The organism is Massilicoli timonensis (genome assembly GCF_900199515.1).
GTDB classification, from domain to species: Bacteria; Bacillota_I; Bacilli_A; order Erysipelotrichales; family Erysipelotrichaceae; genus Massilicoli; species Massilicoli timonensis.
In genome coordinates this window covers 1004468-1119810 of sequence record NZ_LT963434.1, presented here as the reverse complement: position 1 = coordinate 1119810, position 115343 = coordinate 1004468, and the positions used below count along the sequence as shown (strand labels likewise).

The following is a 115343-nucleotide window of genomic DNA, read 5'->3' as shown; positions in this document are numbered from 1 at the left end:
GTGATATTATCTGTTCAGGCAGTTTATTAGACGTCGCGATTTCGAGGACTTCCTCTTATCCGATGCGCTATGTAGAAACATGGGAAATGAAGCCGATGTCTTTCATGGAATTTCTAATGGCAATGGGAATCAGCGAAGCGCTGCTGGATCAATTAAAAGAAGCAGTGTTTTTGAAAACACCACTGCCGGAAGTATTACATGAGAAAATGAATGAGTTATTCAAGACTTATTTAATAGTCGGAGGAATGCCGGAAGTTGTAAAAAAATATAAAGAAACAAAATCTTATATTGAATGCCTGCGTATTCAAAGAGGGATCGTCAATGATTATCTACAGGATATGGTGAAATATGCAGATGGAGCGAACGCACTGAAAATACGAGAGTGCTTTGCTTCTATTCCATTGCAGCTGGCAAAAGAAAATCAGAAATTCCAATATAGTGTAGTAAAAAAAGGATATAATGCCAGATACTATGATGCCAGTTTGAAATGGCTTGCGGATAGTGGGTTGATCATTAAAGTCAATCGACTGTCTCATATCGCAAAACCGATCACGGCCCAGGTGGAATTGGCCGTTTTTAAGATTTTTATGGCAGACTGCGGACTCTTTTTATCACAGCTGCATGATGGGGATATTAAAGCGATCTTAGATGATGAAATGGGAATTTATCAAGGGGCGCTATATGAAAATGTAGTGGCACAGATGTTAGCACAGTATCATAAAACCTGTTATTATTATGAACCTAGTCAATCAACGGAAATTGACTTTATTGTAGAATATGAGGGAGAGATCACACCGATCGAAGTAAAAGCCGGCGTTCATACTGCTTCTATTTCTTTTAGAAACTATGTGAAAAAATATCAGCCGAAACAGTCCTATCGTTTCTCTAAGAAAAATATTGGATATGACGAAGTGCATCAGATTCACTACTTTCCTCTTTATACAGTAGAATTTCTGTTGGAGCAGGAGAAACAAATCTTGCAATCAGAATAGAAAAGGGACCATCATTAGATGAACACCGATAAGGAAGTATCACAAGTAAACTAACTTAACGGCTGACAAACAGGTTTGCAAACAGAAACAGAGAGCTTACCATTTTGAAAGTGGTCGGCTCTCTGTTTTTCTATCTCCGCATTGTTACGCAGTAGAATCTCATTTTTGAGGGAAAAGGCATAAATCCCTTACCTTTGATATTTTCGTATCTGTAAGCCGCTTAAATCTAGGCTTTTTCGTCCTCTATCGCGTAACATTACTATGGCAATTCATATTACTATTCGCGCGAAACGAACTCTGTGTGTCATTCCGGCTTCCGGTGTTGAATTACCCGATGTCGGAAAATCCAACACAATTAAATAAAGGTAGATAAAGTAAAGATTAAATAATTACGGATTTAATCAATTACCTATTCCTTTTCTTTCCGTCTCTTAATGTTTCAACAAAACAATCAAAACACCTGCTGTAACCGCCGTCATAACTTCGCTGATAGAATGGCAGAGCCATACGGCTTCGCTGCCAAAAATCAGCGGAAGAACGGCAATTAAAATTGGCGGCCATATTACGCTACGGGATAGAGATACCGCAAGGGCTTTACTTGTACGCTCGTTTGCCTGCCAATAGGAAATCATTAAAATATTAAATCCTGCAAGGAAGAAACCGGAAAAGTAAGGCAGACTTTTACTCTCCATAAAGTTGATCAGTTCAATATCTCCCGGATTGAAAATAGAGAAAAAGCCGCGAGAGAAGAACACGATCAAGACATAGCACAAAACGCCTATTGCTAAAAACGCTTTAATGGAAAAGCCAAGCAGAGATTTGCTCCGTTTTTCTTCTCCTGTTCCCATAAAATAACTAAACACGGGTTGCAAGCCCTGCGCCATGCCAAGAAACAGCGTCAAAATAATCAACATCAAATAACCAATTACAAGGTAAGCCGCAAGACCAATTTCCCTAAATCCATAATGCACAATGGCAAAGTTATACACAAAGGTAATAATGCCAATCGTAAACTCCATAATAAAAGACGGAAAGCCAAGTACATAAACAGAACAGAGATTTTTCCATTTCAATTTGAACTTTGTTAAATACAAATTTCCGCGTTTGAATATAAAATGGGGCAGCATGATTAAAACGCTGAAAATAGGACCAAGTGCAGTAGCCAACGCTGCACCGGCAATACCCATGTTTAAGGGATACATAAACACATAGTCCAAAACAATATTTGATACAGAGCCAAACATAAGAGCAAACATGGCAAGTTTTGGACGGTTATCATTACGCACTAGACCGCTTAATAAGAAACTGAAAAGCAGGAATGGGGAAAAGGTAACAATGTACCGCATATAACTGATTGCTTCGTCGTGGATAACCGGAGCTGAGCCTAAGAGTTCAGCAAGCGGGTGTATAAAAATATTTCCCAATACACTAATCAGCAGACCCATAACAGCCGTGCATAGTGCAGCAAGGCTAAAAATGTGGCGTGCTTTTTCTTTCTCACCCTGACCGAGATGTGCAGAAATCAAAACTCCCGCACCTGTGGCAACCGCCATAGACAATGCAATCAGTATTTCGACGAGCGGAACAGAAACGGCTGCGGCTGCCATAGCGTCGCGGCCAAGTCGATTGCCAATGAATATACCGTCAACGATCATATAGACTGAGTTGAACAGTAACCCAATCATTTGCGGTACGGCATATTTGGCAAATAAAGTGTATGATTTGCCTTCATACATGATAATCAATCCTCCTAACAAATAAAAAAGGCTAGCGTTTGTGTAACGCTGGCCTACTACACAACAAAATGAAACCCCGGCGGGCTGATTTTATTTAATTATTTTCCCTTTCTTTTACAAGTTCTATCGCCTCCTTTCCTGTAACATAGTCGATTGTCATTTCCAACATACAAAGAGGTTTCCACTCACGGCTTATGGCATCATCACGGTTTGCGGCAATATCTTCCGGCGCATATTTGATTGCCAATTTTTCTATCGCTGCTCTCTTTTCGCTATTATCTTAGATTATCCATATTCGTCCAAAAGCAATTACACTTCTAAAATAAGTCGTGGACTCCTCCGGCATAACTAAATCTTTATCAATCACACAAAACGACACTTTTTGCACTGTGAAAATAGATTTTTCCGTCGTCATACACATAACTGATTGGAACGGCGTAAGGATAATCATTGTCGCCTAAAAGGGCAAGCGCACTAGATGTCCCCTTAAGCAAAATATCCTAAACTTCTTTTTGAGATAGCACCTACTTTTTTCTTCTCATTTCTCGAAATACCATATAGACCTCCATAATCCATAAAAAATAAACGCTTACTCTTACTCCTTCAATGGCCTAATGGAGCAAAAATAAGCGTTTCTCGGCAGAAACTTATTCTTGCTTAGAATACCATATAGCCCTAAAAAGGTCAAGAGATTTTCAAAAATCACTCATGCTCACATTTCCTGTGCCTGTCTATTTTGCCATGGCGATCCTTCTATAAGGAGAAAGGCTCTGACGAAAGCGTAATTTTCATCATATGCGATATGCACAAAACAGATAGGAATAGCCGTTTTTATAAAACTTGGAATACAGGTACACTTGATAAAAGCAGGTAGATGAAAAAAAGGGAAATAATGGTGTGAACAGTTAGAACTTTTTTTTACTTTTGTGTATAATGTATGCGTATATTCGTTACGGATATTGCAAGACTAATGTAAGAAAAGCGGGTGATACTATGAAACATGATGTAATAACCATAAAAGGAGCAAGAGAAAACAACCTGAAGAATATCGATTTAGAGATTCCCAGAGATCAATTTGTCATTATGACAGGTGTATCGGGATCAGGAAAAACATCGCTGGCATTTGATACGATCTATGCGGAAGGACAGCGGCGTTATGTGGAATCGTTAAGCGCCTATGCCCGGCAGTTTTTAGGCAATAGTGAGAAACCGGATGTAGACAGTATTGAGGGCCTTTCTCCGGCAATCTCGATCGATCAGAAGACAACCAGTAATAATCCGCGTTCTACGGTAGGAACGGTTACAGAAATTTATGACTACCTGCGTTTGCTTTATGCACGCATCGGGGTGCCATACTGTCCGATCCATCACGAGCCGATCACTTCCCAGACGATCAAGCAGATGGTAGATCGGGTAATGGAACTGCCGGATAAAGCGCGGCTGATGATTTTGGCGCCGGTGGTGCATGGAAAAAAAGGAACGCATAAAGATCTGTTAGAAAAACTGGCAAAGGAAGGGTATGTGCGCGCCAGAGTGGACGGCGATGTGATGCTGTTAGAAGATGTGCCGGCGCTTGAGAAAAATAAAAAGCATGATATTGATGTCGTAGTGGATCGTATCGTAAAAAGTGAGGATCGTTCGCGTGTGCATGACTCGCTGGAAACAGCCCTGCGGTTGTCAGATGGTCTGGCGGTAGTCGTGCATGGTGATGAAGAAATCTTGTTTTCTTCCAACTATTCCTGTAAATACTGCGGTTTTTCTATTCCGAAGCTGGAACCGCGGCTGTTCTCATTCAATGCGCCGTTTGGGGCATGTCCGACCTGCAAGGGGCTTGGGATTACGATGAAGGTGGATGTCGATTATCTGATTCCGAACCGTTCGCTCAGCATTCGCGAGGGCGGCATCACGTATTATAAAAACATCATTGCCAAGGACAATATCGAATGGCAGCGGTTTCGTGCGCTTTGCGAGCATTATCAGATCGATCTGGATAAGCCGATCAAGGAGCTCAGCAAAAAAGAAATGCGCTATATTTTATATGGTGCGGATGAGCCGATCCGCTATCAGATCAGGACACGTTCCGGCTATATGGATAAATATGAAGTGATCGAAGGTGTTTGTACGCTGATCGAACGCCGCCATCTGGAAACGACCTCGTCGATGGCAAGAGAGTGGTATGCGAGCTTTTTAGCGGAAGCGCCATGTCCTGACTGCGGCGGGAAACGCTTGAATGAACAGGCATTGGCAGTGTATGTCGGCGGCAAGAATATTTATGAATGGACGCAGATGTCGGTCAAGCAGGCTTTGCAGTTTATGGAGGAACTGCAATTAACGAAGCAGCAGACGGATATTGCGCGATTGATCTTAAAGGAAATCAAGGAGCGTCTGAGCTTCTTAAATGATGTAGGGCTGGCATATTTGACGCTGGATCGTTTAGCCGGCACGTTATCAGGCGGTGAAGCGCAGCGTATTCGTTTGGCTACGCAGATCGGTTCGCATTTAAGCGGAGTGCTGTATGTGCTAGATGAACCAAGCATCGGCTTGCATCAGCGCGATAATGACCGCTTGATCAACTCTTTGAAAAATATGCGTGATTTAGGCAACTCCTTGATCGTAGTAGAACATGATGAGGACACGATGCGTGCCAGCGATTATATCATTGACATCGGACCGGGTGCCGGCGTGCATGGCGGAGAAGTGGTAGCGGCAGGTACACCGGAAGAAGTGATGGCGAATGAACATTCGATCACCGGCGCTTATCTGTCTGGGCGCAAACGCATTGAAGTGCCGAAAGACCGCCGCAAAGGCAACGGCAAGAAGTTACAGATCGTTGACGCTTATGAGAACAACTTAAAACATGTCAATGCGACGATTCCCCTTGGCACCTTTACGGTCGTAACCGGGGTAAGCGGCAGCGGAAAATCCTCTTTGGTCACAGAAGTGCTTTCCAAAGGCGTTGCGCATGCGCTGGGCAGAGTGCGAATCAAGCCGGGCAAGCATAAAAAGATCAAAGGCTTAGAGCATATTGATAAGATCATTGATATTTCCCAAGATCCGATCGGCCGTACGCCGCGTTCCAATCCGGCAACTTATACCGGTGTATTTGACGATATCCGCGATCTGTTTGCGCAAACGCCGGAAGCAAAAATGCGCGGTTATGAAAAAGGGCGTTTTTCCTTCAATGTGAAAGGCGGCCGCTGTGAAGCGTGTCAGGGTGATGGGATCCTGCGTATTTCCATGCACTTTTTGCCGGATGTATTCGTACCTTGCGAGGAATGCGGCGGAAAACGCTATAATGAAGAGACATTGCAGGTTACTTATAAAGGGAAAAATATTTACGATGTACTGGAAATGAGCGTGGAAGAAGGAATTTCCTTCTTTTCCAGTGTACATAAGATCAAACATAAACTGCAGATCTTAAAAGATGTCGGATTAGGCTATATCAAATTAGGACAGAGCGCTACCACCTTATCCGGCGGCGAAGCACAGCGAGTGAAGCTTGCCAGTGAGCTGCAGAAGAAGGCGACCGGGAAAACGCTGTTTCTGCTAGATGAACCGACGACGGGCTTGCATACCGCCGATGTGGCAAAGCTGTTAGAGGTATTGCAGCGCATTGTGGATAACGGCGATACGGTCATCGTGATCGAGCATAATCTTGACATTATCAAATGTGCAGATTATATTATTGATATTGGTCCGGAGGGCGGAGATGAAGGCGGCAATATCGTCGCCTGCGGAACACCGGAGGAAATTGCGCAGGTGAAAGCCTCTTATACGGGTCAGTATTTACAGAAGGTATTAAAGAAATGATCGTAGTTTCAGACTAATTTCAGTGTAGTCTGTAATCATAGTAACGAGATGGAAAGGAACTGCTATGGAAGAAAAAACAGCGAGTGTCAGATGCTTACAGGAGAAGTTTCAGTTTGAACAGCTGTGCGGAGATGAGCGCAGTTTGGATCGTGAGATCGTCATTGCGGACACCAATCGTCCCGGGTTGGAGCTGGCCGGCTTTTTCGATTATTCACAGGCGAAGCGAATCGTTGTACTAGGCGATAAGGAAATCGCTTATATTGCAACGATGAGTGAAGAAAAACAGCGTATTTCATTTGATTTTATCACGCATGACAACACGCCGGGACTGGTGATCTCAAAAGGGCATCAGTGTCCGCCCATCTTAATGGAGATCGCAAAGGCAAAAAACTTCCCGATCTTTCGTTCGACGCTGCCGACCTTTCGTTTGATCATCATGATGATCACGTATTTGGATGAGGTACTTGCGCCGGCGATCTGCGTACATGGCGTTTTGATGAGCATCTATGGCAAAGGGGTCTTGATCCGCGGAACCAGCGGAATGGGAAAAAGCGAGATTGCCTTGGAGCTGATCCGCCGCGGCCATATGCTGGTGGCGGATGATCGGGTCGACTGCTATCGGGTGCATAACCATATCAATGGTCGTTCGCCGCAGTTACTGCAGGGGATGCTGGAGATCCGCGGTATCGGGATCATCAATGTATCGCGAATGTTTGGCGCCAGTTATGTATTGCCTAATGTCGATATTGATTTTGAGGTGTACCTGGAAAAGTGGAATGATCGTGCGGATTATGACCGAGTGGGAATCGAAGAAAAGAAATATGAGGACATCTTGGATATCCAGATACCGAAACTGGTCATTCCGGTGCGTGAAGGACGTTCGATGGCGGTGATCATCGAATCTGCCGTTACCAATTTTACCTTGAGTGAAATGGGAATGAACAGTGCGAAGGAATTTGAGGCGCGGGTTCTGGAATATATCGCAGAGAATGCGAAAACAGCACGTTAAGCAAAGCGGTTCATGAGCAACGTGAACTGCTTTTTATGATAGAGAGGATGAGGCATATGAATTTTGATTTGGCGTTTTTTCCCGATATGAAAACATTTGTGTCATTTGGTAGTCTCAGTATTACCTGGTATGCGGTCTTGATCTTGACCGGCGCTTTTTTGGCATATCTGTTAAGTCTGCGCATCTTTCGCAAATGGGGCTATGACGATGAGATCTTTGAAAACTATTTCTTGATGATGTTTCCGATTGCGATCATCGGTGCCAGGATCTGGTACGTCCTGTTTGAGTGGGAACAGTATGCGGATAATTGGGTCAAGGTATTCTATGTTTGGGAAGGCGGTCTGGCGATTCACGGCGGCTTATTGGCGGCGATCGGATTCGGCTGGTTTTATTTCCGCAGGCATGGCGTAGATGGCTTGCGTGTCGCAGATGTGGCGCTGCCTCATGTGATGTTGGCACAGGTGATCGGCCGCTGGGGCAACTTTATGAATCAGGAAGCGTTTGGGGAAATCGTACCGGAATCGTATTTCGATCATTTTCCGGCTTTTATCAAAGACCAGATGTATATCAGCGGTCATTATCATATGCCGACGTTTTTGTATGAAGGGATCGGCAACCTCATCGGCTTTATCTTGATCATGTTTGTGTATCGCAAATATGGACGCAAGAAACGCGGGGATCTGGCGTATGCTTATATCGCGTGGTATGGCATGGTGCGCTTTTTCGTAGAAGGACTGCGTACCGATTCCTTGATGTTTGGCGGTATTCGAGTGGCGCAGGCAGTGTCTGTCATTGGCGTTTTGTTCGGGGTTTGTGGTATATTAGGTGTATGGAACAAAATGTTTGCGAAGTTCTATCCATGGCGCAAGGAAAAACCGGTCGTGCTCTTCGATCTGGATGGTACTTTGGTGGATACGAAAGAATTGATCTTTCAGTCGTTCCGCCATGTGTTTGCACAGTATAAACCGGATCATACGCTGAGTGAAGAAGAACTGCAGTCTTTTTTAGGACCGACGCTGAAGCAGTCGTTTGCGCGTTATTTCGATGTGAGCATGAGCGATGAACTGATTGCCTGCTATCGAGAATACAACCATCGTGAGCATGATCGCTACGTGAAGGAATTTGCGGGCGTAAAAGAAACGCTGGATTATCTGCGGAGCAACGGCTATGCGATGGCGGTGGTATCGAATAAGACGAAGCATACGGTGGCGATGGGGCTGGAGAAATTTGGCTTAGAGGAGTATTTCCCGGTCATCATCGGCTGTGAGGAGATCAAAGAGCCAAAGCCTGATCCAAGCGGTATTTTAGAAGCATGTAAGGCATTATATCGCGGGCATGACAATGTGATCTATGTCGGCGACAGTGCGTCTGATGTGCAGGCGGCGAAAAACATGGGCGGCTTCTCGGTAGCTTGTGTATTTGATGAGGCGAAGGAAGCGGAATTGACACAAAGCAAACCGTGTGCATTGATTCATCACATGGAAGAACTGATCGAACTGGTAAAGGAGGATCGAGAATGGGAAGATCGTACGATTTATTAGTGATCGGTGCCGGGCCGGCAGGTATGACGGCGGCGATTTACGGCAGCCGGGCAGGTTTGACGACCGCAATGATCGAAGCCGGTGCACCGGGCGGCAAGCTGTTGAAAACAGCGGAGATCGCCAACTGGCCGGGGATCAAGGAAACACCGGGCGCACAGCTGGCTTATGAGATGTTTGAACATTCCACAGCCTTTGGGGCCGCTTATCTGTATGGAAATGTCGTACAAGTAGAAGATCATGGCGAATGGAAAAAAGTGATTTGCGAAGACGGCACGAGCTATGAGGCCAAAGCGGTCATCGTGGCAACCGGAACAAGAGAGCGCATGATGCACATTCCCAATGAAGAAGCGAATATCGGCAAAGGCATTTCCTTTTGTGCGGTATGTGACGGCGCTTTTTTCAAAGGGAAAGAGGTCGCGGTCATCGGCGGCGGCAATTCGGCGCTGGAGGAAGCGATGTATTTGGCCCAGATGGCAAAAAAAGTGTATTTGCTGATACGCCGTGATGTGTTCCGTGCCGATACGATCATTCAGGAAGAATTGGCGAAATATGACAATATTCAGGTATTGCGTAAAGTCGTACCAAGTGAAGTGATCGATGATGGAAACAGAGTCAGCGCGCTGGTATATGAAGATGTGGATACGCATGAAAAGCATACTTTGGAAGTAGCGGGCATTTTCCCTTATATCGGATTAGACCCGGTTACGGAGTTTGTGAAAGAACTCGGCGTGTGTGATGAAAACGGCTATCTGCTTACCGATGCCAACAAAGAAACGAAAGTGAAGGGCTTGTATGGTGCAGGCGATGTATGTGCCAAAAACTTGCGGCAGGTCGTAACGGCGGTAAGCGATGGAGCGATCGCGGCACAGCACGCATTTCATCAGATCAAAGGAATTTAAGCCGGGAAACCGGCTTTTTTAGATGCGATACGTGTTTTCATAAAAGGTTAGGAAAAATACGTTTCTTTGCGGATATGATGGACAGGCGGCAGGAACGCATCTGACATTTATCAAAGAAACGCTGGCAGGACATCTTTGGGTGTGGTACTATAAGACTAGAAATGAGGTGTATGTGATGAAAGAAGAAAAGCAGCCGGATGTATTGCTGATCACGGGCATGTCAGGTGCGGGGAAAACGACGGCAATCGGCATTTTGGAAGATATGGGGTATCACTGTATCGACCAGTTTCCGGTAGAATTGATCAAAAATCTGGGCGAGATCATTCACAATACGCAGGATGAACGCTATCGCCATTTGGCATTGGCGACGACCGCCATGGATTACCCGAAATTTCTGAATTATTTTGAAAATATAGATGTAAAAGTAAGAGTGGTCTTTTTAGATGCGTCTAATGAGGTACTGTTAAGACGTTATAAATTTACGCGCCGTCATCATCCGATGCTTCTGCATGCGAAGGCCAATACGCTGGAAGAAGCGATCGAAATGGAACGGGATATGTTTGACAGTCTGATCGAACGGGCGATCCTGCGCATTGATACGACCAAGCTGGATCAAAAAGGCTTAAAAGGCATTTTGACCAATCAACTGTCTTTTCAGGAAAAACCGGTGTTTGCGATCAGCTTTGTATCGTTTGGCTATAAGCATGGGGTGCCGATGGACGCGGACCTGCTTTTTGATGTCCGTTTTCTGCCGAATCCCTACTATATCGAAGCGTTAAAAGGATTGACCGGAGATGATCAGCCGGTATATGACTATGTGATGCAGTTTGAACAGACGCAGCAGTTTTTGATTCGCCTGCGCAATTTTTTGGATTATCTGTTTGAACAATATGAACAGGAAGGCAAGACGCATTTGACGGTCGGCATCGGCTGTACGGGCGGACAGCATCGTTCGGTATCCGTTACGAATTGGCTGTATGCGCATTATCGCGATCAGTATCACTGCTATAAAGGGCATCGCGATAAGAAGGGAACAAGATGAAAAAGGTCGTCGTGATCGGGGGAGGAACGGGACAGTCGGCGATCCTGCGCGGGCTTAAGAAAATTGAAGGAATCGCTTTGACGACGATCGTTACCGTTGCGGATGACGGAGGCAGCACCGGCCGTTTGCGGCGGCAGTTTCATATTCCGGCAATGGGTGATATTCGCCATGTCATGTGCGCCCTTGCTGAAAGCGAAAGCATGTTGAAATCACTTATGAATTTTCGCTTCAGCGGTGAGAGCGATATCGGCGGACATAACTTGGGGAATCTGATCTTAACGGCATTGGCACAGGAATCAGGCAGCTTTATGAATGCGATCGAGCAGTGCTGCAAGGTCTTGAACATCAAAGGGCAGATCTTGCCATCGACGGAACAGGTCATTACGCTGTTTGCGATGATGCAGGATGGCACGATCGTACGCGGTGAAAGCAACATTCCCAAATTTAAGAACCGGGTCGAACGCGTATTTTATGAAGAAGATGTCGTTGCCAATGAGAAAGCGGTGCAGGCCATTTTGGAAGCGGACTACATTATTTATGGAATCGGATCGCTTTATACCAGTATCCTGCCGAACTTGATCATTGAAGGCATCGCAAAGGCATTAAAGCAAAGCGAGGCAAAGAAGATCTATATCTGCAATGCGATGAGTCAGTCCGGGGAAACGGATTATTATTCGCTGGAAGATCATGTGCAGGCGATCATCGACCATACTTTCCCGGAAGCGATCGACATTGTGGTCGCACATAATAACATCATTTCTCCGCAGATATTGGCACGCTATGAATTAATGGGCAGCTTTCCGATCTTAGTAAAAGAACAAAACCATGATTATCGCTTGCTTTACTGCGATATGTTGAGTTTTGAAAATCAGTTGATCCGTCATGACAGCGAAAAGATCAAAGAAATGCTGGAGCAGTTGTTAAAGGAGGATGAAAATGTCCTTCACAAGTGAAGTCAAAGCGGAAGTCGCGCAGAATCTATTGCATGCATGCTGTGAAAAAGCACAGCTGTCAGCGCTCATTCAAATCTGTTCCACCCTCAGTTTTACAAACCGCGGCATTCATATCGTCGTAAAAAGCGAGAATGTGAATACGGCTAAGCGTATCTGGAAACTGGTAAAGGAACGCTATCATGTGGAGAGCGAACTGTCCGTGCTGCGCAAGATGAAATTAAAGAAAAACAATGTATATGTGATTCGAATCGTAAAACAGGCCAAGGAAATCTTAGAGGATCTGGAGCTTTTTTCGGAAAAAGGCTTGCGGACCCATCCAAGCGCCGCCATGGTGAAAAAAGAGTGCTGTGCCAGAGCTTATCTGGCAGGTGCGTTTTTGGCAGGCGGTTCGATCAATTCGCCGCAGACGAGCAATTATCATCTGGAATTGACTGCAGGCAGTGAAGAACTGGCAAAATTTATCCAGAAGCTGATGAATCGCTTTCATCTGCCGGCCAAATATATCATTCGCCGTCATCAGCATGTCGTCTATTTGAAGGCGAGCGATAAAATATCGGATTTTCTGCGCTGTATCGGGGCAAGCGACGCTTTGTTCAGCTTCGAGGACAGCCGCATTCAGCGTGATTTCATGAATTCGCTGACGCGTTTAGACAACTGCGAGGTAGCCAATGAAATGCGTTCTTTGAAGGCCGGGGCAAAGCAGCTGGAGGACATCGCCTGGATCGAGAACTTTCAGTCATTGGAAAGTCTGCCGGAAAAGATCAAGGAAGTGGCGCTGCTGCGCAAAGCATATCCGGAAAGCTCGTTGAATGAGTTATGTGAACTGTACCATGAAGCATATCAGGCAACGATCACCAAATCCGGCATGAAACATCGGCTCAGCAAGATCAGAGAAATCGCAAATCAATACCGCAGTGAATAAAAGGCAATGAAAAGTGCAGACTAGAAGTGGTGATGTATATGAGGTATATACTGGCATGGATAGCTGCCTTTTTTCCTTTTTTACACGGGACGAGATACGAAGTGAATTTGCATGCGTGCAGCGAGGAACAGATCCTTGTAGAATATGAGGAAAGCGTCTTTCCGATCACGTTGTTTAATGTATGGATCAGCGAGGAAGGACAAAAACAAGTATGTCCGCTCTTAGAACAGGCAAAGCGCTTGGAGATTGAGGCAGACGCGGTTTCCGCTATTGAGGAGCCGCTTGATGTGTATGTATTCGCAGATGGGAAATTGGTGCAGTCGATCCTATTGGAACGAGAAATCGCCTCTGTCGCAATACGCAATCCACAGTATCGTTATGCCAAAGAAATGCAGGATGCCACGCAGAGCGAAGAAACGATCAGTACGGCAGTGAAACAGCGAGATGTCCCCGATCATACCAGAGGAAATCTCATTTTAGGGTTCAGCAGCATGGTTTGGGCCTCTGTTTTTGTATTTTTTCTTTACAAAAAATTCCACTAACACTTATCATAGGTAGACGTTCAATCAGGTAATTGGTATCATTTTCATATAAATAAAAGTGTGAAAGGGTAGGGTGAAATCATGAATGGATTACTACCGAGCGACATGATAGACCAAACGGATGAAAGCACGATTTGTATTGCATTTGGGAAGAGGGTTAGAAAACTGCGTAAAGCAAAAGGCTGGTCGCAAGAAAAACTTGCGGAATTTTCCGGTATCCACCGCAATTATGTATCGGATATGGAAAGAGGAGAACGCAATGTTTCTTTGAAGATCATTGAACGGCTGGCCAAAGCGCTGGACGTTGAACTCAGTGAATTGTTTTTGTTTTGATCATTAGAGCGAAAAAGGAGCGCGATTAGGGCGTTTCTTTTTTATCGTGTACATTGAAAAACAGCCGTTTTCGGCTGTTTTGATCTACTTCATCAGATCGCTTTTTCCACGATCTCATCTTCTAAATAGTGAGGCAGCTCTTTGCCGGCGCTCAGCTCGGCGATCTGTTCGCTTAGATGTGGATTATCGGTGCGGTAAAGATACGTTACTTTTTCATCATACTGCTTGTCGATGATGTCAGCCTGTCCTTTTAATAAATGATCGATCTTACCGATCAAAGCGTAAGAAAAAGTCAGACGGTAACGCTTCATCAAGGTCGGTGTCGTGAGCGTCGCATGCGATAACGCCTGTGATACACTTTGTGAGTAAGCGCGCACCAGGCCGCCTGCTCCTAATAAAACACCGCCGAAATAACGTACGGTTACCGCGACGATCTGCTCGACCTCATGTTTCTTCAAACACTCCAGCATCGGTACGCCGGCAGTGCCATGCGGTTCGCCGTCATCGCTGCTTCGCATCAGCTCATGATGCTCACCGATAATAAACGCATAGCAGTGATGTCTGGCATCCGGGTGCTGCCTGCGGATCTGCTGAATAAATGCTTTGGCATCCGCTTCTGTATCACATTTATGCAGATAACAGATAAAACGGGATTTTTTGATTTCGATTTCGTAATGGCTGTCTGCATGCAAGCGATACATGGCTTCACCTCTCTTTGTTTTTCATTATAAAAGAAAGAAATCACACATACAAGCATAATCTGATCATAAGTGAAATGAAAATCTGTTTTACTATGAGAATAGGATATAGTATAATGCAGTTGCATAGAACAGCAATGAAATGAAAATAGTTTGACAATCAAATAAAGCATGTGTATAATGTGCGGGAAAAGAAGAAAAGAGGATGTTTATGGAACAGTCAAAAATATTAGTGGTAACCGATACGACATCGGGCTGGAATGAAGCGGATGCGCAAAAAGCAGGCGTTGCTTTGGTTGCCTTATCTGTTTTACTGGATGATAAGGAATATAAAGATCAGATCGAAATGCGTGCAAATGAGTTATATGCGGCACAGGCAGAAGGCAAACTGCCGACGACTTCACAGCCGAATCCCGGTTATTTGGAAAACTGCATGAAGCAGTGGAAGGAAGCGCATTATGATGCGATCATCGTCCTGCCGATCGCAGCCGGTCTATCAGGCACCTATCAGGGCTTTCGGTTTGCGGCAGAATCACTTGAGATGGATGAAGTGCATGTGATCGAAACCAGAACGCTGGCAGCGCCGCTTCAGGACTGTGCGTGCTGCGCAAAGAAGATGGCTGAAGCAAATGCGCCGCTGGAAACGATCTTAAACGTATTAGCGGAAAAACTGGATGATACGATGACTTATGCCATTCCCAAGGATTTGGTACAGTTAAAAAGAGGCGGGCGAATCTCACCGGCAGCCGCGGCGGTAGCCGGTTTATTGAAGATCAAACCGCTGCTGAAGCTGGCAGAGGATGGCTCATGCGTGGATAAGTTCGGTATGGCAAGAACAGAAACCAAGCTGTTTCAAATGATCTGCGACGATCTGAAAGAACATGGCGTAACGCCGGAAACACATCGTCTATGTATTCCACACGCCAACAGTCAAGAGGCGGCGAAGCGTCTGGCTGAAGCGGTGCGTAAGCAGGTCGGAGATTTTGAAATCAGTGAAATGGAACTGCCGACGGTGCTTGGCTGCCATACAGGCGATGGCTGTCTCGCTTTACAGACGATTCGAAAAAGTGAATGGGATTAAGAGCAGGAAATCATGCAGGATTGCATAAACTGTGATAAAATAGAGACAAATAGAAATGAAGAGGGGTACCAGCAATGAAAGTAGCATTCGTAACCGACAGCGGAACCGGAAAAACAATTGAAGAAATGAAAGCGCAGGGCGTTTATTCCCTGCCGCTTCAGATCAGTTATGAAGAGGAGAATAAATTAGATTTGGTTGAGATCACATTAGAAGATGTGAATGCGCTCATGCGTCGTCAGATCAATTTGAAAACAAGTTTACCGGCAGCCGGAATGATCGAAGATCTGTTTACACAGCTCAAACAGGAAGGCTATGATATGATCTTTGCGGTACCGATCTGCAGCGGACTTTCCGGTACGATACAGGCAATGAAGATGACGGCAGAGCAAGTCGGCATTGCGTTTGATTATGTGGACTGCCATGTAACAGCTGTTGTCGAAGAATATTTGATCGTACTGGCAAAGCGACTGTATGAAGAAGAACAAAAGAGCATTGCGGAAATCAAAGCGATCTTAGAGGAAGTCGTGGCTTCTACCAATACGCTGCTGATGCCGGATGATCTTCAGCATTTGAAGCGCGGCGGGCGTTTGACACCGCTTGCGGCAACCTTAGGCGGTTTATTAAAGATCAAGCCGATCTTGCAGATCAATCAGAAAACAGCGGGAAAGATCGATGTGGTGGGGAAGGTGCGTACGCTGCATCGAGCGATGGATCAGTCCGTCGATTTGATGAAGCAAGACGGCATTGACGAAAACTGGGAAATCATCGTTGCGCATGTAGACAGTGAAGCGGAAGGACATGTTCTGCAAGACAAATTAAAGGCGGCATTCCCTGATGCACATCATACGCTGATTCCGTTAGTGAGCGTGGTATCGGCGCATACGGGGCTGGGCTGTCAGGCCATTCAGTATTTTAAGCGATATGGGAAATAGCGGGCAAATGCCTGCTTTTTAATTTAGGGAAAGGTAGAGGTAAATTAAAAAGAGAAAGTATCTCAAAACCATTCACATAGTAGGAACTTGTACTGGGAAGTGTTTGATGTAAAACGGTTGTGCTTTCTTATCCTGATTTCAGTTTATTTTCAGTTTTCCTCATTATACTGTTTACAGGGCATGGTCCTTGTGTTTTAATGTAGAAAGTGAGGTGAGAGGAATGCGGATACTGGTAGTAGAAGATGAGATCAACCTCGGCAGTGCGATCTGTGAATTGTTAAAAGAACAGAAATATCAGGTCGATCTGATCGATAATGGCGATGATGCGGTTACTTACGCCATGCTTCAGGAATATGATGTCATGCTTTTAGATGTCATGCTTCCGGGGAAAAACGGATTTGATGTCGTCAGAGAACTGCGTCAGCTTCACAATCAGGTGCCGGTGCTGATGTTAACGGCAAAGGATGATGTGCAGGATAAGATCCAGGGATTAGACAGCGGTGCGGATGACTATATGACAAAGCCGTTTTCCAGTGAAGAGCTGCTGGCGCGTATTCGTGCGCTTTCCCGTCGTCAGGGAGAAGTGGTGCTGGAAGAACTGGTGTTTGATGATCTGACCTTTCATCTTTCCAATCATAATCTGACCTGTAATGGTAAATCGATCCATTTGGGTTATAAAGAAGCTGAAGTGATGAAAGTTTTGATGCATCATCTGAATATGATCGTTTCCAAAGAAATGCTAATGCTCATGTACGGTAAAGAAGCAAGCAACCGAAAACAATAGATAGACCGCCAGCACTACACTATTCCGAACCAAAGACCAAAAGATAAGCATTTTGAGAAAATCTAAACTTTTGGATTTTCCTACAATGCCGACTACGGCGGAATCCCTCCCACTCCTTATATATTTCTTTCTGTATACATTGAATTTGTATTTAGTAAAATGCAGACAACACCACGGATCGGCTTTTGGCTGGACAATTCCAACCAAACACCGCAGCAGACAGTAGAAACCATTCTGAACGTTAGGAAGCCGGTATGATTGTTACATATAAGGGGAAGAAAAATTTCTTTTAGATACTTGTTTTCCTAAAACTGATGTGATATAATATAGTCAATTCCAGAAAAGGAGTAAAAAATATGCGGCAAGGTATTCTTAAATAAAACTATAATCAAATAGTGGGAACAAAGGATTATGATAGTCCCTTTTGTAGGGGCTTAGTTTTTTGTACCCAATTTAAGAATACTTTTGCCTTATCAATTTTGACATATCCCCAAAAACAGCACTCACAAACAGGTGTATGCTGTATATGTGTATGTCCGCAAATTATCATCCCCAGTGGTAAAAGTATTTTACTGCTGGGGATTTTTATGCCCTTCGGGGCAGTAAAGGGAGGACAATCACATGAAAATAATCAATATTGGAATTCTTGCCCATGTAGACGCTGGAAAGACGACCTTGACGGAGAGCCTGCTATATGCCAGCGGAGCCATTTCAGAACCGGGGAGCGTCGAAAAAGGGACAACGAGGACGGACACCATGTTTTTGGAGCGGCAGCGTGGGATTACCATTCAAGCGGCAGTCACTTCCTTCCAGTGGCACAGATGTAAAGTCAACATTGTGGATACGCCCGGCCACATGGATTTTTTGGCGGAGGTGTACCGCTCTTTGGCTGTTTTAGATGGGGCCATCTTGGTGATCTCCGCTAAAGATGGCGTGCAGGCCCAGACCCGTATTCTGTTCCATGCCCTGCGGAAAATGAACATTCCCACCGTTATCTTTATCAACAAGATCGACCAGGCTGGCGTTGATTTGCAGAGCGTGGTTCAGTCTGTTCGGGATAAGCTCTCCGCCGATATTATCATCAAGCAGACGGTGTCGCTGTCCCCGGAAATAGTCCTGGAGGAAAATACCGACATAGAAGCATGGGATGCGGTCATCGAAAATAACGATAAATTATTGGAAAAGTATATCGCAGGAGAACCAATCAGCCGGGAAAAACTTGTGCGGGAGGAACAGCGGCGGGTTCAAGACGCCTCCCTGTTCCCGGTCTATTATGGCAGCGCCAAAAAGGGCCTTGGCATTCAACCGTTGATGGATGCGGTGACAGGGCTGTTCCAACCGATTGGGGAACAGGGGAGCGCCGCCCTATGCGGCAGCGTTTTCAAGGTGGAGTATACAGATTGCGGCCAGCGGCGTGTCTATCTACGGCTATACAGCGGAACGCTGCGCCTGCGGGATACGGTGGCCCTGGCCGGGAGAGAAAAGCTGAAAATCACAGAGATGCGTATTCCATCCAAAGGGGAAATTGTTCGGACAGACACCGCTTATCCGGGTGAAATTGTTATCCTTCCCAGCGACAGCGTGAGGTTAAACGATGTATTAGGGGACCCAACCCGGCTCCCTCGTAAAAGGTGGCGTGAGGACCCCCTCCCCATGCTGCGGACGTCGATTGCGCCGAAAACGGCAGCGCAAAGAGAACGGCTGCTGGACGCTCTTACGCAACTTGCGGATACTGACCCGCTTTTGCGCTGCGAGGTGGATTCCATCACCCATGAGATCATTCTTTCTTTTTTGGGCCGGGTGCAGTTGGAGGTTGTTTCCGCTTTGCTGTCGGAAAAATACAAGCTTGAAACAGTGGTAAAGGAACCCACCGTCATTTATATGGAGCGGCCGCTCAAAGCAGCCAGCCACACCATCCATATCGAGGTGCCGCCCAACCCGTTTTGGGCATCCATCGGACTGTCTGTTACACCACTCCCGCTTGGCTCCGGTGTACAATACGAGAGCCGGGTTTCGCTGGGATACTTGAACCAGAGTTTTCAAAACGCTGTCAGGGATGGTATCCGTTACGGGCTGGAGCAGGGCTTGTTCGGCTGGAACGTAACGGACTGTAAGATTTGCTTTGAATACGGGCTTTATTACAGTCCGGTCAGCACGCCGGCGGACTTCCGCTCATTGGCCCCGATTGTATTGGAACAGGCATTGAAGGAATCAGGGACGCAACTGCTGGAACCTTATCTCTCCTTCACCCTCTATGCGCCCCGGGAATATCTTTCCAGGGCTTATCATGATGCACCGAAATACTGTGCCACCATCGAAACGGTCCAGGTAAAAAAGGATGAAGTTGTCTTTACTGGCGAGATTCCCGCCCGCTGTATACAGGCATACCGTACTGATCTGGCCTTTTACACCAACGGGCAGAGCGTATGCCTTACAGAACTGAAAGGGTATCAGGCCGCTGTCGGCAAGCCAGTCATCCAGCCCCGCCGTCCAAACAGCCGCCTGGACAAGGTGCGCTATATGTTTCAGAAGATAATGTAACGTCTTGCGCAATGCAAGCGTTCATTGCTGGCTATTGCGAAATATCATTGATAAAATCAGTATCAGAGAGGAGAAACTATTTTGAACCAGGAACAGACGAATATTACAACAGGAAAGCAAATACGTCATCTGCGAACACAATTGGGAATGACACAGGAAGAACTAGCCGGGGAATTGAATGTTACCCGGCAGGCACTATCGAATTGGGAGAGAGATGTTAATGAACCCGATTTAAATATGTTGAAAAAAATTTGCTTTCTTTTTGGAGTCAACATGGACGATTTTGCGAAGGAGGTAATAACAAAGATGGAAACATATGAAAAAAAGGAGAAACGACAATTTAATAAGTACGATATGGCAATTGGACTTTTTTATGGTGTTGGTATATTTCTTGGCATTGGTATTTTCTTTGTTGGCGGTTTTATGACAATGTCAGGTGCAGGGTGGGGAGCATCACTATTTGGCGGTGGCTGTTTTTCTCTTGTATTTGGCTTGATATGCCATGCAGTTATTACATTGAGAAGAAATGACAAATGATGACATATCCTGCTTTCTATACTTTTCGGTAATACCGAGTAAAAAAAGCCGCTGCTTTTGGCTTTCCAATAGCGGCGGCTTAATGCAAGCGGCGGCAAAGGGAAATATCCTTTGAATACCTTACAGAAGAAAAGTTTTGCAGCATTACAAAAATAAAAGCCTATACCATTTTGGAAAGAAAAGATACATAATAGTCAAGACGACAACAATCAGAAGTTATGGAGGGTAACAATGGAATATAGTAAGGAAGATTTAATGGAAGCAAAAAAGCAAATTTTGGGAGTGGGAGAGAACATGGGAACAGAGGAAAGTAAAAAAATCTGGGAGGAGAACGCACAATTTTGGGATAATGCAATGGGTGACGAATCTAATGAATTTCACAGAGAGGTAGTGCGCCCCAAAGTAACGGAACTTCTATCTCCTAATCCTGCGGATTACATTTTGGATATTGCGTGTGGCAATGGAAATTATTCTTCGTATCTTGCACAAAGAGGTGCTTCGGTTGTCGCTTTTGATTACAGCAAAAAAATGATAGAATTGGCTAAAAGACGGCAATCACAATATGCAAAACAAATTGAATTTTGTGTGGCGGATGCGACCGATAGAAAAAGTATATTAGAATTAAAAAGAAATCGAGCCTTTACGAAAGCAGTTTCTAATATGGCAATTATGGATATTACGGACATTGAACCACTTCTTATGGCTGTTTATGAACTGTTGCAGGAAAGCGGAATTTTTGTCTTTGCAACGCAACACCCTTGTTTTGTCACGTTGACTGAAAAATATATGACACCGCACAGTTACTATGATATAGCGATTGAAGGGCAACCGAAAGAGCAGATTTATTATCATCGTTCCATACAAGATATTTTTAACCTTTGTTTTAGAGCTGGATTTGTCATTGATGGATTTTATGAAGAATGTTTCAAAACCAACAAAGAAATTCCTATGGTAATGATAGTAAGGCTTAAGAAGGTAAAACGTGATAGCTTAAAATAAATTCAAGTTTGTCGGGTAAATAGCAAACCCAGCCGAGCCAGTCAACGATAAAATGAACGCCGCTTCGCGCCGTCGTTGACAGCCCCGCCCGTCTTTGCTGGTAGGCAATCAAGGGGCGACAGCAAGGAGTACTGCCGCCCCGCACTATTATTCAGAGAGGGGGAATTTCCATGACCGAAGATGAAGCCTACAAGGTGCATATCCAGTACACATTCAATGCCTTTTGCAAGGTAGTCATTCGTCACGCAGCCATAGATAAAATCTTGAAGCTGCGCCGGAGGTGGGAACGGGAAGTTTCCCTTGATTATCTGATGAGTGAAAAGTTTGTCCAGCTTGCCGAGCCGGAGTAGCTTGAAGAATATCTTTTTACCGCCTGCGGCCAGACCGCCGTTCTGTATCATGCGGAGCTTGCCGCCGCCCTTGCCCTTTTGCCGGAGCAGACGCAGGAAGAAATTTTTCGTTACTATTTCCTGCGCCAGCCGCAGCGAGTGATCGGCGTACATATTGGCCGGACACGCAGCACAGCGGGGCGGCATATCCGGCTTGCCTTGCAGCGGTTAAGGCGGCTCATGGAGGGAAATGACTATGAGTAAACTTCTCCCCTATGAAACAATCGTCAAAGCCCATGAGGGCGACCCGGACGCAATCGACACCATTCTTTCCCACTATGCCGGATATATCCGCTACTGTTCCAAAGTACACGGGAAAGTCAACGCCGAAGTTGAGGAACATATAAAGCAACAGCTCATTGCCGCCCTGTTCAAATTTCGCTTTGACCGATAAACAAAGAACAAACACTGGCTGTCATTAGCGGTTTCACTCCAGCCAGTTTACAATTCATCTATTCCTAAAGGAAGCAGGTCATAGTATAATAGAACCAACGACAAATATACTTTTAGGGGAGATATAGCAATATGAAAAGTAATAAATACTTAACTATTGGCTTATTAACAGGATTTATTGTCGGTGGTTGCATAGGTGTGTTGGCATGGGCGTTTTTGCAAAATCTTTTTGCTATTTCTATTTGTGCAGGTATCGGAATGTTGATTGGAATTGTTATAGGTACATTGATTGATTATGAAAAAAATAATCATCAAGAGAAATAGAAAAAATGCACAATGCCTTAAAGGGAAAACAGGAATTTATTGTGCTATCCATCATCGGGCCAACCTGACCTGAACTTTCAAAACTGAATATCCACCGCCCATCGGCGGCCAGCGAAAGCAGTAAGTCTGAAAAAGATTTGCTGCTTTTTTCTTTATCCGTTTGGCAAAATCGCAAAGTCATCCGTAGTAGGTAGGTGAAGCCGGAAACAAAAAATTTTCTGCGGCGGTAGCCAAATCTGCATTTTCTGTATTTCTAAGGCAAAGGAAAATTTGAGAAAATTCCCGGCAAGCGGGTAGCTGGCGGCCTTTGAAATGTATCTTTAGCGGAAAGAAAGAACTGCGGGTAAAAATCGCCCCACGCCGTAAGATTTTTGCAGAAATCCGGCCAAAACAGGCGGCAGCTATACGAGTAGTAAGTGCAAGGGGAAATCTACGGCTTACTTAGAGCAAGTTTCTACCACGGTGCCAAAATCCGCAATTCTGCGGTTTTGCCCCTCGCGGGAAACTTGTTGGGGAGTGCCTTCCCCAAACCCTGCTATGCGGCTTACGCCGCAAAAATATTTCTGTCCGGCAGACAGGAAATGCCCCGAAAATAGCTAACAGACCAGCCCATTTTTTGTGATAAGTGAAAGGAGGTTTACAGCCCATGCCGAAGCGATACAACACCCCCCACCGCAGCCATGTTGTGAAAACCCGGCTGACCGATGAAGAATACGCCGACTTCACAGAACGGCTTGCGCCCTATGGTATCAGTCAGTCCGAATTTCTCCGGCAGGCCATCCGGCGCACTACCATACGCCCCGTACTCCATGTGTCGTCAGTCAATGACGAGCTGCTCTCCGCTGTCGGGAAGCTCACAGCCGAGTACGGCAGGATTGGCGGCAATCTCAACCAGATTGCCCGCACCCTCAACGAGTGGCATAGCCCCTACCCGGCTATGGCAAAGGAATTGCGGGAAGCGGCCGCCGACCTTGCCGCCCTCAAGTATGAAGTCCTAAAGAAAGTAGGTGACGCCGTTGGCAACACTCAAGCATTTAGGCTCTAAGAACGCCGACTACGGAGCCGCCGAACAATACCTGCTCTTTGAGCATGACGAATTTACTATGAAGCCCGTCCTTGATGAAAACGGCAGGCTTATCCCCCGTGAGGATTATCGCTTGTCCACGCTGAACTGCGGCGGCGAGGATTTTGCCGTTGCGTGTATGCGCTCCAATCTCCGCTATGAGAAAAATCAGCGGCGGGAGGATGTGAAAAGCCACCACTATATCATCAGCTTTGACCCACGGGACGGGCCGGACAACGGCCTGACCGTAGACCGGGCGCAGGCGTTGGGGGAGCAATTCTGTAAAGAGCATTTCCCCGGCCATCAGGCCCTTGTCTGCACCCACCCGGACGGGCATAACCACAGCGGCAACATCCATGTGCATATCGTCATTAACAGCCTGCGGATAGAGGAAGTGCCGTTCCTGCCCTACATGGACAGGCCAGCGGACACGAAAGCCGGGTGCAAGCACCGCTGCACCGACGCAGCCCTACGCTACTTCAAGTCCGAGGTCATGGAGATGTGCCACCGGGAAGGACTTTACCAAATCGACCTCTTGAACGGCAGCAAGAACCGTGTCACAGACCGGGAATATTGGGCGCAGAAAAAGGGACAGGCCGCACTGGACAAGCAGAACGCCCCCATGATTGCAGGCGGTATCACGCCCCGGCAGACCAAGTTTGAAACGAACAAGGAGAAGCTGCGGCAGACCCTACGGAAAGCCCTTGCCACCGCTGCCAGCTTTGACGAGTTTTCCTCTCTGCTGTTGCGGGAGGGTGTGACCGTCAAGGAGAGCCGGGGGCGGCTGTCCTACCTCACGCCAGACAGGACGAAGCCTATCACCGCCCGGAAGCTGGGCGGCGACTTTGACCGCACCGCCGTCCTTGCCGTTTTGGAGCAGAACGCCCAGAGGGGCGTAACGGTTCGCTACACCCCGCAGCACCAAGCCGCCAGAGCCGCCGAACAGACCGCAGCCATACCCGAATACCTACACGCCGGGAAAGGCCGCTTACAGGGCGAAAAGACAGGGAAAATCGACCCCAGACAGGACAGTGTGCAGCGGCTTGTGGACATTGAGCAGAAGATGGCCGAGGGCAAGGGCAAAGGCTATGAACGATGGGCGAAGATACACAATCTGAAACAGGCCGCCAAGACCCTGACCATCTACCAACAGTACGGCTTTTCTTCCCCGGAACAGCTTGAAGCCGCCGTTGCTACCGCCTATCAGGAAATGCGCCAGACCAGCGGCGAACTGAAAGCACTGGAAACGAAGCTGCAAGGGAAAAGGGAGTTGCGGCAACAGGTACTTGCCTATGCCAAGACCAAGCCCATCCGCGAGGGGCTGAAAGCGCAGAAATCCGAGAAAGCCCGCGCCGCATACCGCCAGGCAAACGAGAGCGATTTTATCATAGCCGAAGCCGCCGCCCGGTATTTCAAGGCACAGGGGCTTACCAAGCTGCCCGGCCGAAAAGCGTTGCAGGCCGAGATCGAGCAGCTTATCTCCGAGAAAGACGGCCTGTACAACACCTATCACGAACAGAAGCAGCGGTTCAGGGAGTTGCAGACCGTCAAGCGGAACATCGACCAGATTTTGCGCCGGGAAGAGCCGCACCGCAGAAAGGAGCAGAGCCATGAACGATAAGCCGTCCCGCATGGACTACCGCCAGCACCAGGCAGCCCGCCGCCTTGTGCATGAGTGCTGTAACTACGACGAGGGGAACTGCCTGCTGTTAGACGACGGGGAGCCTTGCGTGTGCGTCCAGAGCATTTCCTATTCCCTCATGTGCCGCTGGTTCCGTGTGGCTGTCCTGCCCCTTGACGGGGAGCTGGCCGCAGCCCTCTTGTACCGGGGGAGCCGGAAACGCTGCGCGGTCTGCGGGGCGGCCTTTGTCCCCAAATCCAACCGGGGGAAATACTGCCCCGGCTGCGCCGGGTGCATGAAGAAACGCAAAGCCGCCGAGAGAAAGCGGAAACAAAGGCAGAAATGTCACGCTTTAGAGCCTTTCAAACCCGCATAAATCAAGGCTTTTTTCGTGGGTGTCAAAGGGTATGCGATACATTTATCCTTTCCCCCCGGAAATGCCGTCCTAATGCGTGACAAAGCCCAAAAACGACACAACACAGAGGGAGGTGATACTATCGCTGATTATATCAGGGCAGACACCACGCTGCCCGCCTATCTTCCATACCCCCGTTTCCTGCTGAAAATGGAGATTTCACAGACCGCCAAGCTGCTGTATGCGCTTTTATTAGACCGCTCCACCCTGTCACAGAAGAACGGCTGGCAGGACGGCGAGGGCAGGATATTCATTGTCTACCCCGTTGCGGAGATAGCGGAAATGCTGGACAAGGGTTGTACCGCCATCAAGGGAGCCTTGAAAGAACTGGACGCAGCCGGGCTTTTAGAACGGGAACGGCGGGGCTTCTCCGCACCCAATCGGCTTTATGTGAAAGTGCCGCCTGTCCCAGTGGTACGGTTTTCCGACCAACTGATGGCCGGAAAAGCGACCCTCATACAGTCGGAAAAGCGACCTTATGACGGTCGGAAAACCGACCCTATGATGGTCGGAAAACCGACCCCTAACAAAACTAATATAAACAACTTAATAGAGAACCAAACAATGAGAGCGAGTGGGGAGCCGCCCACAGCTTATGGCCGATATGAGAATATTTTTCTGTCAAAGGACGAATATGACGAGTTACAGGCAGAATACCCGGACAGGCTGGAACGGCTGATTGAGGAAATGAGCCATTACCTTGCCGCCAGCGGGAAAGCCTACCAGAATTATGCCGCCGCCTTGCACAGATGGGCGGCCAATGACAAAAAGGGAGCCGTAAAACAGGGCATCCCCGACTATACCTGTATGGAGGGAGAAAGCTTATGACAAGTGAAATCAAAGATATTTTGGAGAACATGACAACCGCCGCCCCGGAGATGGAGGACTATATCGGCGAGGACGGACTGCTTTACTGCGGAAAGTGCCATACGCCGAAAGAAGCCTACTTCCCGGAGGGTAAGGAGCTGTTTGGCCGTGACCGCCACCCGGCAGAGTGCGACTGCCAGAGAGCCGCCCGTGAGCAGCGGCAGGCCGCCGAGGAACACCGCCGCCATGTGGAAGCCGTGGAAAATCTGAAACAGAGGGCTTTTGCCGACTCAGCCATGCAGCAATGGACATTCGAGAACGACAACGGCAGAAACCCGCAGACCGGGATTGCCCGGCGGTATGCGGAGCATTGGGAAGAAATGCAGGCCGAAAACATCGGCTGCCTGTTCTGGGGGAACGTCGGCAACGGGAAAAGCTACCTTGCGGGCTGTATCGCAAACGCCCTCATGGAGAAAGAAGTCCCCGTATATATGACGAACTTCGCCGTTATCCTGGGCGACCTCTCTCCCGGCTTTACAGGCCGGAATGAGTATATTTCCCGCCTTTGCCGCTATCCGCTGCTTATCATTGACGACTTCGGCATGGAGCGTGGCACCGACTATGGACTGGAACAGGTATTCCATGTGATTGATACCCGATACCGCAGCAACAAGCCGCTGATCGCCACCACCAACCGCCCGCTGGACGAGTTGAAAAAGCCGACAGACACGGCCCATTCCCGGATTTATGACCGACTGCTGTCCATGTGCGTCCCGATACGCTTTACTGGCGTCAACTTCCGGCAGGAAACCGCAAAGCGGAAAATGGAAACCATGAAGAAACTGCTGGCTGAATGAAAGGAGTATTGCCTATGGAGAATATCAAGCAGCACGACCACCGTACCACCCGCCGCCCCGACTGCGTGACGGAAATCCGCATGGGGAATACCGTTCTTGTCGTGTCCGGCTTTTTCAAGAAAGACACCACCAGCACCGCCGCCGACAAGATGGCGAGGGTACTGGAAGCGGAAGCCGCTGCTACACAAAAAAAGGCGATTTGACAAGCTGTAAAGAAGCAGATTTATCACTTTTACCGCTGTACAGCCGCCCCTGTTCCGTGGTACAATGAAACCACGGAATAGTGGGGCTGGCTGTCGGAAACGGAGGATTTTATGTTAAGACAAGCCACCCAAAACCTCATTACCGCCCTTTATCCGAGATTGTCCCATGAGGACGAATTGCAAGGCGAGAGCAATTCCATTTCCAACCAGAAACGGATTTTGGAAGCCTACGCCAAGCAGAACGGCTTTACCAATCTGCGCTGGTACACCGACGACGGCTACTCAGGTGCGAACTTTGCTGAGGTTAGATAGCGATACTTTTTACATCTACCATGTTGCGGCGGTCATGGTTGACAACTTGCGTCGGCTCCTGCTCGGTATCAACCTGTCCGACAAAGCTGTAATGGATTTCGATTTTCCGGGTGTTGGTTTCCCGGTCTAATTCATGTATCAAAATACGGTCGATAAACTCATGGACGTTTTCATAGGTCAATTCCTGTATGTCGCTGTATTTCCCGACAATCTGAATAAACCTTGATATATCCCTTTTTCGCTCGGTAACGGTTGCGATCTGCTGTTGTAACTCGTCTATCCTTGCGGCAAGGGATTTCTTTTCGTCCTCATAGCCGGAAGTTAGAAACACAAACCGTTCATCTGTCAGTCTGCCTAATGCGTTGTCCTCATACAGCTTGCGGAAAAGCGTGTCAAGTTCGGTCATACGCGCCTGTGCTTTGAAAAGTTCCTTTTGCTGCTGCGCTAATGCCTTTCTCGCTTCCATGTCGCCGTACTCGGTAGCTTTACAGATAAAGTCCTGTTCGTGTTCCTTAACATACCGCAAAACCCGCCGCATATCTTCCAGCACTAAATCAAGAAGTACGTTTTTGCGGATATAATGAGAGGTACACTCGCTGCCTGTCCTTGCCCTGTTGCGCCATGCGCCGCAAGAATAGGAAAACTTGCGCGGCTCGATATTTACGCCCTGTTGGTAATACATCTTATGTCTGCAACCAGCGCAAAACAGCAAGCCGGAAAAAATATCAATCTCCGCTGCTTTTGTCGGGCGGTGGCGGGTAGCAATCCGCTTTTGCGCAAGTTCAAAGGTTTCCTCGTCAACAAGCGGCTCATGGGTGTTTGGGAAGAAATAGCGTTGTTCTTCTTCGTTCTTCCGGGTCTTTTTCGACTTGTAGGATACCTTGTGAGTTTTCGCGGTTATGGTATGCCCTAAATATTCCTGCCTTGCTAATATGTCATAGAGCGTTTTGTCCGGCCAAGTATAGGGGGCGATCATTGCCCGCTGATACCGCGCCTGTCCTGTACGCTGATAGCGCAACGCTCCAATCGTCAAGACTTTGTTTTCCGCAAGCCATTTTTGGATTTCGCACATACGCACACCGCTAACAAACATAGCGAAAACCTGTTTGACAATCGGCGCGGTTTCCGGGTCGGGTATAAGGTGGTGGCGGTTGTTCGGGTCTGGGATATAGCCGTATGGATATTCCCCGTTGACGCGCTCGCCTTTTTGCGCCTGTGCCTGTTTAACTGCGCGGATTTTCTTGCTTGTGTCGCGGGCGTAAAACTCGTTAAACCAGTTCCGCAAGGGGGTAAACTCGTTATCCTCCCGCGCTGTGTCAACTCCGTCGTTGATCGCGATATAGCGTACTCCGTTTTCGGGAAATACAATCTCTATGAGTTCGCCCGTTTTCAGATAGTTTCTGCCAAGACGGGAAAGGTCTTTGGTAATGACCGTCGCCACTCGTCCGGCTTCCACTTCCTGCAACATCGCTTGCAGCCCCTCGCGCTCAAAACTCACGCCGGAAAATCCGTCGTCCACAAAAAACTTTGTGTTCAAAAAATGGTGTTCGTCCGCATAGCGTTGAAGTATCATTTTTTGGTGCTGTATGCTTCCGCTTTCTCCGGCTTGCATATCCTCTTGACTTAAACGGCAGTAAAGGGCGGTGATTTTATTCGACTGTAACATTAGTCCTCCTTTCCGACAGCCGAATAAACAGGTATAATGTGTTGCTATCATTATACCATATCCCGCCGCCTAATGCACTACTCGGACGCTAAAAAGCCCGGATTTCCGGGCTTTTTCTGCAAATCCTTTACAATGAGTTTTTCAATCTTTTTATGGATTGTATCGGTTGCCTTTTCACTCGGCAACGCTTGAACAAGATAGGTGATTTTCCCTATTTTGCGTTCGGTTGTAATTGTCTGTTTTTTATCCATTAGAAAAACCTCCTTTTCCTGTATGGATAAACTATATTCGTCAAAAGGCAAAACGGGCGGTTGTTAGCTGCAACCTCACGGGAGTTTCACCCCGGCCCATGCTTATGGGTGCGCCGCGCAATACTTTGAGGGTGTTCAACGCGGGAGTATCATTGTGCCGCCTTGTATGTCGTCGCCCACAAGCTGCTAAACTTGTTTTACGGCGCGGTAGTTCTCGCTCGACTTTTCCCCAACGGGGAAAAGCGGTCATGGCGTACCCGCCGCCCGGCTCGGTACAGACGGAATGTACCCGTTGCCTGTTATGCTGCGCACCAAAGGCCGCTTTCTTTGTCAAGGAACAATAGGCTTTGTCGGCCTGTAACAGTACACCGTTTCCGATGTGCTGTTACGGAACGACAAATAGCCCATAACGGGAAGCGTGGAAAGGGGACACGCTCCCCGCATGGGCTAAAAGATTATCCTACATGAAAAGCAAGGGTGCGGGTAATAAGGCGCACTTGCAGCCTGTTACGCATTTCCTCGTCCACATAGGAATAGGTATTGCCCGCGTCGTCTTTCAGCGTGCGGGTACAAAGTTTCGCTATGTAACCCTCGTAATGCTTCAAGATCGCGCACATGGCGGTTGTGTCGCCGTTTGCCGCTGCGGAAATGACAGGGAACGGCAACAGATTTTCAGATTTCCTAACGGTATTCATCATCTGCTTTTCCCTCCAAATACTGTTTGATTTTCGCAAGCGCGGATTTCCTGTGCCGGAAAACCGTCGTGCGTACAACATTCAGCAGTTCAGCAATTTCCGCGTCGCTCATGTCCAAGAAGTAGGACAAAAGGATAATGTCGCGTTTCCTTTCGGGCAAAGCGTTAAGGGCTTCGGCAAGCAGTTCATTTTTGACGAGTACATCAAAGCCGGACACTTGAAAACGGAAATAATCGCTTTTGTATTCGTCCGTTGTGAAAAGCTGCGCGAGTTCGCTTTCGCTCAAATCCGAAAAAGGTACTTCGCGTGCTGCGCGTTTCGCAAGAGTGCGGCGGTGGCTTTTCGCTTCGCCAACCAAAGTTTTCTTTGCTAATGCGTCGTACTGATGTTGTATTCTTTCCTTGTCGGAAGAAGATAGCTCCATAGAGTTCACCTCCTTCCCGCGTGGAGTAGAGGACGGGAGTTAAGGGCTTGTCCTCTCTGCCCCTTTCGCTCCGTACCCGTTCGGGAGATGGCTCTTGAGTGCGTTTTTCAGAAAAAAGTTGAAAAAAGCAAAATGCGCCCGTCCGCAAGACGCGGACGAGCGCAAAGGAAATGTAAGAAGTATTTAGATGTATTGACAGTTCATACTCATAGCCGGAATATCCCGCTTGCGGAGCATAGCTTTTTTTGACCGCAAAGCATTAGGCGGGTTACAGTAAATAAAAATGGACACGGCGATACCTCCCCGATACCGCCGTATCCTTAAAAAAGGGCGACTTTAATACACTACCCGCAATCCATTCTATAATAGGGAACAGCGGCTTTTGCGCAATATTAAATAAAAAAGCCGATAACACATAGGTTTTTTGACCTAATGCGTTATCGGCTCTGCGTCTATGCGTCTGGCACTTTTAATCATTTTTTTTTGAATTTATTATATGTGTTAGCTAACTGTCCACAAGCCGCGTTAATCTCTCTGCCATGAGAAACTCTCATAGTAACTTCAAGTCCTGCTTGCTCTAATTGATGTTTGAATGCAACTATTTCCCGTTTCTGTGGTGCTTTAATTCTTGAATTGCTTGTTGGGTTGTATTGTAACACGTTAATCATAACTTTTTTGCCCCGAAACCATTTTGCAAGTTGTCTTACATCTGAGGGCCGGTCATTTATACCCGGTAAAAGCAAATACGCAAAGACAATTTTGCGATTATGCCTTTCAGAATAGGATAAGGCTTGCTTAACAACATCTTCAATAGCATATATGCGCATGTGAGGAATAATACGATTTCTTGCAGATTGTGTTGCTGCGTGTAAAGATATTGTCAACTGAATTTTAAGATGTTCCTCGCGCAATTTTTTTAATTGATCGACCGGACCAACTGTTGATATGGTAATGCCGTCGGTTGGAAAGTTGAGCCCATATCTATCTCGGAGAATATGGATTGCTTTTATCAAGTTGTCATAATTGAATAAAGGCTCTCCCATACCCATAAAAACGATACGGTTTACTTTTCGACGCAACAATATAATCTGTTGTACGATTTCTGACGATGTTAGATTACGAACAAAGCCATTTCGCCCGGACTCACAAAAAATACAACCAACAGGACAACCGACTTGTGTGCTCACGCAAACAGTTCCACCATCTCGCCGCTTGATAAAAACCGTTTCAATGTATTTGTTGTCTTTCAGTTCGTAAACATACTTTTCAGTATCACTGCTTTTGCAAATATTTTTTACCAACATTGATAGATTTTTTTTGCGTGGTAATTGCTTATATAATTCTTCATATAAGGCTTTTGCTTCATTCTCGCCAATAACTTCCGACATTTCTTTGTAAGTAAATCCGTATGGATCATTCCGTACTTCCGCAGGCGTATATTTAGGTAAACGTTTCATTTTTATATCCTTTCTTCTAAATAATAAAAGTTTGTTTTTCTGTATTTTTGATTACAATCTCTAATTTTTCTACATCAATGATATGCGTCAATTTGCATTTAGGGCAGAAAAGAGGAAAATCTTTTAATACAGTATTATGAAATACTTGAACTCTCGTCTTTCCGTTACAAATCGGACATTTTATCCAATATTTTTTAAGCATTATATTTCACTCGTCCTTTTTACACAAAAAAATGCAGGTCAATCCTCAACATGAGCATTGACCTGCATTTATAATGCACAGAGCAGTACAACAAAACTAAGGCATAGCTTGCACTATGTCTATACTATATCTATACGTCGTTAGTTTTTTGTATAGCATCCGCAAAATAAGCATGACAAAAAAGCCCATGTTGAAAATGGGAAAATCCTTTTTTTCAATGCTTATCTAATACGCATGCTATGCAACATAAACGCCGCCTCCTTTTACATAAATTTTATTTTATAAGAAAATCAGTCTACTGTCAATACACAACAGGAAGTATTTAACCTAATGATATGAATTGTGTGGACATATCCAAAAAGAAAGGTGAACTGTAAAATGTAACAGGGTGAATGAAAATGGCAAAAAGACCCGTACCATTGTACGACTTTAAGGCTTTCGGGGCAGCTATAAAAGCCGCGAGAAATGAATACGGCGAGAGCCGCAAAAAGGTAAGCGACGAGTTATATATTTCCCCGCGCTACCTTGCGAATATCGAGAACAAGGGACAACAGCCGAGTTTACAGGTATTCTATGACCTTGTAACCCGGTATCATATTTCGGTAGATCAATTTTTCTTCCCGAACAGCAATGCGGAGAAATCCACCGGGCGGCGGCAGCTTGACGCGCTGCTGGACGGTATGAGCGATAAAGGCATACGGATTGTAACCGCAACGGCAAGGGAGATAACAGAAGTCGAACAAGCAGAGGACTAACCTCACAATATGGGAAGCAGGAGATTGCAGCGCATAGGGGCTGCAATCTTTTTTTGCGCCAAATTAGAAAGAGAGTGCAACAAACGCTGCCTTTGAAACGGGATAAGGAGTAGATAGCAAGCACAGCAAACGAGTACCCGTTTGCGAAAAGTGCTTGTTGGGATAATCCCAAACCCTTATACCGAAAGGCGGTGCGGAAATGGAAAACCGAAAGAGAAATATACAGATGAAGTTTTACGTTACGGAAGAAGAAAAGCGGCTGATCGACGAGAAGATGAAGCAGCTTCCCATAAAGCAGTATGGGGCATACTTCCGTAAAATGGCGATAGACGGGTATATTCTTGTCGTTGACCGAAGCGACACAAAAGCATATATCCGGGAACTGCAAGCGGTGAGCCGGAACATCAACCAGATTGCAAAACGCGCCAATGCGACGGGGACGGTTTACAGGCAGGATATAGAGGACATTAAAAAGGCGGTGGACGAGATATGGCGGTTACAAAGACGCACCCTATTAAATCAACCTTAAAGGCTGCGATAGACTATATCTTAAATCCCGAAAAGACAGACGGGAAGCTGCTTGCGTCCTCTTTCGGCTGCGGGCTGGAAACCGCCGATATTGAGTTTGCATGGACGCGGGAAGCTGCCGGAGATCGCGGCACACATTTAGGGCGGCACTTGATACAATCCTTTGCGGTGGGAGAAACCACACCGGAAGAAGCGCACAAAATCGGCATGGAACTTGCCGGGGCGGTATTAGGCGGCAAGTATGAGTTTGTTTTGACAACTCACGTCGATAAAGACCATCTGCATAATCACTTGATTTTCAACGCGGTTAGCTTCGTTGACTACAAAAAGTACCATTCCAACAAGCAAAGCTATCACTTTATCCGGCGCACCAGCGACAGGATATGTAAAGAGCATGGGCTATCCGTCGTCGTACCGGGACAGGACAAGGGAAAAAGCTATGCAGAATACACCGCCGAAAAGCAAGGGACAAGCTACAAAGCAAAGCTGAAAACGGCGATAGATACTCTCATTCCCCAAGTGAAAGATTTTGACGAACTGCTGCGCCGCTTGCAGGAAATGGGGTATGAAATCAAACAGGGCAAATACATTTCCTTTCGCGCTGCCGGACAGGAACGGTTTACCCGCACAAAGACGCTCGGCGCGGCCTATACGGAAGAAGCGATAAAGGAGCGTATCAAGGGCGTGTATGTTGCCAAAACAAAAACGCTGCGGGAAGATAAGAAAATCCGGATTGTCGTCGATCTTGAAAACAGTATCAAAGCCCAACAGTCGGCGGGCTATGAACGGTGGGCAAAAATCCATAATCTGAAACAGGCTGCTAAAAGCATGAACTTCCTAACCGAAAACAAGATTGAGTATTATAGCGAACTTGAAAGCAAGATAGCCGATATTATGACCGCCCATGACGCGGCGGCAAGGGCGGTTAAGGACGTAGAGCAGCGTATGTCTGATTTGTCGCTGCTTATCAAGCACACGACCACATACCGACAATTAAAACCGATTTACGAGGAATACAAGAAGTCGCGGGACAAGGAAAAGTATCTGCGGGGGCATGAAAGCGAAATTATCCTGTTTGAAGCTGCGGCAAGGGCATTAAAGGAAATGCAGATAAAGAAGCTGCCCGATCTCGCCGCGCTGCGCAAGGAGTATAGCAGCTTAAACGACAGAAAAAGCAAATTGTATGAGGATTACCGCCAAGCGAAAAAGCAAATGCAAGAATACGGCATTGTCAAAAAGAACGTCGATAGTATTCTTTACCCGTCCCAAAGCAGGGCGCGGGAGCAGGAGCGATAAGGCGCAAAACATGGGGTGGCAAGTGGAACGTTAAGGGCTGAAAACGCCTGTGTTTCTGCGGCTTCCAGCGCGGGGAAACAGCATAGACGATAAAGTATATTCAAACCCGCAAAAACGGCTTTCTAATTGTCCACGCAAGGACAAAAAAAGAACAGGGGCGCGGTGCCGGAAATCGGCAACCGCGCCCCTGTTTTCTATGGGCTATTCCTCGTCGGTCAAGATAAACTCCCTTTCGGAAAACTCGCTGTCCGTCATGGCTTGCAGCTTGTTCACCGCTGCGGCGGCAAGCTGGCGCATATCCTCGTCCATGTAGGGCATGGCGGCAAGGATATTTTCAAGCGTTGTTTCCCGGCTGTCCTCGGCGTAGATCGCAACAATGTTTTCTTCCTCAATGGTAAAGCGGGTATTCATGCTATCAAACCTCCAAATCCTTTTTATGCTCTTTCTGTTTATCTTTCGGCTGCTGCGCTGCCTGTTTCTTGTATTCGTCCAGCTTCTTCAAAATGGACGGTTTTTTCTGCGGCTGTTCCCGTTTCTCGGCTTTTACCGCTTTTGCAAGGTCGGTAACGGAAATCGCTTCCCCCGCCTTTGCCCGCTGCTCAAAATCTGCAACGGTGGGCGTTTGCGGCGTATTGTTGATAAGCCCGTCAAAATTGTTGTCGTTCTGCTCTATGGTGTCCTCGACGTGCTTTAAGGGATTATCCCGCTGCGGCTGCTCGGCGGCTATGGCATAAGCCTGTGTGCCATTCCCCATAATGAGATACTTCCCGTCCTCCGACGCATGGTGAAAACCAAATCCCGCCGCTTCGATCTGTTCACGGCTCATATCGGTAATATGAAAATTGCCCCTCGGCGTTCTGACGGTTTCACCCGTCAAAAGGCTGTCGGGGGTCGCTTCCGGCTGCTGCTTTTCAAGCTGCCCGTCCTTGTAGGAATATCCTTGCGCCGCGATTGCTTCAAGGGTCTTGCCCGTAACGTCGCCATAAATCCGCTTGTCTGCGTCAACCAGCATTTGCAAAGTGTCTTGTACGGTGTCGGACAAGGCTTGCTGCTGTTCGGGCGGCAGCTTGTCAAATACGGGGGTCTGCTGCTCCTGCAAAAACTCCGGCACTTGCTGAAAACCGATACTGTCTACATAGTGGGCGGTGTCCTCGTCGTTCTGATGAAGCACAACAATGTCGGAAACGGAAAGGCTATGCCCCTTGAAATCGGCGGGGTGGTCGATATTAAACCTTTCCCAAATGTCGCCCAGCGTCATATCCTTTGTAAGCGGTGCAGTATAGACGAGTTCATAATTTACCCGGTCAATGGTAAGTCCAGCCGCTTGCAGACGGTCATAAGGCTCAAAGCGCAAGTCCCTTGTTTCGTCCCCGCGCTTTAACTGATAAATGGAAAAGGTATCGCCCTGCTCCTGCTCGGCTTGCCGCTGCTGCTGCAACTCGGTAAAATGCCCCTCAATCTCGGTAATGAGTTCCTTTGCGGTGGTCTGTATTGTTTCAAGGGACGCTTTTAACTCGGTCATTTCCTTGCCGCTGCTCCAACCAGCCACATAGCCGAAAGAGTAATCGGAAGTATCAAGGCCGAAATGCTGGCAAACCGTATAAGCGACGCTTTCCGCTTCTACCTCGCAGGTATGGCGGTCAACGCGGTTTTGCTGCTCCGGCGGGGCGTTTAAGTCTACGTCGTGCAGCTTCGCATGGGCGATTTCGTGAATGGCGGTCTTTACCGCCTGTAATTCACTCACGCCCTCTTTGATTGCAATACGCTTGTCGGTCAAACTGAAATACCCATTTGCGCCGTTTGTGATCTGCTCAAATGCAATCGGGACGGGGGACGCTTTTTCAAGGGCGGCGAAAAAATCCTCGTACTGCTCCACATCGGCAAGCAGCGGTTTAACGGAAAGGTCGGGAAACTCCTTGCCCTCGGTCTGCGAAATATCAAAGACGGTTATAACCTTAAAGGCGGGGATGGTGATTTCCTTTTCTTCCTTTACCACTTTTCCCTCGCGGTCAAGCATGGGCTTTCTCGTTTCGGGGTCGATTTTATCAACCAGCTTTTTCACCTTGTAGGGCGCGGGGGCAAAGATTTTAATGCCTTTCTCGCCTTTCTTTACATGGCGGTCAAACTCTTTCTGCCATTGTGAATAGCCCTTTACCAAATTGCCGCCCTGCATGGCAATTAGGATAGTGTTATTCAAGCTGTAATCGTGAAACTTCGACATGGCAGTAAGAAACTCTTTGTAGCGGTCGCTGTCAAAAATCGCCTGTACGCCCTGTTCCAAACGCGCGGTGATCTCCTTTACCTTTTCGGCGGGCTTTTCGGAAGTAAGGATAATGGGGACGACGGGGCGGGGCTGCTGCGGCTCTGCGGCCTGTGCGTCTGCTTGCTGCGTTTCGGCTGCGTCCATATAGGCTTTGTCCTGTTCGCCGCGCTCCGGCTGCGGGTAACTCATAATGCGGTATTCTTCCGGCACTTCGCGCCCCTCAAACTGCCGTTCCCACTCGTCGCCGCTTTCCACGATATAGCCGTACTCGGTAAACGCGCCTTTTTCCTGCGCGGCAGCGTTCCTGCCAAAAGTAGAAAGGTCAATGCCGCCTTTCCATTCTTCGGGCATTTGTACCATGCCGGATTGATTTAAGTAATAGTCGCCCAAATCGTGGTAGTTATGTACTTCGGGGATATGGACGTAGAAATCCACGTTGTAGGTGAAGTCAATTACCTGTCCAATATTTGCAAGCCCGTTTTTCTGCTGCAAGGCTGCGTTCAGCTTGCCAACCTCGGCGGGGTCAAGCTGTTCGAGCCGCGCCGCAAGAAAATTGAGTTCGTCCACGTCGGCGGCGCATACCATTTCATAAGGCAAGGCAATATGTTTCTCCGGGTCGTCGGAATAGCCGCGAATGGAAAAATCCTGCGGGTTGTCGGCGGTAATGCCGACGTTCCGCATAGCTTCGTGCAACTGCTCCTTTGTGGCGGGCATATCCAGCCAATAGCCGCCGGGGTCGCCCGCGTCAAAGCGGCTGCGGTTGCCTATCATAATAGAAAACTGTTCGCTCATGTGTTCACGCTCCTTTTCCTGCCCGGTATTTTCGGGGATAGCTGCCGCCTGTTGCTGCTGCGGGGGTTCTTCGCCCTCTATGGTGTAGTCCGGCATGAGCATACCGTTTACTTTGAAATAGTCGGCGTACTCCTGCGGGATAGGCGGGGAGATTTCCGTAAACAGACGGTCATACGCTTTGATACGCCCATTCAGATACTTTTCCATAGCTGCCTTGTCGGTGAAAACCTTTCTATCTTGTCCGGCAATCTTCGCTTGGGTTCTGCTTGGGCTGTTGGTGCGCACGCTCCATGTAAGCGTCCATGAATACGGGATAGATTTCTGCGCTTCTTTGTCGTAGCGGGTATTCTCGTAAATGTAGTAATTCATCTGATATACCCGGTTGCTGCGAATATGGCGGTTATGCTCGGTGGTCTGCCACTCGTTAGCGGTGTGCTGGACGTGCGGCGTTCTCACATATTCAAGTGTTTTATCCAGCAAAAGCGTTCTTCCCGCCTGTTCTTCCCATGCGGCGGCGCGTTCTTTAAGGTCGTCAAAAATCGCCTGTTCTGCCGCCGCGCTTTCGCTGCGCATGGAAAGTAGCTGCGCAATCGGCAAGGAAGCATAAGGGGCAATCTCCCTGTCCTTTGCTTCAAAATATATCCGGCGTTCTATCCGCATGGTTTCGGCGGTTTCCAATTTGTCATGGTCGTATGAGGAATACGGCATATTCTTTCATCACGTCCTTTCTCGGTCATATAAGGGTTTGGGACTATCCCAACAAGCAAAATGCCCGCGCTCTCTATGGGAAGCGCGGGCATTTCTCGCAAACGGGTACTCGTTTGCTGTGCTTGCTATGTAGTTGTTTTTATCCGTAAACGCCTGTTTCTCTCGCTTTGGGCTTTCTGTCTGCGGCGTATCTTTGCCGCGCAATCGGGGCAGTATTTCGCCCGGTTGCTGCCCGCCGCAAACGTGCTGCCGCATACCGCGCAACGCTTCAAATCGGTTTCCCCGCTGCGGGTGATCTGTTCGCAAAGCTGCCTGTCGGCGGGTAATACCGCTTCGCGGAAATAGCGGCATAGCAGCGAATAGCTGATACTCTGCACACAAACGCAAGTTTCCCCGTCGTCCAGCAGCAGACAATTCCCGCAATCGTTGTTTGCACAAGCGGCGCGGGTCATTTTCTTTACGGCGCGGTATTGCTTTTCATCAAGCCTTATCATTTTCGGTTCTGCTCGACGCGGAAGTTTACATACTTGCCGCCTGTGTCGGCAAGCAGCACAACTCCGTCAAAGGTCTTTCCCGTCTTGGTCGAGTACATACCTTTGATTTTTACCTTTCCGTCTTTCAAAAGGGCGGCGGCAATCGCCTTTGTGAAAGCCTTTTTGCGCTGCTCAAAAAAGCGGTCATTCTTCCACATCACAAAGCTGCAAGCCCTGTCGGAGCAGTAAAAGTTTTTCTTGCCCTCGTAAACCGTCGCGCCGCAACGGGGGCAAGTGCCGATTGCTTCCCGCTGCGGGGTAAACAGCTTCGCTTTATCCTCGGAAATCGCGGAATAGGTCTTGACAAGCCCCGCTGTCATTTCCTCAATGCTGCGCATGAAATCGTCCGGGCTGTCGCTGCCTTTGGCAATCCCGGTAAGGCGGGTTTCCCATTCTGCCGTAAGCTGCGGGGACGTAAGGACTTCGGGCAGGATAGCGGCAAGGTTATACCCGTCCTTTGTGGGGATTAGCTTTTTGCCCTTGCGCTCGGCAAAGCCCGCGCTAATGAGTTTTTCAATGATACCCGCCCGCGTTGCGGTAGTGCCTAACCCTTTGCGCTCTGCGTCCTCCGGCGTTTCTTCCTTGCCCGCGTTCTCCATAGCGGACAGAAGCGTATCTTCGGTAAATGCCTTTGGGGGCTGCGTGTAACGCTCGGAGATCTCCGCTGCCGGATTGTCAAAGGTCTGCCCCTCGGCAAGCGGCGGCAAAACGGTTTCCGGCTCTGCGTCCTCGTCCTGTTCCTCGGACGCGGCGCGGGACAGCTTTTCAATCTCACGCCACCCCTCGCAAAGCGTCGTCTTTCCCTTTGCGGTAAAGGTATAACCGCCGCAAGAGATAACCGCCGTAACCGCTTCATATTCATAGGGCGCGGCTGCGGCGCAAAGCAGCTTCGCGCATACAAGGGTCATAAGTTTTGTTTCGCTGTCGGTAAGGGAAGAAAAGCCCGTTTTCAAAAACTCGGCTGTCGGCAAAATAGCGTGGTGGTCGGTTACTTTGCTGTTGTCGCAAACCCTTGTAAGGTCTGCTTGCAGCTTCACGTCCCGCATAAAGGGAAGCAGCGAACAAAGCCCGGTAATGAGTTCCTTTGTGCTGCCCTCCATATCGGAAGTGATATATTTACTGTCGGTGCGGGGATAGGTCAAAAGCCGTTTTTCATAGAGGGCTTGCGCATAGTCAAGGGTCTGTTTCGCCGTAAATCCAAATAGGCGGTTTGCTTCCCGCTGCAAAGAAGTAAGGTCAAACAGTTTCGGCGGGGCTGCGGTCTTTTTCTCTTTTTTAAGAGAAGTGCAAACGGCCTGCGATTTCTCGCAAGCCGCTTTCATCTGCCGCGCCGCCGCTTCGTCGTCCTGCCTTTCGGAAAGGGCGGCAACGCCGCCAACGTCCAGCCGGACGACATGATATTTCTCTTTCTTAAAGCTGCTGATTGCATAGTCGCGGTTTACCAGCATTGCAAGGGTGGGCGTTTGCACTCTGCCGACATTCAATGTTTTATGGTAGAGGATAGAGAAAAGGCGGGTCGCGTTAATGCCAATGAGCCAATCGGCCTTTGCTCTGCAAAGCGCGGATTGATACAGGTTGTCATAACCGCGCCCGTCTTTGAGGTTTGAAAAGCCCTCGCGGATTGCGCTTTCTTCCATGCTGCTAATCCAAAGGCGGGAAAAGGGCTTTTTGCAATTCGCCTGGTCATAGACAAAACGGAAAATGAGTTCTCCCTCGCGCCCGCTGTCGCACGCATTGACAATCTCGGTAACGTCGCTGCGGTGCATAAGGTCTTTGAGAATAGAAAACTGCTGCTCCTTGCCGCTGGCAACGATAAACCGCCACTCCTGCGGGACAATGGGGAGATCGTCGTACTTCCATTTACGGTACTGCTCGTTGTAGGTCGCCGCGTCTGCAAGGCTAATCAAATGCCCGACACACCACGACACAAGGTAGCCGCCGCCCTCATAATATCCGCTGCACTTTTCATTTGCGCCAATAACGGCGGCAATCGCCGCCCCGACGCTCGGTTTTTCTGCAATTACCAATTTCATAGATTTTCGTCCTCCTGCTCGGTCTGTTCGGTTTCGACTTCTTCCGTTTCCTCGTCGTCCTCGTCAAAATCAAGGTCGTCAAGGTTGTTGCTGCCTTTCGCCGCGTCCTTTTTGGACTTCAAAATCTTAAAGTAGTAGAACGCGCCGCCGCCCGCTGCGGCAACAAGCAGCACGACAAGCAGAATAGCACCGCCCATGCCGCCGCCTTTATCTTCCTCCGGCTCCGGCTGCTCGGTTTCTTCCGGCTCCGGCTCGGCTTCCTTGCCCGCGCACTCGCTCATGTTGACGCTGCAAACGGGGCAATCGGTGTTGACGCTTCCGGCAACGCATTTTTCAGTACAGCTACAAGCGGGGGTTTCGGTCTGTTCGTCCTCCATAAGCTGCAAAAGGTCTTTTTCATCAACTTGATTGAGGAAATGGACGGTGTTTTCTCCGTCCTCGGCGCGGTCAATGATGATGTAAAAATAGTTTCCGTTTTTCGTAACGACGGTAATAAATTGTTTATCGCCGGACGCTTCGCCCGTTATGTCGTCCACAAGGCTCATGTTGCCCTCCGGCGTTAAGGGCTGCGGCTCATAGCCGCCCGTCGTTTCTTCCGGCTCGGTTTCGGTTACGGGGGTAGGCGGCTCGTCGCTCACATCACCGCCGCCCGCAAAAGCGGTAACAGAAAAGCCGCCCATGAGTACAAGGGCGGCAAGCAAAGCTGTAACGCTGCGAAACAGTTTTTTATGCTTCATCTTCGGTTTCCTCCTGTTCGTCGGTATAGTCTGCGTCCGGCTGCGGCAAAGCAATTTCGCCGCTGGCGTAAGCGGAGAGGAACGCGGCAAGCTGCGCCCCGTCAAGGTGTACCGCTTTCACCATTTGAACGATCTGCGCATTTTCTTCCTCGATTTTCTGCGCTTCAAGGTCTTTCAGTCTTTTTTGGTATTCAAGGATTTTCGCCCTCGTTTTCTCAATATCCCGTTCGATACGGTCAAGTTTCGTGTTTGCCATAGAAATAAACTCCTTTCAAAGTCAGTTGTAATGTAGCCGCCCATAGGCGTAAAAATGGGATTGCCAATAGCTTGTATCAAGTTTTGCGTATTGTATCGGGTCGCCACAATGCAGCATGACGGGGCTTCCGTCCCCGTCCTCGCCAACGTAGATACCCACATGAGATACGCCCGGTGTGTCGTATGTACCCGTAAAGAAAACCAAATCCCCCGGCTGCGGGTTGGAAACGCGGGTTGAAATGTTGTAAAGCCCCTGTGCCCCAAGTCTGCCCGTATTGTATAAGCCGCTGTTCGTCAGCACATAGCTAACAAAACCGCTGCAATCAAAAGAGGTTTCCGGGCTGCTGCCGCCCCACACATAAGGAAAACCGACATACTTTTCCGCTTCCTCAATGAGCCGCGCAAACTGTTCATCTTCCAGATAGGCGGGCGGGATTTCATAATCCGCTGGCGGGTTTTCATAGTATTTTGAAATATAGCCGGATTGCGGGAAAAGGTCGGGTCTGTTCCCAAGCGACGACATATACATAGCGTACATGGATAGCTGTTCCTCGCCCATAATGTAAACGGGAACATGGGAGAGGTTGAAGTTTTCCAAATCCACATTGAGAATGTAATAGTTATAGGCTACTTCAACGTCGTATTCGTTGCCCTCGCTGTCCGTCCGCGTTTCGGTGCGGTAGCGTACCTCGACTTCCTCCGTAACCGTCAAGATATACTGTTTATCAAAGAGCATTTCAAGGGTGCTTTGCGCTTCATCGAGAGTAAACACGCCCTCATGCCAAGCGGAGAGGATAGAGATTAGCACATACGGGTCATGCTCGATCTCGTCAGCCGTTACCCGGTATTCGTCATAGCCGGGGTATTCGCTTTCGATGTTATCCAGCATATCCTGTAACTCGGCTTCCATAGCGACATACGCGCTTTCTGCGCCTGTAATATCCGCGTCCTCGGAGAGATAGGACGACGCAATCAAGCCGCTGCCGCTGTTGCCGCCGAACAGGGAACAAGAGGACAAGCCGCCGAAAAACAGAAGCACGATAAAGGCAATCCCGCCCACGATCAAGCAGCCTTTCCAATGCCGGACGACAAAGAACGTCGCCCGTTTGGTTTCCTGCGCCGTTTTCTTCGCCGCCTTTGCGGTGGCTTCGGCGGTCTTTTTCACCTTGCCGCCCGTTTTCAACGCCTTTGCATACTGCTTTTTAATGCGCTGTTTTTGCCAAAAACGGGAAATCGGGTTGGAGTGCGCAAGGGCGGGGTTATCATGCAGCGCCTTTTGGTAGAGGAAATCGGCGTTTGCCTTTGCTGCCTTTTTCTCGGCTGCTGCCGCCGCCCGGTAAGGTTTCAGCTTATGGCTGCGTATGCCGCGTTTTACTGCCCGCGTCGTCATGCCGCCCGCTTTCTCGCCCACAAGTTCTATCCTGTGTCCGCTTTCCACACCGACGTTTTCTTTCTCCACCTCATAGATTTTTCCATGTACGGCGGCGTCCAATTCCTGCGCCGGACGGGATAACGGGTTATGACGCAACTTGCCGTTTGGGGGCTTATCCGTTTTTTCAAAAGCAAGGCGCGTCTTTGCTTTGCCTTTGGCTTCGTCAAAAACGCGCTCTTTTGTGATTTTGGTCTGTTTGGGGATAGCTGCCCGCGCTTTGTCTAAACGGTCAGCCGCCGTATCGGATTTTTTGATTGCCTTTTGCAGGTCCGGCGTTGCCCGTTCCGCTTCGGAAAACTGCAAGCGGGACGTATGGGTTTTAAGCTGTGCTGCGTCAAGGGTCTTTTTCTCCGCGCCCTTTTCAAAGTGGCGGCTAACCTCTGTGCCAATACGTTGGGTGGCTTTTTCCGCTGCTCCCGCTACGGGGGCTGAATAGTTTTCCTCCGGCGGTCTTTCGCTGATACTCGTTGTTTCGCCCGTCGTAAGGTTTTCCGCAACCGCCCCGTCGCGGGTCATTTTCTGCGTTACCTTGTCGGGGGCTTTTAATTCCTTGCTCAATGTTCATCACCTCCAATACGCTGTTTTGCAAGGGTGCAGTATTCGGGGTTGATCTCTATACCCACATAGCGGCGGGAAAGGCTTTTTGCCGCCGCTGCGGTCGTGCCGCTGCCTAAAAACGGGTCAAGCACAATCCCGCCGACAGGACAGCCCGCCAAAATGCACGTTTCCGCAAGTTTGGGCGGGAACGCTGCAAAATGCCCGCCGCGATAGGAAGCTGTGTTGATCTGCCAAACGTTGCGGCGGCTGCGGACGGGGGAAATCATTTCGTCGGTGTATGCGCCTTTCCTGCGGGGACGGTTGATTTTCTGCGGCTGGTTTTGCCCCGGAACGGTAGCGGCATATTTGTTGCCTTTCCCAACTCCGCTTTTCAGCCGTACCGCCGTTGTGGGGGCTATCGGCTCGGCTACTGCTTGCCAATCGTAGTAATATTTCTTCGACTTGGTAAGCAGAAACACATATTCATAGCAGCGCGTCGGTCTGTCCCGCGTGCTTTCCGGCATGGCGTTTCCCTTGTGCCAAATGATAGAACTGCGCAAATACCAACCGTCGCCCCGCAAGGCAAGGGCTACAAGCCACGGAATACCGATTAGGTCTTTCGGCTTGCAGCCGGGGGCGCGGTGGTTTACCGCCACTTGCTGCCCGTTCCTGCCTTTGGGATATTTCGGGTCTTGGTGGTCGGCTTTGCTGCCTGTGCCGCAATAAGTGTCCGCGATATTCAGCCAACAAGTACCCTCCGGCGTAAGCACCCGCTTTACCTCATGGAAAACCGCTGTAATGCGGGAAACATATTCCTCCGGCGTTGCTTCCCGCCCGATCTGCCCGTCTGTGCCGTAATCGCGCAAAGCATAGTAGGGCGGGGACGTTACGCAACAATCCATACAGTTATCCGGCAAGGTTTGAAGTACCTGCAAGCTGTCGCCGCAATAGATTTTGTCCGTTTCTATCCTCATGCCGACACCTCGCCGGGTTTGGTCGTCATGACGCGATAGAGTTCTGTATTTTGCGGGAAACGGTCAATAAAGGGCAAAATCACGTTGCCGTAGAAAATAAGCCCCTCGCCCGCTTCGGAATGGGTTACATAGGTCATTTGCTGCTGCGAAATGTTAAGCTGCTTTGCAAGGATTTCCCTGTCGCCCTGGGCTTGGTTGAGCATATACACAAAGTCCGAGTTTTCAAAGATGTTCTCCACCTCGCGGGACGACAACAAATCTTTCACGTTTTGGGTGATACCTGTCGGAATACCGCCCCACTTTCTAAAACGCTTCCAAATCTCAACGCTGTACGCTGCGGTCTGTTCCTCTTTGAGCAGCAAATGAAACTCGTCGATGTAATACCGCGTCGCCTTGCCCTCGCTGCGGTTTACCGTTACTCTGTTCCATACTTGGTCTTGGACGATAAGCATACCGACTTTTTTAAGCTGCGTACCGAGTTCCTTAATATCAAAGCAGACAAGGCGGTTATGAATGTCAACGTTTGTCCTGTGGTTAAAAATGTTCAAGCTGCCGTTTACATAGAGTTCCAATGCCGCCGCGATACGCTGCGCTTCCTTTTCCGGCTGCTTCTTGATTTCGTCGTAGAGGTCGCCCAAAATCGGCATATTTTTAGGCTTCGGGTCGGCAAGGTAGTTGCGGTACACGCTGATAACAGCGCGGTCAATCAAGGTCTTTTCAACAGCTTCCAGCCCGTTTTTACCTCCCATAATCAACTCACAAAAGGAAAGGATAAAATCGCTCTTTAAGGCTATGGGCGTGTCGCCCTCGCTGTAATTGAGGTTAATATCCATAGGGTTAATGTACTGCGTGCTGTTCTGCGAAACCTTGATAACCTGTCCTTTCAAACGTCCGACAAGGGGATAATATTCGGCTTCGGGGTCGCAAATGATAATGTCGTCGGACGTGATAAGAAAAGCGTTTGTGATTTCGCGTTTTGCAGAAAAACTTTTGCCGCTGCCCGGTGTGCCGAGTATCAAGCCGTTGGGGTTTTTCAGCTTCTTTCGGTCGCACAAAATCATGTTGTTGGAAAGGGCGTTTAAGCCGTAATACAATGCTTCGCCGCTTTGGAACAGCTCTTGCACCGTAAAGGGAACGAAAACGGCGGTGCTGCTGGTCGTCAAGCCGCGCTGGATATGGATAAGGTTTTCCCCCAACGGGATAGAGGACATAAGCCCCTGTTCCTGCCGGTAGTCAAGGCGGGTCAAAATGCAGTTGTATTTCTGTGCGATTGCCGCCGCCCCAAATACTTCGTTATCCAATTTCTGCTTGGTATCTGCAAGGTTTAAGACAAGCAGCGTGAGCAGAAACATTCTTTCGTTGCGGCTCTGCAAATCGCGGAGTAGGTTTTTTGCTTCCCCGCCGTAGGTGGCAAGGTCAGACGGAATAATATCCATGTCGTAGCCGCTGCGGATTGCTTTCTTTTGTTCCTCAATCTTCATGCGGTCAAGGTCGGTGATCTTGCGCTTAATCGTCTTGATTGCTTCGTTGTGGTCGATACTCTGAATGTGCAGATTAACGATAATCCCGTTTTCCGCGTCCATGAAGTCGGCAAGCATACGGTCGGAGAGTTCCGGCGCGACGATCTGCAAAAAGGAAACCGCACCAAACTTGCCGCCCATTTGAAACATTCGCCCGTCGCCAAATCGGAAAGAGGACGGGGCGATAAAGTCCTTGACGGAAAGCCCACTTGCGGGTAGCCATTCCCACGCAAAGTTAAAGCGTTCCCCGTCCGGGTGAAAAATCCCATGCAGCACTTCAAGACGCTGTTTCCCGTCCAATACCCGCGCCGCCGCGCCGATCACCTTAAAATGGTTGAGGGTGTCCGTTTCAATGCGGGCAAGACGCGCCCGCGCCGATCTAATGTCCTTTGCTTCAACGGTAAAGGTGAGAAACTTGGTCTTGATAAGCCCGTTGTTTCCGCGTTCAAGCTGCGTCCTAAGCATTTCGGTGTATTCTGCTCTGATACTGTCGAAGTCATCATTCTGCGGCGCAATCGTGATACTGTTCTTGAAATCGTCCTTGTTCGCATGGCGGCTGATTAGGGAAAGCTGCACGCTGATAGAAGCGTCGAACGAGTTATACATATCGCAAAGGGCTTCAAAAATGGCGGTTTTGTCGTCCGGCTGCGCAAGCTGATAGTTGATGTCCTCAAACTCAATGCACTTGGAATACCGCCCGTTTGCAAGGCGGCAAATCCCGTCCTTATACATTCGCTCAAACGGTATGCTGTCCTGCGCCGTATGGGGCTTCCCGTCGCCCTTTGCCTGTCGGATAAGGGTATCTATCTGTTTTCTTTCCTGTCGGGAAAGTTTACGCTTTTCGTTTTGGGTGTTTTTCTTTTCCTTTGACAATCGCCCGTACCTCCTTATCTAATTGCTCTTGCCGCGCAAGGGCGGCATAAAAATTGTTGGTCTGATAAGGTCGCTCTTTGGGGCGAAGAAACTTCACTTCCACAAATTGCCGAATAATCACTTCCAGCGGTTGCCCGTTTTTCTCGTACATGGCAAGCAAAAACATAGGCAGCATGGCAAGCACCATGCACAATGCCGCTGTGGTTGTTCCAACGCTGTCTTTTACCAAAAAGAACAGCGGCAGTCCGATTGCTACCGCCGCGCTGAAACAAATTAGCTGTCGTTTCGTAAGGTTGAACATTACCTTGCTTTTGATTTTTGTTAAGTCCTTTGGGACGGTTACATACGCCATTTCAAACCTCCTTTCTGCCCGGAATGTAATCTTCAAAACGGGGGACAGCATAGAAAAGCCGTTTGTTATTTACCCACCGTTGCAAATGGCGGGTAACAGGCGGGGCGGTTGGACGCTCGTAAATCATCACATACGGGTCAAAGCCCATAGCCCGCAAGGTGTTCACGCGGTATAAATCCTGTTCGTGAGTGCTGCCGTAGTTGGTAAGAACATACACGCGCCGCTGGCGGCTGCTCTTAATGGCGGTCAAATCCAAAAAACGTTGGAAATACCCGGTTAAGTCCTCGTCGGGATTATCCCATGCAAAATGTACCGCTTTTATCCGTACCCGATTTAACAGGCTGACATTATCCCTGTTCACAAGGCGAATATCCAGCCCTTGCGAAAAATCCACCCATGCGCGGCTTCGTATAAGCTGCTCAATGAGATTTTCATGGTCGGGACAGGCAAGCAGATTAGCGTCCATGATTTTTATTTCCGGCTGCCATTTCCAAAACTCGGACAAATCCGCAACCTTAACACTTTTGCGTCCCTCTTTACTGCTGACAATGCAAAACCCGCAATTTCTCGGACAACCCCGGCTTAAAAAGCCGTAGGCAATCCCGAAAAACTGCGGGTAGATAGAATAATCCGGGTAACTGTGTTCCACTTCCGGCGGCAAGCGGTTTTTCGTGTCGTAGCCCGTACCGCCGAAAATAACTTGTTCCGCGTTGGTAACGGTTATCGTGTCTTTGGAATAGGTGTCCGTAAAGACGCGGCTTTTATATACAAGGTCGTACCGCCCCTTTGCGTTCCACCATTCCACCGTATGCCCCTTTGCTTTATGATACGCGGATAGCTTCATCAAGCAGAGGTTGGGGAAATTATGGCTGTCAACGTCGATTAAACCGATTTTCAAATCATAACTCACCCCCTTAATGTGCCGAAAAGACGCTCTTTGCAAGGCTTCCCGTTTTGAAAAGCGTAAAGCACAAGAGGACGGTATAGCCCATGCAAGCCCAGATCGCGCCGGAAATGTCGTCGGTCGCTGCGATTGTTTGTATCAACACCGCATAAATGCCGACACACACCAAGATCAGAAACGCCTGAAAACCAAGCGCAAGCAAAGATTTTAAGTAATTCTGTCCCATGCTGCCCCATTCGTGATTTACCATTGTTGCCATAGGGATAGGGGCAACGCTCGTTACAAGATATATTTCAATCATGCGCCCATACACCACAAGCATAATGCAGATTGACAGGGCTTTCATGGTAAGCCCTACAAAGAGGGATTGAAACCATAACCCCAAAAGACCGCCCACGCTCATAGCGTCGAGTTTTGCTTCAATGTCGGTAATGACGGTGGTAACGTCTATGCTTGTATCGGATATGATAACCCCCGCGCTCTGATTGACGACGCTCTGCGTAACGTCGAAAACTCCCATGACGATGTTCCAAGTGTTTGTTACCAGCAGCACCGCAACAAAGGTCTTAAAAATCCATTTGAAGAAAATCCAAGTGTCGAGATCGTGCAGATTGTTTTTTTCAATTACAATCTGGATTAGTTCGTAGCACATGACAAAGGTAATGATAACGCCCGCAATCGGTACAATGACATTTTCCGAAAGGCTGCGTATCATGTTGAATATGCCCGCGTTCCACCCGGCGGGGGTCGTGCCGACTTGCGTTGCGATTTCTCCAACCTCTGTATTTACGCTGTCAAACAAGCCGGAGAGGTTCGATAAAATCCCGTCTGTCAAAATGCCACGAAACCAATCTTCAATCATCTGCCATATCAAAAGTTAATCCCTCCTTTCCCGCGCCCTCCCGTTTCCGAGAGGGCGCGGCGGGTGGTATTTGTTTTAGGCATTATCCAAAAAGTTTGGAAAGAAGCGGAACAAGGGTGCCGCCGATCAAAGCGACGCCGCCGCCCGCCATGAGCTGCTTCATGCCCTGGCTTTTTATTGATGTGCGATAAAGAAGTAATAGAAGTGTAAAAAATTTTGCCGTTCCTATCCGGCACTTGGCCATTGTGTCGGATAGGTCGGGCGGTTATTCTGGCAAGTCAATCTTGCCGACAAAGCTGTAATAAATCTCAATATCCTGCCTGCGGGTGCCGTTCTCGTCATAGCTGCACTCATGCACGACGATTTTCTCAATCATTTCCCGCAAGAGGGTGGGGGTAAGTTCCTCAAAGGCAAGGTGCTTTCGGACAATCCCCATAAACTTTTCCGCGTTGACGGTGGCGGCCTGCGACTTGTCCAGTTCCTCCTGCAAAGCGGCGGCGCGGTCTTTCAGTTCCCGCTGCTCCTGCTCATAGTCTGCCGACAGTTCCATGAAACGCTCGTCGCTGATTTTGCCGTTCACATTGTCCTCATACAGCCGCTTGATTATGCGGCTCACTTCGGAAATGCGCTCCTGCGCCTGTTCAAGCTGCTTCGTGGCTGCGGCGGTCTTTCTCTTGCCGCCGATCTCGTTCTGCTGGATAAGCAGCTTCACAAAGCGGCTCTCATGCTTGGCGGCGTATTCGGTCACCTGCCGGAGATTGGAGAGGACACCGGCGGTCAACAGGTCGGTGCGGATAAAGTGCGCCGTACAGTCGCGGGTGCGCTTCTTGTAACTGCCGCAGATGTAACAGTCCTGCTTGCGGTTCTTGTTCTGATACCGCTGCTGGTACATCACATGGCCGCAGTCGGCGCAGAACAGCATACCGGAGAACAGCCCCACTTCATCATAGCGGTTCGGGCGTTTGCGCTGCTTGCGTAACTCCTGCACGCGCTCCCATGTTTCCGTGTCGATAATCGGCTCATGGTGGTTTGGGAAAATGGCCTGCTTCTCGATGGGGTTCTCTACGCTGTGCTTGACCTTGTAAGAGGGCTTCTCCGTCTTGAAGTTTACCAGACAGCCGGTGTACTCCCGGTTTTCGAGGATATGAACAACGGTGTTTGTCGCCCACTTGCACTCATAGCCGGGGTGGTAGCGGCGGGTGCTGCCCGTCCTGCGGTATTCCAGCGTCCCCGGCGTGGGGATTTGCTGCTCCGTAAGCATACGGGCAATCTTGGTCGGTCCGTTCCCGGCAAGGCAAAGCTGGTATATCTGCTGGACAACCGGCGCGGTTTCCTCGTCAACGATATAGTTCTCGTCCTCGTCCATGAGGTAGCCATAGACCGGCTTGCTGGTAACAGGCTTGCCGCTCATGCCTTTTGCTCGTTTTACTGCCTTGATTTTCTTGCTCGTATCTCTCACCAGCCATTCATTGAACAGATTTCGCAGAGGGGTAAAATCGTTGTCCATGCCGCCGTTTGCGCTGTCCACATTGTCGTTGACAGCGATAAAACGCACTCCCTTTTGGGGGAACAGCATTTCCGTGTAAAACCCTACCTGCAAGTAGTTTCGCCCTAACCGGCTCATGTCCTTGACTATGACCGTACCCACTTTCCCGGCTTCAATGTCTGCAAGCATGGCTTGAAAACCGGGTCTTTGAAAGTTTGCGCCGGAGAAGCCGTCGTCGGTGTACCAGCGCAGATTGGTAAAGCCGTTCTGCTTGGCGTAGGTTTCCAAAATCCTTTTCTGGTTCGATATGGAATTGCTCTCGCCTTGCAATTCGTCCTCATGGGACAATCTCGGATAAAGGGCGGTAATGAGGTTTTGGGTGGCTTGTCTTAACATAAAATCCTCCGTTTCCGACAGCCAGCCCCACTATTCCGTGGTTTCATTGTACCACGGAATAGGGCGGGCTGTATAGCGGCAAAAGTGTAAAATCAGCTTCTTTATGATTTGTCAAATTGCCGATTTTTGTGTAGCAGCGGCTTCCGCTTCCAGTACCCGCGCCATTTTGTCGGCGGCGGTGGTCGTGGTGTCTTTCTTGAAATAGCCGGACACGACAAGGACGGAATTGCCCATGCGGATTTCCGTCACGCAGTCGGGGCGGCGGGTGGTGCGGGTGTCGTGCTGCTGTCTATCTGCCATAGGCAATACTCCTTTCAGTCGGTAATCAGTTTCTTCATGCTCTCCATTTTCCGCTGCGCGGTTTCCTGCCGGAAGTTGTCGCCGGTAAAGCGTACCGGGACGCACATGGAAAGCAGGCGGTCATAAATCCGGGAATGGGCGGTGTCCTCCGGGTTCCGCAGGTCGTCCAGCGTGAGGTTGGTCGTGACGATCAGCGGCTTGCCGCTACGGTAACGGCTGTCAATCACATTGAAAACCTGTTCCAATCCATACTCGGTGCCGCGCTCCATGCCGAAGTCGTCAAGGATAAGCAGCGGATAGCGGCAAAGGCGGGAAATGTACTCGTTGCGGTTCTCAAAGCTGGCGGCAAGGTCGTTGAGGATAAGGGCAAAGTTCGTCATGTGGACGGGGATTTCTTTCTCCATGAGGGCGTTTGCAATACAGCCCGCAAGGTAGCTTTTCCCGGTTCCCACGCCGCCCCAGAACAGGCAGCCGATATTGTCGGCTCGCATATCCTCCCAGTGTTCCACATACCGGCGGGCAATCCCGGCCTGCGGATTTCTGCCGTTGTCGTTCTCAAAAGTCCAGTCCCGCATGGTGGGGTCGGTAAAGCCCCGGCGTTTCAGTTCCTCCACGGTGTCAAGGTGCCTGCGCCGCTTCTCTGCGGCCTCCCGTTCCTCGCGGGCGGCTCTCTGACAGTCGCACTCTGCCGGGTGGCGGTCACGGCCAAAGATAGCAGCCTTATCCGGCGCAAAATAGGCTTCTTTCGGCTTGCGGCACTTGCCGCAGTACAGTAAACCGTCCTCGCCGGTGTAGTCCTCCGGCTCCGGGGTGGTGGCCGTCATATTCTCCAAAACAGCGTTGATTTCGTTCTTCATAAACTCTCGCCCTCCTTGCATGAGTAGTCTGGTATGCCCTTTTTCGGGGCTTTCTTGGCTGCGTCCTCCTGCGCCCATTTGTAGATTGTGGCGGCATGGCTCTTGTATCGCTTGCCGCTGGACGCGATATGGCAGGATAGCCGGTCAATGTAGTAGTTCCATTTGTCGGGCAGGTCTGCTTTCAGCCCGTCCAGTTCTGATTGCGAAAGAAAGACATTTCCATACCGGCCATAGGCGGCGCGGGCGGTCTGTCCCGTATCTAACTCTCGCTCTCTCTCTTTTTCTATCTCTATCTCTTTCTCTATCTCTATCTCTGGTGGACAAATGTCCGCTTGATATGGTGGACATTTGTCCGCCCCGGCCTTTGGCAAGGCTTTCTGCTCCTGCAAAGCCAGCCTTGCCCGCCGTTTCCGCTCCCCCTCGGTAGAGGATTGGCCGATAAGCAGTTCAATGTTGCTCATATACAGCGCACCGTTCTGTAACGGCTCCACAAGCCCCAGCTTCATAAAAATCTGCAAGGCTCGTTCTACGGTGCCGACTTGCTGGCGGGTAATGGTGGCAATCATCTGCGCGGTGTAGGGGATATTTTCATCAAGCTGCAACTTCCCGCCGTTTTTCAGCGATTTCAAGTACAATTTCAAGAGAATGTTGGAATAGAGGATGCCGTCCTGCATACTTTCCAGCAGCACGATAGCGTCCTCGTCAAAGTAATTCTCTTTCAGCTTGAGGTAGTAGTATTTTCGGTTGTCTGACATGGTTCCTCCTTTGGGTGGATTTGGAGCGTTTGTACGCATTTAGAACGCCGTTTCCGGGGAAAAGGATAAATGTATCGCGCACCCTTTGACACCCACGAAAAAAGCCTTGATTTATGCGGGTTTGAAAGGCTCTAAAGCGTGACATTTATGCCTTTGTTTCCGCTTTCGCTCGGCAGCTTTGATTTTCTTCATGCGCCCGGCGCAGCTGGGGCAGTATTTCCCCCGGTTGGATTTGGGGGCAAAGGCCGCGCCGCAGACGGCGCAGCGTTTCCGGCTCCCCCGGTACAAGAGGGCTGCGGCCAGCTCCCCGTCAAGGGGCAGGACAGCCACACGGAACCACCGGCACATGAGGGAAAGGGAAATGCTCTGGACGCACACGCAAGGCTCCCCGTCGTCTAACAGCAGGCAGTTCCCCCCGTCGTAGTTACAGCACTCATGCACCAGCCGCCGCGCCCGCCGGTGCTGGCGGTAGTCCATGCGGGGCAGGTTATCGCTCATGGCTCTGCTCCTTTCTGCGGTGGGGTTCCTCCCGGCGCAAAATCTGGTCGATATTCCGCTTGACGGTCTGCAACTCCGTGTACCGCTGTTTCTGTTCGTGATAGGTGTTATACAGGCCGTCTTTCTCGGAGATAAGCTGCTCGATCTCGGCCTGCAACGCTTTCCGGGCGGGCAGCTTGGTAATGCCATGCGCCTTGAAATACCGGGCGGCGGCTTCGGCTATAATAAAATCGCTCTCATTTGCCTGCCGGTAGGCGGTGCGGGCTTTCTCGGATTTCTGCGCCCGCAGCCCCTCGCGGGTGGGCTTGGTCTTAGCGTAGGCAAGTACCTGTTGCTGCAACTCCTTTTTCCCTTGTAGCTTGGTTTCCAGCGTTTTCAGCTTGCCGCTGGTCTGGCGCATTTCCTGATAGGCGGTATCAACGGCGGCTTCTAACTGCTCCGGGGAAGTGAAACCGTATTCCTGATACACATTCAGCGTCGCGGCCATTTGTTTGAGGTTGTGCATGGTCGCCCAGCGTTCATAGCCCCGGCCTTTGCCCTCGGCTTTCTTCTGCTCAATGTCCACAAGCCGCTGCACACCGTCTTGTTTCGGGGCGGTTTGAGGGGCTTTTGTGGGCTGTATGCCAGCTTTCCCACGCCGGGGGTATTCGTCGGGTATGGCCGCGGCCTTTTCTGCGGCTCTGGCGGCGTTCTGCTCCAAAACGGCAAGGACAGCGGCGCGGTCAAAGTCGTCGCCCAATTTTCGGGCGGTAATGGGCTTTGTCCTGTCCGGCGTGAGATAGGACAGCCGCCCCCGGCTCTCCTTGACGGCCACGCCCTCCCGCAGCAGCAGAGAGGAAAAGTCCTCGAATGAGGTCGCCGCAGATAGCGCGGCGCGTATGGTCTGCCGCAGCTTCTCTTTGTTCGTTTCAAACTTGGTCTGCCGGGGCGTGATACCGCCTGCAATCATGGGGGCGTTCTGCTTGTCCAGCGCGGCCTGTCCCTTTTTCTGCGCCCAATACTCCCGGTCTGTGACGCGGTTCTTGCTGCCGTTCAAGAGGTCAATTTGGTAAAGCCCCTCCCGGTGGCACATCTCCATGACTTCGGACTTGAAGTAGCGCAAGGCCGCGTCGGTACAGCGGTGCTTGCACCCGGCTTTCGTGTCGGCTGGCCTGTCCATGTAGGGCAGGAACGGGACTTCCTCTATCCGCAGCGAATTGATAACGATATGCACATGGATATTGCCGCTGTGGTTATGCCCGTCCGGGTGGGTGCATACAAGGGCTTGGTGGCCGGGGAAATGCTCGGCGCAAAACTTCTCGCCCAATTCCTGCGCCCGGTCTACGGTCAGGCCGTTGTCCGGGCCGTCCCGTGGGTCAAAGCTGATGATATAGTGGTGACTTTTCACATCTTCCCGCCGTTGGTTTTTCTCATAGCGGAGATTTGCCCGCATACAGGCAACGGCAAAATCCTCCCCGCCGCAGTTCAGCGTGGACAACCGGTAGTCCTCGCGGGGGATAAGCCTGCCGGTTTCATCAAGGACGGGCTTCATGGTAAACTCGTCATGCTCAAAAAGCAGGTATTGTTCGGCGGCTCCGTAGTCGGCGTTTTTAGAGTTGATATGCTTGAGTGTTGCCAACCGCGTCACCTACTTTCTGTAAGACTTCATACTTGAGGGCGGCAAGGTCGGCTATGGCGGCGCGTACCTCGCCGGACAGCGCATTGTAGGGTACGCCGTACTCGTTCAGATACCGGGCAATCTGGTTGAGGTTGCCGCCGATCCTGCCGTACTCGGCTGTGAGTTTCCCGACAGCGGAAAGCAGCTCGTCATTGACCGCCGACACATGGATAATTGGGCGTATGGCGGTGCGCCGTATCGCCTGCCGGAGAAATTCGGACTGGCTGATACCATAGGGCGCAAGCCGCGCTGTGAAGTCGGCGTATTCATCTTCGGACAGCCGGGTTTTCACAACGCGGCTGCGGTGGGGCGTGTTGTATCGCTTCGGCATGGGCTGTAAACCTCCTTTCACTTATCACAAAAAATAGGCTGGTCTGTTAGGTATTTCCGGGGCAGTTCTCGCAAAAAAACGGCCTGCCGAACGGAAATCTTTTTGCGGCGCAAGCCGCCATAGCAGGGTTTGGGGAAGGCACTCCCCAACAAGTTTCCCGCGAGGGACAAAACCGCAGAATTGCGGATTTTGGCACCGTGGTAGAAACTTGCTCTAAGACTGCCGCAGACTGCCCCTGTCCGGGTTTTTCCGTACATAGAGCGAATGGGGCGGGGCTTTCAGCCCGCTGTACGCGGCTTTTTTTCCTTTCGCCAAAGATACATTTGAAAGGCCGCCAGCTACCCGCTGAACGGGGACTTTTCAAATTTTCTTTTGCCTTAGTAATCCGAGCAACAGGGTTTTGGCAACCGGCGGGGCAGAGAATTTTTCTTTTCACTCCCTACAACACCAGCAAAGGCAAAAATGACGGAAATACTGGAAATTTTCTCTTTGCTTCTTAATACGGACAAAATTCAAAAATGCCAAACGGACAACAAAAAAAGCAGCAAATCTTTTTCAGACTTACTGCTTTTGCTCGCCGCCGGTGGCGGTATGATATTCAGTTTTTTATGGAGCCGTTTTAGTTCTTACTGCAAAGGTCTTTCTCTTTCCTGGACGACATCACTGTCAAATGCAACTTCAATCGTGGCGTGGTTTATTTCTGTCCCAGTAAAACATATAACATATTCATCATCTTTTTTTAGATTTTCAAGGGAAATCGAAAAGGCTTCTTCTTCAACACTTGTTTCCCATGTTTCACTCCATAAAACTTCATTTGTTTTATTATTTTTTACTTCTAAACTTCCATTTCCACCATCCATGTCCAAAGTTCCCGTAGCCGTTAAAGAATCCAAATCCTCTGATACGCAGAATAACTTCTCGTTGACAAACGGGTCTGTATCGTCATAATTCTCGTCTAATTCCATCACAATGGCTGTTGTATTTTGGCTTGATGCGTTTTTGGGGGTCGTACTAGAATTGGCACACGCCGTTAAACCTGTTATGCTGATAAGCATAATGAGAATGGCAATTCTTTTCATAGGGTTTCCTCCGTTGGGTTCAATCTGCCTTAAAAATAATTTTATCATATCCCCGGTGCAAAGTCCAGCCTCAACACTCGAACCGAAACTTAAACAGCGCAGCAATTAGCTGCTGCTCCACATATTCTTCAACCTCGGCATTTACTTGCCCGTTCACTTTGGAAAAATATCGGATATATCCGGCGTAGTGGGACAGAACGGTGTTCACCGCGTCCGGGTCGCCCTCATGCGCCTTGACGATTGTTTCATAGGGGAGAAGTTTACTCATGGTCTTTTCCCTCCATGAGCCGCCGTAGCCGCTGCAAGGCAAGCTGGATATGTCGCCCCGCTGTGCTGCGTGTCCGGCCAATATGTACGCCGATCACTCGCTGCGGCTGGTGCAGGAAATAGTAACGGAAAATTTCTTCCTGTGTCTGCTCCGGCAAGAGGGCAAGGGCGGCGGCAAGTTCCGCATGGTACAGAACGGCGGTCTGGCCGCAGGCGGTAAAAAGATATTCTTCAAGCTGCTCCGGCTCGGCAAGCTGGACAAACTTCTCATTCATCAAGTAGTCAAGGGAAACTTCCCGTTCCCACCTCCGGCGCAGCTTCAAAATTTTATCTATGGCTGCATGACGAATGACAATTTTGCAAAAGGCATTGAATGTGTATTGGATATGCACTTTGTAGGCTTCATCTTCGGTCATGGAAATTCCCCCTCTCTGATAATAGTGCGGGGCGGCAGCACTCCTTGCTGTCGCCTCCTTGATTGCCTATCTGCAAAGGCGGGCGGGGCTGTCAACGGCGGCGCGTATGCGCCGTTCATCTTGACCGTTGACTGGCTCGGCTGGCTTTGCTATTTCTGAAAAATACAAAGTGCTGCAATGGGAAGATACATACTTAAAAGGGATAATCTCTGCCATAGCCCTTCAAATGCAATTATTGTTCCTTTATAATTCGGCTTATCAGCCATTACAAATAGAGCAAAAAAACCTATTGCAAAGATAAAGCAAATTAAAGATAAAATTCCTAATAGCCCATTGGACACTTTGAAAAAGTATAATCCGACAAATAATGGCGCAAGTGTTAAAAGTAGAAAACCTATTACTGAACCATAACCATGTATCTTTGCGGAAAAAGTTTCAAGGTTTTTGGTTTCCCCAACTGAAAAAATCCCGGAAAGAATACAACCGCCTAAGGCGTAAATCACAATGACGGAAAAAAGCATTATGGATATAGAATTTGATACTTGTGCGACAGTAGGATATAGCTGCAAGGTGCTGATTAAAATTGAAACTCCAAACACAACCAACCAAATATTATAGATTAAATGCAACGGTGCTTTTGAATTTCCTAAAACGCTCATTACTTGTGTCAAATGACTATAGCCTTTGTAAGTGGGGGCTAATACAAACGGAATAATCAAATCAGCAATTAAAAGAAAGGGCAAAATATTTGAAAAGCTATTTTTCATCATCATAGCCTCCCTTGAAATGACCTAACCCTTTCAAAATTTTTACAGCAACCTCTTTCATTACATCGGCCTTGACTACAGCTATTCCTTGTTCTTCATCTCCCAAAACGAGTAGAGTATCTCCGGGATTTATGTCAAATATTTCTCGCGCTTCTTTCGGAATGACAATTTGCCCGCGCTCTCCAACCTTAACAGTTCCAAATATGTGCTTTCCCTTTGGCATGGACATTGTATAACATCTCCTTAATTCATATTTTTCATACTCACATGAAAAGTATACAATACTTCGAGAGAAATGTCAAATCACCTTGACAGATTACGGAATAATGGGGATAACCGTCTTTCATATTGTGGTGTTACTTTATGGCACATGAGCATTGGCTCCGGGATTGTCGTTGCCGTAACCCTCCATTAAGTTAATGGCACCCCAAATGCCAAGACCTGCGCCAAGCGCGATAACCAAAGTCTGCAATACACCAACTGCGCTGTTAAAGAAATCCATATAAACCTCGCTTTCTGCCGTTGTGCGGCTCAAAAAATGTTATGGAAAATGAAAAATGCCGCCGTTATTCTTCGGCGGCTGCGTCCTCGTCGGACAAATCTATTTCGTATATGTCAAAGGCTTCATCGGGCTTTACGATTGCCGGACGGGTAGACATATACCGTTCCACGTCAAAAGCGTTTCTTTTGTCGAAGTCGGAAAGGTATTTGTAGTTCGGGTGTTTCGTGATGTCGTATTTGTCGCTTAAAAAGGGACGCACACCGCGTAGCTGCAAAATACATTTCCCACCGTCCATAACTGCTATTTCGTCCTGTGTCATCAGCTCCTTTCCTAATTTTTGATAATTCAGTCCATGAGAAACCTGCGTGCCGCGATTTTCGGAAGTGTTGAAACTGTCGATTGTTTCCCGTCCCAAGTTATCCGAAATCTCTTTTGCATTTTTCCCACGTCCTCCCAAAAACAAGGTGCTGTCGGCATTATCAAGTATGATTTCTGCCGCGTCCCTGTAAATGGCTTTTAGCTGGCTCTGCGATTGCAGAATGATAGAAGCGGACATTTCCCTACTGCGGATTGTAGCAATCAATTTATCGAAGCGGGGTATCTGTCCGATGTTCGCAAACTCGTCAAGCAAAAAGCGGACGTGAACAGGCAATTTGCCGTTGTATTCGTCGTCTGCTTTATCACAAAGCAAGTTGAAAAGCTGTGATTGCAAAATAGCGATAACAAAATTAAAAGTGTCGTCGGTATCGCTCATTATGAGGAAAAGCGCGGTTTTCCGGTCGCCCAATGTGTCAAGTTCCAATTCATCATAGGACATGAGTTCCCGGAGTTCCTCTATATCAAAAGGGGCAAGCCGCGCACCGCAAGAAATAAGGATTGACTTTGCCGTTTTGCCCGCCGCCAATTTGTATTTTTTATATTGCTTTACCGCGAAATGGTCGGGGCTGCGTTCTTCCAAATCGGCAAAGAGCAGATCAACGGGGCTTTGGTATTCCTCGTCGTCCTCGCGTGCTTCGCTTGCATTGATAAGTTCAAGCAGCGTTGTAAAGTTCATTTCCTCGGCGGGGGCTTCATACCAAATGTAGCCGATCAACGCGCAATATAGTAACCTCTCGGCTTTCACCCAAAAATCTTCCGCGCTCTTTTCTCCCTCGCCTTTGGTATTGACGATAAGGGTATTGACAACCTTTAACACGTCCTTTTCGCTGCGGATATAGACAAAGGGGTTATAGTGCATACTTTTCCGAAAGTTTATCGTGTTCAGTACCTTAATGCGGTAGCCTGCCCGTTGCAGCAGCTTTCCGCACTCGATTAGGACGGTGCCTTTCGGGTCGGTCAAGACGTAGGAAGAATGAAGCTGCATTAAATTAGGCTTTACGAAAAACCTTGTCTTGCCGCTGCCGCTGCCGCCGATCACCACGACGTTTTTATTTCTCGCGTATTTCGGCTGCTTCGGGCGGCTGTTCATGGTAAGGCGTTCGGTCTGCGTCAAAATGATGTTGTTCTGAAAATCCGGGTCGATATAGGGCTTTATATCTTCGGCGTTGCCCCATGAAGCGTTTTGTCAAGTGTTATTTGGAGTTATTGACGCACAATCAAGGCGAAAGCGCGAAAGTGCAAAGCGCAAAGGGTCTGCACTTTGCGTTTTCAGCTTGCGGGTTCGGGCGGCTGCTTCTTCTTGATGAAGTTGTACCATTGACCGCCGACGCGCCTTGCGCCCAAAACACCGCCCATGTTGCGCTTGGCGTTCTGTACCGTCCTCTCGGATATTCCGGCTTCGGCTGCGGCCTTTACAAGGTCCTCGCTGGCAAGCTCTTTCCCGTCTGCAAGCAGGTCAAGTATCAGCCGTTCCGCCTGTTCGGTCTTGGTGGCGGTGTTGCCGCCCGCGCCGGACAGCAGCTCGTCGGCGGTAATGTCATACTCGCCTATCCACGAAAAGCCCGTTTCCGGGTCAAGGCAAAAGGCTATGGGCTTACCCTCCGGCGCAAGAGAAGATTTGTCATGGACGATAACGCGCACATTCGGTTCCCGTTTCACGCGCCCGATCAGCAGGACGCTCCTTGCTGCGGCGCGGAAGTCGATGGAGCCTAAACCCCGGTAGGCGCTCTGTCCTCCGGCGGCTTTGTTGAGGTGTCCGATTAGGATAACGGCGCACCCGGTACGCTCGGCAATCTCGGCAAGGCGGCGGAACATGGGGCGTATCTCGTTGGCCTTGTTCATGTCGGTTTTCTCGCCCACATACGCCTGTATGGGGTCAAGGATAATCAGCCGCGCCCCGGTCTGTCGGATAGCTCTCTCTATGCGCTCATCGGACAGGGAAAGCCCCTGCTTGCTCTCGTCAATGACAAGAATGCGGTCAAGGTCTGCTTCGGCTTCCATAAGGCGGGGCTTGATGGTGTCGCCCAAACCGTCCTCGGCAGTCTGGTAAATCACATTGAACGGCTCATGCACTGCCATGTGGGGGAACGGCTTGCGGTTGGTACAAGCGGCGGCAAGGCGTAGGGCAAAGGTGGTCTTGCCCTCGCCGGGGTTGCCCTGCACAATGGTTACTTTCCCAAAGGGGATATACGGCTCCCATAACCATTCGACGGTCTGCGTGTCCACCTCGCTCATGCGGATAATCTCAACGGTTTCTTCCTGCGGCGGCTCTTTCAAGCCGTAGACCGCTTCTCGCAAATACTTCCCGTCTGTGATTTCTGCCCGGTGCTGCAATACCTCGTTCCAATCCTTGAAAAGAGGGATAAGCCGGTGGACGGTGTAGCCCTCCGGCATGAGCTTCACAAGGCGGCTGCAAGCGTCGTTTCCGGCTTCGTCGCTGTCAAGGCAGAGATAAACGGTCTTGATGTTCGGACGGTCAGAGAGAAAGCGGAGCAGGGCTTTTTCTCCCACGCCGCCCAATGACAGGTAGCTTTGCTTCTGCCAATCCTTTTTGAACAGGCAGAGGAAAGAAAGCAGGTCAACGGGGGCTTCAAAGACAAACACTCTTTCGCCCTCGCCCCGGTAGCAGAAGTTAAAGGCTTTGTCGCTGCCTTTCACATCAAGGCGGAAGTTTCCCGCCGTTCCCTTGCTGTGGGCGTAGCGCGGTATTCCGTCCTCGTCCCGCCCCACAAATACGGCGTTGTGGTGGGCTGCGTCCTCGTAAATATCGCCGCTGGCAAAGAAAAAGCCCGTCACATCTTCATCAATGCGGCGGGCGGCTGTGAGGTAGTTCCTCGCTGTTCGGTTGTCGGGGCTGCGGGGCGGTAGCCGGAAGTCGGAGAGGGGCGCGGAGCTTGGTCTATCCGGCGGCGGTGCGGCTCCCTTTTCTCCTGTGAGAAGTTCAACGGCTTCGGTAAAACTCTTGCCAAAAAACTCCATGACAAAATCAATGGGGCCGCCGCCCTTGCTCTGGCTGTGGCGATACCACTTGTTGCCCCGGACGGTCAAGCTGTCGTGCCGTTTCCATCGGTATTCCTGTCCGGCGCGTTCCAGCGGTTCCCCCTGCGATTGCAGGAACAAAACAAGGTCGGCTTGGTTCGCCCGGTCTATCTGTTCTTGGGTGTAGTACAAAAAACTCACTCCTTTCATCGGTCTATGTCGTGCCGCTTTGTGCGGGTCTGTGTCTGCTCCGGCTGGTCGGCGCGGAGTGCAATATCCACGCATTTGCGGATTTTTTGAAGTTCGGAAACATCGGCGCGGGTATCTTTCAGTTTGGCATAATCGCTGTCCCTCTGTGTTTTGAGGTCGGCATATTCCTGTTCCCATTCCGCAATAGGCAAGGTCTTTGTTCCTTTCGGCAGATTTGCATGGAGATAGCGGCTTGCTGCGTTCCATAGGGTCAACTCGGCGCGGTGGGCTTCCTCGTACTTGTCGCGCTTGTTTGTCCAGCCGTTTTGCAGCTTTTTCAGCTCATCGTGAACGGGCTTGTACTCGGTGTAGTTCTTCCCGTATTCAATCAGCTTTTGCAGCTTCTTCATGCGTTCCTCGGCGGTTTTCATTCCTGCCCGGATAGTGTCGGCCTGTTCGCTGACAGAGGAAAGGGCTGCGTCCAGCTCATCAAGGGTAGAGATACCATGCTCGGTCAGATAGTTGACCGCTGCCGCTATGGTTTTCAGTTCATCGGCTGTGTGCTGTTGTTGCCAACGCTGCGAATACTTCCGGCTCTTTTCTCTCTGAACGCTCAAATACTTCATCAGCAGATTTGCAAGGCCGGGGGATTGTTGCGGCTGTTCCGGGGCGGTTTCCCACGCTTTGAACAGGTCGGCAATCCATTCTTTGAGCTTTCCAATCTGCGCTCGGATTTCCCGTATAAGGCGGTTTGCCTTTTGGATATTCCGGTTCAGTTCGCCTTTCTCGGTGGCAATACCTTTCTTCTCCATCTGGCAAGCCGCCACGCCCATGTGGACGGTGGGTATCTCGCCAATGCCGCGCTCGGCGTTGCTGCGGTGGTCGATACGCTCCGGGCTTCCGGCTCGTTCAAGGTAGGCGTTTGAAATATCCGCCCATGCCTTACGCCACAAGAGGGCGTTGCCCTTGTCGTTCCAGCCGGTCAGGTCAACTTTGTGCGTCTTGTATCTGCCGCTTGGCAAGCGGATACGCTCGCCGTTTTCATCAAGGTCATATTCCTTTTGGGACTTTGCCGCCCATGCGCCGCGCTCGTCAAGGGGGCGCATGGTAAGCATGATGTGACAATGGGGATTGCCCTTGCCGGTGTCGTGAATGGCATAATCAACGCACATTCCTCTGGAAACAAATTGAGAGGAACAGTATTCCCGGACAAGTCGGATTTGTTCCTCTCTGGATAACTCTATGGGGAGCGCCGCGTCAATCTCTCTGGCAAGCTGGGCGTTCCCGGCTTTCTCGTAAAGCTCCACGCTGTTCCACAAGGTTGAACGGTCAGAGAAAGAGGGCGGGGCGTGGGGTGGCAGCATAATTTCCGTATGGACAACACCGCCTTTGCGGGTGTAGTCGTGTGTCATTCCGTCCCACTCATTTGTCAGCTTTTCGCCGCTTCGGTAGGCGGCTGCGGCAACGGCTGATTTGCCCTTGCCCCGGCTGACAATGCTGATATTACAATGATAGATGGCTATGGGTATCACCTCCCGGATAAAATGAAAACCCGCAAAAATGGTACAGACGCCAAAGGCGGGTATACTGTTTTTGTGGGTGTGCAGGGATAGCCGCGTAAGCGGCGCAAGGGGTGCAGCCCCTTGTTGCGGCAAAGCCGCCAATGTCGGTCAGAGAGGGAAGCAAGCGGCTTTCTCTCTGTGCCGACAAGCCCTCGGCAGAGCGCACGCACCCGTAAGGGTGTATAAGTGCGCCCTTTGTACCAAAGGGATTATTCGCTTTTCCCGCCCTCGGTGCGTTTTTTCAGATAGCCCCGCGCTTCCTCGCTCGTCAGGGCAAGCCGGAGAAAGGCGGCGGCTTCTTCGTCGGTCATGGTCTTTGCTTCTGGCACAATGCTCTCAAAGACCGCACCCCGGACGATCAGCCGATGGCTGCGCGTCCTGCGTTCCTCTTGGGATAACTTTTGCCGCAACACCTTTTCCCGATTTTCAAGCTGCCGGATTTTCTTCTTCCCGTCCTCAATCTCGGCTTGCAATTCCTCGCGTTTTTTTCTCTCGGTTTCGTCATGGGTGGTCACTCCTTTCTACCTGTCGGCATAGAAAAAGGACAGTCGATTTCCTCGGCTGTCCTTTTGATTAGGGTGTTTGGTTTACTCCGTTCTGCTCAATAAATGGGAATATTAAATATCAATACGCCCTTTAATACATTCCTATTAAAACATCAGCTTCGATTGTCAAATGTGTGAGAGTACGCCAATCAACGCAATCTTTTTCAACGCAAAAGAGAAGCGGCGTCATTTCAATAAACGACATTCTTTGTTCTGATGACAACTGTACGGTGGCTGAAACCGTTTCTCTTGAAATGGTTTTAAGATATTTCTCAAAATATTCAACGACAGACTCATTTGAATAATCTGGATTTTTCAAGTGTGCTTGCACTTTAGTCCTGATTTCCCTCAAATGATTTTTCGTAGGAATTACTTTCACAACATATCCGTTAGGAGATAGCAATCGCTGAAATTCTTTGTAGTGTGCAGGCGAAAATATGTCTAAAATACAATCCATACTTCCGTCTTTCAAAGGGATTTTTGATAAGTCAGTAACAAACCACTTCACTGCTTTGCGCTTGTCTTTTTTTGATGCAATCTGTATTGCCTCCCTTGACAAGTCAAAGGCAAAGATGTTTCGTTCTGTTCTTTGCTGTATCTGCCTTGCATAGAAACCCTCGCCGCAACCAACATCTAAAATGTTTCTTATAGATGGCGTATCAGAAATAAACTGTATGATTTTCTCCAACACAACATCATACATGCCATACTCCAAAATTTGGTGCCGGTTGTCAAAAGACCGCTTGCTGTAGTTGGTTTTGGGCGATGATTTTAACAACAAATTTACATACCCATATCTTGAAATATCAAAGCAATGTCCATGTCTACAAATTAGGCTATTGCCTTGTATATCCATTGATTTTGTGCAAATTGGGCATTGAAAATAAACCTTGCTGTCTGCAAAGCGTGATAAATTATTATTCATTTGTTTTTCCTCCGTAATTACATCTCTGCTTCAATAAGCGAGTTATGCAATACGGATAACCGCAACATAACTCGCGGTTTTATCTTAATCTCATAAATGTAACCATTGTGTTGTCCTCCAATCAATTCCGCAGTATTACTCTGCTTTTAGAAAAAGTATAGCACAAAACTATGAACATTTCAACTCTATTTCAGCCTGTCGGCGACGTTGCTCTCTCTGGCATACCGCCCGCCGTTCCTCGCTGTATGGGGCGGTCAGACGGAAAGAGAAGCGGCCTTTCTCAATGTCAAACTCCATGCAGCCCGTTTCCGGGTCTGCGTCAGTCTGCTGGCAGATCGCCGGATAACGGCGGCTGTATGCAAGCAGACGCTTTTTCAAGGCGGTGTTGTGGGTGCGGATATGGATAAGGGGGTCTTTCTCGTCAAACCAAATATCGGTGGTCTTTTCCTGCTTGGTAAGCCCTGTTCTCATGCAAACTCCTTTCTGTGCCCCTGTTACGCAATAGGGGCATTTTTCGGGTGTTTTCTCCGGCTCTTGACTTGGAGAAAACGGCGTTTTTGACGATAAAAACCGCCCGGACGTGGAATGTATCGTCGGGGCGGCTGTTATCGCAAGATTTCCGATTTTTCCGGCTCTTGACCGTCAGACGCAGATAAACACGAACTGTCGGCAAGTATCGTCTTGAGCAGCTTGTCGCGGAATGTTTCTGTGCTGCTGTGATTGAAAAATAACTCCGCAACAATAGTCTGCCCGTTTCTCTGCGTCGTGATAATACTGTCGGGGTTCCGGGGCGCGGTGGGCGTCCCGTTCTGTTCTGTCATAGGCGGCTCCTTTCTCCGGGCGCAAAAGAGGGACTTCCCGTAGCCGGAAAATCCCTCTTGGTTGTCGGTTATTCTGTTTTACTGTGCGGGCTGTGCGGCGGCGGTCTGCGCCTTTCTCCTTGCCCGGTATTCCCGCGCCTTGATACGGTCATACTCCCGCTGCTTTTCAAGGTTTCGCGCCCGGTACTCCCTTGAATACTGCCGGTGATAGGCGCGGCTCTTTTCCTTTTTGGCTTCTTCGATTTCCTCCCGCATTTGCCGGATTTCCTGCTCCGTTGGCTCTGTAAGCTGTGTCACTTCGTTCTCAAATTTGCCGATATAGTTGAAATATATCCCGATGTGCTGAATGGCTTGTTTTGCCCTTTTCTTGTCGCGCTCATGCACTTCAATCCGGCTGATAAACTCGTTGAGAATGGCGGGGGTCAGGTCGGTAAAGGCAGCGTAGCGTTCCGTCAGCTTCAAAAACTTCTGCGCCCGTCCGCCCGCGTTCTCAAAAGCGGATAGCTGCTCTTGCAGCTCGGCAAGCTCCGCTTTCAGCGCATAGTATTCTTCTGAATACTTCTGCGACATTTGCTCATAGCGGTCTTGCGGGATCGTGCCGAGGGCGTTGTCCTCATAGAGCTTGTTCAGCACCTTGTCAATCTGTTCAAGGCGCGTCGTGATTTGCGGGATACGCTTCTGCTGTTTCTTGGTCTTGTCGGTCTGCTGCATGGCAAGGTTCTTTTTCACTAAGGCTTCAAATTCCGCCCAGTTGCTGATAGAATAGTCCTCGATTTTCTTCAGCACTTCCGCGATGGTCTGCATGAGCAAATCCGCGTCAATGATGTGCGGGGAATTGCATTTGGGGTTTTTGGCTTTTCCCTTGTGGTACTCGCTGCAATAGGCAACATGACGCTTGCCGCCATTCCGATAATCTATGCGAATGTGCATTTTCGCACCGCAATCCTTACAGAAAAGCAAGCCCGACAAAGGGTGGATTTCCCCGTCCCCGTTGGGGCGTTTGACGGGCGCATTTTCCAAAATCCGCTGTACGGTTTCAAAGTCGGTGCGGTCAATAATCGGCTCATGCACATTTTCGGTTATCTGCCATTGGCTCCGGTCTACATAGTGGTTCCGCTTGTCGCGGAAGTGCTTTGTGGTCTTGAAGTTGACAACATCACCGCAATACTCCTGCCGTGTGAGGATATGGGTCAGGGTGGCTTTGTTCCACTTATAGCGGTTGGCCTCATTGAGCGCCCTGTTTTTACAGGTTCCCCGCCCGCGCTCTTTCATGTAGAATGTGGGCGTTGGGATTTGCGCCTGCGTGAGATATACGGCAATTTGGTTTCGGTTTTTTCCGTCCAGAAACAGGCGAAAAATCAAACGAACAACTCCGGCGGCTTCCTCGTCGATAATCCAAAAATCCTTGTTGTCCGGGGATTTGACATAGCCATAGGGGGCTTCGGTGGCAATCGGCTTTCCACTCATGCCCTTCGTCTTAATGCCGGTCTTTACTTTCTTGCTGATGTCCTTTGCGTACCACTCCGACATGATGTTGATAAAGGGCGCAAACTCCAATGTATCGGGCTTTTCGCTGTCTATCCCGTTGTTGACTGCGATAAAGCGCACATTGTTCCGTCTGAATATCTCCATCGCATTGCCGACTTGGAGATAGTCACGCCCCCAGCGTGTCAGGTCTTTCATAATGCAGACACCGATTTTCCCGTTCTCTACATCGTCCATCATGCGGGAGTAGGCAGAACGGTCAAAAAATCTGCCGCTTTCGTCATCGTCAATGTAGTGCCGGATATTGGTTAAGTGCTGCCCTCTGGCGTAGTTCTCCAAAAAGATTTTTTGGTTCTGTATCGAGTTACTCTCACCGCCGTCCCTGTCCTCGTCGCCCACGGAAAGGCGGGAGTAAAGGGCTGTAATTTTACTATAATCAGTCATGTGCATAACCTCCTGTGCGTCCATATAGGCTTCCTTTACACTTAAAATTATGCACTCCAACGTGCGCTGCCGTATTCTGCGCCCTTGCGGTATTTGCGGGCATTTTTCCCTTTGAAATAGACAATCAGACGGATAACCACCGCGCCCACAATGCCAATAAGCAAATCCAACGGGTGAACGCTCGGCAAGGCATTTGAAAACGCTTCGGAAAATCCCTGTGTGATATTGAGTATCTTTTCGGAAATATCCGCGCCGGGGGCAAGCCGCACCGCCTGTCCCACCTTATCAAAGAGATAGACAAAGAACACATACGGGATATTCGGGATTATCAGCTTTTTGTAGTTTATCTGCTTCATATCTCGCGCCCCCTGTCTATTTTCTTTACCTTGTCGCGGGCGGCGTTAAGCTGCTTCGCCTTGTCCTTTGCTGCGGCAAGGGCTTTGCGGATAGAGGGCTTTTTATCCCTGTTCAGCTTCTTTGCGGAAAACTCTTGAAACGCTGCGGTCATAACGTCCGCGTCCCTGCCTTTGAAAAACACAAGGTAACGGGTCTGTTCGCCCTTAACCTTTTTCAGCGAAAAATCTATGTTGTATTTCTTCGCGGTACTCTCAAAGGCTTTGATATTGCTGTCGGTGATCTCGATGTTGGAAACCCCCGCATTTTGCTTCATAAGCTGCCGCATGGTCTGTTTCCCATGCGGTGCTTTGCTTTTCTGCTCCAAAAACTTCTTGATTGCTTTCTGTAACGCCTGTTCGGTAAGCCTTGCCGCGCCTTTTCCCACGTTGACGGATAGGGCAATCGTTTTTTGGGTTACTTCCTCCTGCAAGGTATCAACTCCTTTCCCGGTAAACTGCGGCTATGCTCATTTGCTGCCGTAAAAGTCGTGATTGACAAGGGCGGTATAGTAGCTGTCAATGGTACTCGGCGCGTTGAACAGCACCGCTTTTAGATACTGCTTGATGTTGCGGATTTTGGTTGTGTTCTCCCTCATGCAGTCCAAAACAAACTCAACGTGGCTGCTGTTCAGCTTCATAAACTTTGATTTGACAAGTTCGGCGGGGTAGTCGTCCCCGGCGATACGGATTGTCTTTCGGGCTGTGCAGACGGTTTCCAGCATGATTTCTACAATCTCGTCCAAACGGTCTTTATCCATTTTGGGGTCTTGAATGAGAATGTCATAGTCGATGTTTTCTTTGATGATTTCCCGATAAATCTCTATTGCACTGTTTGTTTTCGCTTCCGTTCTTTTCCTTTCCGGCGGCGCAGCCGCTTCGTCCTGCTCATAAGGCAAGGGATTTAGGGAATGGAAAGGAATGGAATGGGTACTTGATAGATCAGTAATTGATTGTTCTTTACTTGATATATCTTTATTTAATTGCGTTGGATTTTCCAACGTAGGTTTTTCCTGCGTAGGTTTTTCCAACGTTGGATTATCCAATGTTGGATTTTCCAATGTAGGTAAATCCAATATAGGCGGCTGTCCGCCGCTGGTAGCTGCTTCCGGCTCTCGCGGCTGCGGCTGCTCGTATATGACGTAATCTGCGCCCCGCAAGCGTCCCTTTTCGTCGCGCTCCCGGCTGCGCACGATATATCCGGCTTTTTCGAGTTCCTTTACCGCTTCGCGGATTGCGTCGATCTTCTCCCGGTTGATATGGGATAAGCCCGCAAGGGTATAATCCCAATCTTCGGGCAGCGAAAGCATTTGCGACAACAAGCCCTTTGCCTTTAAGGACAATTCCTTGTTTCGCAAGTGGTGGTTGCTCATAACGGTATATCCCGTATTTCGCTCCACTCTGAAAACTGCCATATTTCCTCACTTCCTCTCTTGGTATGCGTGGACAATTAGAAAGCCGTTTTCGGCTGTTTTGGTATTGCAATATGCCCTTTGCCGTTTTCGCGTCTGCAAAGCCGCATGACACAAGGGCTTTTGCCCGTCTATTTGTCCATGCTGGCGGGCGTTTTCCGCGTCCTTTTGCCGGGGCAATAGGGACACTCTTTGAAAACGCAAAACTCATATTTCCACCCGGGGCGGTAGAAACGGCAAGTGCCGCAATCTTCATCATCTCCGGCACAACCGGATTGATAGCGGTCAAATCCCGGCTTCTGCTGCATGAGCAGTTCAAATGCCCGCTGCTTGCCCTTTGTGAAATACATTCCGGCTGCACCTCCTTTCCTGCGGGCATAAAAAAACGGCGTTACTTTCTCCCCCAAAGGGGTTAAGGTAACGCCGTTTGTGTGCGTATTCAGTTTTTAACACATTCCCTGTCTATCCGCTGTCCGCAAAACCATTGATTTTATTAGCTTTTTGCCGCTATCGCTATCACACCTCATTATTCCAGCGGCCCGGATTTCAAGCCATGCTTGCAGACATTGAAGCCGGGAAAGTCGGCACCGTCATAGTCAAGGACATGAGCAGGCTGGGGCGTAATTACTTGCAGGTGGGATTTTACACGGAAATGCTGTTCCCTCAAAAGGGCGTGCGTTTTATCGCTGTCAATGACAACGTGGACAGCGCAAACGGCGGCATGGACAATGATTTTACCCCTCTGCGGAACTTATTTAACGAATGGCTGGTGAGAGATACGAGCAAGAAAATCAAGGCAGTAAAGAAAGCAAAAGGCATGAGCGGCAAGCCTGTAACCAGCAAGCCAGTCTATGGCTATCTCATGGACAAGGACGAGAACTATATCGTTGACGAGGAAGCCGCCCCGGTTGTCCGGCAGATTTACCAGCTTTGCCTTGCGGGAAATGGCCCGACCAAGATTGCCCGTATGCTGACGGAGCAGCAAATCCCCACGCCGGGGACGCTGGAATACCGCAGGACGGGCAGCACCCGACGCTACCACCCCGGCTATGAGTGCAAGTGGGCGACAAACACCGTCGTCCATCTGCTGGAAAACCGGGAGTACACTGGCTGTCTGGTAAACTTCAAGACGGAGAAGCCCTCTTACAAGGTCAAGCACAGCGTTGAGAACCCCATCGAGAAGCAGGCTATCTTCCCAAATCACCATGAGCCGATTATCGACACGGAAACATGGGAGCGTGTGCAGGAGTTACGCAAGCAGCGAAAACGCCCGAACCGCTATGATGAAGTGGGGCTGTTCTCTGGTATGCTGTTCTGCGCCGACTGCGGCCATGTGCTGTATCAGCAGCGGTATCAGAACAAGAACCGCAAGCAGGACTGTTATATCTGCGGCAGCTACAAGAAGCGTACCCGTGACTGTACGGCACACTTTATCCGCACCGACCTTTTGACGGCGGGCGTGCTTTCCAATCTCCGGCAAGTGACGGAATACGCCGCCAGGCATGAGAGCCGCTTTGTAAAGCTGCTCATCCAGCAGAACGAAATCGGCGGCAAGAGAAAGACCGCCGCAGCCACGAAGCAGCTTGAACAGGCCCAGACACGCATTGCCGAAGTGAACCGCATTATCAAGCGGCTGTATGAGGACAATGTAAGCGGCAAAATCAGCGACGAGCGTTTCATGGAGCTGTCGGCGGACTATGAGCAGGAGCAGCGGGAACTGAAAGACCGGGCTGCCGCTTTGCAGGAGGAACTTTCCAAGTCGCAGGCCGCCACCGTCAACGCCGAGAAATTCATGGGGATTGTGAGAAAGCACCTTGCTTTTGAAGAATTGACCCCCACCCTCTTGCGGGAAATGATTGAGAAAATCGTCGTGCATGAGTGCAGCTATGACGAGAACGGCACCCGCAGGCAGGACATTGAGATTTATTACAGCTTTGTCGGCAAGATAGACTTGCCGGAAGCCTAACGCCTGACCTATCCGACACAGCCCTAAGTGCCGGATAGGAACGGCAAAATTTTTTACACTTCTATTACTTCTTTATCGCACATTAGCAAATTGCCAAGGTATGGGGCAATGAAAGCGATGTGGAGGAGAACAACGTAGAAGCGTATATTTCCTTCTTAAGAAAAAAACTGCGTTATTTAGGCAGCAGCGTGCAGATCGAGAATATTCGCAAGGTAGGCTATCGTTTGGAGAAAGCATATGCTTCATAAACTGCATCGAAAATTTATCTTGATCAATATGCTCTGCGTGTTGAGCGTGGTGGCATTGGTGCTGGGCATCCTGTATATGACGACGACGAAAAAGAATGAAGAAATCGCGTATCGGCAGTTGAAACGGGCGTTAGAAGAACCGTATGCGGTAAAAAAGGAAGGCTTTTTACAGGTGCAGGTCTTTCAGACTGATTTTCAATTTCAGGTAATCAGAGGCAGCAATCCGATATTGGAACAAAGCGTCATGCAGGATATTGCCGATCGCATCGCACAAAAAAACGATACGTTCGGTGTGCTTTCCGCTTATGAGGCGCGTTACTTATATGAAGTTAAATGGAATGGCATTCAGATTGCCATCATGGATCGCAGTCATGAGAAGCAGGGCTTGCAGGCGCTGCTTGTAAACAGTATCCTGTTGTTTCTGTTGGCGCTTGTCGCTTTCATCATAATCAGTTGGTATTTAGGGAAATGGGCATTGCGTCCGGTCGATCGTGCATGGAAAGCGCAGAAGCAGTTTATCAGCGATGCCTCTCATGAATTAAGAACGCCGATCACGGTCATTTTAGCAAATACGAATATTTTGGCGCATCATCCGCAGGATGCGATCGCAGATCAGATGAAATGGATCGATAACACACAGACAGAAGCAAACCGTATGAAGCAGCTGGTGGAAAATATGTTGTTTCTTTCCCGCAGTGATGAACAGTCGCTGCATTATGAGAAAACACGGTTGAATATCAGCGATGTGCTGGAACAAAGTACGCTGGTGTATGAGGCGATCGCTTATGAATCGAAAATCACATTGGAAAGTGAAATCGAAAGTGATTTGTGGATCAAGGGCAATGAAGCGTTGATCCGGCAGCTGATCACCATTTTGATGGACAATGCCTGCAAATACTGTGAACATGAAAAAAGGATCATATTGCAGGCGAAACGGATACAGAATCAAGTGGAGATCGTACTTCGTAACACCGCAGCAAACCTTTCTCAGGAAGATCTAGAGCATTTGTTCGAGCGTTTTTATCGCAGTGAGAAATCAAGAAACCGCAAACAGGGCGGCTATGGGTTAGGTCTGTCGATTGCCAAGACGATCTGTGAAAAGCATCAGGGAAGCATCCGGGTCGAAAACAAAGATGGATTTGTGGTGTTTACTGTCATCCTGCCATTAGAGAAAGCGTAAGTATGAAACAAAAAAGCGGCATACTGATTGTAGTGTGCTGTTTTTGCCTTTTGCCCTTTATTGACCAAATGGTCGATTCATGCTATTTTTATAGAAACAACAGACAAGGAGATTGTTATGACAAGTGAAAAAACCGGAAGAAATAAAACGATCAATACCTCAGTAAAGGAAGGCGCGATTTATCTGGAGCGCTGCATTTCGGTTAAGGAAAAGCAGGATTCACTTGATCTTGTGATGGATAAAACAATTCTAGGCGACAGCATGCAAGTATGTGCGCTATTACCGGAAAACAGCGTGGATCTGATCATTGCCGATCCGCCTTATAATTTAACAAAGACTTTTAATGGCACTACTTTTTCAAAAAAGAAGGCAGCTGATTATGAAACTTATACAAGAGAATGGATCAGTGTCGTGAAACCACTGTTAAAAGAAAGTGGCTCGATTTATGTTTGTTGCGACTGGGAAAGCAGTCTGATCATCGGTAAAGTGCTGGCAGAGTTTTTTCATGTGAGAAATCGTATTACTTGGCAGCGGGAAAAAGGTCGCGGCGCTAAAGCAAATTGGAAAAATGGCATGGAAGACATTTGGTATGCGACAAACAGCGATCAGTTTACCTTTCATTTGGATGCGGTCAAAATCCGCAAAAAAGTAATCGCACCTTATCGTGTTGATGGAAAGCCGAAAGACTGGATGGAATCAGCGGAAGGGAATTACCGCGATACATGTCCTTCTAACTTTTGGGATGACATTACGATTCCATTTTGGTCAATGGCAGAAAATACCGCACATCCTACACAAAAATCTGAGAAGCTGATCGCGAAGATCATGCTTGCTTCCTCTTCCGAAGGTGATGTTGTATTTGATCCTTTTTTGGGTTCCGGTACGACGAGCGTAGTCGCTAAAAAACTGGGGCGTCATTATGTCGGCGTCGAACAAGATCTGAAATATTGCATATGGAGCGAGCAGCGCCTTGCAATGGCAGAAAACGATCCTAATATTCAAGGATATGTGGATGGTGTATTCTGGGAGCGTAATTCTTTGCCTATGCAGAAAAGCAGAAGCAATGCTTCACAAAGCCGAAAAAGAAATGATAAAAAGTCGAAAAAGGCTTAGGAAAAGATCGAATGATCGATCATTAAGTAAGATAGTGGAGGTGTCGGCAGATGTATCATAAAGAGGTTATAGAAGATCTGATTGCATTTATTGGCAGTTTGGATGGATTGGGAGATAAGACTTCATTGGCCGCTAAGGTACAACAGCGTTTCGCCTTGGTAAAAGAACGCAGCGTTTATTATGGAGAGTGGTTTGCAATCCGTTTTTGTAAAGCGTCCGGCAGTGCTTTTTCCAATACGGTACTTTCGCTTTCCACCTTACATAAATATGACAGGCTTCCCTTTATCGTTTGCCTGGTTACACCGTCAAAAAATATTTTGATGCTTGCTAATTCCACCTTTCTGCGCAAAATCAGCCATTCTTCACAGGAACTGCGTTGTGATAATATCGTGGGCAGCTTCAATGGCAGCGATATTATGCGTACTTTCGCAGGCGTAAGCAATGCTCCTGCACATTTCGCTTTTCTATTTGCATCTCATTGTAACTATCCTTTTGCGGAAAATTTAGCACGACTGGTGGAAGCCACCAATCAAATTATCCCGGTCGGTCATAAGTTCGTCCCTACAACTGAACAGCTGTCCTGTATCTATGCGTCTATAGACAGGACAAGATCTTTCTTTTTATCTGATGCCTATCAGATGTTAAATGATGATCTGGATCAGCGTGTAAAAGCCGTGCAATCAGAGATCGCGATTGCTGCCTTTATAGAGAATGTCAATTTGCGTGGCAGGATCATAGAATATCTAATTACGGCAGAGGACGATTTGAAAGATACATTGATTCATTGCTTAAAAGAGCATACACCGCTTCCGCAGATTTTTACTGCAGATAAATTAGGAGATTATGAAAAAGCGTTCACGCATTATCATACCGCAACCGATATAAGGACGAAAGTTTTATTTTTATCAAGCAATCCTAAAGGCTATAATATCGATAAAGTCCTTGCTTTCCTTTCGCAAAAGAAAAGCGTGTATTTGATTTATATCATCGCAATTGATGAAAAGAAACAGATCAGTACAAGACTTTGTTCCATGTATCACCGGCAGCTTTTATCAGCTACAAGAATCATCAGCCACTGGGCAGGGCGCAATTCCCGTGGAGTTACGCAATATGATGGAAAAGCGCTGGAAGAAATTGTTTTTCACTTCGATGAGACAATCGAAACGGATCAAGCAAAAGCGTTTTTAACAAAATGCCTGCATGATGAAAAAGCTTGCGTATAAGAAGCGGGAATAGGAACAGATAGATGTCTAGAAAAGAGTTTCTATCTATTTTGTTGTGATGGTTGATCATTATTTCTAATTATCAAAAGATGGCTTATCATCCATGATAAACCATCTTTATTTTCAGATCAGGCAATTTTGAGTGGTTGATCGCTTTAACTTCGTTTCAAATAGTATAATAGATATTCGCGATAAGCGCGTTTGACATTGCCCGGCGCCAGTTTCAAAAACATAATGATTCTCCTTTACAAAGGGAAGTCAGCCCTTTTACAGGCTGACTAGATTAAGATTTAGAATGGATAATGGAACGATAGCCTAAATAAGTGATATAGAAATAGGAACCGTATATGATCACAAGGATCGCTGCCGTATAGGCGGAGCTGGTGAAAATATCCAGTCTGCCAAATAGCTGCACAATATCACTGACAAAGCGTATGCCGAAGAAAGAATGGATCATACCTACAATCAGCGGTATGATGAAGTACAGCGAAATCTGTAACAGTACCGCGTGATTGATCATGCGTCTTTCACAGCCCAACTGTACAAGGGTTCGATAGCGCTGCTGGTCGCTGCTGGCGCTGGATAACTGCTGCAGTGCCAACATGACTGAGCAGGCAATCAGAAAGACCGTACCCAGATATAAGCCAATGTAGGTAAATACAGTAGAAAGGCCGACTGTATTGCGTCTGACATCCTCCTTGCCTTCTAAATCAATGGCCCAGTATTCCGCACCATCGGCAAGCTGATCTTCCGTTGTGTTCTCTAACGTATCCTGTACGCTTTGATAAACCGATTTGCGCCATTCTATGGATTCTTTGTCTTTAGGAGTTAAGTTGATGGCGGTGAGATTGAGCGGCGCATCTGCGGGAATCAGATTGTCCGGCACGACGATACCGAAAGCAATCACTCCCATATTCGGGGTCGTATAACCGTTGTATAACTGCTCGGATACGGCTTTGACACGAACCGATGTGCCATAAACCGACAAGACCGGCTTGTCTGACATCACATCCGCTAAATATTGATGGACCATGTCAGTACTGCTAAAGGCATATCCTTCCTTATCGCCAAGCGTGAGTTCCTCTTCCCCGATGTGGCGTAAAAACTGGTTAAATTCAGATAGTTTGACATATTGGATCGACGTATAAGAAGATACGTTTTTCAATAATGTCTGTGTGGTTTCCTGTTGTGCATATTTCGCTAAAGTATTGACAGGTTCCCCTTTATAAACATGGAAATAATGAATTTCCTCAAAAAAGTCTTTTTCCAAAACAACCGCCGCATCCGGATCACGCAGTCCATCAATTGAGATCGAGGCGTCATAAGGCGTTGACAGGATGACGGTGGAATTGATCGATTCCCGCAGTGAGAAACCGGTGGACAGCGCTCCGATGGACAGCAGCAACAAAATAGAAATAATGCTCATAGAAAAGAAATTGCTGTTGATGTTGGCGTTTAACTGCCGTAGGACAAACATATTCAGTTTGCGGTAATAAAAGCGCTTGCTGCTTTGAATGAATTTTAATAAAAAGCCGCTTAGTGAAAAAAACAGCAGGAATGTACCGGCCAGACCGCAAACCAGCATGATCTGCAGCTGTGTCGTGTCGATCAGATAGGCGCCGCGGGAAGATAAATAATAAGCATATCCAAGCAGCCCAAGCGATACCAGAAATAAGAATACTGACAGATACAGGTTTTGCAGATGGGATTGCTGATGCTTTTGATTTGCCTGCAATAGATCGATCAGTTTGAAACGGTTGATCTCAAAACTGTTCAAAATGATGGTGACCGTAAAGATCAAAGCAAATAACAGGATCGTCGCGATCGTTGCACCCCAGGAAAAAATAAAGTGATAGTTCAATTCCACTTCAAACAAAGAAGCCGTCAATATGCTCAAACACTGTGATAAAGCAATTCCCAGCATCATGCCCGCCACAAGTGAGATCAGACCGATCAATACGGTTTCATAAACCAAGATGCGGTCGATCTTGCCATTGGGCATGCCCAGCAGTTGATAAAGGCCGAATTCCTGTTTTCTTCTTTTGATCAGGAAACGATTGGCATATAAGATCAGGAAAGCAAATACGATCGCCACAAAGATCGACAGAAAATTCATGACGATACCGGTTGTTTCCAGGATCGCGTGTTCCATTTCATTTAGCGACAGCACTTCTTTCTGCTGCTGAAAGGAATTAAAGGTATAAAACAAGCAGACAGAGAACGCCAGCGTCAGGAAATAGATCATAAAATCACGATAACTCTTTTTGACATTCTGATAAGCTAACTTAAAGTACATTAGAGGAATCACCTCCAAGCAAGGTTACCACTTCGATGATGCGGTTAAAAAAGTCCTTGCGCGTGTCATTTCCTTTACGGATCTCATTGAAGATCTTGCCATCTTTGATAAATAAGATGCGGTTGGCATAAGAAGCGGAAAATGCGTCATGCGTAACCATCATGATCGTTGCATGATAGTCTTGATTCAGCTTTGTCATAGAATCTAATAACATCCGGCTTGACTTAGAATCAAGCGCACCGGTCGGTTCATCAGCTAAGATCAGCGTCGGATTGGTGATCAAGGCGCGAGCAGCCGCTACACGCTGCTTCTGACCGCCGGACATCTGGTAAGGATACTTTTTTAAGATATCGGTAATTTCCAGCTTTTCTGCTACTTCTTTTACGCTTGCTTCGATCTGCTTCGGCGCTACTTTGGAAATCGTTAATGCCAAAGCGATATTCTCATAAGCGGTCAAAGTATCTAATAAGTTAAAGTCCTGAAAGATAAAGCCTAATTCTTCCCGTCTGAATTTAGACAGATTGTTTTTCTTGATGCGGGTAATGTCCTTCTCATTTATGATGATATGCCCGCTTGTTACATGATCGATCGTTGCAATACAGTTTAGCAGTGTGGTCTTTCCGCTGCCGCTGGGCCCCATGATACCGATAAATTCCCCTTTTTCCACTTCAAAGGAAATGTTGTCTACCGCTTTGGTAATGTTGCCCTTGCTGCCGTAATACTTTTCTACGTTTGAAACGCTTAATACTGTTTCCATGTATAGTCCTCCTTATGATTTGAAAAGCGAAGATCCTCGCATTGCAGATATAAGATCCCGATTAAGAAAGCGGCCAATAAAGCCATGTGTACTTCTGTAGGGATCGGAAAATCAAACAGCATCGTGCTGGCATGATAGATCCCAAGCAGAACGATCAAAACTGTGATCAATGTATGTTTTTTCATCATATCCACCTCCGTTGTACCTGCATTATAAGATAAGCGATCCTTACAAGCCATAGAAGTGTCTTTCACTTTACTTACATTTTAGTAAGATAGTCAGATTGTAGCATACAATGAGGCAGATAAAAAGAAGCCGTTTGATACAAAGGCTTCTTGTTTGGGAGAATTGCCTAAAACTGGTAATGACTGCCCAAAGGAAAGGTAATGATCATGGTCGTTCCCTGCTGTGGGGTACTTTCTGCGCGTATGCCCAGATACATTTTGGCACACAGCTTCGCGCATAGATATAAACCGATGCCGGTTGATTTTTCGTGAGAGCGGCCATTGCTTCCGGTAAAGCCTTTTTCAAAAATACTCGGCAGATCGGCAGCGCTGATGCCGCAGCCGTTATCGCTGATGCGCAGGCAAACCTGCTGTTCTTCCTTGTTGGCAGAGATGGTGATCGTTCCATGATCATCGCAGTATTTCAAGGCATTGACGATGATCTGATCTAAGATGAATTCAAGCCATTTCCCATCGGCATATACCGTTTGTTCCAAATTGTCCAAGGTCAAAGTGATATGGCGGTAGATAAAGGAAGCGGCGTGTTTTTTGACGACCGCATGAACCGGTTTGGAAAGTGTAAGCTTGTTGATGATATAGTCTTTTTCCACCGTATTGCTTTTGGCATAAAAAAGCGCCTGTTCCACAAATCGTTCCACTTTCTTTAATTCCTCTTTCAAAGGCGTGCTGGTAGCGGAAGGATGATTGTCTAGGATGAGGTTTGCGGAAGCAAGCGGGGTCTTGACTTCATGTACCCACATCTCCACATATTCTTTGTATTCCTGCTGTGCTCGCCGATAAACGCTGATTTCATCGATCATGCTCTTATCGACTTCACTTAAACATTCATACAAGATGCGTCCATCCATAAACTGCGGTTCTTCCAATATTTCGGTGATCAGGTATTTTTTATCTAACGCATCCAGCGTTTCTTTTAGATCGCGATAGAAAAAATGACGGCGCTGATATTCCACAAATAAAATCAGCATGACAAATAATAAAAACATGACGTCGATGAAAACGATCTGATCCTGAGTTACCTTCGATACCGCTAAAAACAAGGTCGTCAATGAAACGACGAGCAAGGCGGCTAAGATCAGGTAGAGTTTTTCTTTTAAGTAATCAGTGATCTTCATAAATGATATACCCTAAGCCTCGTTTGGTAACGATAAAGTCATTCAGCTGCAAATATTCCAGTTTTTTGCGCAGTCGGTTGATATTGACCGTTAATGTGTTGTCATCGACAAACAGATCGCAATCCCACATGTGCTGCATCAATTCATTGCGGGAAACGATCTTGTTTTTGTTTTGAAACAGGCAGTGCATGATGCGCAGCTCGTTTTTGGTTAGATCGACCGTTTGATTCTTCCATGAGATCGTGCTTTTGGATATATCCAGCACACATTCGCCAATGTGTAAAGTCGTATTGTTGCCGGACTCATAGACACGCATCAAGACCCGCGACATATGTGCCAACAGTACCTGTAAATTATAAGGCTTGGTAATGAAATCATCCGCTCCTAGATTTAAGGAGATGAGTTCATCCATATCGGAATCACGGCTGGTTACGATAATGATGGGAATCTCGCTTGTTTTGCGGATCTCGCGGCAGATCACATGGCCGTCTACGATCGGCAGATTCAGATCCAGCAAGATCAGATGCGGCGCGCAGTGCTTTACGTATTCCACGACTTGTTCAAAGTCATCGGGGGTGCAGGTTTCATAACCGTTGTGATTGAGAAAACTGCATAATTCGGTACGAATGGTTGGATTATCTTCCACGATCATAATTTTATACATAAACATCACCTGCTCTTATGATAGCACAAAATCGCAAAATGTAACGCTTTTTTATGGGAAAACGCCATCTTGTGCGTAAGAAAGGCAAAAGCAGGAAATGCGAAATGAAGCGTTAAGAAAGCGGATAATGGGATATACTAACAACAGATGACACATAAAATAAGATGAGGCTGGTGGAAAGATGAAAGAGCGTATTTCACAACTTGTTGAGCAGGCAAAAGCGGAAGCGTGCAAAATGGGCAATCATTATGTGGGCAGTGAACATCTGCTGCTTGCATTGATGAGGCAAAAGGACAGTGCGTTTACCCGTTATCTGGAAAGGCACGGTGTCTTTTATCATCAGGTACAGGAGGATCTGATGGTGCTGTTTGGGATATTAGATGGGGTGATCAAGGAAGAGGACGTGCAGATGACGCAGGTGGCACAGGAGATCATTGACGATGCCCGCTCCTTGGCGGAAAAAAGCGATGATGAAGCTGAAAAGTGTCTTGGGAATGCCCTTTTGGCATATGAAAACAGTGTTGCCGGGGAGATGCTGCTACGCTATGGCGTCGATCTGGAGGAATTAAAAGATCAGTTGGCGGACGTAGCGGGCATACTGGCACGTTATGAGGAACTGTGTGATCTGGCGCAAGGCAGCGCATCAAGCTTGATCGGCAGAGAGCAGGAGCTGGCGCAGATCATGGAAGTGCTCTCGCGCAAAGAAAAAGCCAATCCGCTGCTGCTGGGCGATGCGGGCGTAGGAAAAAGCGCCGTTGTGGAGCAGCTGGCATGGCTGCTGAAAAAAGATCAGGTGCCGCAGCATCTAAAAGGCTGTCGTATTTATGAACTGAATTTGAATGCGCTGGTCGCAGGAACAAAATACCGCGGTGATTTTGAGGAAAAACTACAAAGGCTGTTACAAATGTTAGCGAAGTATCCGCATATCATCGTCTTTATTGACGAGATCCACATGATGATCGGCGCCGGCAAATCAGAGGGTTCGATCGATGTCGCTTCGGTGCTGAAACCTTATTTGGCGCGGGGAAAGATGCGCTTGATCGGTGCGACCACCTTGGAGGAATATGAAAAGCATATCGAAAAGGATCGGGCGTTGCAGCGTCGTTTTCATCCGATCGTATTAAAAGAACCGCAGGTGGAAGCGATGCGGCCTTTATTAAAGCAAAAGGCGAAGGAGTACGGCGCCTTTCATGAGGTAACGGTGGAAGCGGACGCACTGGATGCGATCATCGCTTATTGTGAACGTTATATGCCGCAGCGCCGTTTTCCCGATAAAGCGCTGGATGTGCTGGATCTGGCCTGTGTGAAAACGACTTTGCACGGAAGCAAGATCGTAACCAGAAAGCAGGTTGCGGAAGCGATGGAACAGATGACACATATCCCTTTTACCAAACGGCTTTATCACCGGCAGCAGGATGAACTGAAACGGTTATTTGCCGGTCAGGAGGAACTGGCGGACAAGATCGTTGCTTATTTGAAGCATCTGCGTAAAGAAGGTCCTAACCTTGGCGTTTGGCTGTTTCGGGGAGAAGCGCACAGCGGAAAAAGAAAGATGGCAAAAGCGATCGCCAAACTCTATTTTGCCCAAGAGGAAGTGTTTGCGTTAGATGGACGTACTTGGAAGCAGCAGATCGAGGAAGTGATGCGCAAGATCAAGCGCACGCCCTTTTGTGTGCTTTCCATTCATCATATCGAAGCGGATCCTGCTTTGGAAGCGCTGCTTTGTTCTGCTTTTGAAAATGGATCGTTAGAAACAAACGGCTGGCAGGTATCATTTCGGCATGTCTTGATCATTTTGCATGATGAAAAGCAGGAACTCCCGAAAGCGATGTATTTTACCAAAGCGTCTGCCGGTCATGCTTTAGGCATGGTGCAGCCGTATTTAGAAGCGTGCTTCACGTTTCAAAAGCTCAGTGAACAGCATCAGATACAGATCATTCAGAAAATGCTGGATGCCTGTCGGATCGAGGTGAGTGAAGAAGCGATCGGACAGCAGTTAAAGCAAAGCACTTCTTTGCGGGATGCCTATCATAAGGTGAAGCGAAATCAATTAGAAAAGGCGGGGATCGGTTAAGATTCCTTTCTTTTTGACGCTATTTTGGCAGCAATCACATATTTCTGTGTTACAATAAAAAACACAAATGAAACAAAGAGGATGGAAAATATATGAAATATAGTACAATCGTAGTAGCAGCGGGAAGTGGAAGCAGAACCGGCCTTGGTTACAATAAGATGTTTTACCGTCTGCCATCGGGCAGATGTATCATTGAAGAAAGCGTACGCTTGTTTTTGCGTGATGACGACTGCCGTGAGGTCATCATCGTTTGTCGCAAAGAGGAACAGGCGGATTTTCAAAAGCTGTTTGCGGCAAAGAAGATTCGTTATGTGAGCGGCGGAGCGACCAGAGGGGAAAGTGTTTATCATGGACTATGCACGGTAACGCAGGATCATGTGCTGGTGCATGATGGGGCGCGCCCTTATTTAGATGAAGAAAGCTTGAAACGGTTACTGAAAAAGACGGCGGAAACCGGTGCCTGTCTTTTGGCAGTACCGGTCAAGGATACGATCAAGGTCGTGGAAAACGGCTTGGTCAGCGCTACACCGAAACGGGAACTGCTTTGGTGTGCACAGACGCCGCAGGCTTTTTCCAGCGCTTTGTTAAAGCAGTGCTATGAAAAAACGATGAAAGAGCAGGCAGTGCTGAGCGATGATGCGGCAGTGGTGGAATATTGTGGGCATGCGGTCCATGTCGTAATGGGCAATTATGAAAACAGCAAGGTAACGACAGCGGATGACCTGCACTAGTGCTATTCACAAAGCAGGGTATTTACGTTATAATACAGGAGAAAGAGAGGAATTGCTTATGGAGTTTGTTTCGCTTTTGGGAACGGTGGTAATTGTGATGCTGTTGATCTGGCTGCTTCCTTATTTGTTGTGGTTTTTCATCATCATGGGAATCGTGATCTGGGTTGCCGGCTTTTTTACGCGCCGCAAGATCAGAAAACAGCAGCAGTCCTATTTTCGCCAGTTTCAGGATCAGACAAATGAGCAGAGTTCCTATTTTCACGATGATGATATCGAACGCGGGAGCGGCAGTGGTGATATCATTGATGTAGAATATAGCGAGAGGGAAGAATCATGATGCTGAAAAATGCGAGCTATGCGCAGAAGGAACAGATTCGATCGATCTGGCTGTCGCATTTTGCCAATTATGAAAAGGCAGAGGTCCAGCATTATTTCGATCACGGCTATGATGATCATGCGACGATCGTCATTGACGATGATGATAAAGTGATCTCAACGATCCATATGCGAGAAGAAACGCTGATGCTGATGCAGCAGAAGCTGGAAGTATCTTTTCTTTTGGGCGTTGCCACGATCCCGGATTATCGGCGCTGCGATTATATGAAAGATCTGATGCGTCATGTGCTGGATGAAGAAGCGCATAATCATCTGATTACGCTGATCGACGCCTTTTATCCGAAACTGTATGAGCCTTTCGGCTTTGTCAGCGTTTATGATAAAAAGCAGTATCAGATCTCGCATAAGTTATTGGAACAGGTCAGCAATGTCAATGTGCATGCGGCAAACAGCGGTGCACAGCTTTATGAAGTCTATCGCAAATATATTCGTCATTTTGACGCTTATATCGTTCGCGATGCCGGTTATTTTGACGAACTGATCGAAAAATATCGCTCAATCGGCGGCATTGCGGTCTATGAAACGGCAGCAGGCGTGCAGGGCTATGCCTGCTATATCCGTAAGGAGCATTATGCGGAAATTAGGGAAATCGTTTATCTCGGTTCTGCGGCCATCATGAAGCTGGCGCATTGGATCATGCGGGACGATCCTTATATCATGATCCATGTTTCACAGGATGAAAGCTTAGAAAAGCTGTTTCCGCTTGCGATACCCAAACGGGTGCCGCATATGATGGCACGTATCAATCACCCGGCGCTGTTTCAACGCTTATATGGGCAGAAAGCCGCTTCAACAAAGGAAGTGTTTGCCTCATTAAAGAAGCCGATGTTTCTGCATATGGAAATGTAAGTATCTGATCGATCAAAGAGGCACTGAAATAAAGTGCCCTTTTTGTATGCTTTTCATATGGGAGGACAAATACAAAAAGAAAAAGTCCGCCTTTACGAACTCTTACTTTTTGATCTTTAATTTGATTTGTTTCTCTTTTGTTACTTTCGGATGCTTTTGACGATAGTGTGCTGCCAGAAAGTGCAGCGCCGCATAATAGATCGCACCGATGCAGATCGCGCCGCAGCAAATCCAGATGACCACTTCATCGTATTCATTCTCAATGGCAAGCAATACGAACAAAGCGGCGAATACCAGATACAAGACGCCCAGCAGGATCAGTTTGCCCGTATCGGCCTTATCTGCTAAATTTTCGATCACGCCCGGTTTGTCAGAAACATCAAAATCGGGAATTTGTGTCAAATGCGGCAGCAGTCTGAAACGCAGCTGAAATTCCAATGCACCGATGATGACAACACCGATCAATGCGGCGATCAGTACATCGACATGAAACGAGTAAATCAGCGCAGCTGCGGTTACTCCTAAAATATAACGCATGCCGATCATCTGAAACGTGCTGTATTTTTCCGGAGTGATCACATATCCGACATGATTGCTTTTCTTATAATAAACATAGCGATTGTGCTTATCTCGGTAGATATTCCTGCCTTGCAAGACGACCTCTTTGTTTCTTGTAAATAAACCCATTCTTATCACCTCTGTTCTATATTATATATGGAAAGTAAAGCATCGTCCACAAGCAGATTACAAATTATTAGCGAAAGTTTTGCACTTATTAGCAATCGCTTCGCTCATTTATTGTATTTTAGTGCGCCTCGTTATATAATGATGCTGTAAAACTGAATACGCTATCATCAGTTAGAAAAGGAGAAAGATAACCATGATTTTTGGAAAAGATCAACAGACGCTCGAAAGCACCAAGAGCGTGTTCACCGCTACGGAAATTCACCAGCAGCCGGCAACCTGGCGTAAGACCATTGCCCAGATCAAGAGTGAAAAAGAAGCGATCAAAAAATTTATCGCCAATGTGACAAAGCATGAGGATTACGACATTATCCTGACCGGCGCCGGTACCAGTGAATTTGTCGGCAACGCGCTGTTCTCATACTTAAACAAACTGACAAACTATAAAACGAAGTCTTATGGGACAACGGATATTGTCGCAACGCCTGAAAACTATCTGTCTGCGACAAAGCCGACCCTGTTAATCTCGTTTGGCCGTTCCGGTAATTCGCCTGAATCAGTTGGCGCAGTAGAAGTTGCGGATGTCGTTTGCGGGAAAAACGTCTATCACTTGGTCGTAACCTGCAACCATGAAGGGGCACTGTCAAAAGCGGCGCTTACCAGAGATAATGTGTATGCGATCAATTTAACACCGGAAACGCATGATCAAAGCTTTGCGATGACGAGCTCTTATTCCAACATGATGCTTGCGACATTGCTGTGCTTCCACTTGGATGAATTAGAGGAAACGGCAAAGACCGTGGAAATGATCATCAAGTCAAGTGAAACATTCTTAAATGAAAACTGGAAAGAGATCGCTGCGATTGCCGATGCATATGACTTCAACCGCATCGTTTATCTTGGCAGCAACGCATTAAAAGGGGTAGCGCAGGAATCTCAGCTAAAAATGCTGGAACTTACGGCAGGTAAAGTCGCAACGATGTTCGATACGCCGATGGGCTTCCGTCATGGACCGAAATCCATCATCAATGATGAAACTTTAACGGTCGTATATTTGAGCGATGATCCATATACACGTACTTATGAAATGGATCTGGTAAAAGAAATGAGCGGACAGCGCAAAGGAAATAAGATCTTGGCTGTCAGCAACGCCTATGATGAAACCTTAAAAGGTTTGGTAGACTATTATTACGCATTTGAAAACGAAAGCAGCGCAGACAATATGTTCTTGGCATTTAACTATATTCTGGTTGCACAGGTGCTGGCGCTGTTCAAATCGCTGTCTTATGACATTACGCCGGACAACCCATGTCCAAGCGGCGAAGTAAATCGGGTTGTGCAAGGGGTTACGATTTACCCTTATACAAAATAAAATAGAAAAGGAGAGGAATTATGATTGGTATTATTGTTACAGGTCATGGGAACTTCGGTTCCGGATTAACGAGCTCATTGAAGCTGATTGCTGGAGAACCTACGGATTATCAGTATGTGGACTTTTTGTCTGAATACTCCGTGGAAGATCTGGAACGTGAATTGAATAAAGCGATCGACGCGCTGAAAGACTGCGACGGCATTCTGGTGCTTTCTGATTTAGGCGGCGGATCTCCGTTCAAAACATCGGTTGTATTGTCCATGCAGCATGAAAATATGGAAGTGATCGGCGGTACGAATTTACCGATGCTGATCGAAATGTCAATGGCAAGAAACTTTGTAACCGATGTGAAGGCATTGGCGGATATGGCGGTGAATACCGGTAAAGATCAGGTCGTACGCTATGTGTTCCAGGCAGTAAACAACGGACCTGCTGATGATGAAGACGGTATTTAGTTAAAACATTTGCGAAGAAAGAGGCTGTAAGGAAACAGACGATGTCAAAGATCAATGAGGTCGTGCGAAAAAGTTACAGCTTCTTTTTTTTGTTTGTTTTATGCGACTTGTTTTTATGGATTTGTATGTAAGCAAGGTAACAGAAGTGTATGAGTGAATTGCAAGCGTTTTGGCGATCTGTCATTTAAGAATAGCATGATGGAATCATGAAATCGGATATCCCCTGCAGGCAACAGATCTGTTTATCTAAGTCATGCTTCATGGAAAGCAAGTAAAAAAAGGAATCCTCACATCAATATCCAGGATGCAGGGGATTCCTTTTCATCGACTTTAAGAAGTGCGAGAAGTTAATTATAGATCGTTTTGGCATAGTCGGTCGGTGTAATGCCGAACTGCTGCTTAAACTTTCTTGAAAAATAGTGAATGCTGGAAAAGCCGAGCTTAGAGGAGATTTCCGAAATCGTATACATGGACTCCTTGATCAGCAGTTTGCTCTTATTCAGCTTCAGATCGCTGATGTACTGCTTTGGCGCAATACTCAAATTATTTTTGAACAATGTCTGCAGCGATGAACGGCTGATCGAGAACTTATGACAGATCTCTTCGATCGTAAACGATTCATAAATGTTTTCATTGATATAGATGATGATTTCATTCAGCAGTTCATTTTCAAAACGCTGCTGCATCGGTGTAGAGGCAACCGGCGTGCTGGAAAGGAAATCATACTGGAGCAGCTTGACGATCAGTTCTTTCAAATAACAAAGCATCAGCTCATTGTCATAGAAGGTCTCATTGCTGGAAACCTTGATAAAATTGTTCAGTGCGTTGTGGATGTCGCGATGCGCGTTGAATACACGGTTAGAGATGCGCTGCGCGTCAGGAAGGTCCATCTCGAAAAGAATCGTTAAATAAGAGCAGGACTGACGATCTGCCGTGCTTTGCGTATGAAACTGGTTTGGCGCATAGAGGATCAGATCGAAATTATTGAGCGTAAAATCTTTGCCGTCAATATTGGTGTGCAGGGTGCCGTGGTCGATGAAGGACAGTTCCCAGTAATTATGCTTTTCTCCCGGGAAGATATAGTTGGCATTGCGCACCTGATAGTAATAACCGAAGATCTCTTTCACTTCGAAAGTAGGCACTAAACGCTCATAAGTAACCGGTACTTTGTTAAAAGTAGGAATCATCGTCTTTTTGGCGCCATATGTATATAACAGCTCCACCCGTGAGGTGGAAGAAATGCTGATGAAATTGAACTTAACGCCTGCCTTGACCTTGATGATGCGGTGGATCACAAACTTCTCGTATTCCGCCGCGTCTTCATCCATTGAAACGACCAGCATGACGATGCCCTGCTGTACCTGGATATAGACGTCCTTATCAAACGACATGTATTCACGTATATACTTTTCTTTCAGGCGTATCGTGGATTCGATCAGCTTGTCATGACGCTGATTTAATTCTGAAATGATCTCGCCGTATTTATTAAAGATAAAACTGGTTGTACGATTGAACACAATTACCACCTCATAGGTAAAGTATAACAAATCTTCGCTTTTTTATAAAGTAAAAACGCAGAAAGAATGATTTGATAATGCTTTAATTAAACGCAGTTTTTCCGTTATTTCGCTGTAATTAAACTGTTTATTCACATTTTCTCACACAAATAGAATTAAATTTACAGTAACCTATACTATTTTTACTGCTGTATGTAAAATGTTGCCGATAGATTGGCGTTTATAGAAAAATCGTTTACATTTGATTAAAAAGTGCAAAACGACTAATAAAAAGTGTAAAGAAAAATAGGCACTCTTGTCATAAGATTAAAACGAACTCAAGGGTTTGCTTATTGCTTTGACTCATCACAAAGTAATAACGGTTTAAGTTCATGTATTGATAGAAGGGAGAGAGCATAATGCCAAATATCGTTTTAGTAAGAATCGACAATCGTCTGATTCACGGACAGGTTGCAACGATGTGGTCTGCAGTTACAGGTGCGAACTTGTTGTTGGTTGCAAACGATGCGGTCGCTACTGATGAATTCCGTCAGGGACTCATGAATATGGCAGCGCCTGCATACGCACAGACTCGTTTTTTCTCAATCGAAAAAACTTGCGCGATCATCGACAAAGCCAGCCCGGCTCAGAAAATCGCAATCATCTGTGAAACACCACAGGATGTCCTGCGCTTGAAGAAAGGTGGCGTACCGATTACAAAGGTAAACATCGGAAACATGCACATGGCAGAAGGTAAACGTCAGGTAGCTACTTCAGTAGCTGTTGATGATGCAGACGTTGCCGCATTTAAGGAACTTCAGGATTTAGGCTGTGAATTGGAAATCAAACGTGTTCCGGACACGGCTGCTGAAGACATTAGCAAATTATTTAAGTAAGAATTCAAACTGAATTCGCTCGAAAGGAGAAACACATGGATATTACTGTTGTACAGGCACTATTGATTTTCGTAGTAGCCTTCATTATGGGTATCGACCAGTTCAGTTTCTTAGAATCCCTGTACCAGCCAGTTGTTTTAGGTCCTATTATGGGTGCGATCTTAGGAAACTTTGAACTTGGTATCGTTGTAGGTGGTGCTTACCAGTTAGTACAGATTGGTAGTATGCCTATCGGTGGAGCTCAGCCACCTAACGCAATCATGGGTACGATCATGACTGCGGCATTCGCGATTTCTATGGGATTGGAACCGACAGCTGACGGTGTAGGTCTGGCTGTAGGTCTGGCTATTCCATTCGCAATCTTCGGACAGTACGCCGTAACATTGACTTTCACGATTATGTCAGGTTTAATGGCAAAAGCGGACAAAGCTGCTGAAGAAGGAAATCCTAGAGGCATTGCAATGGTTAACTACATTGAAATGGCTATCTTAGGTACATTATTTGGTGTATTGGCAGTTGCCGGTGTTTACGGTGCTGCACAGTTAGGTGACACACTGCGTGACTTCTCATTCCAGTTCTCTTGGGTAATGGCTGGATTAGATGCAGCAGGTGGCGCAATGAAGTTCGTAGGTTTCGCAATCCTGATGAAAGTTATGATGTCAGGCGAAATGTGGGGCTTCCTGTTCGCAGGTTTCGTTATGGCTAACCTGTGTGCAGCAGTTCCGGGTATGTCAGGTGCTACACTTCTGATGTGCGCAATGGTTGGTTTGGCAATCGCTCTGTACGACTACCAGATCAATACAAAGATCAAAGCAAATGCAGGTTCTAACGGAGGAGGTGTCACTGATGGCATATAATATTCCTGAAAAATATCAAGATCTGACACCAGCACCTCAGCTGGATAAGAAAACCTTGAACAAAATGGTATGGATGTCTTGCTTCTTACAGGCTTCATTCAACTATGAAAGAATGCAGGCTGCAGGTTGGTTATGGGGTATGTTACCAGGCCTTCAGAAAATCCATACAAACAAAGAAGACTTAAAAGCTTCTATGGCTCACAACCTTGATTTCTTGAATACACATCCATTCTTAGTAACATTCGTAATGGGTATCGTATTATCTTTGGAACAGAACAAAGTTGATACGCAGACAATTCGTTCCGTACGTATTTCTGCTGCCGGACCTTTAGGTGGTATCGGTGATGCGCTGTTCTGGCTGACATTGGTTCCAATCACAGCTGGTATTACAGCAAACATGGCACTGAATGACAAATCCATCTTAGGTGCGATTCTGTTCTTAGTGATCTTCAACGCTGTTCAGTTTGCAGTACGTTACTTCTTAATGCACTGGTCTTATAACCTGGGTACAAAAGCAGTAACGATGTTAACAAGCAACGCAAAAGAATTTACTCGTGCAGCATCTATCTTAGGTATCTTCACTGTAGGTGCTTTGATCGCAAACTACGGTGGTACAACTGTTCGTATCGCAATTGCTGATCCGGCAATCAACGTACAGTCACTGTTAGATGGAATCTTACCGAAACTGATTCCGTTGCTGATCACAGTTGGTCTGTTCGCCCTGATCAAAAAAGGATGGACTCCAATCAAATGTATCGTTCTGATCCTGGTTGTTGCAATCGCAGGTTGTGCATTCGGTATCTGGTCTGGTGACTCTAAAGCCATCGACGCAGAAGGTAATGGTATTCCAGGCGGTTATGATCCAGTTGTTGAATGGTACGAATTGCCACCTGCTGAATAAATCTTTTAGCTAAGACGATCAACATTGTTGATTAAATGCGAAGATAGAAGGTAACTCTCTTACTCTATCGTGATACAGACATGTATCAAAAGGGACTATGGCAACATGGTCCCTTTCCTTTATCAAGAAGAAAATGAGGTGCACTATGAGTTCAGTATCATTTTATATATTGGCAGGCATGCTGCTTGTGGTAGCGGTGCTGCAGATCGTGAAACAGCGTATCTATAAAAAAATGCAGAGCGCTTTGGACAGCGGTGATTATGACGGCGTCATTACAGCAGCGGGATCTTTTTTTGCCAAGTATCTGTATCGGCCATATGTGTTAGATCTGTTTCAGATCCGGGCATATTATCTGAAAAAAGACGTAGAAAACTTTGAAACGCTGCTGCGGAAGATGGTCGTAAATGACGCTTATAAGCCTGCTGAACGCAAGGAAGTCATGGAGCTTTATTATCATACTTTTTTGTTCAAAGAGAATCAAAAATACTGTGATGAGCTGCTGGAAGCGATCAAACAGACAAAAGATGAAAAGATGATCGCTTATGATGGAAAGCTGTATGAGATCGTTTTTCAAGATCGTACTGATATGATTGAGGAAATGGAAGAAATGATCAATTCTAAGAAATATTATGGAATTCCATTGGGTATGATCTTATATGGTATTGCATTGCAGTATGAAAAGCTGGCGGATTATGAACAGGCGGAAGTGAATTTCAGAACGTCGCTTTCCTGCTTTTATCCAGATTCCATTTATGCGGAAGCAGCAAGAATGCATATGAATGCGGCGGAAGATCATCTGCAATAAGGAACAAACCCCTAAGCCAAGGGGTTTTTATTATGTGAAAGTCGTTATATAATAGAATCCAGAAGGTGATAAGATGAGTGAACTGATCCGTGGAGTTGATTTAGAGGAAACGGTCTATGATGCTTTGGCACCGCTTTTTGCCAAAGGGATCTTTCGTAAAAAAATAAAAGAAAAGACACTGGCAAAGGTAACGGAGCTGTCGCTGATCCATGCCGATTTGGATCATCTGCGCTTCTTGGTGTATTTCCCGCAGTTGCGGCTTTTGAATATAAGCGGCAATCAGATCAGCGAACTGTCACAGTTAAAGCATGTGCCGCATTTGGAAACGCTGATCGTAAAAGGCAATCCGATCGTGGATTGGAGCGGTCTGAGAAAAGTAGCGGGGATAAAGGTACTGGATGCTTCTGACACGGCAATTACATGGCATGACCTGCGGTTTTTATCTCGTTTGGAAGAGTTGTATTTGAATCGCTGCAACTTGTCAGAATTGATGCAGTTGGAATGTCCGCAATTAAAAATCTTATCACTCGATCATAATCGGCTTCGCTCACTGGAACAAATCTATCATTATCCGCATTTAGAAGAACTGTATGTGAGCGACAATCATCTGCTTGATGCTTCTGCGCTCGCTTTATTAACCGATCTCAGCGTTTTGCACTTGGAGCATAATCTGCTTCAGCAAATGCCGGATGTTACGAAATTGACTCAACTGCTCTATCTGAATGTATTTGATAATTGTCTGTTGGATTCATTAGATGACTGGCGGGAAAAACTGTTTTATGTCGATACGCTGATCTTAGATGAACAGGATATCGCATATTTTGAATTAGACGATCAATACGATCACAGTAAACCGTCGATCCGCTATGTCGTAAGCAGTTGTCTGATGGGAGAACCATGCAAATACAATGGGAAAAGCAATGCCAATGAAACGATCATACAGTTTCTTCAGGGGAAAGACTATGTCTGTGTCTGCCCTGAGCAGTTAGGCGGATTGCCGACACCGCGGCCATGTGCCGAAATCAGAGACGGCAAGATCATCAATGAAAATAAGGAAGATGTGAGCGCAGCTTATCTGCTTGGCGCGCAGGAGGCTTTGCGCATTGCAAATGAGCATGAGGCAAATGTTGCGATCATGCAGGCGCGATCTCCCTCGTGTGGCAAAGGTGAGATCTATGACGGGACCTTTTCTAAAAAGTTGATTGCGGGCAGCGGTCTAACGGTGCGGCTATTTGAGAGAAACGGGCTCTATGTATGGAACAGCGACAGATTTGTAGAATATCTTACGAAACAATGCAAAATAGAACATCAGGAAAAAGCAAAAGACTGAAAAACTGTAAAAAAACGCAATTTAGCATTGTAAGTGCTATCAAAATAGAGTAAAATAAGAGCATAGAAGAAAGTTATTTTAGGAGGAATATGAAATGAAATCAATCAATGTTACAGTTGTGGATCCAGTTGGACTGCACGCGCGTCCGGCTACGATTGCGGTAAATGCAGCAAGCAAATTCAAAAGTGAAGTAAATGTTGCTTACGGCGGACGTGAAGTAAACATGAAATCGATCATGGGCGTTATGTCTTTGGGCATCCCTACAAAATCTGAGATTACGATTACCTGCAACGGTGAAGATGAAGAAGAAGCAGTTGCAGCGATTGAAGAAGTATTGCGCGCTCAGAAGATCATTGCTTAATCAGGATTCAGAAGGTGGCGTGAGCCGCCTTTTTTTACCCGATGAGCGTAACCGCTTACAAGAAAAGGAGAGAATCATATGAGAACAGAAGTATATGAATTTTGGAAGCAGCATCCAAATTTAGATCCGTCTCTCAAAGCGGAACTGGAAACGATGGATGATGCGGCTTTGAATGACGCATTTTATACCGATATTGAGTTTGGGACAGCTGGTATGCGCGGTTTGCTTGGCGTAGGCACCAATCGTATCAATCTGCATACGATTCGTAAAGCGAATGAAGGCTTTGCCCGCTATATTGAAAGCAATGGGGAAGAAGCGAAAAAACGCGGTGTGGCGATCGGCTATGATAACCGTCATATGTCCTATGAATTTGCGATGGATTCTGCCAAGGTATTAGCGAAGCATGGCATTCCTTCTTATGTATTTGCTTCTCTGCGCCCGACTCCGGAATTATCATTTGCGGTGCGTTATCTGCACTGTTTTGGCGGGATCATGGTAACCGCCAGTCATAATCCGAAAGAATACAACGGTTATAAGCTGTATGATGAGAAAGGATGCCAGTTAGTGCCGCATTTGGCAAAGCAGGTCATTGATCGCGTGAATGCGGTAGAAGATCCTCTTGCCATTACGGTTGATCTTAGTAAAGAGCAGGAAGCGTTGATCCATGTGATCGGTGAAGAAGTAGATGAAGCCTATTATGAAAAAGTAATGGGAATTCAGTTAAATCCGCAGATCAACAAGAGTGATGTACTGATCGTCTTTACACCGGAGCATGGAACGGCGAATATTCCGGTAAAAGAGTTATATACAAGATGCGGGTATCATTTTGTGGCAGTGGAAGAGCAATGTACGCCGGACCCGAACTTTTCCAATACGCCAACCCCGAACCCGGAAGAAAAAGGCGCCTATGAACTGGCGCTGCAATATGCAAAGAAAGCAGATGCCGATATTATTCTGGTATGTGATCCTGATGCGGATCGTATGGGCGTCGGTGTCAAGCATCAGGGCGAGTATGTGCTGCTTACCGGCAATCAGAGCGGATCGGTGCTGATCGAATATATTTTCTCACAGATGAAAGCCAAAGGGGAAATGCCGCCGCATCCGGTCATGTTCAATACGGTCGTAACAAGTGATCTCGGTGAAAAGATCGCAGCGAAATACGGTGTGGAAACGGAAAAGACCTTGACCGGCTTCAAATTCATCGGTGAGAAAGTCGCTCAATATGAGATCAACAATGAAAAACAATATGTATTCGGCTATGAAGAAAGCTACGGTTCTTTGATCAGTCCGTTCGTTCGTGATAAAGACGCACCACAGGCGTGCTTAATGCTGGCTGAGGCGGCTTGTTACTACAAAGCACAAGGGAAAACCTTGGTCGATGTGTTATATGGCTTATATGAAGAATTAGGCTACTATGAGGAAAGTCAGACATCATTGACATTGAAAGGACAGGAAGGCGCAGAACGTATCAAAGCAATCTTGACTGATTTAAGAAACAGCGATCTATCACAAATCAACGGTACAAAGGTCGTGAAGATGGAGGACTATAAAGAAGCCGTAATAAAAGAAAACGGTGCAGTCAAAGCATTATGCGGCTTCACTTCTTCAGACGTATTGAAATACTATTTGGAGGATGGCAGTTGGATTGCGATTCGACCAAGCGGTACGGAACCAAAGTGCAAGTTTTATTACTGCATCAAGGGCGATTCATTAGCCGATGCGCATGAGAAAACCGTACACTATCAGAAAGCGATGCAGGAACTGACGCAGTAGAGACAAACAGCAGGATCAGCAGTGGTTCTGCTGTTTCTTTGGTTTACAGGTTTCGCATATGATGGTAAAATTAAAATAGGAAATAGAAACAGAGGGGGATACGATGCTTACAAACGCGGAAAAAGAACAATTATCAAAACAAATACAGTTGTATCGCATGCTGAGTGGGATGAGCGTGCGCAGGTTTGCGGAGGCCATCCACATGAGCAGCGCCACCTTTGCGAAAATACAAAAAAAGGCAAGTGATGTTTCGACATGCACATATGATAAAATATTAAGCAATCTATGCCTAACCTATCATAAAGAGATCCCTGCCTGCATCAAAACGGAAATAATGGAACTGCACAAGGCACTCAACTATTTTGATCAAGAAAACTGTAAACAGATCATCGATCGCATACGGAAGCAGTTAGAGGCATATCAAAGCGAGATCAGCTGCGTCAATCTAACCGTATTCTTTCAAAATCTCAGTCGCTATTTTAGCCAACTATACTATTTAAGTGAAAACAGCATTCGCATTTTTATGCAATACCACGATATTTTCGGTAAAGAAATGTCAGAACTCATTTGTTTTTACTGTGTATATTCTTCTACGATGGTAAGTTTTCCTTTTGAAAAGCAATTATATGAACAGCATCCGGAACTGGAAATGATAGACTATCTTCCGATACAAGTGCATTTAATGACAAAATATCAGCATGATCATAATTTTGAAAAGATGATCCTATTAGGCGAAACAATAAAAGAGCGGGCAATCCAAACAAATAATCAAATCATGCTTTATGAATATTGGGATTGTATAGTCGGTTATTATGTGCAGATCGAACCGAATAAAATAAAACAGGCGTTAAAAGAGATGTATCGCTTAGCACAGACAAAAGATTTTCCGCTTATCAAAAAGAAGCAGTTTTATGGAAACTATGGGCGGTATTGCATGAAAGAACAAGATTATCAAACCGCATTGGATTTATTTTATCAGACATTAAAACTTCCCGAGAGCAATATGTATGTTTATTCTTGTGTTGTACTAAATATCTTATTTTGTGAAAGCCAGTTGGATGTGGCGAGCGATTTTCGTAAATTCAGGAAAATGAACCGACAGTATTTTGAATCAAAATCAGATTATGGATTGTATTGTTATTACTGCGAAAAACAAAACTTAAAGAATCATGAGAGATTAGCGTATTTGGAAAGAAAAGTGCTTCCTCATCTGACATTTTATGATAATGTTACCCGTTATCAAATAGACGTAGAGTTGGAGCATTTTCAGAATACGAGTAAAAAACTAAGCATATTAAAAAGGCTGAAACAGGAAAACGAAGATAAAAAAGTCAGCCTAAATTAAGAGTTTTGAGAGTTGTGTTTTCCTAGAGTCATCTTTTCCTTTCTATTTCATATAGTCTATGGTAATGTGGATTTAACAAGGAGGAAGATTGTATGAAGTTATTGAGAAAACTGATCTGTTTCATTTTGTTATTCAGCGCTTGTGCGGCTCTGTGTGCACCGGTATCCGCATCAGAGCCACAGCCATATCGAGATTGGGCTGTAAAAATGTAAATGTATCTTGTGAAATAAAAATGGAATGATCATTTAGATTGTTATTTAGGACAAGATTTAATAGATAAATTGATTTGTAACGATAATGAATGAAATAATTATTTAGATCAGACTAATGTGAGGAAAATATCATGAAAAAAAGAAGATTATGTATGCTCGGCTTATCGCTTGTGATGCTGTTGCTCAGTGCATGTGCATCAAAAAAGGAAGAGCCGCTGACTTTTGAAAAATTAGAGAAGCTGAGCGCATTTGTAAAAGAAAATGAAGATCTGCGCATGCTGGAGAGTACCGGTGATGATTTCTATTTTGTAAAAGAGAGCGATCAGGGAAGCCTTTTGAAAAAAACAGAACAAGTTTGGCGCTATGATGTGGAAAAAGATCAGCTTGAGGAATTGACGATTGGCGATGGACAAAGTCAGATCAGCAGTGTTTATGAATATGGCGACCGACTCTATTATGTGAAAAACAAACAGGAATATAATGAAACGACTTATCCGATCACGATTACGGTACATGCGATGAGTGATGGAAAAGAACAAAAATTACAGCGCTTTACCACATGGGAACGATATCGTTCTCCGATTTTAGTCGGTGAAAAGGAACACTGCTATTTATGGCTTGCGGCCATTACCCAGCCTTTGCGGGAAAATGGCGAAGCGAGTGAAAAAAGACTATTGTATCGCTGCCAAAACGATCATTTACAACTGCTATATGAAAAGGAAATCGTGCTTGCAAAGGATAGTGTTGCCGCAGAAAGCAGTTTGCAGTTAGAACAAAATGCGGCAGAGACGATTGCAGTAAATGCAGATGGTGTGTATTACCGCATGCTCATTGATGAGCAGCAGGGCGGCGGCGGGACGATCGGCTATGTGAAGCATGACAGTACACAAAGTTCGCTCTTTCGCTTGCAGCCATATGTGCGGGAAGAATTAGATGCAACCGATGAGATGCTGCTTTTACAGGACGGTTCTTCCGAAAATCTGAGCATCATGCTCAATGCGAAAATGGATGAGATGGAAGAATACCATTTTGCAGAGCTGGATGGTTACTGTGGTAAAGAACTGACAGCGCTAAAGGACGGTCTGCTGGCGGTGGGGTTAGCGCAGGGTACACAATTCTATGAGCTGCAGGAGCAAGACCTAAGCAAAATAGAGACGGATTTTACCGATCAGATCAAGACCTATCATGGGAACGGCACATACTTGCTTGTAGAAGGACAAAACGGTGATTTCTATTTAGTCAGGCGGGCATGAGCGATAAAATGAGAAGCAATAGAAGCAGGTGAAACTTTATGGGGATCATCTGCTTTTGCGCTTTACAGATCTGCTGAAAGCAAAAGGCACGATTCTCTTATTTAATTGTATGAAAGCGATTCTCTTATTTAATTGTATGAAAGCGTGTTCAAAGAAAGGAAAATAAGGTATAATAGAAGCAAAGTAAGGAGTTGTGATTATGAAAAAGAAGAGTGTGGAGGCGTTTTATCAGGGACACAGTTTGCGTGCTTATGAACTGTTCGGTGCACATCCGTGTGTGGAAAAGGGAATCAAAGGGGTTCGTTTTACGACCTTTGCGCCAAAAGCCAATAAAATACAGGTGATCGGTTCATTCAATGACTGGAGCTGTGAAGGACATTATATGAAAAAGGCTGATCAAAACGGTATCTGGTCCTGCTTTGTCGAAGGTGCGAAAGTGGGGGATGTATACAAATACCGTATTGATCAGTGCAGCGGCCGCATTGTCGATAAAATGGATCCGTATGCGTTTTACAGTGAATTAAGACCGAATACGGCATCTGTTGTTGCCGATCTCTCGATGAAGTGGAGCGATGAAAAATGGATGGCTTCCCGCAGCATTCACCTAGATCAGCCGGTCAATATCTATGAAGTACATATGGGATCATGGAAGCATAATGAGGAAGGCGGTTGGCCGACTTATCGCAGCATCGCCAAAGAACTGATCGCTTATGTCAAGGACCATCATTTTACGCATATCGAACTCATGCCGTTGAATGAGCATCCATTTGACGGATCATGGGGTTATCAGTGCAGCGGCTATTTTTCGGTTACCAGCCGCTATGGCAGCGCGCAGGATCTCATGTATCTGGTAAATGCCTGCCATAAAGCCGGTATCGGCGTCATTATGGATTATGTGCCGGTCCATTTTGTGCGTGATGATTTTTCATTGGCGCGTTATGATGGCAGTTGTGTGTATGAATATGAAAAAGATGAAGATTCTTATTCTCAGTGGGGCACTTCCAATTTTGATCTATGGAAAGAAACCGTGCGCAGTTTCTTGATGTCGGCAGCGGCTTTCTGGATCGATCGCTATCATTTTGACGGTCTGCGGATGGACGCCATCAGCAATCTGATCTTCTGGCATGGCAATAAAGACCGCGGCGAGAATCAGGGCGCATTGGATTTCATCAAACGCCTGAACTATCACTTGCATGAAGCTTATCCGGGCGTTATGCTGATTGCCGAGGATTCCAGCGACTATCCGAATGTAACAAAATCAACGCTTGACGGCGGATTGGGTTTTGATTATAAATGGGATCTGGGCTGGATGAACGATACCCTGAAATACTTTGAAAAAGATCCGGTGTATCGCAAATGGCATCATAATCAGATCACCTTCTCCATGGCTTACTTCTATTCCGAACGCTTTATTTTACCGTTCTCACATGATGAAGTCGTACATGGCAAAAAGACCATCATCGACAAGCTGTGGGGCAGTTATGAACAGAAATTCCAGCAGCTGCGCACACTTTATACCTACATGTTTACCCATCCGGGCAAGAAATTAAATTTCATGGGCAATGAATTGGCGATGTTTCGTGAATGGGATGAGGCAAAAGAAAACGACTGGTTCATGCTGACATATCCGGCTCATGACTCTTTTAACCGCTATTTTAAGGAATTGACAAAGCTTTACACGAGCAAAAAGCCGCTTTATGAAAATGACTATTCTTGGGATTCTTTCAAATGGATCGATGCGGATAATGCGGATCAAAATCTTTTCTCCTATATCCGCAAATCCGATACAAGCGATCTTGTCGTGATCCTGAATATGTCGCCGAATCTTTACGAAAAGCATAAGTTTGGAGTGGAGCAAAACGGCACTTACAAAGAAATCTTAAATAGTGAACAGGATATTTACGGTGGATGTAATATTACCAATCCGGATAAGATCAAAGCAGTAAAGGAAGAATGCAATTTCCTGCCTTATACCATTGAAGTAACCGTACCGCCGTTTGGGGCAGTGATCTTAGAAACACGCAAGCGCAGCAAGAAGAAATAACAACGGGAAAACGGCATCTGAGAAGGTGCCGTTTTTTCTTTGCAACAGCAGGCAGTCATTAAAAATATAAAAGTTTTGGTAAAAAGTGAAAAGATTATTTTTCGGGTGCGCATATTTTTATAAAATGAGGGGATATTACGGCTTGTATGAAAAATTTTGCTTAACAAACAGCAAGAAATTTGATAAAATCACAATGTCGTGTTAGGAGTGAAAAGATGAAAAAGAAGTTTCAAACAAAGGAAGAATTTAAGACAGAATTTGAGCGGCGCATCATCGAAAAATACGGCCGTTCGATCGAACAGGCACATAAAACCGAAAAGTATATGGTATTAGGGGAAATGATCCGCGACTATGTTGGGGTAAACTGGAAAGAAACAAAAGAAACGGTTGCCGGCAACGGAGAAAAGCAGATGTATTATTTCTCTATGGAATTTTTGATCGGACGATTGCTAACGAGCAATCTGATGAACTTGGGGATCTATGACATCGTGAAGGAAGGCTTGCAGGATTTCCATATCGATATCAATGAGATCGAAGATCTGGAAAGTGATGCGGGGCTTGGAAACGGCGGTCTGGGCAGACTGGCAGCGTGCTTTTTAGATTCACTCGCTTCTTTGAATCTGGTGGGGCATGGAAACTGCATCCGCTATGAATACGGTTTATTCCGCCAGCGCATTGAAAATCATGAACAGACGGAATATCCGGATATGTGGTTGAAGCTGGGGAATGTTTGGGAAGTGCGCAAGCCGAAACATGCCATCGAAGTCAAATTCGGCGGACATATCGAAATGTATATGGATGAATATGGCAAAACAAAGGTCAATCACATGCCGGAACAGGTCATTCGTGCCGTACCTTATGATGTGCCGGTCATCGGACGTGATACGAAAGTAACCAATACACTGCGTTTGTGGAGTGCAGAGGCGGCAGACAGTGTGATCAATAATGATTTTGCTTCCTATATGGATGATGTAAAGGCCATCTGCATGAATGTCTATCCGGATGATTCTACGGAAAAAGGAAAGTTGCTGCGCATCAAACAGGAATACTTTTTTGTGGCGGCAGGCTTGGCGCAGATCATCAAAGCGCATCTGCGTGTTTATCCTTCTTTAGACAACTTGGCAGAAAAGGTTTGTATTCAGTTAAATGATACGCATCCGGTCTTGGCAATTCCGGAGTTAATGCGTATTCTGATGGATGATTATGCATATGAATGGGATGATGCTTGGAATATTGTAACCAATGTAATTTCTTATACGAATCACACGGTACTGGCAGAAGCGTTGGAAAAATGGCCGATCAGCTATATCCAGCAGCTGCTTCCACGTGTTTACATGATCATTGAGGAAATTCATCGTCGTTTTGAGTTTGCCTTGGATCATCAGTACAACCGTCCTGATATCAAATACAGTGTAGCGATCTTAAAAGAAGGACAGGTACACATGGCGAATCTGGCAATCGTCGGCAGCCATCACGTAAATGGAGTTGCGGGCTTGCATACGGAAATTTTGAAAAATGATGTATTCAAGTCTTTCTATGAGATCATGCCGGAGAAATTCAGCAATAAGACGAATGGCATTACCCATCGTCGCTGGCTCCTGTATTCTAATCCACAGCTTACGCACCTATTAGATGAAACGATCGGAAAGGACTATCAGACACATCCGGAACAGCTGGAAAAACTGATGGCGCATGTGGACGATCCGATGCTGCAGGCGAAGTTTATGGATGTGAAACGGCAGCGCAAGCAGATCTTAGCGGATTATATCAAAGAAACTTTACAGATCGAAGTAGATGTCAATTCGATCTTCGATGTGCAGGCAAAGCGTCTGCATGCTTATAAACGGCAGCTATTGAATGTACTGCATATCATCTATTTATATCAGAAGATGAAAAAGGATCCGAATTTCCGTATTTACCCGCGTACCTTTATCTTTGCGGCAAAAGCGGCGCCTGCCTATACGTTTGCGAAACAGGTCATCAAGCTGATCAACTGTATTGCGGATGTGGTAAACAATGATCCGCAGATCGCACCGTACATGAAGGTCGTATTTATTCCGAATTACGGTGTCAGCATTGCGGAAATCTTAATGAACGCGGCTGATGTATCGGAACAGATCTCCACTGCGGGGAAAGAGGCGAGCGGAACCGGCAATATGAAATTCATGATGAACGGAGCGATCACACTGGGAACATTAGATGGCGCCAATGTGGAAATCGTGGAACGCGTCGGTTATGAAAACGCCGAAATCTTCGGCCTGCGTGCTGATGATGTAGCGCTTTTGAAACGGGAAAATGTTTATAGCGTATGGAATGTCTATAACCGTGATCCGGAAATCAAAGCTGTGGTAGAGGCGTTGGTAGACGGCACTTTCTCACCGGAAAAAGAGGATTTCCGTTTGGTTTACAATGAATTGATGTTCAAAAATGATGAATATCTGTTATTGGCGGATTTTGACGCATACAAGCATGCACAGACTCGCGTACAGGAACGTTATCAGGATAAAGCGGGATGGGCGAAGATGTGTCTGATCAATATTGCTAAGTCCGGCTTCTTCTCAAGTGATCGTACGATCAAACAGTATGCGGATGAGATTTGGAATATCCAGCCGATCGAAGTGAAATAAGGAACTGTCAATGTGCAGTTTCTTTTTTTATATTGTAATCGCTATCCTTTTATGTAAGTGAAGTTTTTCTTTCTAATAGCTCTGCTTTCTTTTGATTCTCAGTTTGCATCATATCTAACACTTTTGCAACATTGCATGGTATGATTGCATGGCTCACAGGAAAAGATATAATATGTTTATGATAAACAGCTATTATCTGGATCAACGATTAAGGAGGTTTGCGTTATGGAGGCTATCAAAATCATGCTGGTAGAGGATGATAAAATACTATCGGAACAGCTACAGTTATATTTATCTAGGTGGGGATACGATGTCGAAACATCGCGTCATTTTGAAAATATCGTAAATGACTTTGAAAAAATCAGACCTTGGCTGATTCTCATGGATATCAATCTGCCGCTCTATGATGGATTTTATTGGTGCAATCAGATTCGTGAGATATCAAAAGTACCGATTATTTTTATCAGCAGCAGAAGTGATGATCAAGATAAGGTCATGGCGATCACGCAGGGAGGGGATGATTATATTGAAAAGCCGTTCCAGCTAATATTCCTAAAGGCTAAGATCGAAGCATTGTTAAGAAGGACCTATCAATATAAGAGCGAACAAAAAGTGTTTCTTATGCCGCATGTCATCTATGACAACAGCACAAGCAGTCTGTACTGCAGCGATAAAAAAATAGAATTGACTAAATCTGAAAATATAATCTTAAGAGTTTTGTCGCAGAGCCGTCCACACATTGTTTCCAGAAGCCAGTTAATGGATGCATTATGGAGCACTGATGAATTTATATCTGACAATACGTTGACGGTGCTCATATCCAGGTTAAGAGCCAAAATAAAAGAATGTTGTCAAGCGGAACTGATCCAGACGAAGAAAGGACAAGGGTATTACATAGAATGAAATATTTTAAGCAAAGTTTTGTTTACTGGTTTACGATAGTCATCATTTTTCTTTTCTATCATTTTTACTTCGTTTTCCTGCTGCCAGAGATCAATTTTGGGTATCTGATCTATTTAGATATCCTGATATTGACGATCATGAGCGGTCTATTTCTTTTTACATTTTGTAAATATAGAAAAAAAGAAAAGAATAAACAAGAATACTTAAAGAGCAGTGAAATCATTGCACCGGATTTGACAGAGTTTGAAAACATTGATATCGCACTGCACGACCATGCGCTCTATCAGGCATATTTGCAGCAGGAATATGACAGGAATCAAGACTTGCAGGATTATATTGCGCGATGGTGTCACGAAATCAAACTGCCTTTGTCGGCAGCAATGCTAATGAATGAAGATATAAGAAATGAAGGATTACAGGAACAGCTAGAGAAAATGAACAATCAATTAAATACAGCGTTGCTGGGCTGTAAGGTGCAAAGTCAGATCTATGATATTCAAATTAAAAAAGTTGATCTTTCTGAATGTGTCAAAACAGCGATCAAGAATAATCGTTATTTTTTGATAAAGAATCATTTTTCTATCACAATCGACATACATGACAGTGATGTATATTCAGATAAAGAGTGGATGGTATATGTGTTGGACCAAATGATTGCCAATGCAATCAAATATGCAAAAGAAAAACCGTCGCTGAAGATCTGGACAGAAACAGCCGATCAGAGTGTTCATTTGTATATCAAAGACTTCGGAGAGGGAATCGGCGATGCAGATCTGCCGCGGATTTTTGAAAGGGGCTATACAGGCAGTAATTATCATAACGGGGAATATAAATCTACGGGAATGGGATTGTATATGGTGAAGCAGATCGTTGACAGATTAGGGCATTTTATTTCCGTAAAGAGCAGAGTTGATGAATATACTTGCTTCTGTATTCACTTTTCTAATAATGAATCTTACTTTCGTTTCTAATCTTACTGAAATGTAACGCTGATCTATGATATGTAACATGTATGCAAGGATTAAATGGCGGTATTTCTCTATAATGAAAATGAAATGGAGGAAACAGCTATGGAAAATAAAAAAATACTTGAAATTAAAAATCTAGTAAAAGACTATGGTACAAAAGGCTTTCGTACTAAGGTGTTAAGAGGTGTTAGTCTGGATATTTATGAAAATGATTTTATTGCCATCATGGGGCCGAGCGGATCAGGGAAAACGACTTTATTGAATATCTTGTCAACGATCGATCATGCGACAAGCGGCACGATCAGACTGAATGGCAAGGATATTACGCATTTGAAAAATAAGGAGCTGTCTAAGATCAGAAAAGATAAGATCGGTTTTATTTTTCAGGATTATAACTTATTAGATACGATGACGCTTCAGGATAACATCGCTTTGCCGTTATCACTGCATGGTACAGCTAATACAAACTGTATAGCAAAAACAAAAGAAATGGCTGCGTTGTTTGGGTTATCCACACACTTAAAAAAGTATCCCTATCAGTTATCCGGTGGTCAAAAACAGCGGGGCGCTGCTTGCCGTGCTTTGATTACTGCACCTGAAATTATTTTTGCCGATGAACCGACCGGCGCTTTGGATTCTAAATCAAGCCGGGATCTGCTGGAATGTCTAAAGCATGCGAACGAAGAGGGCAAAGCAACGATCATGATGGTCACGCATGATGCGTTCAGCGCTTCTTTTGCGAAAGAGGTGTACTTATTAAATGATGGGATGATCAAATGTAAGCTGACGAAAGGAAAGGACAGGAAAGAGTTTTATGATCGGATCATTGATGTACAGGCATCGATAGGAAGTGATTTTGTATGAGCATGTTGAAGCTGGCAATTCAAAATGCCCGTTCCGGCATGAGAAATTATCTTTCATTGATCATTTCTCTTGCTTTTACCATTTTGATTTTATGTAATTTTATCAATCTTGTAGATTCTGGCATACTGGATCAGTTAGGTGAGAGCAATGCACGCAATATTGAAGTGATCTTGCAGATACTGTCTTTTGTCATCGGCTGTTTTATGTTTTTCTTTATTTGGTATGCAACAAATGTGTTTTTAACAAAGTGTAAAAAGGAAATAGGAATATATGTATTCATGGGGTTGTCCAACCAAGAGATCGGAAAGCTCTATGCGACGGAAATACTTTTTATCGGATCAGCGGCACTGATAAATGGATTGTTGTTTGGTATTTTGACATCCCAGTTGTTTACGATGATTTTGATGCGTTTATCTACAATCAGCGTGGAAATTTATTTTGATGTTTCAGTACGCTCTTTGCTCATGACTGTTCTCATTTTTGTTTTTATTTACGGCATCTTCGTGATAAAAGGGTATCTCGATATCGTCCACAGCAGTGTGCTTGAAATGATAGCGGCAAACAGACAAAATGAGGCTGTTAAACAAAATAGATGGCTGCTTGCGGGCAAGGCGTTGTCGGGTGTGATCCTGATTAGTACAGGATGCTATTTTGCAATCAAAGATGCAGGCATGGAAGTGGTCGGAAATCTTTTGTTGGCGGTGGTGCTTGTAGTGACGGGAATCTACTTTATTTTTGGCGGTCTTATCCCTCTTCTTTTCCAGTCGCTGGCGCATAATAAAAAGTTCTTGTATAAAAAGGAAAGAAATCTTTGGATCAACAGTATTATTTTTAGGATGAAGAAAAACTATCGCACTTATGCGATCGTCTGCATCTTGATGTTATGTGCGATCACTGCACTGGCTTTTGGAATCGCAATGAAAAATCGCTATGATAATATCGTGCATTTTGAAAATACTTATACGTACCAGATCATGAGCGATCAGGCAGGATATCATCGTGAATTTCATAACTTAATTGAAAAGCAAAATGAGGTATCTTATCAATCAGAAGCGGAAATTACGATGCTGCATGAGCAGTATATCAGTGAGAAGTTTACGGTGCCGATCGCCATTATCGCATATACAGATGTGAAAAATATTGCGCAGACAACTGGTTTGCCATTTAACATAAAAGAACCGAAGGATGGGGAATATGTTGAGCTGAATCGGCTGTATCTTATGTCATTGACAAATGAAAGCATCGGCAGCACACAGGAGATCAATGGTATATCCTACACCTCGGTCGATCAAACGACTGCACCCTATTTGGGATATATGCAGGAAGATATGGACTATATGATCGTAAATGACAGCACTTACCAGCAGTTGAAGCTTCTTGGTACATCTGTTTATATGTATAACTATAAAATAAGTGATCCATCTCGATTTGAACGATCAGAAGCGGATATTCGCTCCAGTTCTCATTGTTTAGGACTTGTTAAAGTGGATCCTGAAAGAGCTGAGATTAGTTGGATCAAAATCTTATTTAGTGTATCTGTATTTATGTTCATGGTATTTATATTGGCTAGCGGCAGTATCTTGTTTATGAAGATATACAATGATTCGTTTGAAGAACAAGCGCGTTATCATATATTAAGCAAATTAGGAATAGATGATGATGTGATAAAGCGTTCTATTACTTATGAATTGCTGCTTACATTTGTTATGCCATTATTGGCAATGTCGTGCATTTCCTATTTTTCGATCAAGGCGATTGGGGAACTGATGCAGACAACCTTGCCGTTTGTGAATGTCATCAGTCTGGCGGTCATTTATGTTTGCTTTTTCCTGTTTTATCTTTTGTCCAGATTCCTTTATATCGGTAATGTAAAAAAAGCTGTAAACAGCATGTACGATTAAGCAGTGATGTTCTCATATCAATTGACAGGGATTTGTAATATGGTAAAAGGTATGTGTCGCTGATGAAACACATGCCTTTCTATGCGATGATTGTGCTATACTAAAGACATAAAAAGGCGAAGGCCATTCGTTCTTTGCCAAATGGGTGTTCTATTTGTTTTATCCGCTGCATTTACTGATTTTGGAAAGCATTGCAGTATCTGCTTTAATATTACCCAGGAAATAAAAAAGATGGCAGGATTACCTTGTCATAAAAAATGCTTCATTTGAAAGCATAGAGAGAATGTAAAGGAGGAAATCGCTATGATGGATTTGCATGTGCATACGCTTCATTCAGATGGTGCGTGCAGTGTGGAAGAAGTATTGCGGGAAGCACAGCGCAAGAACTTGGCCTATCTTGCGATCTGCGATCATGATACGATGGATGCGTGGCGTGATCTGGCCGATCCTAAGATCAGAAGCTTATTTTCCGGCAAGATCTTGCCTGCCTGTGAACTGACTTTTTCTTATCAGGGCATGTGTATGGATATGCTTGCCTATGGCGTTGATGAACAGGTGCTGGAGGATGCGGGGCTGCTGAAGCATCGTTTACAGGATGAAGTCATTGCAAGAGAAACAAAGCGGTTGCGACAGATGTGCGCTGTTTGTGATGCTTTGCATCTGCATTATCCATCGGTTAGCATCAAAGCGGGATATGAAAGAGCCAACGATGTGATCTGTGACGCGCTGCTTTCAGATGAAAGAAACAAAGCGATCCTGGAAAAACTGGGCATTGAAAACCGCACGACATTTTATCGTAATCACTATTTGAATCCATGCTCTCCTTTCTATATCAAAGAAGAATTTGACGCACCGCCTTTGGCAGTGTGCATGCGGGCAGTCAAAGCAGCAGGCGGTCTTTGCTTTTTGGCACATCCTTTTGTCTATGATGTCGAAGATCATGAAAAACTGCTGCATGATCTGTTTTTGACAGGAGGATGGGATGGTATCGAATGTATCCATCGCCGCCACAGTCGTGCGCAAAGTGAATGGCTGAGCGCGTATTGCAAAGCGCATGATCTTTACCAAAGCGGAGGCAGTGATTATCATTTGCCAAAGCATGACATGGGATGTGGCGATAACGGAAATATGGAAATCATGGAAGACATAGCAGCATCATGGCTTGCTTGCATGGAGGAGAAGTGGCGATAGGACAGGAATCGGGAAACTTCGCTTCGTTTTCAAAAAAGGTGTATGGTTTACGGGAATAAAGGGAAGAAAACATCGCTAAGAAAGCGATAATTTGTTATACTATAAGCAGGTGATCAAAATGAGGCAGCAGGAGTATTTTGAAGCATACTTAGATGATTATGATAAGATCGTCGTATATTTATCCAAGAACAGTTATAACGGAGAAAGCAACTGCTTTTATTTGCGGGATACGCTGGGCAATATTCAGGATTTGACCATTACGTCGATACAGCAGACGCCGCAGCAGTACAACCGCTATATTTTAAGAGTGAAAAAACCGCTGGTGATCGGTGAAGAATATGAGGTGCTGCACCAGCATGCAAGAGCGGCGATCCTACGCTATGGCTATATCGTGAAAAGAGATCGCTTTGATGAGGAGTTTGCCTATTATGGCAATGATTTAGGATGTGTTTATCAGAAGCAGGAAAGCAAGTTTACCTTATGGGCGCCGACGGCTTATCGGGTCAAGCTGGAACTGTTAAAAGAGGGACAGTATCGTACCTTTGAGATGAAACGGGAGCATAACGGCATATTTCGCTGTGTCGTAAGCGGAGATATGGAGAATGCGTCCTATGTTTATCTGGTAAAAGTCAATGGGGCATGGAAAGAGACGATCGATCCATACGGCATCGCTTCTACCTATAATTCCAAACGCTCGGTCGTCGTAGATAAAAAGCGGATCCGTATCAAGGACTATCCACTTCCGCCATTGCGCAATTACTGTGATGCGATCATTTATGAAACAAGCGTGCGTGATTTTACGATGCAGAGGGGATGTGGGGTTACTTATCCCGGCTCTTTCTTAGGTTTTGTGGAGGAAAATGAGCAGACCAAAGCAAAAATGTCTGGTTTCAGCTATTTGAAATCGCTGGGTATTACGCATGTGCAGCTGATGCCGGTCATGGATTTCGGCTCAGTTGATGAGCAGTACCAGCAGCTGTTTTATAACTGGGGTTATGATCCGGTGCAGTATTTTGCTTTAGAAGGCAGTTATGGCTTAGATCCGACCAATGCTTACAGTCGTATGATGGAGTTTGCACATTTGGTGGAATCCTGTCATAAAGCAGGCATTCGCGTCAATCTGGACGTGGTGTTCAATCATGTGTTTGAAGTGAACAGCAATGCCCTGCAGGCTTGTGTGCCGTATTACTATTTTCAGATGAATGAAGAAGGGGAATTATCAAACGGTACTTTCTGCGGCAATGATTTTGATTCCACGCGAACGATGGGCAGAATGCTGATCGTGCAGGCTTGCCGGTTTTTATGCGAAACCTATCGGATCGATGGCTTGCGCTTTGATTTAATGGGAATATTAGATACCCAGACAATGAATCTGGTCTATGAAGTATGCCATGCGATCAATCCGAATATTATGATCTATGGAGAAGGCTGGGATATGCCGAGCATGCTGGATTTTGATCAGCGCGCCTGTATCCGCAATCAGCATCTGATTCCGCATATCGCCCATTTTTCCGACCGCTTTCGAGATGTGGCAAAGGGGATGACCTCACAAAATGAAGTGGCGACAAAAGGCTATTGTACCGGAGCGACTTATCTGATCGATGTCATGCAGAACTGCCTGCTTGCATCAACGATGCCACATGGCGATACGGCGTTGTTTTCTTCGCCGCAGAATGTTGTAAACTATGTAGAGTGCCATGACAATATGACCGCATGGGATAAGATGCGTGAATGTTGTAAAGAAGATACGCGGGAAGTGCGCATGCTCAGACAGATCATGTTATTGGGAGCTACTTTGCTTGCACAGGGGATTCCTTTTATTCACAGTGGACAGGAGTTTGCCCGCACCAAACACGGTCTGCATAATACTTATTGTGAAAAAGATCAGATCAATCAGATGGATTATGACCGGCGTGATCGTTATCTGGAAATCGTAGAGGCTGCCAAAGCGCTCATTGCGATCCGCAAAAAACACGATGTATTTCGTTTCCCGGATGCGGCGTCGATTGCCAAAGGCGTTCGCTTTGAAGACATTGACCGGCAGGTATTGATCTATCGTCTGCAAAATGATCATGAAGAGGCAGTGGTGATCTTCAATCCGACTGCGTCGATCTATACGTATCGACTGGAATATGCCTATCGTCTGCTGTTTTATAACTGCAAGATCGAAAATGAATATAAACAAGATGATTTGATTATCGATAAGTATGCGACGATCGTACTGGTAAAAGAAAAATAAGAAACAGGCTGTCATGTAGATTTGAAATCTATACTTACAGCCTGTTTTTTCAAGATCGTGTATGCTTGTCTTGTTCCATTTTATACATGATCGTATTTAATTTCTTCTCAATGCCGATTTGACGGTAGATGACATAGCCAAGCAGTATGATCGGAAGAAATCGGATCGCAAAAGCAAGCAATGGGATACTGAATAATAGTTTATCTGACATAAATGATTGCTCCTTACCATTCAGGTGTAATTTTAATAACGGCTTCTCCAAATGCTGTTCCAGGATAAAGGTATACTTCTAGCGTCATCGTGCGTGTTCCACCGATCAATATATCGCTGTAAAATACTTGATATAAGCCAACGGCTACATTAGGATCACCAATTAAAGTAGAAGTTCCATATCGCTCTTTAATCCATGAACCCAAACTTGATCTAAAGGTACCGTTAGATATGCTGGTAAATTTCGATATATATGGATTTACTGTACCTTTGAATCTAGCGGACATATAGGTTAGACCGTTATTAAGAGAAAAAATTCTATCAAAAGATCCTACTGGGACAAATTCACGTGTGTTTTTCTTAACAGACAATTCTTCGCTCATGCTAATTGTTATTAAATTCCCTTCTTCATCATAAAAAGAATTTGTTTGTGCACTTGGATTTGACAAATCAAATGAAATAGTCAAATCCTCATCTTGAGAATGAGAAAGTACCGTGTTATGGGGTTGTTTAGTTATTATTTGTTCTGGTTCAGCAGCTTTTATGCTGTTGGTAGAAAATACAAAAGCAACGATTAGTCCTGATGCAAGTAAAAATGAACGTTTTTTCATAAATTATCTCCTATTTTGAATATTATTATCTTATCAATTCTGGTATGGTGTCGGCTTTGCAACTGAGGTAAATACTAATGAATGCGAAGTCATAAACATGTTGTATAATGATCTACAACAAATAAACCTTTTTAATTTCTTGCATAATTTCACCTCCTTGTTAATCTCACATTAGCATAGATTGTATGAAATAGAAAGAAAAAGATGATTTTAGAAAAACATGACTCTAAAAACACTTAATCTAGGCTGTTTTTTTAATCTTTGTTTTTCACTATCTGTTTTTAGTTGTGTTCTGAAAATAGTCTAATACTATCTCTATTTAATCATGGCTCATATATCATGAATACTAGATACACAAAATAAGATTAAATTCGAAATGGTCAATGAAAAAAACAGGCTGTCATGTAGATATGAAAATCTATACTTACAGCCTGTTTTTTCAAGATCGTGTATGCTTGTCTTGTTCCAATTTATACATGATCGTATTTAATTTCTTCTCAATACCGATTTGACGGTAGATGACATAGCCAAGCAGTATGATCGGAAGAAATCGGATCGCAAAAGCAAGCAATGGGATACTGAATAATAGTTCATCTGACATAAATGATTGCTCCTTCCATCGGTTTTATCGTATATGATTATATTAACATATAAAATAGTGAACGAGAATAAAAATCGTATGATCATGAAACGGCTGCTCTCAAAACAGATGATTTTTAGCGTTTATTTACGCTTCAGTTTCACGAAAGCGGCGAAGTGATCGCTGTGTTCTTGTTTGATCCGCACATGGAGTAGCCCGACTAGACAAAGATAAAAGAAAACCGGTGCATAAAAAGTGCATATTCGCCATAGCAGCATCATGGAAAACAATGTCGTATCTTGAAAAACAGAAGCAAATAAGAATAAGAAAACAGCCTCTGCGATTCCATGTTTTCCAACCATCGGGATCACCATCATAAGCAAATCGCAAAGAATTGATAATAGAAAATAGAAAATAGCCTGTTCAAATGACAGCGGCAGCTGCAGCATGCATGCACACCATATCAAGACACTGTGCTTCAAGATCAGATAACAGAGATGAATACAGAACTGATAAAGCATGATCTTTTTTTGTTGCCAGAGATGTGCCAGTACGTCCTGTGCTTGCATAAGCCAGGCAAATTTGCCCTTTGCATATTGAGGAAGCAAAATCAAACCGGCATTGAGGACAAATAACAAGATCATCCCAAATACGATGGATAAAATCGGTAAATAAAGAGTGGGATGCGTTGCATGCATCCATTTCGATAGTAACAGCAAGGGCAGAAAACTGATTCCTATTTGGGGAATGGCGTTGAGATAGCGTTCCCATAACAGTACACATAAAGAAGTGGATAGCGGGATGTGCAAACGATGCTGCTGGGTAAGGAGGATACTGTCGGGAATCGGGGGAAAAACAATAAGCTCTAATAAATGATTCATCGTATCAATATAGAGATAGCGGATAAAGGAAAGAGGTTGGATGGAGCGTAAATAAAGATAACAGGAAGAAGCATCTAGGAGCAGTAAAACAAATAAATAAATCAGGATAAAAGGAAACCAGAGCAAAGAAATCGTTTGTAGCTGCGCAATGCACTGGCGGAACGGAATTTGTGTGATGATGCGTGACAGAAAATAAAAAAGGATCATTATAAAAATAAAATAACTTATTTTCTTGACCATCGTATTCCTCCATATAGATCATTTTATGAAGAAATTGATGCGGAAATGTATGAGATACATATAGATCATAACAAAAGTATGGTAAAATGGGAAACAGATACAGAGGTGATGGCATGAACTGGGATATATGGATGAAACAGGAAGCGACGCTGCCATATTTTCAAACATTGATGAAGCAGCTAGATGAAGCATATGCGCATACAACGGTTTACCCTAAAAAAGAGGATCTGTTTTTTTGCTTTGCCTGCTGCCCATATGAAGCAGTAAAAGTTGTGATACTGGGACAGGATCCCTATCACGAACCGAATCAGGCCCATGGACTTTGTTTTTCGGTAAAAAAAGGGAATCCGATCCCACGCAGTTTAAGCAACATTTATAAAGAACTGCATGCGGATCTGGGCATTCCAATACCGAGTCATGGCTATTTGGAAGAATGGGCAAGACAAGGTGTTTTGATGATGAATACGGTGATGAGCGTAGAGAAGGGCAAAGCAAACAGTCATCGCAAATTAGGATGGGAAACCTTCAGCGATCATGTGATGACGGCGTTAAATGCACATGAAACGCCGATCGTATTTATATTGTGGGGCAATGCGGCGATGGAAAAGGGAAAACTGATTACCAATCCGATCCATCATTTGATCACTTCTGCTCATCCTTCTCCTTTATCTGCATCAAGAGGTTTTTTTGGCAGCCGTCCGTTTTCAAGGTGCAATGCGTTCTTAGAAAAAGATGGCTTGTCCCCGATTGATTGGAGGATCAGTGAATGAAACAGGAAACAGGGAAACTGATAAGAGAATTGGAGGGAAGGCGCGGCAGAGCTGACTTGGAACGCTTGCGAAAGGTGCTTCATCAAAAAGGCGATCCGCATCGGCAGATTCCCTGTGTGCATGTAGCGGGAACAAACGGTAAAGGTTCTACGACCAATTATATCCGCAGCATGATGCAGGAAGCAGGCTATCGGGTAGGTACCTTTACCTCGCCGTCGATGGAACATCACTTCGATCGCATCCGCATCAATGATGAACCGCTTGAAGAAGACTTTTTCCTGCGGGCAATGCGGGAATTCGATACATGGAAGCAGATGGGCATGACGATGTTTGAAATTGATTTTCTGATCGCGGCTGCCTACTTTTATGAAAAACAAGTAGATTTAGCCGTATATGAGGTAGGACTAGGCGGTGAAAAAGATTCCACCAATGTCATTGCACCGCTTGTCTGCGTGATTACCAATATCGGCAAGGATCATATGGAACTGCT

At 46.6% G+C, this 115343-nt stretch carries 113 protein-coding genes and 4 pseudogenes (2 of these 117 running past the window's edge); 58 read left to right on the top strand and 59 right to left on the bottom strand.

Translation table 11 applies throughout. From position 1 onward, the window contains the following. On the top strand, window positions 1–992 hold the 3' portion of the coding sequence (locus C1712_RS07555) for an ATP-binding protein (RefSeq protein WP_102268155.1). 337 nt of this gene lie to the left of the window's left edge; only the last 992 of its 1329 coding nucleotides appear in the window; its start codon lies off the left edge, out of view; the stop codon is at window positions 990–992. A gap of 431 nt (window positions 993–1423) precedes the next feature. On the opposite strand, the gene C1712_RS07550 is transcribed toward C1712_RS07555, so the two are convergent. After that, window positions 1424–2728, bottom strand: coding sequence for an MATE family efflux transporter (locus C1712_RS07550; protein ID WP_102268153.1), 1305 nt, complete (start codon window positions 2726–2728; stop codon window positions 1424–1426). 94 nt (window positions 2729–2822) lie between these two features. Next, a pseudogene (locus tag C1712_RS13255) lies at window positions 2823–3252 on the bottom strand (pyridoxamine 5'-phosphate oxidase family protein). Between the two features lie 469 nt (window positions 3253–3721). On the opposite strand from C1712_RS13255, the gene uvrA reads away from it, so the two are divergent. From uvrA to C1712_RS07500, 9 genes are all read left to right on the top strand, one after another. Further along, complete coding sequence (uvrA, locus tag C1712_RS07540; protein ID WP_102268151.1) at window positions 3722–6538, top strand: excinuclease ABC subunit UvrA; 2817 nt, start codon at window positions 3722–3724, stop codon at window positions 6536–6538. A gap of 64 nt (window positions 6539–6602) precedes the next feature. Beyond that, a complete protein-coding gene (gene hprK / locus C1712_RS07535) occupies window positions 6603–7547 on the top strand; it encodes an HPr(Ser) kinase/phosphatase (protein ID WP_102268149.1) in 945 nt (314 codons plus the stop codon). 56 nt (window positions 7548–7603) lie between these two features. Next, complete coding sequence (gene lgt, locus C1712_RS07530) at window positions 7604–9088, top strand: prolipoprotein diacylglyceryl transferase (protein ID WP_425436001.1); 1485 nt, start codon at window positions 7604–7606, stop codon at window positions 9086–9088. Next, entirely contained in the window at window positions 9064–9987 is a 924-nt protein-coding gene (gene trxB, locus C1712_RS07525; protein ID WP_102268147.1) for a thioredoxin-disulfide reductase, read from the top strand. Before lgt ends, trxB begins: the two co-directional genes overlap by 25 nt. A gap of 175 nt (window positions 9988–10162) precedes the next feature. Then, entirely contained in the window at window positions 10163–11029 is an 867-nt protein-coding gene (gene rapZ, locus C1712_RS07520; protein WP_102268145.1) for an RNase adapter RapZ, read from the top strand. Further along, entirely contained in the window at window positions 11026–11982 is a 957-nt protein-coding gene (locus C1712_RS07515; RefSeq protein ID WP_102268143.1) for a gluconeogenesis factor YvcK family protein, read from the top strand. Before rapZ ends, C1712_RS07515 begins: the two co-directional genes overlap by 4 nt. Continuing rightward, window positions 11966–12904: a DNA-binding protein WhiA gene (whiA, locus tag C1712_RS07510; RefSeq protein ID WP_102268142.1), complete on the top strand. Its 939-nt coding sequence runs from the start codon at window positions 11966–11968 to the stop codon at window positions 12902–12904. Before C1712_RS07515 ends, whiA begins: the two co-directional genes overlap by 17 nt. A 38-nt stretch (window positions 12905–12942) precedes the next feature. Then, complete coding sequence (locus tag C1712_RS07505) at window positions 12943–13446, top strand: hypothetical protein (RefSeq protein WP_102268140.1); 504 nt, start codon at window positions 12943–12945, stop codon at window positions 13444–13446. Between the two features lie 81 nt (window positions 13447–13527). Then, window positions 13528–13779 (top strand): helix-turn-helix domain-containing protein, encoded by a 252-nt coding sequence (locus tag C1712_RS07500; protein WP_245858089.1) that lies wholly within the window; start codon window positions 13528–13530, stop codon window positions 13777–13779. 92 nt (window positions 13780–13871) lie between these two features. On the opposite strand, the gene C1712_RS07495 is transcribed toward C1712_RS07500, so the two are convergent. Continuing rightward, window positions 13872–14480 (bottom strand): YigZ family protein, encoded by a 609-nt coding sequence (locus C1712_RS07495; protein WP_102268138.1) that lies wholly within the window; start codon window positions 14478–14480, stop codon window positions 13872–13874. A 208-nt stretch (window positions 14481–14688) separates the two neighbouring features. Between C1712_RS07495 and C1712_RS07490 the strand changes: the two genes are divergently transcribed. The 6 genes from C1712_RS07490 (at window position 14689) to C1712_RS07455 (ending at window position 21351) form a co-directional block, all read left to right on the top strand. Beyond that, complete coding sequence (locus tag C1712_RS07490) at window positions 14689–15558, top strand: DegV family protein (RefSeq protein WP_178200629.1); 870 nt, start codon at window positions 14689–14691, stop codon at window positions 15556–15558. 74 nt (window positions 15559–15632) lie between these two features. Continuing rightward, complete coding sequence (locus tag C1712_RS07485; protein WP_102268134.1) at window positions 15633–16490, top strand: DegV family protein; 858 nt, start codon at window positions 15633–15635, stop codon at window positions 16488–16490. Between the two features lie 220 nt (window positions 16491–16710). After that, window positions 16711–17274 (top strand): response regulator transcription factor, encoded by a 564-nt coding sequence (locus C1712_RS12890; protein WP_102268132.1) that lies wholly within the window; start codon window positions 16711–16713, stop codon window positions 17272–17274. 621 nt (window positions 17275–17895) lie between these two features. After that, a complete protein-coding gene (tet(W), locus tag C1712_RS07465; RefSeq protein ID WP_000691721.1) occupies window positions 17896–19815 on the top strand; it encodes a tetracycline resistance ribosomal protection protein Tet(W) in 1920 nt (639 codons plus the stop codon). Between the two features lie 81 nt (window positions 19816–19896). Continuing rightward, the gene (locus C1712_RS07460; protein WP_001071126.1) at window positions 19897–20352 is read left to right on the top strand and encodes an XRE family transcriptional regulator; all 456 of its coding nucleotides are present in this window, start codon (window positions 19897–19899) and stop codon (window positions 20350–20352) included. A 231-nt stretch (window positions 20353–20583) separates the two neighbouring features. Continuing rightward, entirely contained in the window at window positions 20584–21351 is a 768-nt protein-coding gene (locus C1712_RS07455; RefSeq protein WP_000456787.1) for a class I SAM-dependent methyltransferase, read from the top strand. 41 nt (window positions 21352–21392) lie between these two features. Here the strand turns inward: C1712_RS07455 and C1712_RS13250 are convergent, their stop codons facing one another. Next, window positions 21393–21854, bottom strand: coding sequence for a hypothetical protein (locus tag C1712_RS13250; protein ID WP_021659603.1), 462 nt, complete (start codon window positions 21852–21854; stop codon window positions 21393–21395). An 82-nt stretch (window positions 21855–21936) separates the two neighbouring features. On the opposite strand from C1712_RS13250, the gene C1712_RS07440 reads away from it, so the two are divergent. The 9 genes and pseudogenes from C1712_RS07440 to C1712_RS07395 all read left to right on the top strand — a co-directional run. Continuing rightward, window positions 21937–22134 carry a helix-turn-helix domain-containing protein gene (locus C1712_RS07440; RefSeq protein ID WP_001909500.1) on the top strand — a complete coding sequence of 66 codons (198 nt, stop codon included), beginning with the start codon at window positions 21937–21939 and terminating at the stop codon, window positions 22132–22134. A gap of 131 nt (window positions 22135–22265) precedes the next feature. Continuing rightward, window positions 22266–22457, top strand: coding sequence for a hypothetical protein (locus tag C1712_RS12885; RefSeq protein ID WP_000841357.1), 192 nt, complete (start codon window positions 22266–22268; stop codon window positions 22455–22457). A 646-nt stretch (window positions 22458–23103) separates the two neighbouring features. Next, window positions 23104–23502 carry a plasmid mobilization protein gene (locus tag C1712_RS07425; RefSeq protein ID WP_001126628.1) on the top strand — a complete coding sequence of 133 codons (399 nt, stop codon included), beginning with the start codon at window positions 23104–23106 and terminating at the stop codon, window positions 23500–23502. After that, entirely contained in the window at window positions 23474–25141 is a 1668-nt protein-coding gene (locus tag C1712_RS07420; protein WP_009249723.1) for a relaxase/mobilization nuclease domain-containing protein, read from the top strand. The genes C1712_RS07425 and C1712_RS07420 overlap by 29 nt, the downstream gene beginning before the upstream one ends. Continuing rightward, complete coding sequence (locus tag C1712_RS07415; protein ID WP_000998386.1) at window positions 25131–25517, top strand: cysteine-rich VLP domain-containing protein; 387 nt, start codon at window positions 25131–25133, stop codon at window positions 25515–25517. The genes C1712_RS07420 and C1712_RS07415 overlap by 11 nt, the downstream gene beginning before the upstream one ends. A 72-nt stretch (window positions 25518–25589) precedes the next feature. Beyond that, a complete protein-coding gene (locus C1712_RS07410) occupies window positions 25590–26384 on the top strand; it encodes a replication initiator protein A (RefSeq protein ID WP_001205019.1) in 795 nt (264 codons plus the stop codon). Then, a complete protein-coding gene (locus tag C1712_RS07405; protein ID WP_000200031.1) occupies window positions 26381–27220 on the top strand; it encodes an ATP-binding protein in 840 nt (279 codons plus the stop codon). The genes C1712_RS07410 and C1712_RS07405 overlap by 4 nt, the downstream gene beginning before the upstream one ends. 14 nt (window positions 27221–27234) lie before the next feature. After that, on the top strand, window positions 27235–27423 hold the full coding sequence (locus C1712_RS07400; RefSeq protein WP_000427739.1) for a transposon-encoded TnpW family protein: 189 nt from the start codon (window positions 27235–27237) through the stop codon (window positions 27421–27423). A 111-nt stretch (window positions 27424–27534) separates the two neighbouring features. After that, window positions 27535–27720: pseudogene (locus tag C1712_RS07395) on the top strand (recombinase family protein); the annotation flags it as partial. A 7-nt stretch (window positions 27721–27727) separates the two neighbouring features. Here C1712_RS07395 and C1712_RS07390 read toward each other — a convergent pair. The 6 genes from C1712_RS07390 to C1712_RS07360 form a co-directional block, all read right to left on the bottom strand. After that, complete coding sequence (locus C1712_RS07390; protein WP_002604471.1) at window positions 27728–29401, bottom strand: recombinase family protein; 1674 nt, start codon at window positions 29399–29401, stop codon at window positions 27728–27730. Between the two features lie 77 nt (window positions 29402–29478). Further along, window positions 29479–29652, bottom strand: a complete 174-nt coding sequence (locus C1712_RS07385) for a transposon-encoded TnpW family protein (protein ID WP_002604472.1) — start codon at window positions 29650–29652, stop codon at window positions 29479–29481. Window positions 29653–30107: 455 nt separating this feature from the next. Then, complete coding sequence (locus C1712_RS07375) at window positions 30108–30350, bottom strand: helix-turn-helix domain-containing protein (protein ID WP_002604473.1); 243 nt, start codon at window positions 30348–30350, stop codon at window positions 30108–30110. After that, window positions 30334–30771, bottom strand: coding sequence for a sigma-70 family RNA polymerase sigma factor (locus C1712_RS07370; protein WP_003502131.1), 438 nt, complete (start codon window positions 30769–30771; stop codon window positions 30334–30336). The genes C1712_RS07375 and C1712_RS07370 overlap by 17 nt, the downstream gene beginning before the upstream one ends. Before the next feature lie 473 nt (window positions 30772–31244). Next, window positions 31245–32228 (bottom strand): 23S rRNA (adenine(2503)-C(2))-methyltransferase RlmN, encoded by a 984-nt coding sequence (rlmN, locus tag C1712_RS07365; RefSeq protein ID WP_002584956.1) that lies wholly within the window; start codon window positions 32226–32228, stop codon window positions 31245–31247. Between the two features lie 16 nt (window positions 32229–32244). Continuing rightward, a complete protein-coding gene (locus tag C1712_RS07360; RefSeq protein WP_003431289.1) occupies window positions 32245–32430 on the bottom strand; it encodes a cysteine-rich KTR domain-containing protein in 186 nt (61 codons plus the stop codon). A 398-nt stretch (window positions 32431–32828) separates the two neighbouring features. Between C1712_RS07360 and C1712_RS07355 the strand changes: the two genes are divergently transcribed. The 3 genes from C1712_RS07355 (at window position 32829) to C1712_RS07345 (ending at window position 35009) form a co-directional block, all read left to right on the top strand. After that, window positions 32829–33185 (top strand): helix-turn-helix transcriptional regulator, encoded by a 357-nt coding sequence (locus tag C1712_RS07355; RefSeq protein ID WP_044942672.1) that lies wholly within the window; start codon window positions 32829–32831, stop codon window positions 33183–33185. 199 nt (window positions 33186–33384) lie between these two features. Further along, a complete protein-coding gene (locus C1712_RS07350; protein ID WP_002584958.1) occupies window positions 33385–33714 on the top strand; it encodes a plasmid mobilization protein in 330 nt (109 codons plus the stop codon). Then, window positions 33675–35009, top strand: a complete 1335-nt coding sequence (locus C1712_RS07345; protein WP_102268123.1) for a relaxase/mobilization nuclease domain-containing protein — start codon at window positions 33675–33677, stop codon at window positions 35007–35009. Before C1712_RS07350 ends, C1712_RS07345 begins: the two co-directional genes overlap by 40 nt. 201 nt (window positions 35010–35210) lie before the next feature. Here C1712_RS07345 and C1712_RS07340 read toward each other — a convergent pair whose 3' ends face one another. The 38 genes and pseudogenes from C1712_RS07340 to C1712_RS07150 form a co-directional block, all read right to left on the bottom strand. Continuing rightward, window positions 35211–35420: a transposon-transfer assisting family protein gene (locus C1712_RS07340; protein ID WP_002584960.1), complete on the bottom strand. Its 210-nt coding sequence runs from the start codon at window positions 35418–35420 to the stop codon at window positions 35211–35213. A gap of 4 nt (window positions 35421–35424) precedes the next feature. Continuing rightward, window positions 35425–38772, bottom strand: a complete 3348-nt coding sequence (locus C1712_RS07335; protein WP_102268121.1) for a YodL domain-containing protein — start codon at window positions 38770–38772, stop codon at window positions 35425–35427. Window positions 38773–38897: 125 nt separating this feature from the next. Continuing rightward, window positions 38898–39266, bottom strand: a complete 369-nt coding sequence (locus C1712_RS07330; RefSeq protein ID WP_002584962.1) for a cysteine-rich VLP domain-containing protein — start codon at window positions 39264–39266, stop codon at window positions 38898–38900. Then, the gene (locus C1712_RS07325) at window positions 39263–41338 is read right to left on the bottom strand and encodes a type IA DNA topoisomerase (protein ID WP_102268119.1); all 2076 of its coding nucleotides are present in this window, start codon (window positions 41336–41338) and stop codon (window positions 39263–39265) included. Before C1712_RS07325 ends, C1712_RS07330 begins: the two co-directional genes overlap by 4 nt. Continuing rightward, entirely contained in the window at window positions 41335–42075 is a 741-nt protein-coding gene (locus C1712_RS07320; RefSeq protein ID WP_007860202.1) for a DUF4366 domain-containing protein, read from the bottom strand. Before C1712_RS07320 ends, C1712_RS07325 begins: the two co-directional genes overlap by 4 nt. Continuing rightward, the gene (locus tag C1712_RS07315; protein ID WP_003508256.1) at window positions 42065–42331 is read right to left on the bottom strand and encodes a DUF4315 family protein; all 267 of its coding nucleotides are present in this window, start codon (window positions 42329–42331) and stop codon (window positions 42065–42067) included. The genes C1712_RS07320 and C1712_RS07315 overlap by 11 nt, the downstream gene beginning before the upstream one ends. 21 nt (window positions 42332–42352) lie before the next feature. Then, entirely contained in the window at window positions 42353–44320 is a 1968-nt protein-coding gene (locus C1712_RS07310; protein WP_007860203.1) for a C40 family peptidase, read from the bottom strand. Beyond that, window positions 44317–45273, bottom strand: coding sequence for a DNA-methyltransferase (locus C1712_RS07305; RefSeq protein WP_102268117.1), 957 nt, complete (start codon window positions 45271–45273; stop codon window positions 44317–44319). Before C1712_RS07305 ends, C1712_RS07310 begins: the two co-directional genes overlap by 4 nt. Next, window positions 45270–47666 (bottom strand): VirB4-like conjugal transfer ATPase, CD1110 family, encoded by a 2397-nt coding sequence (locus tag C1712_RS07300; protein WP_087221613.1) that lies wholly within the window; start codon window positions 47664–47666, stop codon window positions 45270–45272. Before C1712_RS07300 ends, C1712_RS07305 begins: the two co-directional genes overlap by 4 nt. Next, window positions 47626–48018, bottom strand: coding sequence for a PrgI family protein (locus tag C1712_RS07295; RefSeq protein WP_007860207.1), 393 nt, complete (start codon window positions 48016–48018; stop codon window positions 47626–47628). Before C1712_RS07295 ends, C1712_RS07300 begins: the two co-directional genes overlap by 41 nt. Window position 48019: 1 nt before the next feature. After that, window positions 48020–48916 carry a radical SAM protein gene (locus C1712_RS07290; RefSeq protein WP_007860209.1) on the bottom strand — a complete coding sequence of 299 codons (897 nt, stop codon included), beginning with the start codon at window positions 48914–48916 and terminating at the stop codon, window positions 48020–48022. A gap of 16 nt (window positions 48917–48932) precedes the next feature. Continuing rightward, complete coding sequence (locus C1712_RS07285) at window positions 48933–49784, bottom strand: VirB6/TrbL-like conjugal transfer protein, CD1112 family (RefSeq protein ID WP_021749495.1); 852 nt, start codon at window positions 49782–49784, stop codon at window positions 48933–48935. A gap of 82 nt (window positions 49785–49866) precedes the next feature. Beyond that, window positions 49867–50028, bottom strand: a complete 162-nt coding sequence (locus C1712_RS13245) for a Maff2 family mobile element protein (RefSeq protein ID WP_102268115.1) — start codon at window positions 50026–50028, stop codon at window positions 49867–49869. A gap of 21 nt (window positions 50029–50049) precedes the next feature. Further along, window positions 50050–51666, bottom strand: coding sequence for a recombinase family protein (locus tag C1712_RS07275; RefSeq protein ID WP_102268113.1), 1617 nt, complete (start codon window positions 51664–51666; stop codon window positions 50050–50052). A 111-nt stretch (window positions 51667–51777) separates the two neighbouring features. Beyond that, the gene (locus C1712_RS07270) at window positions 51778–51966 is read right to left on the bottom strand and encodes a transposon-encoded TnpW family protein (RefSeq protein ID WP_009259633.1); all 189 of its coding nucleotides are present in this window, start codon (window positions 51964–51966) and stop codon (window positions 51778–51780) included. A gap of 14 nt (window positions 51967–51980) precedes the next feature. Continuing rightward, window positions 51981–52823: an ATP-binding protein gene (locus C1712_RS07265; protein WP_009259634.1), complete on the bottom strand. Its 843-nt coding sequence runs from the start codon at window positions 52821–52823 to the stop codon at window positions 51981–51983. Continuing rightward, window positions 52820–53578 carry a phage replisome organizer N-terminal domain-containing protein gene (locus tag C1712_RS07260; protein WP_102268111.1) on the bottom strand — a complete coding sequence of 253 codons (759 nt, stop codon included), beginning with the start codon at window positions 53576–53578 and terminating at the stop codon, window positions 52820–52822. Before C1712_RS07260 ends, C1712_RS07265 begins: the two co-directional genes overlap by 4 nt. A 111-nt stretch (window positions 53579–53689) precedes the next feature. After that, window positions 53690–54055 (bottom strand): cysteine-rich VLP domain-containing protein, encoded by a 366-nt coding sequence (locus C1712_RS07255; RefSeq protein ID WP_425436024.1) that lies wholly within the window; start codon window positions 54053–54055, stop codon window positions 53690–53692. Between the two features lie 10 nt (window positions 54056–54065). Then, window positions 54066–55694 carry a relaxase/mobilization nuclease domain-containing protein gene (locus C1712_RS07250; RefSeq protein ID WP_102268107.1) on the bottom strand — a complete coding sequence of 543 codons (1629 nt, stop codon included), beginning with the start codon at window positions 55692–55694 and terminating at the stop codon, window positions 54066–54068. Further along, a complete protein-coding gene (locus C1712_RS07245; protein ID WP_102268105.1) occupies window positions 55666–56064 on the bottom strand; it encodes a plasmid mobilization protein in 399 nt (132 codons plus the stop codon). Before C1712_RS07245 ends, C1712_RS07250 begins: the two co-directional genes overlap by 29 nt. Before the next feature lie 626 nt (window positions 56065–56690). Then, window positions 56691–57143 carry a DUF4624 family lipoprotein gene (locus C1712_RS07235; protein WP_180963093.1) on the bottom strand — a complete coding sequence of 151 codons (453 nt, stop codon included), beginning with the start codon at window positions 57141–57143 and terminating at the stop codon, window positions 56691–56693. Between the two features lie 70 nt (window positions 57144–57213). Continuing rightward, complete coding sequence (locus C1712_RS07230; RefSeq protein ID WP_102268099.1) at window positions 57214–57411, bottom strand: helix-turn-helix domain-containing protein; 198 nt, start codon at window positions 57409–57411, stop codon at window positions 57214–57216. Beyond that, window positions 57404–57826 carry an RNA polymerase sigma factor gene (locus C1712_RS07225; RefSeq protein ID WP_102268096.1) on the bottom strand — a complete coding sequence of 141 codons (423 nt, stop codon included), beginning with the start codon at window positions 57824–57826 and terminating at the stop codon, window positions 57404–57406. Before C1712_RS07225 ends, C1712_RS07230 begins: the two co-directional genes overlap by 8 nt. 149 nt (window positions 57827–57975) lie before the next feature. Beyond that, entirely contained in the window at window positions 57976–58593 is a 618-nt protein-coding gene (locus tag C1712_RS07220; RefSeq protein ID WP_219718847.1) for a DUF998 domain-containing protein, read from the bottom strand. After that, complete coding sequence (locus C1712_RS07215; RefSeq protein ID WP_006774905.1) at window positions 58583–58822, bottom strand: AbrB/MazE/SpoVT family DNA-binding domain-containing protein; 240 nt, start codon at window positions 58820–58822, stop codon at window positions 58583–58585. Before C1712_RS07215 ends, C1712_RS07220 begins: the two co-directional genes overlap by 11 nt. 132 nt (window positions 58823–58954) lie before the next feature. Next, window positions 58955–59128: a Maff2 family mobile element protein gene (locus C1712_RS07210; RefSeq protein ID WP_425436000.1), complete on the bottom strand. Its 174-nt coding sequence runs from the start codon at window positions 59126–59128 to the stop codon at window positions 58955–58957. A gap of 31 nt (window positions 59129–59159) precedes the next feature. Continuing rightward, a pseudogene (locus tag C1712_RS07205) lies at window positions 59160–60656 on the bottom strand (VirD4-like conjugal transfer protein, CD1115 family); the annotation flags it as partial. Window positions 60657–60742: 86 nt separating this feature from the next. Next, window positions 60743–62644, bottom strand: a complete 1902-nt coding sequence (locus C1712_RS07200) for an AAA family ATPase (RefSeq protein ID WP_002584966.1) — start codon at window positions 62642–62644, stop codon at window positions 60743–60745. Between the two features lie 14 nt (window positions 62645–62658). Beyond that, the gene (gene mobQ, locus C1712_RS07195; protein ID WP_002584967.1) at window positions 62659–64296 is read right to left on the bottom strand and encodes a MobQ family relaxase; all 1638 of its coding nucleotides are present in this window, start codon (window positions 64294–64296) and stop codon (window positions 62659–62661) included. 116 nt (window positions 64297–64412) lie between these two features. After that, a complete protein-coding gene (locus C1712_RS07190) occupies window positions 64413–64718 on the bottom strand; it encodes a DUF3847 domain-containing protein (RefSeq protein ID WP_002584968.1) in 306 nt (101 codons plus the stop codon). Window positions 64719–64839: 121 nt separating this feature from the next. Continuing rightward, entirely contained in the window at window positions 64840–65673 is an 834-nt protein-coding gene (locus C1712_RS07185) for a methyltransferase domain-containing protein (protein ID WP_002584969.1), read from the bottom strand. Between the two features lie 168 nt (window positions 65674–65841). Continuing rightward, window positions 65842–66144, bottom strand: a complete 303-nt coding sequence (locus C1712_RS07180; RefSeq protein ID WP_002584970.1) for a hypothetical protein — start codon at window positions 66142–66144, stop codon at window positions 65842–65844. Between the two features lie 134 nt (window positions 66145–66278). Continuing rightward, window positions 66279–66494 carry a transposon-encoded TnpW family protein gene (locus C1712_RS07175; RefSeq protein WP_002584971.1) on the bottom strand — a complete coding sequence of 72 codons (216 nt, stop codon included), beginning with the start codon at window positions 66492–66494 and terminating at the stop codon, window positions 66279–66281. Window positions 66495–66572: 78 nt separating this feature from the next. Beyond that, the gene (locus C1712_RS07170) at window positions 66573–68423 is read right to left on the bottom strand and encodes a recombinase family protein (protein WP_015572847.1); all 1851 of its coding nucleotides are present in this window, start codon (window positions 68421–68423) and stop codon (window positions 66573–66575) included. 47 nt (window positions 68424–68470) lie between these two features. Continuing rightward, the gene (locus C1712_RS07165) at window positions 68471–68779 is read right to left on the bottom strand and encodes a conjugal transfer protein TraG (RefSeq protein WP_085533496.1); all 309 of its coding nucleotides are present in this window, start codon (window positions 68777–68779) and stop codon (window positions 68471–68473) included. Next, window positions 68776–69249 (bottom strand): PcfB family protein, encoded by a 474-nt coding sequence (locus tag C1712_RS07160; protein WP_006775667.1) that lies wholly within the window; start codon window positions 69247–69249, stop codon window positions 68776–68778. The genes C1712_RS07165 and C1712_RS07160 overlap by 4 nt, the downstream gene beginning before the upstream one ends. A gap of 36 nt (window positions 69250–69285) precedes the next feature. Then, window positions 69286–70230 (bottom strand): DUF6017 domain-containing protein, encoded by a 945-nt coding sequence (locus C1712_RS07155; RefSeq protein ID WP_021748558.1) that lies wholly within the window; start codon window positions 70228–70230, stop codon window positions 69286–69288. Between the two features lie 128 nt (window positions 70231–70358). Then, the gene (locus tag C1712_RS07150) at window positions 70359–70577 is read right to left on the bottom strand and encodes a hypothetical protein (protein ID WP_008979746.1); all 219 of its coding nucleotides are present in this window, start codon (window positions 70575–70577) and stop codon (window positions 70359–70361) included. 134 nt (window positions 70578–70711) lie between these two features. Here C1712_RS07150 and C1712_RS07145 point away from each other — a divergent pair, with 134 nt between their 5' ends. From C1712_RS07145 to C1712_RS07125, 5 genes are all read left to right on the top strand, one after another. After that, window positions 70712–72193, top strand: a complete 1482-nt coding sequence (locus tag C1712_RS07145) for a recombinase family protein (RefSeq protein WP_367657914.1) — start codon at window positions 70712–70714, stop codon at window positions 72191–72193. A gap of 89 nt (window positions 72194–72282) precedes the next feature. Then, the gene (locus tag C1712_RS07140) at window positions 72283–72441 is read left to right on the top strand and encodes a winged helix-turn-helix domain-containing protein (RefSeq protein ID WP_102268092.1); all 159 of its coding nucleotides are present in this window, start codon (window positions 72283–72285) and stop codon (window positions 72439–72441) included. Then, the gene (locus C1712_RS07135) at window positions 72431–73621 is read left to right on the top strand and encodes a sensor histidine kinase (RefSeq protein WP_102268090.1); all 1191 of its coding nucleotides are present in this window, start codon (window positions 72431–72433) and stop codon (window positions 73619–73621) included. Before C1712_RS07140 ends, C1712_RS07135 begins: the two co-directional genes overlap by 11 nt. Before the next feature lie 117 nt (window positions 73622–73738). Continuing rightward, window positions 73739–74734 (top strand): DNA-methyltransferase, encoded by a 996-nt coding sequence (locus C1712_RS07130; protein ID WP_102268088.1) that lies wholly within the window; start codon window positions 73739–73741, stop codon window positions 74732–74734. 50 nt (window positions 74735–74784) lie between these two features. Then, window positions 74785–75957, top strand: coding sequence for a hypothetical protein (locus C1712_RS07125; protein ID WP_102268086.1), 1173 nt, complete (start codon window positions 74785–74787; stop codon window positions 75955–75957). A gap of 283 nt (window positions 75958–76240) precedes the next feature. On the opposite strand, the gene C1712_RS07120 is transcribed toward C1712_RS07125, so the two are convergent. The 5 genes from C1712_RS07120 to C1712_RS07100 all read right to left on the bottom strand — a co-directional run bounded on the left by C1712_RS07120 (window position 76241) and on the right by C1712_RS07100 (window position 81034). Beyond that, window positions 76241–78253 carry an ABC transporter permease gene (locus C1712_RS07120; protein WP_102268084.1) on the bottom strand — a complete coding sequence of 671 codons (2013 nt, stop codon included), beginning with the start codon at window positions 78251–78253 and terminating at the stop codon, window positions 76241–76243. Next, window positions 78243–79010, bottom strand: coding sequence for an ABC transporter ATP-binding protein (locus tag C1712_RS07115; protein ID WP_102268082.1), 768 nt, complete (start codon window positions 79008–79010; stop codon window positions 78243–78245). The genes C1712_RS07120 and C1712_RS07115 overlap by 11 nt, the downstream gene beginning before the upstream one ends. Next, window positions 78995–79195 (bottom strand): hypothetical protein, encoded by a 201-nt coding sequence (locus C1712_RS07110; protein ID WP_146003320.1) that lies wholly within the window; start codon window positions 79193–79195, stop codon window positions 78995–78997. Before C1712_RS07110 ends, C1712_RS07115 begins: the two co-directional genes overlap by 16 nt. Before the next feature lie 167 nt (window positions 79196–79362). Further along, the gene (locus tag C1712_RS07105) at window positions 79363–80370 is read right to left on the bottom strand and encodes a sensor histidine kinase (protein ID WP_102268078.1); all 1008 of its coding nucleotides are present in this window, start codon (window positions 80368–80370) and stop codon (window positions 79363–79365) included. Beyond that, window positions 80357–81034 carry a response regulator transcription factor gene (locus C1712_RS07100; RefSeq protein ID WP_102268076.1) on the bottom strand — a complete coding sequence of 226 codons (678 nt, stop codon included), beginning with the start codon at window positions 81032–81034 and terminating at the stop codon, window positions 80357–80359. The genes C1712_RS07105 and C1712_RS07100 overlap by 14 nt, the downstream gene beginning before the upstream one ends. 181 nt (window positions 81035–81215) lie before the next feature. Between C1712_RS07100 and C1712_RS07095 the strand changes: the two genes are divergently transcribed. The 4 genes from C1712_RS07095 (at window position 81216) to C1712_RS07080 (ending at window position 85084) form a co-directional block, all read left to right on the top strand. Continuing rightward, window positions 81216–83108 carry a Clp protease N-terminal domain-containing protein gene (locus tag C1712_RS07095; RefSeq protein WP_102268074.1) on the top strand — a complete coding sequence of 631 codons (1893 nt, stop codon included), beginning with the start codon at window positions 81216–81218 and terminating at the stop codon, window positions 83106–83108. Window positions 83109–83200: 92 nt separating this feature from the next. Continuing rightward, entirely contained in the window at window positions 83201–83839 is a 639-nt protein-coding gene (gene ispD / locus C1712_RS07090; RefSeq protein ID WP_102268072.1) for a 2-C-methyl-D-erythritol 4-phosphate cytidylyltransferase, read from the top strand. A gap of 58 nt (window positions 83840–83897) precedes the next feature. Continuing rightward, the gene (locus C1712_RS07085; protein WP_102268070.1) at window positions 83898–84176 is read left to right on the top strand and encodes a hypothetical protein; all 279 of its coding nucleotides are present in this window, start codon (window positions 83898–83900) and stop codon (window positions 84174–84176) included. Next, the gene (locus C1712_RS07080; protein WP_102268068.1) at window positions 84173–85084 is read left to right on the top strand and encodes a GNAT family N-acetyltransferase; all 912 of its coding nucleotides are present in this window, start codon (window positions 84173–84175) and stop codon (window positions 85082–85084) included. Before C1712_RS07085 ends, C1712_RS07080 begins: the two co-directional genes overlap by 4 nt. Window positions 85085–85186: 102 nt before the next feature. Here C1712_RS07080 and C1712_RS07075 read toward each other — a convergent pair whose 3' ends face one another. Continuing rightward, window positions 85187–85771: a hypothetical protein gene (locus C1712_RS07075; RefSeq protein WP_102268066.1), complete on the bottom strand. Its 585-nt coding sequence runs from the start codon at window positions 85769–85771 to the stop codon at window positions 85187–85189. A gap of 193 nt (window positions 85772–85964) precedes the next feature. On the opposite strand from C1712_RS07075, the gene C1712_RS07070 reads away from it, so the two are divergent. Together C1712_RS07070 and agaF are read left to right on the top strand one after the other, a co-directional pair. Beyond that, entirely contained in the window at window positions 85965–87140 is a 1176-nt protein-coding gene (locus C1712_RS07070) for an SIS domain-containing protein (RefSeq protein WP_102268064.1), read from the top strand. A 20-nt stretch (window positions 87141–87160) separates the two neighbouring features. Continuing rightward, entirely contained in the window at window positions 87161–87595 is a 435-nt protein-coding gene (agaF, locus tag C1712_RS07065; RefSeq protein WP_102268062.1) for a PTS galactosamine/N-acetylgalactosamine transporter subunit IIA, read from the top strand. 347 nt (window positions 87596–87942) lie between these two features. Here the strand turns inward: agaF and C1712_RS07060 are convergent, their stop codons facing one another. Next, window positions 87943–89112, bottom strand: coding sequence for an AraC family transcriptional regulator (locus tag C1712_RS07060; protein ID WP_102268060.1), 1170 nt, complete (start codon window positions 89110–89112; stop codon window positions 87943–87945). A gap of 398 nt (window positions 89113–89510) precedes the next feature. Between C1712_RS07060 and agaB the strand changes: the two genes are divergently transcribed. The 17 genes and pseudogenes from agaB (at window position 89511) to pulA (ending at window position 111561) form a co-directional block, all read left to right on the top strand. Further along, window positions 89511–89987 carry a PTS galactosamine transporter subunit IIB gene (gene agaB / locus C1712_RS07055; RefSeq protein WP_102268058.1) on the top strand — a complete coding sequence of 159 codons (477 nt, stop codon included), beginning with the start codon at window positions 89511–89513 and terminating at the stop codon, window positions 89985–89987. Between the two features lie 35 nt (window positions 89988–90022). Then, window positions 90023–90844: a PTS mannose/fructose/sorbose/N-acetylgalactosamine transporter subunit IIC gene (locus C1712_RS07050; RefSeq protein WP_102268056.1), complete on the top strand. Its 822-nt coding sequence runs from the start codon at window positions 90023–90025 to the stop codon at window positions 90842–90844. Further along, entirely contained in the window at window positions 90834–91745 is a 912-nt protein-coding gene (locus C1712_RS07045) for a PTS system mannose/fructose/sorbose family transporter subunit IID (RefSeq protein ID WP_102268054.1), read from the top strand. Before C1712_RS07050 ends, C1712_RS07045 begins: the two co-directional genes overlap by 11 nt. 145 nt (window positions 91746–91890) lie before the next feature. Continuing rightward, window positions 91891–92550, top strand: a complete 660-nt coding sequence (locus C1712_RS07040; protein ID WP_102268052.1) for a hypothetical protein — start codon at window positions 91891–91893, stop codon at window positions 92548–92550. A 73-nt stretch (window positions 92551–92623) separates the two neighbouring features. After that, window positions 92624–93880, top strand: coding sequence for a 2-thiouracil desulfurase family protein (locus tag C1712_RS13005; protein ID WP_245858085.1), 1257 nt, complete (start codon window positions 92624–92626; stop codon window positions 93878–93880). Between the two features lie 94 nt (window positions 93881–93974). Then, window positions 93975–94241, top strand: coding sequence for a phosphocarrier protein HPr (locus C1712_RS07030; protein WP_102268050.1), 267 nt, complete (start codon window positions 93975–93977; stop codon window positions 94239–94241). Between the two features lie 78 nt (window positions 94242–94319). Beyond that, on the top strand, window positions 94320–96014 hold the full coding sequence (locus C1712_RS07025; protein ID WP_102268049.1) for a phospho-sugar mutase: 1695 nt from the start codon (window positions 94320–94322) through the stop codon (window positions 96012–96014). 103 nt (window positions 96015–96117) lie between these two features. Beyond that, complete coding sequence (locus C1712_RS07020; protein ID WP_102268047.1) at window positions 96118–97359, top strand: hypothetical protein; 1242 nt, start codon at window positions 96118–96120, stop codon at window positions 97357–97359. Window positions 97360–97702: 343 nt separating this feature from the next. Continuing rightward, the gene (locus C1712_RS07015; RefSeq protein WP_102268045.1) at window positions 97703–98824 is read left to right on the top strand and encodes a hypothetical protein; all 1122 of its coding nucleotides are present in this window, start codon (window positions 97703–97705) and stop codon (window positions 98822–98824) included. 199 nt (window positions 98825–99023) lie between these two features. Further along, a complete protein-coding gene (gene glgB, locus C1712_RS07010; RefSeq protein WP_102268043.1) occupies window positions 99024–100868 on the top strand; it encodes a 1,4-alpha-glucan branching protein GlgB in 1845 nt (614 codons plus the stop codon). A 215-nt stretch (window positions 100869–101083) separates the two neighbouring features. Then, window positions 101084–103495: a glycogen/starch/alpha-glucan phosphorylase gene (locus C1712_RS07005; RefSeq protein WP_102268041.1), complete on the top strand. Its 2412-nt coding sequence runs from the start codon at window positions 101084–101086 to the stop codon at window positions 103493–103495. Between the two features lie 225 nt (window positions 103496–103720). Further along, window positions 103721–104398: a response regulator transcription factor gene (locus C1712_RS07000; RefSeq protein WP_102268040.1), complete on the top strand. Its 678-nt coding sequence runs from the start codon at window positions 103721–103723 to the stop codon at window positions 104396–104398. Next, window positions 104395–105369: a sensor histidine kinase gene (locus C1712_RS06995; RefSeq protein ID WP_180963092.1), complete on the top strand. Its 975-nt coding sequence runs from the start codon at window positions 104395–104397 to the stop codon at window positions 105367–105369. The genes C1712_RS07000 and C1712_RS06995 overlap by 4 nt, the downstream gene beginning before the upstream one ends. Window positions 105370–105468: 99 nt before the next feature. After that, window positions 105469–106230, top strand: a complete 762-nt coding sequence (locus C1712_RS06990; RefSeq protein WP_102269803.1) for an ABC transporter ATP-binding protein — start codon at window positions 105469–105471, stop codon at window positions 106228–106230. Continuing rightward, window positions 106227–106727, top strand: a pseudogene (locus tag C1712_RS13240) (FtsX-like permease family protein); the annotation flags it as partial. The gene C1712_RS06990 and the pseudogene C1712_RS13240, both read left to right, overlap by 4 nt. Before the next feature lie 1707 nt (window positions 106728–108434). Further along, the gene (locus tag C1712_RS06980; protein WP_102268034.1) at window positions 108435–109322 is read left to right on the top strand and encodes a PHP domain-containing protein; all 888 of its coding nucleotides are present in this window, start codon (window positions 108435–108437) and stop codon (window positions 109320–109322) included. A gap of 118 nt (window positions 109323–109440) precedes the next feature. Beyond that, window positions 109441–111561: a type I pullulanase gene (gene pulA / locus C1712_RS06975; RefSeq protein WP_102268032.1), complete on the top strand. Its 2121-nt coding sequence runs from the start codon at window positions 109441–109443 to the stop codon at window positions 111559–111561. Between the two features lie 49 nt (window positions 111562–111610). On the opposite strand, the gene C1712_RS12680 is transcribed toward pulA, so the two are convergent. The 4 genes from C1712_RS12680 to C1712_RS06965 form a co-directional block, all read right to left on the bottom strand. After that, window positions 111611–111772, bottom strand: a complete 162-nt coding sequence (locus C1712_RS12680) for a hypothetical protein (RefSeq protein ID WP_180963091.1) — start codon at window positions 111770–111772, stop codon at window positions 111611–111613. 13 nt (window positions 111773–111785) lie between these two features. Beyond that, a complete protein-coding gene (locus tag C1712_RS06970; RefSeq protein WP_102268030.1) occupies window positions 111786–112382 on the bottom strand; it encodes a hypothetical protein in 597 nt (198 codons plus the stop codon). Between the two features lie 439 nt (window positions 112383–112821). Beyond that, on the bottom strand, window positions 112822–112983 hold the full coding sequence (locus C1712_RS12675) for a hypothetical protein (RefSeq protein WP_180963090.1): 162 nt from the start codon (window positions 112981–112983) through the stop codon (window positions 112822–112824). Window positions 112984–113105: 122 nt separating this feature from the next. Then, window positions 113106–114083 carry a lysylphosphatidylglycerol synthase domain-containing protein gene (locus tag C1712_RS06965; RefSeq protein ID WP_102268028.1) on the bottom strand — a complete coding sequence of 326 codons (978 nt, stop codon included), beginning with the start codon at window positions 114081–114083 and terminating at the stop codon, window positions 113106–113108. Between the two features lie 113 nt (window positions 114084–114196). Between C1712_RS06965 and C1712_RS06960 the strand changes: the two genes are divergently transcribed. Both C1712_RS06960 and C1712_RS06955 read left to right on the top strand, forming a co-directional pair. Next, window positions 114197–114853: a uracil-DNA glycosylase gene (locus C1712_RS06960; protein ID WP_102268026.1), complete on the top strand. Its 657-nt coding sequence runs from the start codon at window positions 114197–114199 to the stop codon at window positions 114851–114853. After that, window positions 114850–115343, top strand: partial view of a bifunctional folylpolyglutamate synthase/dihydrofolate synthase gene (locus C1712_RS06955; protein ID WP_102268023.1) — the 5' portion only. 733 nt of this gene lie beyond the right edge of the window; only the first 494 of its 1227 coding nucleotides appear in the window; the start codon lies at window positions 114850–114852; the stop codon falls past the right edge of the window. The genes C1712_RS06960 and C1712_RS06955 overlap by 4 nt, the downstream gene beginning before the upstream one ends.

Excerpts from the sequence above, each read along its gene's own strand:
- C1712_RS07550 (WP_102268153.1), bottom strand. The coding sequence starts at position 2,728 with ATGTATGAAGGCAAATCATACACTTTATTTGCCAAATATGCCGTACCG.
- uvrA (WP_102268151.1), top strand. The coding sequence starts at position 3,722 with ATGAAACATGATGTAATAACCATAAAAGGAGCAAGAGAAAACAACCTG.
- hprK (WP_102268149.1), top strand. The coding sequence starts at position 6,603 with ATGGAAGAAAAAACAGCGAGTGTCAGATGCTTACAGGAGAAGTTTCAG.
- lgt (WP_425436001.1), top strand. The coding sequence starts at position 7,604 with ATGAATTTTGATTTGGCGTTTTTTCCCGATATGAAAACATTTGTGTCA.
- trxB (WP_102268147.1), top strand. The coding sequence starts at position 9,064 with ATGGGAAGATCGTACGATTTATTAGTGATCGGTGCCGGGCCGGCAGGT.
- rapZ (WP_102268145.1), top strand. The coding sequence starts at position 10,163 with ATGAAAGAAGAAAAGCAGCCGGATGTATTGCTGATCACGGGCATGTCA.
- C1712_RS07515 (WP_102268143.1), top strand. The coding sequence starts at position 11,026 with ATGAAAAAGGTCGTCGTGATCGGGGGAGGAACGGGACAGTCGGCGATC.
- whiA (WP_102268142.1), top strand. The coding sequence starts at position 11,966 with ATGTCCTTCACAAGTGAAGTCAAAGCGGAAGTCGCGCAGAATCTATTG.
- C1712_RS07505 (WP_102268140.1), top strand. The coding sequence starts at position 12,943 with ATGAGGTATATACTGGCATGGATAGCTGCCTTTTTTCCTTTTTTACAC.
- C1712_RS07500 (WP_245858089.1), top strand. The coding sequence starts at position 13,528 with ATGAATGGATTACTACCGAGCGACATGATAGACCAAACGGATGAAAGC.
- C1712_RS07495 (WP_102268138.1), bottom strand. The coding sequence starts at position 14,480 with ATGTATCGCTTGCATGCAGACAGCCATTACGAAATCGAAATCAAAAAA.
- C1712_RS07490 (WP_178200629.1), top strand. The coding sequence starts at position 14,689 with ATGGAACAGTCAAAAATATTAGTGGTAACCGATACGACATCGGGCTGG.
- C1712_RS07485 (WP_102268134.1), top strand. The coding sequence starts at position 15,633 with ATGAAAGTAGCATTCGTAACCGACAGCGGAACCGGAAAAACAATTGAA.
- C1712_RS12890 (WP_102268132.1), top strand. The coding sequence starts at position 16,711 with ATGCGGATACTGGTAGTAGAAGATGAGATCAACCTCGGCAGTGCGATC.
- C1712_RS07455 (WP_000456787.1), top strand. The coding sequence starts at position 20,584 with ATGGAATATAGTAAGGAAGATTTAATGGAAGCAAAAAAGCAAATTTTG.
- C1712_RS13250 (WP_021659603.1), bottom strand. The coding sequence starts at position 21,854 with ATGTACGCCGATCACTCGCTGCGGCTGGCGCAGGAAATAGTAACGAAA.
- C1712_RS07440 (WP_001909500.1), top strand. The coding sequence starts at position 21,937 with ATGAGTAAACTTCTCCCCTATGAAACAATCGTCAAAGCCCATGAGGGC.
- C1712_RS12885 (WP_000841357.1), top strand. The coding sequence starts at position 22,266 with ATGAAAAGTAATAAATACTTAACTATTGGCTTATTAACAGGATTTATT.
- C1712_RS07425 (WP_001126628.1), top strand. The coding sequence starts at position 23,104 with ATGCCGAAGCGATACAACACCCCCCACCGCAGCCATGTTGTGAAAACC.
- C1712_RS07415 (WP_000998386.1), top strand. The coding sequence starts at position 25,131 with ATGAACGATAAGCCGTCCCGCATGGACTACCGCCAGCACCAGGCAGCC.
- C1712_RS07410 (WP_001205019.1), top strand. The coding sequence starts at position 25,590 with ATGCGTGACAAAGCCCAAAAACGACACAACACAGAGGGAGGTGATACT.
- C1712_RS07405 (WP_000200031.1), top strand. The coding sequence starts at position 26,381 with ATGACAAGTGAAATCAAAGATATTTTGGAGAACATGACAACCGCCGCC.
- C1712_RS07400 (WP_000427739.1), top strand. The coding sequence starts at position 27,235 with ATGGAGAATATCAAGCAGCACGACCACCGTACCACCCGCCGCCCCGAC.
- C1712_RS07390 (WP_002604471.1), bottom strand. The coding sequence starts at position 29,401 with ATGTTACAGTCGAATAAAATCACCGCCCTTTACTGCCGTTTAAGTCAA.
- C1712_RS07385 (WP_002604472.1), bottom strand. The coding sequence starts at position 29,652 with ATGGATAAAAAACAGACAATTACAACCGAACGCAAAATAGGGAAAATC.
- C1712_RS07375 (WP_002604473.1), bottom strand. The coding sequence starts at position 30,350 with ATGATGAATACCGTTAGGAAATCTGAAAATCTGTTGCCGTTCCCTGTC.
- C1712_RS07370 (WP_003502131.1), bottom strand. The coding sequence starts at position 30,771 with ATGGAGCTATCTTCTTCCGACAAGGAAAGAATACAACATCAGTACGAC.
- rlmN (WP_002584956.1), bottom strand. The coding sequence starts at position 32,228 with ATGAAACGTTTACCTAAATATACGCCTGCGGAAGTACGGAATGATCCA.
- C1712_RS07360 (WP_003431289.1), bottom strand. The coding sequence starts at position 32,430 with ATGCTTAAAAAATATTGGATAAAATGTCCGATTTGTAACGGAAAGACG.
- C1712_RS07355 (WP_044942672.1), top strand. The coding sequence starts at position 32,829 with ATGGCAAAAAGACCCGTACCATTGTACGACTTTAAGGCTTTCGGGGCA.
- C1712_RS07350 (WP_002584958.1), top strand. The coding sequence starts at position 33,385 with ATGGAAAACCGAAAGAGAAATATACAGATGAAGTTTTACGTTACGGAA.
- C1712_RS07345 (WP_102268123.1), top strand. The coding sequence starts at position 33,675 with ATGGCGGTTACAAAGACGCACCCTATTAAATCAACCTTAAAGGCTGCG.
- C1712_RS07340 (WP_002584960.1), bottom strand. The coding sequence starts at position 35,420 with ATGAATACCCGCTTTACCATTGAGGAAGAAAACATTGTTGCGATCTAC.
- C1712_RS07335 (WP_102268121.1), bottom strand. The coding sequence starts at position 38,772 with ATGCCGTATTCCTCATACGACCATGACAAATTGGAAACCGCCGAAACC.
- C1712_RS07330 (WP_002584962.1), bottom strand. The coding sequence starts at position 39,266 with ATGATAAGGCTTGATGAAAAGCAATACCGCGCCGTAAAGAAAATGACC.
- C1712_RS07325 (WP_102268119.1), bottom strand. The coding sequence starts at position 41,338 with ATGAAATTGGTAATTGCAGAAAAACCGAGCGTCGGGGCGGCGATTGCC.
- C1712_RS07320 (WP_007860202.1), bottom strand. The coding sequence starts at position 42,075 with ATGAAGCATAAAAAACTGTTTCGCAGCGTTACAGCTTTGCTTGCCGCC.
- C1712_RS07315 (WP_003508256.1), bottom strand. The coding sequence starts at position 42,331 with ATGGCAAACACGAAACTTGACCGTATCGAACGGGATATTGAGAAAACG.
- C1712_RS07305 (WP_102268117.1), bottom strand. The coding sequence starts at position 45,273 with ATGAGGATAGAAACGGACAAAATCTATTGCGGCGACAGCTTGCAGGTA.
- C1712_RS07295 (WP_007860207.1), bottom strand. The coding sequence starts at position 48,018 with ATGGCGTATGTAACCGTCCCAAAGGACTTAACAAAAATCAAAAGCAAG.
- C1712_RS07285 (WP_021749495.1), bottom strand. The coding sequence starts at position 49,784 with ATGATTGAAGATTGGTTTCGTGGCATTTTGACAGACGGGATTTTATCG.
- C1712_RS13245 (WP_102268115.1), bottom strand. The coding sequence starts at position 50,028 with ATGGCCAAGTGCCGGATAGGAACGGCAAAATTTTTTACACTTCTATTA.
- C1712_RS07275 (WP_102268113.1), bottom strand. The coding sequence starts at position 51,666 with ATGTTAAGACAAGCCACCCAAAACCTCATTACCGCCCTTTATCCGAGA.
- C1712_RS07270 (WP_009259633.1), bottom strand. The coding sequence starts at position 51,966 with ATGGCAGATAGACAGCAGCACGACACCCGCACCACCCGCCGCCCCGAC.
- C1712_RS07265 (WP_009259634.1), bottom strand. The coding sequence starts at position 52,823 with ATGAAGAACGAAATCAACGCTGTTTTGGAGAATATGACGGCCACCACC.
- C1712_RS07260 (WP_102268111.1), bottom strand. The coding sequence starts at position 53,578 with ATGTCAGACAACCGAAAATACTACTACCTCAAGCTGAAAGAGAATTAC.
- C1712_RS07255 (WP_425436024.1), bottom strand. The coding sequence starts at position 54,055 with ATGGACTACCGCCAGCACCGGCGGGCGCGGCGGCTGGTGCATGAGTGC.
- C1712_RS07245 (WP_102268105.1), bottom strand. The coding sequence starts at position 56,064 with ATGCCGAAGCGATACAACACGCCCCACCGCAGCCGCGTTGTGAAAACC.
- C1712_RS07235 (WP_180963093.1), bottom strand. The coding sequence starts at position 57,143 with ATGAAAAGAATTGCCATTCTCATTATGCTTATCAGCATAACAGGTTTA.
- C1712_RS07230 (WP_102268099.1), bottom strand. The coding sequence starts at position 57,411 with ATGAGTAAACTTCTCCCCTATGAAACAATCGTCAAGGCGCATGAGGGC.
- C1712_RS07225 (WP_102268096.1), bottom strand. The coding sequence starts at position 57,826 with ATGACCGAAGATGAAGCCTACAAAGTGCATATCCAATACACATTCAAT.
- C1712_RS07220 (WP_219718847.1), bottom strand. The coding sequence starts at position 58,593 with ATGAAAAATAGCTTTTCAAATATTTTGCCCTTTCTTTTAATTGCTGAT.
- C1712_RS07215 (WP_006774905.1), bottom strand. The coding sequence starts at position 58,822 with ATGTCCATGCCAAAGGGAAAGCACATATTTGGAACTGTTAAGGTTGGA.
- C1712_RS07185 (WP_002584969.1), bottom strand. The coding sequence starts at position 65,673 with ATGAATAATAATTTATCACGCTTTGCAGACAGCAAGGTTTATTTTCAA.
- C1712_RS07180 (WP_002584970.1), bottom strand. The coding sequence starts at position 66,144 with ATGAGAACAGGGCTTACCAAGCAGGAAAAGACCACCGATATTTGGTTT.
- C1712_RS07175 (WP_002584971.1), bottom strand. The coding sequence starts at position 66,494 with ATGACAGAACAGAACGGGACGCCCACCGCGCCCCGGAACCCCGACAGT.
- C1712_RS07170 (WP_015572847.1), bottom strand. The coding sequence starts at position 68,423 with ATGACTGATTATAGTAAAATTACAGCCCTTTACTCCCGCCTTTCCGTG.
- C1712_RS07165 (WP_085533496.1), bottom strand. The coding sequence starts at position 68,779 with ATGAAGCAGATAAACTACAAAAAGCTGATAATCCCGAATATCCCGTAT.
- C1712_RS07155 (WP_021748558.1), bottom strand. The coding sequence starts at position 70,230 with ATGGCAGTTTTCAGAGTGGAGCGAAATACGGGATATACCGTTATGAGC.
- C1712_RS07150 (WP_008979746.1), bottom strand. The coding sequence starts at position 70,577 with ATGTATTTCACAAAGGGCAAGCAGCGGGCATTTGAACTGCTCATGCAG.
- C1712_RS07135 (WP_102268090.1), top strand. The coding sequence starts at position 72,431 with ATGCTTCATAAACTGCATCGAAAATTTATCTTGATCAATATGCTCTGC.
- C1712_RS07130 (WP_102268088.1), top strand. The coding sequence starts at position 73,739 with ATGACAAGTGAAAAAACCGGAAGAAATAAAACGATCAATACCTCAGTA.
- C1712_RS07125 (WP_102268086.1), top strand. The coding sequence starts at position 74,785 with ATGTATCATAAAGAGGTTATAGAAGATCTGATTGCATTTATTGGCAGT.
- C1712_RS07120 (WP_102268084.1), bottom strand. The coding sequence starts at position 78,253 with ATGTACTTTAAGTTAGCTTATCAGAATGTCAAAAAGAGTTATCGTGAT.
- C1712_RS07115 (WP_102268082.1), bottom strand. The coding sequence starts at position 79,010 with ATGGAAACAGTATTAAGCGTTTCAAACGTAGAAAAGTATTACGGCAGC.
- C1712_RS07110 (WP_146003320.1), bottom strand. The coding sequence starts at position 79,195 with ATGAAAAAACATACATTGATCACAGTTTTGATCGTTCTGCTTGGGATC.
- C1712_RS07105 (WP_102268078.1), bottom strand. The coding sequence starts at position 80,370 with ATGAAGATCACTGATTACTTAAAAGAAAAACTCTACCTGATCTTAGCC.
- C1712_RS07100 (WP_102268076.1), bottom strand. The coding sequence starts at position 81,034 with ATGTATAAAATTATGATCGTGGAAGATAATCCAACCATTCGTACCGAA.
- C1712_RS07095 (WP_102268074.1), top strand. The coding sequence starts at position 81,216 with ATGAAAGAGCGTATTTCACAACTTGTTGAGCAGGCAAAAGCGGAAGCG.
- ispD (WP_102268072.1), top strand. The coding sequence starts at position 83,201 with ATGAAATATAGTACAATCGTAGTAGCAGCGGGAAGTGGAAGCAGAACC.
- C1712_RS07085 (WP_102268070.1), top strand. The coding sequence starts at position 83,898 with ATGGAGTTTGTTTCGCTTTTGGGAACGGTGGTAATTGTGATGCTGTTG.
- C1712_RS07080 (WP_102268068.1), top strand. The coding sequence starts at position 84,173 with ATGATGCTGAAAAATGCGAGCTATGCGCAGAAGGAACAGATTCGATCG.
- C1712_RS07075 (WP_102268066.1), bottom strand. The coding sequence starts at position 85,771 with ATGGGTTTATTTACAAGAAACAAAGAGGTCGTCTTGCAAGGCAGGAAT.
- C1712_RS07070 (WP_102268064.1), top strand. The coding sequence starts at position 85,965 with ATGATTTTTGGAAAAGATCAACAGACGCTCGAAAGCACCAAGAGCGTG.
- agaF (WP_102268062.1), top strand. The coding sequence starts at position 87,161 with ATGATTGGTATTATTGTTACAGGTCATGGGAACTTCGGTTCCGGATTA.
- agaB (WP_102268058.1), top strand. The coding sequence starts at position 89,511 with ATGCCAAATATCGTTTTAGTAAGAATCGACAATCGTCTGATTCACGGA.
- C1712_RS07050 (WP_102268056.1), top strand. The coding sequence starts at position 90,023 with ATGGATATTACTGTTGTACAGGCACTATTGATTTTCGTAGTAGCCTTC.
- C1712_RS07045 (WP_102268054.1), top strand. The coding sequence starts at position 90,834 with ATGGCATATAATATTCCTGAAAAATATCAAGATCTGACACCAGCACCT.
- C1712_RS07040 (WP_102268052.1), top strand. The coding sequence starts at position 91,891 with ATGAGTTCAGTATCATTTTATATATTGGCAGGCATGCTGCTTGTGGTA.
- C1712_RS13005 (WP_245858085.1), top strand. The coding sequence starts at position 92,624 with ATGAGTGAACTGATCCGTGGAGTTGATTTAGAGGAAACGGTCTATGAT.
- C1712_RS07030 (WP_102268050.1), top strand. The coding sequence starts at position 93,975 with ATGAAATCAATCAATGTTACAGTTGTGGATCCAGTTGGACTGCACGCG.
- C1712_RS07025 (WP_102268049.1), top strand. The coding sequence starts at position 94,320 with ATGAGAACAGAAGTATATGAATTTTGGAAGCAGCATCCAAATTTAGAT.
- C1712_RS07020 (WP_102268047.1), top strand. The coding sequence starts at position 96,118 with ATGCTTACAAACGCGGAAAAAGAACAATTATCAAAACAAATACAGTTG.
- C1712_RS07015 (WP_102268045.1), top strand. The coding sequence starts at position 97,703 with ATGAAAAAAAGAAGATTATGTATGCTCGGCTTATCGCTTGTGATGCTG.
- glgB (WP_102268043.1), top strand. The coding sequence starts at position 99,024 with ATGAAAAAGAAGAGTGTGGAGGCGTTTTATCAGGGACACAGTTTGCGT.
- C1712_RS07005 (WP_102268041.1), top strand. The coding sequence starts at position 101,084 with ATGAAAAAGAAGTTTCAAACAAAGGAAGAATTTAAGACAGAATTTGAG.
- C1712_RS07000 (WP_102268040.1), top strand. The coding sequence starts at position 103,721 with ATGGAGGCTATCAAAATCATGCTGGTAGAGGATGATAAAATACTATCG.
- C1712_RS06995 (WP_180963092.1), top strand. The coding sequence starts at position 104,395 with ATGAAATATTTTAAGCAAAGTTTTGTTTACTGGTTTACGATAGTCATC.
- C1712_RS06990 (WP_102269803.1), top strand. The coding sequence starts at position 105,469 with ATGGAAAATAAAAAAATACTTGAAATTAAAAATCTAGTAAAAGACTAT.
- C1712_RS06980 (WP_102268034.1), top strand. The coding sequence starts at position 108,435 with ATGATGGATTTGCATGTGCATACGCTTCATTCAGATGGTGCGTGCAGT.
- pulA (WP_102268032.1), top strand. The coding sequence starts at position 109,441 with ATGAGGCAGCAGGAGTATTTTGAAGCATACTTAGATGATTATGATAAG.
- C1712_RS12680 (WP_180963091.1), bottom strand. The coding sequence starts at position 111,772 with ATGTCAGATAAACTATTATTCAGTATCCCATTGCTTGCTTTTGCGATC.
- C1712_RS06970 (WP_102268030.1), bottom strand. The coding sequence starts at position 112,382 with ATGAAAAAACGTTCATTTTTACTTGCATCAGGACTAATCGTTGCTTTT.
- C1712_RS12675 (WP_180963090.1), bottom strand. The coding sequence starts at position 112,983 with ATGTCAGATGAACTATTATTCAGTATCCCATTGCTTGCTTTTGCGATC.
- C1712_RS06965 (WP_102268028.1), bottom strand. The coding sequence starts at position 114,083 with ATGGTCAAGAAAATAAGTTATTTTATTTTTATAATGATCCTTTTTTAT.
- C1712_RS06960 (WP_102268026.1), top strand. The coding sequence starts at position 114,197 with ATGAACTGGGATATATGGATGAAACAGGAAGCGACGCTGCCATATTTT.